General features: G+C 59.0%; 108 protein-coding genes and 2 pseudogenes (2 of these 110 only partly in view). 66 read left to right on the top strand and 44 right to left on the bottom strand.

All coding sequences use genetic code 11. The features are described 5' to 3' along the window. Positions 1–170, top strand: partial view of an MFS transporter gene (locus FHW77_RS19595; protein WP_004443953.1) — the 3' portion only. The gene continues 1108 nt to the left of window position 1, outside the view; only the last 170 of its 1278 coding nucleotides appear in the window; the start codon falls outside the window, past its left edge; the stop codon is at positions 168–170. 47 nt (positions 171–217) lie between these two features. Here FHW77_RS19595 and FHW77_RS19590 read toward each other — a convergent pair whose 3' ends face one another. The 3 genes from FHW77_RS19590 to rplS form a co-directional block, all read right to left on the bottom strand. Further along, positions 218–1051, bottom strand: a complete 834-nt coding sequence (locus FHW77_RS19590) for an amino acid ABC transporter permease (protein WP_004443951.1) — start codon at positions 1049–1051, stop codon at positions 218–220. Next, positions 1048–1845 carry a transporter substrate-binding domain-containing protein gene (locus FHW77_RS19585; RefSeq protein WP_004443949.1) on the bottom strand — a complete coding sequence of 266 codons (798 nt, stop codon included), beginning with the start codon at positions 1843–1845 and terminating at the stop codon, positions 1048–1050. Before FHW77_RS19585 ends, FHW77_RS19590 begins: the two co-directional genes overlap by 4 nt. Before the next feature lie 123 nt (positions 1846–1968). Next, positions 1969–2508, bottom strand: a complete 540-nt coding sequence (gene rplS, locus FHW77_RS19580; protein WP_003505101.1) for a 50S ribosomal protein L19 — start codon at positions 2506–2508, stop codon at positions 1969–1971. Between the two features lie 265 nt (positions 2509–2773). On the opposite strand from rplS, the gene FHW77_RS19575 reads away from it, so the two are divergent. Continuing rightward, positions 2774–3520, top strand: a complete 747-nt coding sequence (locus FHW77_RS19575; protein WP_004443948.1) for a sulfite exporter TauE/SafE family protein — start codon at positions 2774–2776, stop codon at positions 3518–3520. Here the strand turns inward: FHW77_RS19575 and trmD are convergent. The 5 genes from trmD to ffh form a co-directional block, all read right to left on the bottom strand. After that, the gene (trmD, locus tag FHW77_RS19570; protein WP_004443947.1) at positions 3502–4200 is read right to left on the bottom strand and encodes a tRNA (guanosine(37)-N1)-methyltransferase TrmD; all 699 of its coding nucleotides are present in this window, start codon (positions 4198–4200) and stop codon (positions 3502–3504) included. The two genes, FHW77_RS19575 and trmD, sit on opposite strands and share 19 nt — an antisense overlap. Positions 4201–4203: 3 nt before the next feature. Continuing rightward, entirely contained in the window at positions 4204–4770 is a 567-nt protein-coding gene (rimM, locus tag FHW77_RS19565; protein ID WP_004443945.1) for a ribosome maturation factor RimM, read from the bottom strand. 120 nt (positions 4771–4890) lie between these two features. Next, the gene (gene rpsP, locus FHW77_RS19560; RefSeq protein WP_004443943.1) at positions 4891–5268 is read right to left on the bottom strand and encodes a 30S ribosomal protein S16; all 378 of its coding nucleotides are present in this window, start codon (positions 5266–5268) and stop codon (positions 4891–4893) included. A gap of 33 nt (positions 5269–5301) precedes the next feature. Beyond that, positions 5302–5619 carry a chorismate mutase gene (locus FHW77_RS19555; RefSeq protein ID WP_003505091.1) on the bottom strand — a complete coding sequence of 106 codons (318 nt, stop codon included), beginning with the start codon at positions 5617–5619 and terminating at the stop codon, positions 5302–5304. An 11-nt stretch (positions 5620–5630) separates the two neighbouring features. After that, on the bottom strand, positions 5631–7202 hold the full coding sequence (gene ffh / locus FHW77_RS19550) for a signal recognition particle protein (RefSeq protein WP_004443941.1): 1572 nt from the start codon (positions 7200–7202) through the stop codon (positions 5631–5633). Positions 7203–7527: 325 nt separating this feature from the next. Here ffh and FHW77_RS19545 point away from each other — a divergent pair, with 325 nt between their 5' ends. From FHW77_RS19545 to FHW77_RS19515, 7 genes are all read left to right on the top strand, one after another. After that, positions 7528–8598 (top strand): MBL fold metallo-hydrolase, encoded by a 1071-nt coding sequence (locus tag FHW77_RS19545; protein WP_004443939.1) that lies wholly within the window; start codon positions 7528–7530, stop codon positions 8596–8598. 110 nt (positions 8599–8708) lie between these two features. Beyond that, the gene (gene dapF / locus FHW77_RS19540) at positions 8709–9608 is read left to right on the top strand and encodes a diaminopimelate epimerase (protein WP_004443937.1); all 900 of its coding nucleotides are present in this window, start codon (positions 8709–8711) and stop codon (positions 9606–9608) included. Continuing rightward, positions 9605–10879: a tRNA (N(6)-L-threonylcarbamoyladenosine(37)-C(2))-methylthiotransferase MtaB gene (mtaB, locus tag FHW77_RS19535; RefSeq protein ID WP_004443934.1), complete on the top strand. Its 1275-nt coding sequence runs from the start codon at positions 9605–9607 to the stop codon at positions 10877–10879. The genes dapF and mtaB overlap by 4 nt, the downstream gene beginning before the upstream one ends. A gap of 32 nt (positions 10880–10911) precedes the next feature. Further along, on the top strand, positions 10912–12348 hold the full coding sequence (gene ftsY, locus FHW77_RS19530; RefSeq protein ID WP_004443931.1) for a signal recognition particle-docking protein FtsY: 1437 nt from the start codon (positions 10912–10914) through the stop codon (positions 12346–12348). Positions 12349–12350: 2 nt separating this feature from the next. Continuing rightward, entirely contained in the window at positions 12351–13001 is a 651-nt protein-coding gene (locus tag FHW77_RS19525; RefSeq protein WP_004443928.1) for a septation protein A, read from the top strand. After that, a complete protein-coding gene (locus FHW77_RS19520; protein ID WP_004443925.1) occupies positions 12998–13594 on the top strand; it encodes a DUF2585 domain-containing protein in 597 nt (198 codons plus the stop codon). Before FHW77_RS19525 ends, FHW77_RS19520 begins: the two co-directional genes overlap by 4 nt. A 122-nt stretch (positions 13595–13716) precedes the next feature. Next, positions 13717–14898: a GGDEF domain-containing protein gene (locus FHW77_RS19515; protein WP_034500065.1), complete on the top strand. Its 1182-nt coding sequence runs from the start codon at positions 13717–13719 to the stop codon at positions 14896–14898. Between the two features lie 14 nt (positions 14899–14912). Here the strand turns inward: FHW77_RS19515 and FHW77_RS19510 are convergent, their stop codons facing one another. The 5 genes from FHW77_RS19510 to ccmA all read right to left on the bottom strand — a co-directional run bounded on the left by FHW77_RS19510 (position 14913) and on the right by ccmA (position 18031). Continuing rightward, a complete protein-coding gene (locus FHW77_RS19510; protein WP_004443920.1) occupies positions 14913–15518 on the bottom strand; it encodes a DsbE family thiol:disulfide interchange protein in 606 nt (201 codons plus the stop codon). After that, positions 15515–15688, bottom strand: coding sequence for a heme exporter protein CcmD (gene ccmD / locus FHW77_RS19505; protein WP_004443917.1), 174 nt, complete (start codon positions 15686–15688; stop codon positions 15515–15517). Before ccmD ends, FHW77_RS19510 begins: the two co-directional genes overlap by 4 nt. Before the next feature lie 3 nt (positions 15689–15691). Further along, positions 15692–16453, bottom strand: coding sequence for a heme ABC transporter permease (locus FHW77_RS19500; protein WP_004443916.1), 762 nt, complete (start codon positions 16451–16453; stop codon positions 15692–15694). A gap of 74 nt (positions 16454–16527) precedes the next feature. Next, positions 16528–17187, bottom strand: a complete 660-nt coding sequence (gene ccmB / locus FHW77_RS19495) for a heme exporter protein CcmB (protein WP_004443913.1) — start codon at positions 17185–17187, stop codon at positions 16528–16530. Positions 17188–17389: 202 nt separating this feature from the next. After that, on the bottom strand, positions 17390–18031 hold the full coding sequence (ccmA, locus tag FHW77_RS19490; protein WP_004443911.1) for a heme ABC exporter ATP-binding protein CcmA: 642 nt from the start codon (positions 18029–18031) through the stop codon (positions 17390–17392). 268 nt (positions 18032–18299) lie between these two features. On the opposite strand from ccmA, the gene acnA reads away from it, so the two are divergent. The 3 genes from acnA (at position 18300) to FHW77_RS19475 (ending at position 22705) form a co-directional block, all read left to right on the top strand. Continuing rightward, complete coding sequence (acnA, locus tag FHW77_RS19485; RefSeq protein WP_004443908.1) at positions 18300–20993, top strand: aconitate hydratase AcnA; 2694 nt, start codon at positions 18300–18302, stop codon at positions 20991–20993. 189 nt (positions 20994–21182) lie between these two features. Next, complete coding sequence (locus tag FHW77_RS19480) at positions 21183–21923, top strand: DUF1223 domain-containing protein (protein ID WP_004443905.1); 741 nt, start codon at positions 21183–21185, stop codon at positions 21921–21923. A 389-nt stretch (positions 21924–22312) separates the two neighbouring features. Continuing rightward, positions 22313–22705, top strand: coding sequence for a DUF2794 domain-containing protein (locus tag FHW77_RS19475; RefSeq protein WP_004443903.1), 393 nt, complete (start codon positions 22313–22315; stop codon positions 22703–22705). Between the two features lie 114 nt (positions 22706–22819). On the opposite strand, the gene FHW77_RS19470 is transcribed toward FHW77_RS19475, so the two are convergent. From FHW77_RS19470 to FHW77_RS19460, 3 genes are all read right to left on the bottom strand, one after another. Continuing rightward, positions 22820–23557, bottom strand: a complete 738-nt coding sequence (locus FHW77_RS19470) for a Bax inhibitor-1/YccA family protein (protein ID WP_006698258.1) — start codon at positions 23555–23557, stop codon at positions 22820–22822. Positions 23558–23775: 218 nt separating this feature from the next. Further along, a complete protein-coding gene (locus FHW77_RS19465) occupies positions 23776–26337 on the bottom strand; it encodes an ABC transporter permease (RefSeq protein ID WP_004443900.1) in 2562 nt (853 codons plus the stop codon). Beyond that, on the bottom strand, positions 26334–27044 hold the full coding sequence (locus tag FHW77_RS19460; RefSeq protein ID WP_004443899.1) for an ABC transporter ATP-binding protein: 711 nt from the start codon (positions 27042–27044) through the stop codon (positions 26334–26336). The genes FHW77_RS19465 and FHW77_RS19460 overlap by 4 nt, the downstream gene beginning before the upstream one ends. A gap of 92 nt (positions 27045–27136) precedes the next feature. Here FHW77_RS19460 and FHW77_RS19455 point away from each other — a divergent pair, with 92 nt between their 5' ends. Both FHW77_RS19455 and thpR read left to right on the top strand, forming a co-directional pair. Continuing rightward, a complete protein-coding gene (locus FHW77_RS19455) occupies positions 27137–27787 on the top strand; it encodes an arylesterase (protein ID WP_004443897.1) in 651 nt (216 codons plus the stop codon). Positions 27788–27855: 68 nt separating this feature from the next. Beyond that, positions 27856–28449: an RNA 2',3'-cyclic phosphodiesterase gene (thpR, locus tag FHW77_RS19450; protein WP_004443895.1), complete on the top strand. Its 594-nt coding sequence runs from the start codon at positions 27856–27858 to the stop codon at positions 28447–28449. Here thpR and FHW77_RS19445 read toward each other — a convergent pair. Further along, positions 28383–28859 carry a low molecular weight protein-tyrosine-phosphatase gene (locus tag FHW77_RS19445; protein ID WP_004443893.1) on the bottom strand — a complete coding sequence of 159 codons (477 nt, stop codon included), beginning with the start codon at positions 28857–28859 and terminating at the stop codon, positions 28383–28385. The two genes, thpR and FHW77_RS19445, sit on opposite strands and share 67 nt — an antisense overlap. A 58-nt stretch (positions 28860–28917) precedes the next feature. Here FHW77_RS19445 and FHW77_RS19440 point away from each other — a divergent pair, with 58 nt between their 5' ends. The 7 genes from FHW77_RS19440 (at position 28918) to FHW77_RS19410 (ending at position 34736) form a co-directional block, all read left to right on the top strand. Then, positions 28918–29223, top strand: a complete 306-nt coding sequence (locus FHW77_RS19440) for a 4a-hydroxytetrahydrobiopterin dehydratase (protein ID WP_004443891.1) — start codon at positions 28918–28920, stop codon at positions 29221–29223. A 51-nt stretch (positions 29224–29274) separates the two neighbouring features. Continuing rightward, positions 29275–29655: a YkvA family protein gene (locus tag FHW77_RS19435; protein ID WP_004443888.1), complete on the top strand. Its 381-nt coding sequence runs from the start codon at positions 29275–29277 to the stop codon at positions 29653–29655. Between the two features lie 296 nt (positions 29656–29951). Beyond that, the gene (locus FHW77_RS19430; protein WP_003523183.1) at positions 29952–30455 is read left to right on the top strand and encodes an invasion associated locus B family protein; all 504 of its coding nucleotides are present in this window, start codon (positions 29952–29954) and stop codon (positions 30453–30455) included. A gap of 266 nt (positions 30456–30721) precedes the next feature. After that, a complete protein-coding gene (rlmN, locus tag FHW77_RS19425; RefSeq protein ID WP_077987047.1) occupies positions 30722–31894 on the top strand; it encodes a dual-specificity RNA methyltransferase RlmN in 1173 nt (390 codons plus the stop codon). A 108-nt stretch (positions 31895–32002) separates the two neighbouring features. Further along, positions 32003–32956 carry an ABC transporter substrate-binding protein gene (locus FHW77_RS19420; RefSeq protein ID WP_004443882.1) on the top strand — a complete coding sequence of 318 codons (954 nt, stop codon included), beginning with the start codon at positions 32003–32005 and terminating at the stop codon, positions 32954–32956. Between the two features lie 107 nt (positions 32957–33063). Then, on the top strand, positions 33064–33945 hold the full coding sequence (locus tag FHW77_RS19415; RefSeq protein ID WP_004443879.1) for an ABC transporter permease: 882 nt from the start codon (positions 33064–33066) through the stop codon (positions 33943–33945). Continuing rightward, the gene (locus tag FHW77_RS19410; RefSeq protein WP_004443876.1) at positions 33942–34736 is read left to right on the top strand and encodes an ABC transporter ATP-binding protein; all 795 of its coding nucleotides are present in this window, start codon (positions 33942–33944) and stop codon (positions 34734–34736) included. Before FHW77_RS19415 ends, FHW77_RS19410 begins: the two co-directional genes overlap by 4 nt. Before the next feature lie 38 nt (positions 34737–34774). Here the strand turns inward: FHW77_RS19410 and FHW77_RS19405 are convergent, their stop codons facing one another. Beyond that, a complete protein-coding gene (locus tag FHW77_RS19405) occupies positions 34775–35422 on the bottom strand; it encodes a LysE family translocator (RefSeq protein ID WP_004443874.1) in 648 nt (215 codons plus the stop codon). A 143-nt stretch (positions 35423–35565) separates the two neighbouring features. After that, a complete protein-coding gene (locus FHW77_RS19400) occupies positions 35566–36420 on the bottom strand; it encodes an SDR family NAD(P)-dependent oxidoreductase (RefSeq protein ID WP_004443871.1) in 855 nt (284 codons plus the stop codon). Positions 36421–36733: 313 nt separating this feature from the next. Between FHW77_RS19400 and FHW77_RS19395 the strand changes: the two genes are divergently transcribed. Continuing rightward, positions 36734–37957, top strand: coding sequence for an argininosuccinate synthase (locus tag FHW77_RS19395; RefSeq protein WP_004443869.1), 1224 nt, complete (start codon positions 36734–36736; stop codon positions 37955–37957). Positions 37958–38009: 52 nt separating this feature from the next. Here the strand turns inward: FHW77_RS19395 and FHW77_RS19390 are convergent, their stop codons facing one another. From FHW77_RS19390 to FHW77_RS19380, 3 genes are all read right to left on the bottom strand, one after another. Next, positions 38010–39206 carry a multidrug effflux MFS transporter gene (locus FHW77_RS19390; RefSeq protein ID WP_004443867.1) on the bottom strand — a complete coding sequence of 399 codons (1197 nt, stop codon included), beginning with the start codon at positions 39204–39206 and terminating at the stop codon, positions 38010–38012. Between the two features lie 5 nt (positions 39207–39211). Beyond that, complete coding sequence (locus tag FHW77_RS19385) at positions 39212–39670, bottom strand: MarR family winged helix-turn-helix transcriptional regulator (protein ID WP_004443866.1); 459 nt, start codon at positions 39668–39670, stop codon at positions 39212–39214. Positions 39671–39803: 133 nt separating this feature from the next. Then, positions 39804–40229 (bottom strand): hypothetical protein, encoded by a 426-nt coding sequence (locus FHW77_RS19380; RefSeq protein ID WP_004443864.1) that lies wholly within the window; start codon positions 40227–40229, stop codon positions 39804–39806. Positions 40230–40400: 171 nt separating this feature from the next. Between FHW77_RS19380 and FHW77_RS19375 the strand changes: the two are divergent. The 4 genes and pseudogenes from FHW77_RS19375 to ppa all read left to right on the top strand — a co-directional run bounded on the left by FHW77_RS19375 (position 40401) and on the right by ppa (position 45840). Further along, positions 40401–42460, top strand: a pseudogene (locus FHW77_RS19375) (M3 family metallopeptidase). A 150-nt stretch (positions 42461–42610) separates the two neighbouring features. Further along, on the top strand, positions 42611–44434 hold the full coding sequence (gene typA, locus FHW77_RS19370) for a translational GTPase TypA (RefSeq protein ID WP_004443860.1): 1824 nt from the start codon (positions 42611–42613) through the stop codon (positions 44432–44434). A 209-nt stretch (positions 44435–44643) separates the two neighbouring features. After that, positions 44644–45150 (top strand): GNAT family N-acetyltransferase, encoded by a 507-nt coding sequence (locus FHW77_RS19365; RefSeq protein WP_004443858.1) that lies wholly within the window; start codon positions 44644–44646, stop codon positions 45148–45150. A 156-nt stretch (positions 45151–45306) separates the two neighbouring features. Continuing rightward, entirely contained in the window at positions 45307–45840 is a 534-nt protein-coding gene (ppa, locus tag FHW77_RS19360; protein ID WP_004443856.1) for an inorganic diphosphatase, read from the top strand. Between the two features lie 6 nt (positions 45841–45846). Here the strand turns inward: ppa and FHW77_RS19355 are convergent, their stop codons facing one another. Both FHW77_RS19355 and FHW77_RS19350 read right to left on the bottom strand, forming a co-directional pair. Further along, complete coding sequence (locus tag FHW77_RS19355; RefSeq protein WP_004443852.1) at positions 45847–46152, bottom strand: DUF167 domain-containing protein; 306 nt, start codon at positions 46150–46152, stop codon at positions 45847–45849. After that, positions 46149–46439, bottom strand: coding sequence for a YggT family protein (locus FHW77_RS19350; protein ID WP_004443850.1), 291 nt, complete (start codon positions 46437–46439; stop codon positions 46149–46151). The genes FHW77_RS19355 and FHW77_RS19350 overlap by 4 nt, the downstream gene beginning before the upstream one ends. A gap of 244 nt (positions 46440–46683) precedes the next feature. On the opposite strand from FHW77_RS19350, the gene FHW77_RS19345 reads away from it, so the two are divergent. Then, a complete protein-coding gene (locus FHW77_RS19345; protein ID WP_004443847.1) occupies positions 46684–47916 on the top strand; it encodes an MFS transporter in 1233 nt (410 codons plus the stop codon). Positions 47917–48031: 115 nt separating this feature from the next. On the opposite strand, the gene FHW77_RS19340 is transcribed toward FHW77_RS19345, so the two are convergent. From FHW77_RS19340 to hemC, 6 genes and pseudogenes are all read right to left on the bottom strand, one after another. Continuing rightward, positions 48032–48763, bottom strand: a complete 732-nt coding sequence (locus tag FHW77_RS19340) for a glutamine amidotransferase (RefSeq protein ID WP_182590672.1) — start codon at positions 48761–48763, stop codon at positions 48032–48034. Further along, positions 48756–49241 (bottom strand): annotated as a pseudogene (locus tag FHW77_RS19335) (tellurite resistance TerB family protein); the annotation flags it as partial. The gene FHW77_RS19340 and the pseudogene FHW77_RS19335, both read right to left, overlap by 8 nt. Before the next feature lie 14 nt (positions 49242–49255). Then, positions 49256–50872 carry a heme biosynthesis protein HemY gene (locus tag FHW77_RS19330; protein WP_004443842.1) on the bottom strand — a complete coding sequence of 539 codons (1617 nt, stop codon included), beginning with the start codon at positions 50870–50872 and terminating at the stop codon, positions 49256–49258. Positions 50873–50876: 4 nt separating this feature from the next. Further along, entirely contained in the window at positions 50877–52322 is a 1446-nt protein-coding gene (locus FHW77_RS19325; RefSeq protein WP_004443840.1) for a COG4223 family protein, read from the bottom strand. Between the two features lie 73 nt (positions 52323–52395). Beyond that, positions 52396–53136: a uroporphyrinogen-III synthase gene (locus FHW77_RS19320; RefSeq protein ID WP_004443839.1), complete on the bottom strand. Its 741-nt coding sequence runs from the start codon at positions 53134–53136 to the stop codon at positions 52396–52398. Between the two features lie 4 nt (positions 53137–53140). Beyond that, the gene (gene hemC, locus FHW77_RS19315; protein ID WP_004443838.1) at positions 53141–54070 is read right to left on the bottom strand and encodes a hydroxymethylbilane synthase; all 930 of its coding nucleotides are present in this window, start codon (positions 54068–54070) and stop codon (positions 53141–53143) included. A 73-nt stretch (positions 54071–54143) separates the two neighbouring features. Between hemC and tsaD the strand changes: the two genes are divergently transcribed. Genes tsaD through FHW77_RS19290 form a run of 5 tightly spaced genes read left to right on the top strand, consistent with a single transcriptional unit; the run spans position 54144 to position 57637 of the window. Next, positions 54144–55241: a tRNA (adenosine(37)-N6)-threonylcarbamoyltransferase complex transferase subunit TsaD gene (gene tsaD / locus FHW77_RS19310; protein WP_004443835.1), complete on the top strand. Its 1098-nt coding sequence runs from the start codon at positions 54144–54146 to the stop codon at positions 55239–55241. After that, complete coding sequence (locus FHW77_RS19305; protein ID WP_004443833.1) at positions 55241–56224, top strand: NAD(P)H-dependent glycerol-3-phosphate dehydrogenase; 984 nt, start codon at positions 55241–55243, stop codon at positions 56222–56224. Before tsaD ends, FHW77_RS19305 begins: the two co-directional genes overlap by 1 nt. A gap of 17 nt (positions 56225–56241) precedes the next feature. Next, entirely contained in the window at positions 56242–56535 is a 294-nt protein-coding gene (locus tag FHW77_RS19300) for a YciI-like protein (RefSeq protein WP_004443827.1), read from the top strand. Positions 56536–56541: 6 nt separating this feature from the next. Then, a complete protein-coding gene (locus FHW77_RS19295; protein ID WP_004443825.1) occupies positions 56542–56985 on the top strand; it encodes an EVE domain-containing protein in 444 nt (147 codons plus the stop codon). A gap of 7 nt (positions 56986–56992) precedes the next feature. Beyond that, the gene (locus FHW77_RS19290; RefSeq protein ID WP_004443822.1) at positions 56993–57637 is read left to right on the top strand and encodes a class I SAM-dependent methyltransferase; all 645 of its coding nucleotides are present in this window, start codon (positions 56993–56995) and stop codon (positions 57635–57637) included. Here the strand turns inward: FHW77_RS19290 and FHW77_RS19285 are convergent, their stop codons facing one another. Further along, positions 57638–58006, bottom strand: coding sequence for a hypothetical protein (locus FHW77_RS19285; RefSeq protein ID WP_004443820.1), 369 nt, complete (start codon positions 58004–58006; stop codon positions 57638–57640). A 305-nt stretch (positions 58007–58311) separates the two neighbouring features. On the opposite strand from FHW77_RS19285, the gene sdhC reads away from it, so the two are divergent. From sdhC to FHW77_RS19205, 16 genes are all read left to right on the top strand, one after another. Then, positions 58312–58704 carry a succinate dehydrogenase, cytochrome b556 subunit gene (sdhC, locus tag FHW77_RS19280; RefSeq protein ID WP_004443817.1) on the top strand — a complete coding sequence of 131 codons (393 nt, stop codon included), beginning with the start codon at positions 58312–58314 and terminating at the stop codon, positions 58702–58704. Positions 58705–58716: 12 nt separating this feature from the next. Continuing rightward, positions 58717–59097 (top strand): succinate dehydrogenase, hydrophobic membrane anchor protein, encoded by a 381-nt coding sequence (sdhD, locus tag FHW77_RS19275; protein ID WP_004443814.1) that lies wholly within the window; start codon positions 58717–58719, stop codon positions 59095–59097. 7 nt (positions 59098–59104) lie between these two features. Continuing rightward, positions 59105–60946 carry a succinate dehydrogenase flavoprotein subunit gene (gene sdhA, locus FHW77_RS19270; RefSeq protein ID WP_004443812.1) on the top strand — a complete coding sequence of 614 codons (1842 nt, stop codon included), beginning with the start codon at positions 59105–59107 and terminating at the stop codon, positions 60944–60946. Between the two features lie 15 nt (positions 60947–60961). After that, the gene (locus FHW77_RS19265; RefSeq protein WP_004443810.1) at positions 60962–61741 is read left to right on the top strand and encodes a succinate dehydrogenase iron-sulfur subunit; all 780 of its coding nucleotides are present in this window, start codon (positions 60962–60964) and stop codon (positions 61739–61741) included. A 204-nt stretch (positions 61742–61945) separates the two neighbouring features. Beyond that, on the top strand, positions 61946–62488 hold the full coding sequence (locus FHW77_RS19260; RefSeq protein WP_004443808.1) for a protease inhibitor Inh/omp19 family protein: 543 nt from the start codon (positions 61946–61948) through the stop codon (positions 62486–62488). Positions 62489–62580: 92 nt separating this feature from the next. After that, positions 62581–63744 carry a cell division protein ZapE gene (gene zapE / locus FHW77_RS19255; RefSeq protein ID WP_004443806.1) on the top strand — a complete coding sequence of 388 codons (1164 nt, stop codon included), beginning with the start codon at positions 62581–62583 and terminating at the stop codon, positions 63742–63744. A 178-nt stretch (positions 63745–63922) separates the two neighbouring features. Then, positions 63923–64885 carry a malate dehydrogenase gene (mdh, locus tag FHW77_RS19250; protein WP_004443804.1) on the top strand — a complete coding sequence of 321 codons (963 nt, stop codon included), beginning with the start codon at positions 63923–63925 and terminating at the stop codon, positions 64883–64885. 33 nt (positions 64886–64918) lie between these two features. Continuing rightward, positions 64919–66112 (top strand): ADP-forming succinate--CoA ligase subunit beta, encoded by a 1194-nt coding sequence (gene sucC / locus FHW77_RS19245; RefSeq protein ID WP_004443803.1) that lies wholly within the window; start codon positions 64919–64921, stop codon positions 66110–66112. Between the two features lie 17 nt (positions 66113–66129). Beyond that, on the top strand, positions 66130–67032 hold the full coding sequence (gene sucD, locus FHW77_RS19240) for a succinate--CoA ligase subunit alpha (RefSeq protein ID WP_004443802.1): 903 nt from the start codon (positions 66130–66132) through the stop codon (positions 67030–67032). 176 nt (positions 67033–67208) lie between these two features. Then, complete coding sequence (locus tag FHW77_RS19235) at positions 67209–70205, top strand: 2-oxoglutarate dehydrogenase E1 component (RefSeq protein ID WP_004443801.1); 2997 nt, start codon at positions 67209–67211, stop codon at positions 70203–70205. Positions 70206–70258: 53 nt separating this feature from the next. Continuing rightward, entirely contained in the window at positions 70259–71485 is a 1227-nt protein-coding gene (gene odhB, locus FHW77_RS19230) for a 2-oxoglutarate dehydrogenase complex dihydrolipoyllysine-residue succinyltransferase (protein ID WP_004443800.1), read from the top strand. 70 nt (positions 71486–71555) lie between these two features. After that, entirely contained in the window at positions 71556–71969 is a 414-nt protein-coding gene (locus FHW77_RS19225) for an MAPEG family protein (protein WP_004443796.1), read from the top strand. A gap of 13 nt (positions 71970–71982) precedes the next feature. After that, on the top strand, positions 71983–72624 hold the full coding sequence (locus FHW77_RS19220) for a LysE family translocator (protein WP_004443793.1): 642 nt from the start codon (positions 71983–71985) through the stop codon (positions 72622–72624). Positions 72625–72690: 66 nt separating this feature from the next. Beyond that, complete coding sequence (gene lpdA / locus FHW77_RS19215; protein WP_004443790.1) at positions 72691–74097, top strand: dihydrolipoyl dehydrogenase; 1407 nt, start codon at positions 72691–72693, stop codon at positions 74095–74097. 127 nt (positions 74098–74224) lie between these two features. Continuing rightward, positions 74225–74725, top strand: a complete 501-nt coding sequence (locus FHW77_RS19210) for a cytochrome b (protein ID WP_004443788.1) — start codon at positions 74225–74227, stop codon at positions 74723–74725. A gap of 79 nt (positions 74726–74804) precedes the next feature. After that, positions 74805–75299 (top strand): DUF2867 domain-containing protein, encoded by a 495-nt coding sequence (locus FHW77_RS19205; RefSeq protein ID WP_004443786.1) that lies wholly within the window; start codon positions 74805–74807, stop codon positions 75297–75299. Here the strand turns inward: FHW77_RS19205 and FHW77_RS19200 are convergent. Both FHW77_RS19200 and FHW77_RS19195 read right to left on the bottom strand, forming a co-directional pair. Beyond that, positions 75277–76371, bottom strand: coding sequence for a TraB/GumN family protein (locus FHW77_RS19200; RefSeq protein ID WP_004443784.1), 1095 nt, complete (start codon positions 76369–76371; stop codon positions 75277–75279). The genes FHW77_RS19205 and FHW77_RS19200 overlap by 23 nt on opposite strands. An 81-nt stretch (positions 76372–76452) precedes the next feature. Continuing rightward, a complete protein-coding gene (locus FHW77_RS19195) occupies positions 76453–77400 on the bottom strand; it encodes a tyrosine recombinase XerC (RefSeq protein ID WP_081859601.1) in 948 nt (315 codons plus the stop codon). Between the two features lie 121 nt (positions 77401–77521). Here FHW77_RS19195 and FHW77_RS19190 point away from each other — a divergent pair, with 121 nt between their 5' ends. From FHW77_RS19190 to fdhD, 8 genes are all read left to right on the top strand, one after another. After that, positions 77522–79738, top strand: a complete 2217-nt coding sequence (locus tag FHW77_RS19190) for a primosomal protein N' (protein ID WP_004443777.1) — start codon at positions 77522–77524, stop codon at positions 79736–79738. A gap of 81 nt (positions 79739–79819) precedes the next feature. Further along, positions 79820–80206, top strand: a complete 387-nt coding sequence (locus FHW77_RS19185; protein WP_004443775.1) for an AGROH133_08824 family phage infection protein — start codon at positions 79820–79822, stop codon at positions 80204–80206. Between the two features lie 260 nt (positions 80207–80466). Continuing rightward, positions 80467–81033 carry a F0F1 ATP synthase subunit delta gene (locus tag FHW77_RS19180; protein WP_004443773.1) on the top strand — a complete coding sequence of 189 codons (567 nt, stop codon included), beginning with the start codon at positions 80467–80469 and terminating at the stop codon, positions 81031–81033. Further along, positions 81033–82562, top strand: coding sequence for a F0F1 ATP synthase subunit alpha (gene atpA / locus FHW77_RS19175; RefSeq protein ID WP_004443771.1), 1530 nt, complete (start codon positions 81033–81035; stop codon positions 82560–82562). The genes FHW77_RS19180 and atpA overlap by 1 nt, the downstream gene beginning before the upstream one ends. 31 nt (positions 82563–82593) lie before the next feature. Continuing rightward, positions 82594–83472: a F0F1 ATP synthase subunit gamma gene (locus tag FHW77_RS19170; RefSeq protein WP_004443770.1), complete on the top strand. Its 879-nt coding sequence runs from the start codon at positions 82594–82596 to the stop codon at positions 83470–83472. Between the two features lie 23 nt (positions 83473–83495). Further along, positions 83496–84950 (top strand): F0F1 ATP synthase subunit beta, encoded by a 1455-nt coding sequence (atpD, locus tag FHW77_RS19165; RefSeq protein ID WP_004443768.1) that lies wholly within the window; start codon positions 83496–83498, stop codon positions 84948–84950. Positions 84951–85079: 129 nt separating this feature from the next. Beyond that, the gene (locus FHW77_RS19160; RefSeq protein WP_004443766.1) at positions 85080–85490 is read left to right on the top strand and encodes a F0F1 ATP synthase subunit epsilon; all 411 of its coding nucleotides are present in this window, start codon (positions 85080–85082) and stop codon (positions 85488–85490) included. Positions 85491–85832: 342 nt separating this feature from the next. Further along, positions 85833–86648: a formate dehydrogenase accessory sulfurtransferase FdhD gene (fdhD, locus tag FHW77_RS19155; RefSeq protein ID WP_081093429.1), complete on the top strand. Its 816-nt coding sequence runs from the start codon at positions 85833–85835 to the stop codon at positions 86646–86648. 46 nt (positions 86649–86694) lie between these two features. On the opposite strand, the gene FHW77_RS19150 is transcribed toward fdhD, so the two are convergent. The 5 genes from FHW77_RS19150 to FHW77_RS19130 all read right to left on the bottom strand — a co-directional run bounded on the left by FHW77_RS19150 (position 86695) and on the right by FHW77_RS19130 (position 95985). Next, a complete protein-coding gene (locus FHW77_RS19150; protein ID WP_004443763.1) occupies positions 86695–88461 on the bottom strand; it encodes a methyl-accepting chemotaxis protein in 1767 nt (588 codons plus the stop codon). Between the two features lie 323 nt (positions 88462–88784). Next, positions 88785–89261, bottom strand: a complete 477-nt coding sequence (locus tag FHW77_RS19145; RefSeq protein ID WP_003504949.1) for a chemotaxis protein CheW — start codon at positions 89259–89261, stop codon at positions 88785–88787. 166 nt (positions 89262–89427) lie between these two features. Beyond that, entirely contained in the window at positions 89428–93588 is a 4161-nt protein-coding gene (locus FHW77_RS19140; RefSeq protein ID WP_004443758.1) for a translocation/assembly module TamB domain-containing protein, read from the bottom strand. Positions 93589–93633: 45 nt separating this feature from the next. Beyond that, complete coding sequence (locus tag FHW77_RS19135) at positions 93634–95559, bottom strand: autotransporter assembly complex protein TamA (protein ID WP_004443756.1); 1926 nt, start codon at positions 95557–95559, stop codon at positions 93634–93636. Between the two features lie 174 nt (positions 95560–95733). After that, positions 95734–95985, bottom strand: a complete 252-nt coding sequence (locus FHW77_RS19130) for a YMGG-like glycine zipper-containing protein (RefSeq protein ID WP_004443753.1) — start codon at positions 95983–95985, stop codon at positions 95734–95736. A 369-nt stretch (positions 95986–96354) separates the two neighbouring features. Between FHW77_RS19130 and hemA the strand changes: the two genes are divergently transcribed. Then, positions 96355–97572 (top strand): 5-aminolevulinate synthase, encoded by a 1218-nt coding sequence (gene hemA / locus FHW77_RS19125; protein ID WP_182590671.1) that lies wholly within the window; start codon positions 96355–96357, stop codon positions 97570–97572. Positions 97573–97605: 33 nt separating this feature from the next. Here the strand turns inward: hemA and dxr are convergent, their stop codons facing one another. Then, positions 97606–98799: a 1-deoxy-D-xylulose-5-phosphate reductoisomerase gene (dxr, locus tag FHW77_RS19120; RefSeq protein WP_004443749.1), complete on the bottom strand. Its 1194-nt coding sequence runs from the start codon at positions 98797–98799 to the stop codon at positions 97606–97608. A gap of 187 nt (positions 98800–98986) precedes the next feature. Between dxr and FHW77_RS19115 the strand changes: the two genes are divergently transcribed. Continuing rightward, complete coding sequence (locus FHW77_RS19115; protein ID WP_004443746.1) at positions 98987–99685, top strand: phosphatase PAP2 family protein; 699 nt, start codon at positions 98987–98989, stop codon at positions 99683–99685. A gap of 17 nt (positions 99686–99702) precedes the next feature. Beyond that, a complete protein-coding gene (locus tag FHW77_RS19110) occupies positions 99703–100947 on the top strand; it encodes an FAD-dependent oxidoreductase (RefSeq protein ID WP_205781073.1) in 1245 nt (414 codons plus the stop codon). A gap of 26 nt (positions 100948–100973) precedes the next feature. On the opposite strand, the gene FHW77_RS19105 is transcribed toward FHW77_RS19110, so the two are convergent. The 4 genes from FHW77_RS19105 to FHW77_RS19090 are packed head-to-tail and all read right to left on the bottom strand — an operon-like array spanning position 100974 to position 104870. Beyond that, positions 100974–101897 carry an ROK family protein gene (locus FHW77_RS19105; protein WP_004443741.1) on the bottom strand — a complete coding sequence of 308 codons (924 nt, stop codon included), beginning with the start codon at positions 101895–101897 and terminating at the stop codon, positions 100974–100976. A gap of 3 nt (positions 101898–101900) precedes the next feature. After that, positions 101901–103073 (bottom strand): N-acetylglucosamine-6-phosphate deacetylase, encoded by a 1173-nt coding sequence (gene nagA / locus FHW77_RS19100; RefSeq protein ID WP_004443738.1) that lies wholly within the window; start codon positions 103071–103073, stop codon positions 101901–101903. Next, a complete protein-coding gene (locus FHW77_RS19095) occupies positions 103070–104092 on the bottom strand; it encodes an SIS domain-containing protein (RefSeq protein ID WP_004443735.1) in 1023 nt (340 codons plus the stop codon). Before FHW77_RS19095 ends, nagA begins: the two co-directional genes overlap by 4 nt. 25 nt (positions 104093–104117) lie before the next feature. After that, positions 104118–104870: a GntR family transcriptional regulator gene (locus FHW77_RS19090; RefSeq protein WP_004443733.1), complete on the bottom strand. Its 753-nt coding sequence runs from the start codon at positions 104868–104870 to the stop codon at positions 104118–104120. A gap of 440 nt (positions 104871–105310) precedes the next feature. Here FHW77_RS19090 and FHW77_RS19085 point away from each other — a divergent pair, with 440 nt between their 5' ends. The 5 genes from FHW77_RS19085 to FHW77_RS19065 all read left to right on the top strand — a co-directional run bounded on the left by FHW77_RS19085 (position 105311) and on the right by FHW77_RS19065 (position 110813). After that, the gene (locus FHW77_RS19085; RefSeq protein WP_004443731.1) at positions 105311–106492 is read left to right on the top strand and encodes a Gfo/Idh/MocA family protein; all 1182 of its coding nucleotides are present in this window, start codon (positions 105311–105313) and stop codon (positions 106490–106492) included. An 11-nt stretch (positions 106493–106503) separates the two neighbouring features. Beyond that, a complete protein-coding gene (locus tag FHW77_RS19080) occupies positions 106504–107388 on the top strand; it encodes a carbohydrate ABC transporter permease (protein ID WP_004443728.1) in 885 nt (294 codons plus the stop codon). Then, positions 107385–108242 (top strand): carbohydrate ABC transporter permease, encoded by an 858-nt coding sequence (locus FHW77_RS19075; RefSeq protein WP_004443724.1) that lies wholly within the window; start codon positions 107385–107387, stop codon positions 108240–108242. The genes FHW77_RS19080 and FHW77_RS19075 overlap by 4 nt, the downstream gene beginning before the upstream one ends. A 38-nt stretch (positions 108243–108280) precedes the next feature. Then, the gene (locus tag FHW77_RS19070; RefSeq protein ID WP_004443722.1) at positions 108281–109513 is read left to right on the top strand and encodes an ABC transporter substrate-binding protein; all 1233 of its coding nucleotides are present in this window, start codon (positions 108281–108283) and stop codon (positions 109511–109513) included. A 187-nt stretch (positions 109514–109700) separates the two neighbouring features. Further along, positions 109701–110813 (top strand): ABC transporter ATP-binding protein, encoded by a 1113-nt coding sequence (locus tag FHW77_RS19065; RefSeq protein ID WP_004443721.1) that lies wholly within the window; start codon positions 109701–109703, stop codon positions 110811–110813. 149 nt (positions 110814–110962) lie between these two features. On the opposite strand, the gene FHW77_RS19060 is transcribed toward FHW77_RS19065, so the two are convergent. Continuing rightward, entirely contained in the window at positions 110963–111448 is a 486-nt protein-coding gene (locus tag FHW77_RS19060; RefSeq protein WP_004443720.1) for a hypothetical protein, read from the bottom strand. A gap of 243 nt (positions 111449–111691) precedes the next feature. On the opposite strand from FHW77_RS19060, the gene FHW77_RS19055 reads away from it, so the two are divergent. Both FHW77_RS19055 and FHW77_RS19050 read left to right on the top strand, forming a co-directional pair. Further along, positions 111692–112555, top strand: coding sequence for a MurR/RpiR family transcriptional regulator (locus FHW77_RS19055; RefSeq protein ID WP_004443719.1), 864 nt, complete (start codon positions 111692–111694; stop codon positions 112553–112555). An 80-nt stretch (positions 112556–112635) separates the two neighbouring features. Further along, on the top strand, positions 112636–112975 hold the start of the coding sequence (locus tag FHW77_RS19050) for an SDR family oxidoreductase (RefSeq protein ID WP_004443718.1). Its footprint extends 443 nt past the window's final position; only the first 340 of its 783 coding nucleotides appear in the window; it begins with the start codon at positions 112636–112638; the stop codon falls past the right edge of the window.

Genomic DNA, 112975 nt, shown 5'->3' with positions numbered 1-112975 from the left:
CGGTCGGCAATCTCGGTGGCTTCGTGGCGCAAAACGTCGTGCCCTGGATCAAGGATCAGACCGGCAGTACCATTGCGCCGATGTTCTTCCTTGCCTTCTGCCTCGCGCTTGCCGGTGTGCTAGTCATCATCGCCACCCGCAAGATGGGCAATCAGGCTCAAACCGCCTGAACCAAAAGAGAGGGATAGCCGGATTGCTTCCGGCTGTCCCCTTTCCCTCATCCTTGTTTCGAGCGCATTGCCTTATCAATCCGCCGCAATATCAGTGACAGGCCTATGGTCAGGATCAGGTAGATATAGGCGACGATCGAATAGGTCTCGAAAAACCGGAAAGAACCGGCGGCATAGACTTTTCCCATTTGGGTGATGTCGGTGACGCCGAGCACCGAAACAAGTGAGCTGTCCTTCACCATCGACACGAAATCGTTCGACAGCGGCGGAAAGATCGTCCGGGTCGCCTGTGGCAGAGTGATCAGCCTGAAGCGCTGATAGCGGCTGAAACCGAGGGCCTTTGCTGCCTCGATCTGCCCCTCCGGAACGGCCTGTATGCCGGCGCGGAAAATCTCTGCAATGAAAGCCGCATAACCGATGGTCAGTGCGATGATCGCCCGCCAGATCAACGATACGTCCCGCACAAGCAAAGGCTCCACCCATCCCTGTGACACAAGCGGAGCAGTCAGCCCGTTATAGAGCGCCACCAGGCCTGGCGTTCCCACAAAAGCGATGTAGAAAAGCAGAACGATGATCGGTATGCCGCGAACCACTTCGATGTAAAACCGTGCCACTTGCCGTGCCACGATATTATCAGCCATTCCGACGAGGGCGATGCAAAGGCCGAGCAATGTTGCCAGCATAAAGGCCGTGAGCGTGACGGAAACCGTGATGCCGACACCTTTTGCCACGGTGCTGAACACCTGCGTGTAAATGCCATTGACAGCGATCATCGCGGCAAGGGCAATGCCGATCACGAGGATCGCGAGCAGCCACCAGGGAAAATCCTCGCTCGTGCTGTTCTGCGTGTTCCGCTTTGTTGTGGCGTCGTGCAGCGTCATTCGCCAAGCTTGTAGTCGAGGAACCACTTCTTATCGAGTGCGGCGAAGGTGCCGTCCGCCTTCAGCGCCGCGATCGCGGCATTGACAGGGGCAACGAGATCGGAACCTTTTTTGAAGATGAAACCGAAGTCATCGCCGCCAAGCGGACCACCGATCAGTTTGAGCGTGCCGTTTGACGCATCGACATAACCCTTGCCGGCAACGCCATCGGTGAGCACGAGGTCGACATCGCCTGTTTTCAACGCCTGAACGCTGGCGCCGAAGGTTTCCATCAGACGAAGGCGCGGATTTTGCTCGTTGCCATCCAGAACATCGTAAACGGCCGTGTAGAAGGGCGTGGTGCCGGCCTGTGCGCCAACGAGACCTTTATCGAAGGCGGCGAAACTCTTTGCGTCGGTAAAGCGGTTTTCATCTGCCCGCACCAGCATGAACATTTCCGAACGCATATAAGGGACGGAGAAATCCACTTTTTCCCTGCGGTCGTCCTTGATGCTGATTCCGGTCATGCCGATGTCGTATTGCCCCGCAGAAACTGACTGGATCATCGCGTCCCAGGAAATGTTCTGATATTCGACCTTGAAATTCAGCCGTCTGGCGATCTCTTCCATCGCATCATATTCCCATCCGATGGCTTTTCCGCTTTTCGGGTCGACGAATTGCAGCGGCGGATAGGCATTTTCCGTGACCACGACGACGGTGCGTCCCTCAAGATCCGGCAGATCGACGGCGCCGGCGAGTGCAGGCGTCATGGCCAATACGGCGAGGGCGGCGAGAAACGGGCGTCTGGCGATCATGAAAGGCTCCGGAGCGATTTTTCTCAAATTGCACGCTTGCCGGAGCGAGAGCAAGACATGTGAGCGCAACAAAAAAGGCGGTCCCAAGACCGCCTTTTCCGTAAATCCAGTAAACTGGAAATCTTATTCTGCTGCGGTTTCTGCAGCCTTTGCTGCTTCTTCTGCTGCCTTGGCTTCAGCAGCTTCGGCTGCTGCCTTTTCGGCGGCGAGAGCCTGTGCTGCTGCTACCTTTTCAGCTTCCAGACGTGCCTTTTCTTCGGCAGCTGCCTGGCGCTCGGACTCGTTCAGCTTACGGGCGCGCGTACCGGTGTTTTCAACGATACGTGCAGCCTTGCCGCGACGGTCGCGCAGATAGTAGAGCTTCGCACGACGAACCTTACCGCGGCGAACGATTTCAACGCCTTCGACCAGCGGCGAGTAGATCGGGAATACGCGCTCTACGCCTTCGCCGTAGGAGATCTTGCGAACGGTGAAGCTTTCGGAAAGGCCGCCGCCGGAACGGGCGATGCAAACGCCTTCATAAGCCTGAACGCGGGTACGGTTACCTTCGGTAACGCGCACGTTGACGCGCAGCGTGTCGCCCGGAGAAAACTCAGGCAGGGTGCGCTTTGCTTCGATCTTGGCAGCCTGTTCGGCTTCCAGCTGCTGAATGATATTGGTCATGTTAACCTCTGATTTCTTCTGAAACAGCCAGAGCGCTCAACGGTTGCCTGTCGGTCGATGCCTTCAGGCCATGCCTTGCGGCAGGAGCGGGTTCGCCATTCTTTGCTTGCGGTTAAAGGGGTAAACCCCAATTCCACGCGGGCACATACACGAGGATGCACCGTTTGTCATCCCTTCATGACAATTTTTATCAATCCTTCGCCGCGCTCCGACAGTTGCGAAGCGGCTTTCGGCCGGATATGGCATGAAAACCTTGGGAGGGGCCATGTCCATATTCATCGTTCTCATGCTGTTTGCAACCGGCTTTCTGTCAGGTGTCGTCAATGCGATTGCCGGCGGCGGCACATTCCTGACCTTCGGTGCGATGACGCTGGCCGGCCTGCCGCCGATTGTCGCAAACGCCACGTCGGCGATCGTGCAGTTTCCGGGCTACGTCACGTCCGTCATCGCCTATGGGCCGGAGATACGCGCCCATTGGCGCGAGGCGATCCTTCTGTCGGCTGTTTCCGTCGTCGGTGGGCTGGGTGGATCGCTCCTGCTTCTGTCGCTCGACAACCCCTCCTTTCGTCAGCTGGTTCCATGGCTGCTTCTCGCCGCCACCGCCGTTTTTGCCGCCGGCCCGTGGCTCAGGCCGAAGACAAGCACCGAGCGCTCTCCCGGCAATCTGCCGAGCCTCGTCTTCCAGGGGCTTGCCTCCATCTATGGCGGCTTTTTCGGCGCTGGAATGGGCATCATGATGCTTGCCATCCTCGGAATAACTTCGGGCGGAAGCTATCATCATCTGAACGCTTTGAAGAACCTGCTGTCGGTGGTGATCGCGGTCATCGCGATTACGATCTTCGTCAGCGGCGGTGTTGTCTCCTGGTGGGCGGCGCTCATCATGTTTCCCGCGGCAGCGCTTGGCGGCTATGCGGGCGTGCACACGGCACGGCGGGTGCCGCAGTGGGTCATTCGCTGGCTGGTGATTGCGGTCGGGCTGGTGCTGACGGCTTATTATTTCGTCTCGACCTGAGGCTTCTCAAGAAGGTCGGGCCGCCTTTCCTTCGTCAGCTTAAGCGCCTGTTCATGACGCCATTTGTCGATGACAGCGTGATTGCCGGAGGTGAGAACGGCGGGGATATCGCGGCCTTCCCAGACCTGCGGGCGGGTATAATGAGGATGTTCCAGCAGCCCGCCCTCGAAGCTTTCATGCACGCCGGAAAGGTCATTGCCCATGACGCCCGGCAGGATGCGGACGACGGCGTCCAGCAGCGTCAGCGCCGCCGGCTCACCGCCGGAGAGGATGTAATCGCCGATCGACACCTCCTCCAGCGCGCGCGCCTCGATCACCCGCTGGTCGACGCCTTCAAAACGGCCGCAGACGATGATTGCGCCGTCACCCGCCGCAAGTTCGCGCACACGGTTCTGGGACAAAGGCTTGCCGCGCGGGCTCATCAGCAGGCGCGGGCGCGTGTCACCATCGGAAACGTGGTCGATGGCCGCGGCCAGGACATCGGGTTTCAGCACCATGCCGGCGCCGCCGCCTGCGGGCGTGTCATCGACGCTTCTGTGCCTGTCGGTGGCGAATTCGCGGATCTGCACGGCGTCCAGAGACCATTGTCCCCGCTCCAGCGCCTTGCCGGCCAGCGAATATCCGAGATGTCCCGGAAACATTTCCGGGTAAAGCGTCAGCACGGTAGCCTTGAAGGTCATCGGTTACTTCTTGCCGAACGGCGGTACGCCGGTTTCGTCCTTGTCGTCGGGATTGTCGATCAGGCCGGCGGCCATCGGATCGATAAGAATGCGTCCGGCTTCTAGGTCGATCTCCAGCACCGCCGCCTCTGAAAAGGGAATGAGGGCCGGGCGACGGCCCGCACCCTTCAGCTCCAGCAGATCACCCGCGCCGAAATCATAGACCGCACTGACGGCGCCATAACTCTTGCCTTCGGCATCAACCGCCTCCAGCCCTTCGAGATCGGCATAATAGAATTCGTCGTCATCAAGCTCGTCGTCGGGCAGATTGTCGCGTTCGATGAAGAGTTCGAGCCCGTTCAGGCTTTCGGCCGTATTGCGGTCGTTGACGCCCCTGAAGCGCACAATGACAACGTTCTTGCCCTCGCGAATTTCCAGAATTTCAAAAATGCGGCCATCGGCGCTGACCAGATTGCCGTAATCGCCGAGCGCCAGCGGGTCATCGGTATATGTGCTGACACGGACTTCGCCACGCAGACCCTGCGCGCCACCGATTTTTGCCATGAGTATCGGGTTTTCCAGCTTTGCCATCGGGCCGTCCGTCTTCTGGTATTGGTTGCGTCAGCTTTAAGGTCTGTTGACGCCAAAATAAACAAAAAACGGGCGGCGTGGAAATCCACGCCACCCGTTCCTCAAAAGTTTCCGTGCAGATTATTCTGCAGCAGAGGCTTCCGCAGCCGCAGCGGCTGCATCTTCAGCCTTCTGCTTCTTTTCAGCAACGCGTTCCAGAGCGCGCTTGCCCGGCTTTGCCTTTTCCGGGTTGCTGCGAGCGGCGCGCTCGGCAAGGCCGGCTTCGGCGAGGAAGCGCAGAACGCGGTCGGTCGGCTGTGCGCCCTTGGCGATCCATTCCTTGATGAGGTCAGCCTTCAGCTCAACGCGCTGCGGGTTGTCCTTGGCAAGCATCGGGTTCCAGGAACCGACCTTCTCGAGGAAGCGGCCGTCGCGGGGCGAACGGGCGTCAGCAACAACGATCTGGTAATACGGGCGCTTCTTGGAGCCACCGCGTGCGAGACGAATTTTCAGTGCCATGTCATTTACTCCTTAGGATGGCTTGTCCGCCTTTCAGGCGGTCTTTTCTGTGCCGCCATGTTCGGCGGCGATTGCTTCATGATGCCGGATGACTTCCTTGATGATGAAGTTCAGGAACTTCTCGGCGAAATCCGGGTCCAGATTGGCGTCCTTTGCCAGGTGGCGAAGGCGTTCGATCTGGTATTCCTCGCGCGCCGGGTCTGCCGGCGGCAAATTGTACTTTGCCTTCAGCACGCCCACCGCCTTGGTACAGCGGAAACGTTCGGCAAGAATGTGAACCAGTGCGGCATCGATGTTGTCGATCGACTGGCGGTATTCGGAAAGCTGGGCTTTCACCTCTGTATTGTTCATTGGCGTCCCCCTCACTTCTTTTTCGGAAAGCCGGGAAGGCCCGGCATGCCGCCAAGACCCGGCAGCTTTGTGCCTCCGAGGCCCGGCAATCCGCCCGGCAGACCGCCAAGGCCGGGCATTCCACCCGGCTTGCCGAGGCCGGCGGCTTCCGCCTGCTTCTGGAGCGCTTCAAGCTGCTTCGGATCGATGTTGGACAAATCAGGCATGCCGCCGCCCATCATGCCACCGAGACCCATCTTGCCGGCAAGGCCGCCCATCATCTGCTTCATGATGCCGCCTTTGCCCTTGCCGCCCATGGCTTTCATCATGTCGGCCATGCCGCGATGCATCTTCAGAAGCTTGTTGATTTCGGCGGCATCGGTGCCGGAACCGGCGGCGATGCGCTTCTTGCGGCTGTGTTTCAGAATATCCGGATTGGCGCGCTCCGCCTTGGTCATGGAGGAGATGATGGCAATCTGGCGGTCGAACATCTTGTCGTTCATGCCCGCTGAAGCCATCTTGTCCTTCATGCCGGCCATGCCGGGCATCAGACCCATGATGCCGCCCATGCCGCCCATCTTTTTCATCTGGGCAAGCTGGTCGGCGAGATCGTTGAGGTCGAACTTGCCCTTGGCCATCTTCTCGGCCATGGCGCGGGCTTTTTCCGCATCGATGTTTTCGGCGGCCTTTTCGACCAGCGAGACGATGTCGCCCATGCCGAGAATACGGTCGGCGATACGGCGCGGGTGGAACTCGTCGAGTTCGTTCATGCGCTCGCCGATACCGATCAGCTTGATCGGCTTGCCGGTGACGGCGCGCATGGAGAGGGCCGCACCGCCGCGGCCGTCACCGTCCATGCGGGTGAGAACAAGGCCGGTGATACCGACACGCTCATCGAAATTTCGCGCCAGATTGACGGCGTCCTGACCGGTCAGAGAATCCGCGACCAGCAGGATTTCATGCGGGTTGGACTTCTTCTTGATGTCGGCCATTTCCAGCATCAAGGGTTCGTCGATGTGTGTGCGGCCGGCGGTATCGAGAATGACGACGTCATGCCCGCCGAGCTTTGCGGCCTGCACGGCACGTGCGGCAATATCCGTCGGCGACTGGCCGGCAATGATCGGCAGCGTGTCGACGCCGGTCTGGACGCCGAGCTGGCGAAGCTGCTCCTGTGCGGCCGGACGACGCGTGTCGAGAGATGCCATCAGCACCTTCTTCTTGTCGCGGTCGGTCAGGCGCTTGGCGATCTTGCCGGTGGTTGTGGTTTTACCCGAGCCCTGCAGACCTACCATCATGATGACGACGGGGGCGGCCGCATGAAGGTCGATCGAGACGCCTTCGGTGCCGAGCATTTCGACAAGCTCGTCATGGACGATCTTGACGACCATCTGGCCGGGCTTGATGGATTTCAGAACGGCCGCGCCGACGGCCTTTTCACGCACTCTGTCGGTGAAGGAACGTACGACTTCCAACGCCACGTCCGCTTCCAGCAGCGCACGGCGAACCTCGCGCAGGGCGGCGGCAACATCGGCTTCCGTCAGCGCGCCACGGCCGGTCAGTCCATTCAGAATGGAACCAAGGCGGTCCTGGAGGTTTTCAAACATCGTTTCTTCCTTCTTCGTTCCGGGTTTCCGAAACGTCGGTGCTTTCGCTGGCAAAAACAAGACGCAAAGCCAAAAAGCACCCGAGGGCGCATCGCGCTGTCGGGTGTTGACCTCCGGGATCTCTTTATACCTTTTCGGGTCCCGGTCGGCGGCTTGGAGTCGTGAAACTGCCAGCTGATGGGCGGGATAAACAGGAAAGCGCCGGAAAAGTCAAGGCAGCGTTGGTTTCCGCCCGACAAAGCCTGCATTTCATCTTTGCGTGATCGGTCGTCGGCCGCCAGAGGCGGTGCTTGAACGGCGCCATTCTGCTCCCTATACATTTGTCATGAACCGTCGAAAATTTTTCCGTTTTTCCGCTGTTGGCCTGCTCGCTCTGGCGGGCGGCGGCCTTTATGCCCGTCGTTCAAGCGCCAGCGCCTATTATAGCGGCCCCATCTCCGATCATTTCGACGGGATACGCTTTTTCAATCCCGGTGGTACGCCACCCAGCAACTTCATGGGTCTGCTGAAATGGCGCTTCAATGGTGAACGCGCCAAGTGGCCGGAAAGCTATGCGAGCCCGTTTCCGTTTGCGAAACCGGACAGCCGGGTCGAGGGTAAAGACATGCGTGTCACCTTCATCGGCCATGCTTCCTTTCTTATCCAGACAGCGGGCCTGAATATTCTCGTCGATCCCGTGTGGTCTGAGCGCACGAGCCCGTTCAGCTTCGCCGGGCCCAAGCGCGTCAACCCGCCCGGTATCCGTTTTGAGGATCTGCCGCCCATCGATCTGGTGCTGGTAACGCATAATCACTACGACCATCTGGATATGGAGACGCTGAAGCGCCTGCATGTGGCGCACAAGCCGCTTTTCATCACGCCGCTCGGCAATGATGCCATCATCCGTACCGGCGTTCAGGCGGCGCGCATCGAGGTGGGCGACTGGGGGGATGTGATCGATGCCGGTACGGTGAAAATTCACTTCGAGCCGTGCCATCATTGGTCGGCGCGTGGTCTGAACGACCGGCGCATGGCACTCTGGGCGGCGTTCGTCATCGAAACGCCGGGTGGGAAAATTTACCATATTGGCGATACCGGCTTTCACGAGGGCCTCAATTACCATGCCGCGCGCAAGAAGCATGGCGAGTTTCGTCTCGCCAACCTGCCCTTCGGCGCCTATGAACCGCGCTGGTTCATGAAGGGCCAGCACCAGAACCCGGCGGAAGCCGTGGAAGGCATGAAGCTTTGCGGTGCGGCGCATGTCTGCGGCCACCATTGGGGTACGGTACAGCTCACCGATGAGGCGGTGGATGCGCCGCTTGTGGCCCTCAAGGCAGCGCTGACCGAACACGGGGTGGAGGAGAGCCGTTTCCGGCCGATGCGCCCCGGACAGGTTTTCGACGTGCCTTCCGCCTGACAGCCGCCCCGTTTGCGACGCAACAGTCTGGTAATTTGCCGGTGTTTCCGCCATATAGGGCGAAAGCACGGGAAAATCCCGTATGAAAAGCGGTTTTCAGGTTTAAAGCGATGGCGAACACGGTCGAATTTGCGAAGATGAACGGGCTTGGCAACAAGATCCTGGTTGTCGATATGCGCGGCCGAAAGGATATGGTCACGCCAGAGGCAGCAATTGCCCTCAATGCCGATCCTGCCACCCAGTTCGACCAGATCATGGCCATCCACGATCCGCGTATCGAGGGAACGGATGCCTATATTGACATCCTCAACTGCGATGGCACCAAGGCGCAGGCCTGCGGCAACGGCACGCGTTGCGTGGTGCAGGCGCTGTCGTCCGAAACCGGCAAGACCAGCTTCACCTTCCAGACGGTCGCCGGTATCCTGAATGCCGTCGAGCATGAAGACGGCATGATATCGGTCGATATGGGGCTCCCGCGTTTCCGCTGGAGCGACATTCCGCTTTCGGAAGAGTTTCACGATACCAGCCGCATCGAGTTGCAGATCGGGCCGATCGACGCGCCGATCCTGCATTCGCCCGCTGTGATGTCGATGGGCAACCCGCACGCCGTATTCTGGGTTGATCGTGATCCAATGGAGTTCGATCTCGAACGCTTCGGCCCGTTGCTCGAAAACCATCCGGTGTTTCCGGAAAAGGCCAATATCACGCTGGCGCAGGTGATTTCAGACAGCGCGCTTCGCACCCGCACCTGGGAGCGCGGCGCCGGGCTAACGCTTGCCTGCGGGTCGGCCGCCTGTGCTTCAGCTGTTTCCGCTGCCCGCACCGGCCGCACCGGCCGAACGGTCAGCATCGATGTCGCCTCAAGCCCGATCCGCGTGCCGCTGACCATTGACTGGCGTGATGATAACCACGTCATCATGACCGGCCCGGCCGAATGGGAATGGTCAGGTTCTGTCGATCCCATTACCGGCTTGTGGGCGCGGGATGCGGTCGAGTGGGGGGCTGTATGAGCGGGGTCGAGGTCATAACCTTCGGCTGTCGTCTCAACACCTATGAATCGGAAGTGATGCGGGCGGAGGCCGAAAAGGCCGGGCTTAACAATGCCGTGCTGGTCAATACCTGCGCGGTGACCGGGGAGGCGGTGCGTCAGGCCCGCCAGGCGATCCGCCGCGCCCGGCGCGACAACCCGTATGCGCGCATCATCGTCACCGGCTGCGCCGCCCAGACTGAGAAGCAGACCTTTGCCGACATGCCCGAGGTGGATGCCGTGCTGGGCAACGAGGAAAAGCTGAAAAGCGCTTCCTATCGTTCGCTTCCGGATTTCGGCGTTTCGGCGGAAGAAAAGCTGCGCGTCAACGATATCATGAGCATCAAGGCGACCGCACCGCAGATGGTCAAGCACATAGACGGGCACGTGCGGGCGTTCATTCAGGTGCAGAACGGCTGCGACCATCGCTGCACCTTCTGCATCATTCCCTATGGACGCGGCAATTCCCGTTCTGTGCCGATGGGTGCGGTGGTGGATCAGGCACGCAGGCTGACGGAGAGCGGTTATCGCGAGATCGTGCTGACCGGCGTGGATGCGACCAGTTACGGCGCCGATCTGCCGGGTGAGCCTTCTCTTGGTTATCTTGCCAAGACATTGCTGAAGCAGGTGCCCGATATCCTGCGCCTGCGCCTTTCTTCCATCGACAGTATCGAGGCCGACCACCATCTGATGGATCTTATTGCCGATGAGCCGCGTTTTATGCCGCATCTGCACCTGTCCCTCCAGCATGGCGACGACATGATCCTGAAACGCATGAAACGCCGTCATTCACGTGCCGATGCTATCCGCTTCTGTCACGAAGTGCGGGCGCTCAGGCCCGATGTGGCCTTCGGCGCGGATATGATCGCCGGTTTTCCGACCGAGACGGAGGAGATGTTCGAGAATGCCGCAACGCTGGCGGAAGAATGCGGCATTTCCAACCTGCATGTCTTTCCCTACAGCCCGCGTGCCGGCACGCCCGCCGCACGCATGCCGCAGCTGGACCGCGCGCTTGTGAAGGAGCGGGCGGCGAGGCTTCGCGTGCGGGGGGAGTCGCTTAAGGTGGCGCATCTGCAAGGAATGGTTGGTTCGGTGCAGACTATTCTTGTTGAAAACAACGGTTTTGCCCATACGGACAATTTCACGCTGGTGGCGGCACCTGATCTTGCCCCGCGCACCCTTGCGCGGGTTGCGATTACCGGCCACAACGGCAAACATCTGAATATGAGGCTTCTAGCCGCAGATGCGGCCTGAGGCAGCGCAAGAAAAGAGACACGGGAACAACCATGGCCCTCGGCTTCATCAAAAAAGTCTTTTCGTTCGGCAAGGACAAGGCCGAAACGGAAGAGCGGCCACAAGAGAATGCTGCGCTTGAGCGCGGCAATGAAAACGCCTCTTTCGAAGCGGCGCTGAACGACGCCGAAGCGCATGATGCTGTCGACAGGGACCCTGTTTCCGAACTGGAGATAGAGACGGCCGGCGGCCCGGCCCCCGACGAGGCGGAAGATCTAGCCTCCTCCGGCGAAAATGAAGACGAGGACGCGCCGCTTCTCCCCGGTGCCGAGCTTTCCGGCGATATGGGCCTGGTGCCATTGTCGTTGCTACAGGCGGAAGCCGCTGCCGAGGAGCAGGTCGAGCCGACTCCGGACACTGCCGACGTCGTGCTGGATGCCGATGCGATGGATGCGCTGCTCGACGAGGCGGAAGCCGCTACCGCGCCTGAACCCATTGCGGTTCCACCATCTCTGCCAAAGGGCTTTTCGTCCGCGAGTGAGCGGCAGGAGCCTGCGCTTGCCGCACCTGAGGTGAAACTGACATGGTTCCAGCGCCTGCGAAACGGGCTTGCCCGCACGTCTTCGCAGCTAACCACACAGATTTCGGCGCTTTTCACCAAACGCAAGCTGGATGAAGATACGCTCGACGAGCTGGAAGATCTTCTCATCCAGTCCGATCTTGGTGTCGAGACCGCCATGCGCATCACCGGCGCCCTGTCTTCGGAGCGTTACGGCAAGGATGTGAGCGGTGAAGATGTGGCGCGCATCATGGCGGGCGAGATCACCAAGGTTCTGAAGCCTGTTGCCAGACCTTTGGAACTCGATCTCTCGCACAAGCCGCATGTCATTCTCGTCGTGGGTGTCAACGGTACGGGCAAGACGACGACCATCGGCAAGCTCGCCGCCAAGCTTTCTGGCTCGGGCCTCAAGGTGATGCTGGCGGCCGGCGATACTTTCCGCGCGGCAGCGATTGAGCAGTTGAAGATCTGGGCCGACCGCACCGGCTCGGACTTCATCGGCACCAAGCTTGGGGCAGATGCCTCGGGTCTGGCTTACGATGCCTATGAGCAGGCTCGGGCGCAGAAAAGCGATGTGCTCATCATCGATACCGCTGGACGTTTGCAGAACAAGACGGAACTGATGGCGGAGCTGGAAAAGATCGTGCGCGTGCTCGGCAAGCTCGATCCGGATGCGCCGCACACCGTGCTACAGACACTGGATGCGACAACGGGCCAGAACGCCATGAACCAGGTGGAAATATTCCGCAATGTTGCGGGCGTTTCGGGCCTGATTATGACAAAATTGGATGGCACGGCGCGGGGCGGTATCCTCGTCGCCATCGCTGCAAAACACAAGCTGCCGGTCTATTTCATCGGCGTGGGTGAAGGTGTTGACGATCTGGAGCCCTTCGAGGCGGAAGATTTCGCCAAGGCCATTGCGGGAGTTTGAGTATGGATATTGAAAGCAATTCCAAGGAAAGCGAAAAGATGGTGGCGGAAATCAGCCCGCTCCTGAAATTCGTGCTTGAGCTTGGCCCGCTCGTCGTTTTCTTTTTCGCCAATTCCCGCGGCGAATGGCTTGCCACCACTTTTCCGGTTCTAACAGAGTTCGGTGGCCCGATCTTCATCGCCACCGGCCTGTTCATGATCGCGACAGCGATTGCGCTCTCCGTTTCCTGGGTGCTGACGCGCAAGCTGCCGATCATGCCGCTGATTTCAGGCATCGTGGTCTTCGTGTTCGGCGCTCTGACGTTGTGGTTGCAGAACGACACTTTCATCAAGATGAAGCCGACCATCGTCAACACGCTGTTTGGCGTCATTCTGCTGGGCGGCCTGTTCTTCGGGCAGTCGCTGCTCGGTTACGTCTTCAATTCCGCCTTCAAGCTTACGGATGAGGGCTGGCGCAAGCTGACGCTGCGCTGGGGCATCTTTTTCCTCTTTCTGGCGGTGCTGAACGAGGTTGTCTGGCGCATGTTCTCCACAGACACCTGGGTGGCCTTCAAGGTCTGGGGCACCATGCCGATCACCATCATCTTCACCATGGCGCAGATGCCGCTTGTGATGCGCCATTCTGTCGAGCCGCTTGGCAAGGACGAAAAATGACAGTTGCGGAGATGCCGGCTTCCCGTTCGCGTTCGCTTAGATGGTTCGGCGTGGCCGCCGGGCTGCTTCTCCTGCAGATCATCATTCTCTACGCCATGGGCCGCATTCCGATTTGTGAATGCGGTTATGTTAAGCTGTTCGAGCCTGGCGTGAATACACCGGGCAACTCCCAGCACATCGCTGACTGGTACACCCCGTCACATATCATCCACGGCTTCCTGTTCTACTGGTTTGCGTGGCTGCTGTTCCGCAACAAGCCGCTTTCCATGCGGCTTTCCCTTGCGGTGCTGGTAGAGGCCGCGTGGGAAATTCTTGAAAACTCGCCCATCATCATCGATCGCTACCGAACCGCGACGATGGCGCTGGGGTACACGGGCGACAGTATCCTGAACTCGGCGATGGACACGGTTTTCATGGCGTTGGGTTTCTTCTTCGCCGCCCGTGCGCCGGTGTGGCTAACGGTGGTGGTCGCCATCTTCTTCGAGATATTCACCGGCTGGCTGATCCGCGACAACCTGACGCTCAACGTCGTCATGCTTGTCTGGCCTGTTGAAGCCATAAAGGAATGGCAGAACGCGCTCCCGCAAATGTGAACGGGGTTCGCGGACGTTGCAGTCCGAACGGCCCTGGAATCGCGCGATATATGCAGGCTTTCTTAAGGGCATTGCGGTAACATCCGGGTTCAAAGGCTCGTCTCTCCCTCCGGCAGAACCCATTGCAAGACAATTTCGCCTATCTTCTTCCCTTTATCATGCTGACATTCGGCGTGGTGTTTCTGTTCCTGCAGAGGACCGGGCAGGCTTCCGCCCGCTACTGGGGTATCGGATATCTTTCGGCGGCCTTTGCTTTTGCAACACCGCTGGTGCTTGGCGGGCTGCCTTTTGAAGTTCAGGCGATCCTTTCGAATCTGTTGTTCTTTTCCGCCTTCTTCCTCTATGGCCACGCGTTGCTCACCCATTTCGGGCGGCCGCTCTATACCAAGGCGCGGCTGTCGATCGTCGTGGTTGCGGTGTTGCTGGTTTCTTTCCATGTTTTCATCACGCCCGATCTGAAACGCGAACTCGTCATCGGCGATCTCGTTTGCGCCCTTTTGCTCGCAATCCCGGTCTGGCTCGTGCGAAAGCGCCCGGCTGCGCTTGCCGACAGGCTGATGGTGGGAATCGCCTGTCTTGTGGTGGTGGAGACGCTGGTGCGCATCGGCTTGCTGCTGGTGATGACGCCGGGAGGCTCGATGATCGAGCTCAGCGAGTTCTTCGAGTCGGATTATGCTTTCTACATGCAGCTTGCTGCGAGTATTTTTGGTTTCCTGCTCGCGCTTTCGGTGCTCGCGAGCCAGATTTCCGTCACCGTGGACCGGCATCAGCACGCGGCGGAGCATGACCCCCTGACGGACGTGCTGAACCGCCGTGGCTTCGACCGGCGTGTGCCCGACTTTCGCAATGATACGCCTGATGGCGCGGTGATTGCCTGCGACATAGACCATTTTAAGCGTATCAATGATGTCTACGGCCATGCGGCCGGAGATATCGTCCTCATCGGCCTTTCCGATCTTCTCACAAAAAATGCACCCGAGGATGCGCTGGTAGCGCGTTTCGGCGGCGAGGAATTCGTGGTGTTCCTGCCCGGTCAGACGGCTGCTGCGGCCAGCCAGCTTGCCAATGGCATGCGGACAGGCCTGTCGTCACTGGATTGGCGCAACCGGGGTGTGACCAGTCAGATCACGGCGAGCTTCGGTGTTTCGGCGGTCGCGAGGGGCGATCATTCCATTCACGACGCCATCAAGCGTGCTGATGACAGTCTTTATGCCGCAAAACGCGGCGGTCGCGATCAGGTGGTGCTGGAAGGCATGCGTCTGCCGGCTGAAGGCCCGCCTCTGAGGGTCGTTAACAAGGCGTGATGCCTTACGAGCGGTTATTTCCCGGCTGCGGCCGCAATGGCCGGTCGCAGGTCGCGCTCGACGCTGCGGGCATCGAAGGGGCCGACCTTTTTGTAAAGGATCGTGCCGTCCGCGCCGACCAGGTAACTTTCGGGAATGCCATACACACCCCAGTCAATCGCCGCCTTGCCGCTGGGATCGATACCTATGGCAGCAAAGGGGTTGCCGAGCTCGCCGAGGAAACGCAGGGCATTGTCCGGCTTGTCCTTGTAATTGATGCCGACGACAGTGATGCGGTCGTCTTTCGCCAGTTCCTGCAACAGCGGATGTTCCTGCCGGCAGGGAATGCACCAGGAAGCGAAGACATTGACCAGCGTCAGCTTGCCCTTGATGGCGGCATCCGTCAGTGCCGGCAGGTGCGAACCTTCCAGCGGCGGCAGCGACAGGGTCGGCGCCCTGGTACCGATCAGCGCTGACGGTATGGCGCTGACATCCAGTCCGTTGACATCCTGATCATATAGCATCTTGCCGGCAACGAGGGCAAAGCCGCCGAACAGCAGCAAGGGAAGAAGCGCCAGCGCGTAACGTGCGCGGCCAGACGACCTGGATTTTGATGTGTCATTCTGGTTAGTCTGCGTCATTTGCCGTCACCAGCGGAACCGGCTCTTGCCCTGCGGCGCACACCGGATGCTTCGAGTTCCTTCAGTTCCCGCTTGCGTGCCTGGCCGTCAACGACGACCCAGGCGATGAGACAGAGAACGACAAGGCCGGTCGCCGCATAGGACATGCCGATATAAAAGGCGTGTGTCATCCCTCAACCCTCTCGGTTCGCCATGCGAGCGGCAAGCCGGCGTTGCGCGGCCACGCGGCGGCGCCAGATTTCATTGCGCATGGCGGCGATATGCAGGGTGAAGAACAGCAACGTGAAACCGATCGCCATGGTCAGAAGCGGCCAGAGAAACTCCGCGTCGATGGCGGAGCCGCCCATCCGGATGACGCTTGCCGGCTGGTGCAGCGTATTCCACCACTCGACCGAAAACTTGATGATCGGAATATTCACGAACCCGACGAGGATCAGCACCGCGCTGACGCGGGCGGCTCTGGATGGATCGTCCATGGCGCGGTTGAGTGCGATGAGCCCGAGATACATCAGGAAAAGCACGAAAACGGAGGTCAACCGCGCATCCCACACCCACCAGGTTCCCCACATAGGCTTGCCCCAGAGCGAACCGGTGATAAGTGCGATGAGCGTGAAGGCCGCGCCAATGGGGGCTGCGGCCTTATGGCTGACATCGGCTATCGGATGACGCCAGACGAGGGTGCCGATAGCGGATATTGCCATGACCGAATAACACATCATGGCCAGCCAGGCGGACGGAACGTGCACATACATGATGCGCACCGTGTAACCCTGCTGGTAATCTCCTTCCGAGGTGAAGGACATGTAGAGGCCGGCCGCCAGCACCAGCGCGGTCAAACCGGCGAGCCATGGCAGGATGCGTGTCGCCAGCGCCAGAAACCGCGTGGGATTGGCGAGATCGCTGAACTTGGTGATGGAGAAAGTCTGCTCGTTCATGCCGTTTGTGTAACCCGAGAATGGCCGCCCCGCAATTGATCCCTGTCAACAGGGTATCGTGCGTTGCGGTTTCCTCAATCCATAACATTGCGCAGTGCCAAAGCGGCAAAGAAAGGGCCGGTCACGGCTGAAAATAACGTGATCGCGCAGAGAATGAGAAAGGGTGGCAGGAAAGGCGCCGGGTCCTGCACTGCCGCGTAGGAAGCGCTGACACCGAAGATCAGCACCGGAATGGCGAGCGGCAGGACAAGGATGGAGACCAGAAGGCCGCCGCGTGGCAGGGCAACGGCGACCGCCGCCCCCACCGCGCCGATGAAGGTGATGGCGGGTGAGCCGACGAGAAGGGTGAGCATCACCGCGCCGATTGCCACCTCGTCCATGTTCATGAACAGGCCGAGAAGGGGTGATGCCAGCACCAAGGGCAGGCCCGTTGATACCCAGTGCGCCAGGCATTTGACGAAGACGGTCAGCACCAGTGGCGTTTCCTGCATCAGGATGAGATCGAGGGAGCCGTCGTCGCGTTCGGCCTGGAACAACCGGTCGAGGCCGAGAAGGGCGGACAGAAGTGCGCCGATCCAGACAATGGCCGGGCCGATACGGGCAAGCAGGTTGAGATCGGGTCCAACGCCGAAAGGGATGACGGCAACCACTGTCATGAAGAACAGGACGCCGATCAGCGCGCCGCCGCCGGCGCGGATGGAGAGTTTGAGATCGCGGAGGAAGAGAGCGGTCATTGGGGTGGCCTCGGCGGGTGAAGTTTACCCCCCTCTGCCCTGCCGGACATCTCCCCCTCAAGGGGGGAGATCGACTCGCGGTTAGGTCTCGTCCAACTCAATGCTCGAGAATCGAGTGGCTGTAGCGCCTCTTGCCGATCTCCCCCCTTGAGGGGGAGATGCCCGGCAGGGCAGAGGGGGGTAGGCCGCCTGCACATCGCCATCACGCCCAAGCCTCCACACCCGCAAACCCCGTCATCTGCAATTCCCGCGCATTCGTTAGCCCCAAAGGCTGATGGGTTGCCGCCAGCACGATCCCGCCTTTTGCAAGATGACCTTTCACAAGGTCGGTAAACATGTCGTCTGCCGCCCTGTCGAGCGCCGCAGTCGGTTCATCGAGAATCCATACCGGCCGCCATGCGACAAGGAGCTTTGCCATCGCGAAGCGGCGCTGTTGACCGGCGGACAGGTAACCGAAAGGCAGGTGGGTAATGCCGGCAAGGCCGACACTCTCGGCCGCTTCGTCAATCGCTACGCCCGCCGCGCCATGAAAGTCTCTAAGGAAATCCTTCCAGAAGCGCAGGTTCTCGGAAACTGTCAGTTCCGTCTTCATCGCATTGCGATGGCCGAGATAATGGCACGCTTCCGAAGGTCGCATCTCGGCTTCTATTCCTTCGCCGGCTATCTTCACTTGCCCCCGCTCGGGTCGCAACAGACCGGCCACCGTGCGCAGCAGCGTCGATTTTCCCGAGCCGTTACGCCCGGTCAGCACCAGCGCCTCACCGTCGCTTAACTTGAAGGAAATGTTCATGAATATGAAATCTTCGCCGCGTCGCACGCCAAGATTTTCCGCCGTCAGATGCATGCTGCGTTCCGATTAAAATTTGCCGTTCGATCATAAAAAAATCGATTAGCGTCGTGGAATGGTCTGGCACGTTTGTCTGAAATTATCTATATGGGTGTCAACACGCCAGCGGCCGGCGTGAACATCATCTTGCGCCGGACTTGACGATTGCGAGGAGCAATTTTCACGTGCGGACAGCGGAAATGGTCGTACCCGCATCCTGATGTGCATGAGTGCATAGGTGTCCGCACGAACGTGTTGGCTATCAGTGTAAGCGGGGTTTTTATCCATGCCCAAATCACTCGACAGTTTCAAATGTCGTTCCGTTCTTACCGTCGATGGTAAGGACTATGTCTATTTCAGCCTGCCCAAGGCTGAAGCCAATGGCCTGAAGGGCGTTTCCAAGCTGCCCTATTCCATGAAGGTCCTGCTCGAAAACCTCCTGCGTTTCGAGGACGGCCAGTCCGTTACCAAGGAACACATTCTGGCGGTTTCCGAATGGCTCAACAACAAGGGCCTCACCGAAAACGAAATCGCCTACCGCCCCGCCCGCGTTCTCATGCAGGACTTTACCGGCGTTCCTGCCGTGGTCGATCTTGCCGCGATGCGTGATGGTATCAAGGCTCTCGGTGGAGATCCCGAAAAGATCAATCCGCTGGTTCCTGTCGATCTCGTCATCGACCACTCCGTTATCGTTGACGAATTCGGTACGCCGAACGCTTTTGCCCGCAACGTCGAACTTGAATATGAGCGCAATGGCGAGCGTTACCGCTTCCTCAAGTGGGGCCAGCAGGCATTCAAGAACTTCCGCGTTGTTCCCCCCGGCACGGGCATCTGTCACCAGGTCAACCTGGAATATCTCGGCCAGACCGTCTGGACCAAGGAAGAGGACGGCGAGACCATCGCTTATCCGGATACCTGCGTCGGCACGGATAGCCACACGACCATGATCAACGGCCTCGGCGTTCTCGGCTGGGGCGTCGGCGGTATCGAGGCTGAAGCGGCCATGCTTGGCCAGCCGGTTTCCATGCTTCTGCCTGAGGTCATCGGCTTCAAGCTGACTGGCAAGGTGAAGGAGGGCGTCACCGCGACCGACCTCGTTCTGACCGTCGTGCAGATGCTGCGCAAGAAGGGCGTCGTTTCCAAGTTCGTTGAATTCTTCGGCCCCGGCCTTGATTCAATGTCTTTGGCCGACCGAGCGACCATCGGCAATATGGGCCCGGAATATGGCGCGACCTGCGGCTTCTTCCCGGTTGACAGCGAAACCATCAATTACCTGACGATGTCCGGCCGTACAAAGGATCGTATTGCCCTCGTGGAAGCCTACTCCAAGGCCCAGGACATGTGGCGCACCGGCGACGGTTCCGATCTTGTCTTTACCGACACGCTCGAACTCGACCTCGGCGACGTTGTACCGTCCATGGCCGGCCCGAAGCGTCCGGAAGGCCGCCTGCCGCTCGAAACCATCGCGCCCAATTTCGCGACTGCTCTCGAAAATGACTACAAGAAGCCCGGCCAGCTTTCGAGCCGCTACGCGGTTGAAGGCGAGGACTTCGATCTTGGTCACGGCGATGTGGCAATTGCCGCCATCACCTCCTGCACCAACACGTCCAACCCCTCCGTCCTCATCGCTGCCGGCCTTCTCGCCCGTAACGCTGTCGCCAAGGGGCTGACCTCCAAGCCATGGGTGAAGACGTCGCTTGCACCTGGATCACAGGTGGTTGCCGAATATCTCGACAAGTCGGGCCTTCAAAAGGATCTCGATGCGATCGGTTTCAACCTCGTTGGCTTCGGCTGCACGACCTGCATCGGCAACTCCGGCCCGCTGCCGGCGCCGATCTCCAAGACGATCAACGACAAGGGCCTGATTGCGGCCGGCGTTCTCTCCGGTAACCGCAACTTCGAAGGCCGTATCTCGCCTGACGTGCAGGCGAACTATCTGGCCTCTCCGCCCCTCGTCGTCGCTTACGCTCTTGCCGGTACGGTCCAGAAGGACCTGACCAAGGAGCCGATCGGCAATGATAAGGACGGCAACCCGGTCTATCTCAAGGATATCTGGCCGACCTCGAAGGAAATTCAGGAGTTCATCCTGAAATACGTCACGCGCGAGCTTTACGAGACGAAGTACGCCGACGTCTTCAAGGGTGATGCCAACTGGCAGGCCGTTCAGGTGCCGCCGGGTCAGACCTATGCCTGGGACGACAACTCGACCTATGTCCAGAACCCACCCTACTTCGTGGGCATGGGCAAGACGGGTTCGGGTCTCAAGAACATCAAGGGCGCGCGCGTTCTCGGTCTCTTCGGCGACAAGATCACTACCGACCATATTTCTCCGGCCGGTTCGATCAAGGCGGCATCGCCTGCCGGTGCTTATCTCACCGAGCATGGTGTCGGCGTTGCCGACTTCAACCAGTACGGCACACGTCGTGGCAACCACGAAGTGATGATGCGCGGCACCTTCGCCAACATCCGCATCCGCAACCACATGCTCGGCCCGAACGGCAAGGAAGGTGGCTACACCATTCACTATCCGTCCAAGGAAGAGATGTCGATCTATGACGCGGCCATGAAGTACAAGGCTGAGGGCGTTCCGCTCGTCATCTTTGCGGGTGTCGAATATGGCAACGGCTCATCCCGTGACTGGGCGGCCAAGGGTACCAACCTGCTCGGCGTCAAGGCGGTCATCGCGCAGTCCTTTGAGCGTATTCACCGTTCGAACCTGGTCGGCATGGGCGTCGTCCCCTTCGTCTTTGAAGCGGGAACGTCCTGGGCGAGCCTCGACCTCAAAGGCGATGAAATCGTTGAGATCGACGGTCTCGAAGGCGAGATCAAGCCGCGTGAAAAGAAGATCGCCAAGATCACTTACAGCGACGGCACGGTGAAGGAAGTTCCGCTTCTTTGCCGTATCGATACGCTTGATGAAGTGATCTACATGAACAATGGCGGTATTCTGCAGACCGTTCTGCGCGATCTGGCTGCGTAAAGCTTCGACAATCGAAGGCGCCGGGAGGAATTCCGGCGTCTTTCCGTTTCAAGTCGCTTGTTTTGTGATTGTCGCTCACCCCTTCGTGACTTTCTATTGAAGGGCGTTAGACGTTATTTTCCGGTTTGCATCCCGGCGGGATTGATCGCATCAATTCGTCTGGATCTCTTCCGGACAAAGGTTTTTGTAATGCCGCTGAAATTCCCCCTGTCGATATGTCTTCTCGGCACGTTGCTCGTCACCTCCGCGCAGGCGCAGCAGGCGGTGAAGGGCGTCGTCGAATTGTTCACATCGCAGGGATGTGCATCCTGCCCCCCGGCGGATGAGGCCCTGCGCAAGATGATCCAGAAGGGCGACGTCGTCGGTCTCTCCTATCATGTCGATTATTGGAACTATCTCGGCTGGACGGATTCGCTCGCATCCAAGGAAAATACCGAACGGCAATACGGTTACATGCGTGCACTCGGCCGCAACGGGGTCTACACGCCGCAGGCCATTCTGAACGGCCGTGACCACGTAAAGGGCGCGGATGTGCGCGGGATCTATGACAGGCTCGACTCGTTCAAGCATGAGGGCAAGGGATTGAACGTACCCGTCTCGTCAAAATTTGCGGGTGATGAGGTGGAGATCGATATCGGTGCGGGCAGCGGCAAGGCCGATGTCGTCGTCGCATATTTTACCCGGGAGCAGACCGTGGATGTGCAGAAGGGTGAAAACCAGGGGAAAAAAATGTCCTACTGGCACAGCGTTTATGACGTGCAGACGGTCGGCATGTGGGACGGTTCGCCGATGACGGTAAAGCTGCCGGCGAGCGTGGTGGCCAAGGTAAAAAAGGGCGGCTGCGCCGTGCTGTTGCAGACGGCGAATGCAAGCGGTGATCCCGCGGCAATTGTCGGTGCAAGTATTTTATTGGGGAACGAAACGCCATAATCGCCGATCTGGCGATTGAAGATCCGGTCCGGGCACTGGGGGCTGGGGGTAAAGGGTCAATGCACCGGACCGGGTCATCTTGGTGCCTAGGCATCAATTGACAATGCGACTATTCCACCCAATTCAGGCCATGGTTTGACCGAAATACGGCAGGCGCCCGTAAAATGGGTGCCTAAATGGTTACCGTTTTTACCCTGCTTTTGCGCGGGACGGTTTGTCGGTGATGTTGGGGCAGATGCTCGTTGTCGCATTGTTTTTCTGCCTGCAGAGCTTTCGAAGCCGAGAAACCCCATCTGGTTCCTATCAGCGCCGTAAGTCGACAACACTTGCAATTTCGAGCCGCCAAGCTCACATTGATCTGATGATTTGGGTGGAATCGGAGGTACTGGATGACCGATCAACCGGATGTGCAGCAGGCTCAAACCGCTTCACGCGACAGTTCCACCGTTATCGATCTCCGTGAATACAAGAAGAACAAGGATCCATTGCCGGTGACCTTTCACCGCCGCGAGCTGGATGCGATTTTGCGCATTTATGGCCGCATGGTGGGAGAAGGGGAGTGGCGGGATTACGCCATCGATCATCTGAAGGAAAAAGCGGTGTTTTCCGTCTTTAAACGGTCGGGAGAAATGCCGCTCTACAGGATCGAAAAGAACCCCAGGCTGGCGGCGAAGCAGGGAGCTTACAGCGTCGTCAATGTGGATGGCCGCATTCTGAAGCGCGGCCACGAGCTGCCGCAAGTCCTCAAGGTTTTCGACAAGGTTTTGAAACTTATCGAATGAGCTCCAGTAACGTCAGTCTCCTGCCTTGACGGGCGATCAGGCGCATTGAGCGAAATGAGGTAATAAAAAAGGCGACCCTGAGGTCGCCTTTCTTTTTCCGTAGGACCCAATCCCTTAGTCGTCGCGGTTCCCGAGGAACTGCAGGAGGAAGGTGAAGAGGTTGATGAAGTCGAGATAGAGCGTCAGCGCACCCATGATGGCCTTGCGGCCAGCGACGGCAACATCGTCAGCATCGAAATACATTTCCTTGATCTTCTGGGTGTCGTAGGCGGTCAGGCCTGCGAAGATCAGCACGCCAATCGCGGAAATCGCGAACTGCAGCGCGGAGGATGCAAGGAAGATGTTGACGATCGAAGCGATGATCAGACCGAACAGGCCCATGATCAAGAACGAGCCCATGCCAGACAGGTCCTTCTTGGTCGTGTAACCGTAAAGCGAGAGCGCACCGAACGAAGCCGCGGTCACGAAGAAGGTCTGCACGATGCTCTGGCCGGTGTAGACCAGGAAGATCGAGGAGAGCGAAACACCCATCAGCGCGGCGTAAACCCAGAAGGTCGTCTGCGCAGCGGAAACGCTCATGTTCTGGATGCGGAAGCTAAGGAAGAAGACCAGTGCCAGCGGAGCGAGCATCACGACCCAACGAAGCGGCGACGCGAAAAGCAGCTGCTGGACAGCCGGATTGGAAGCGGCGAGCGTATAAGTGCCGAACGCGGCAACGCCGGTGATGACCAGAGCCAGCGCCATAAGGTTGTAAACCTTGAGCATATAGGCGCGAAGACCTTCGTCGATCAGCGCACCAGACTGTGCACGCGTCTGCGCCATGCGGTTCTGGTAGTTATTAAAGTCAGCCATTGTTTCCTCTTTTGAGCTCCGTAATTGCTACGGTGTCGGGATACCTCCCGGGCGCCGCTGCGGAGCTTCAGCAAGCCTGCTCAAGAATATGATGGCAGAACGTGTTCGATACAAGGCCTTTTCCCGCCGAAAAGACACCGTATGCGCGAAAAGCGCTCACGTTTTGGCGATCATTACAAAGAATTAATCGTTAAAGTTAAGCGGCGCACAACCGATGATCATTCACCGGCCTGTCTGAGAACAGGCGCTGCCTTCTGCCCGAGAATCCGCCAGGTGCCGATGAGGCCGATGCCCACAGTCATCACAAGGGCGACGACAAGGGTTCCGATTGCCACATCCGGCAGGAAGCTGGAGGGTAGCTTCATGATGCGGGCGATCACGAACCATGCGGAGACACCGCCGGCGAAAAGCGCGAAGACGGCGGTGGCGAGACCGAGGATCATGTATTCATAGGAGAAGGCGCGTATGAGCAGGCTTCGCGTGCCGCCCAGCGTTTTCAGGATGACGGCGTCATGCGTACGGGCGCGATTGCCGGCCGCAAGCGCGCCGGCGAGAACCAGGACGGACGCAATGAGCGCAACGGCTGCGGCGGCGCGGATCGCGGTCGCGAGCTGGCCGACAAGCCGGTTGACGACGTCGAGCGCATCCTTCACGCGGACGCTGGTGATCGTGGGATAAGTATTGGTGACGGCGCGCAATATGCGGCCTTCGTCGGCCGCAGTTGCGGAAGGATCGGCAAGTGTTGCCAGCCAGGCATGGGGCGCGCCGCGGAAAGTATTGGGCGAAAACACCATGACGAAGTTGATCGACAGGGATTCCCATTCGACATTGCGCAGATTGGCGATCTTCGCCGTAATGCTGCGGCCAAGCACGTTGACGGTAACGCTGTCGCCAATCTTCAGGCCCAGATCACCCGCCTCTTTCGCTGCGAAAGAGACCAGCGGTTCGCCGCTATAATCCGTTGCCCACCATGCGCCCTCCGTCAGCTTGGCATTTTCAGGAATGTTTTCGGAATAGGTGATGCCGCGGTCGCCACGCAGCACCCATCGCCCGGACGAGGGTACGTCCATTTTCGTCACGTCTTCTCCGTTGAGAGCGAGGATGCGGCCGCGCAGCATGGGCACTTCCGTCAGGGTGCCATGCGGCGCTTCCTGTTTGAGAAGATCGCGGAAGCCTTGCACTTCGCTGCCCTGAATATCGACGAAAAAGAAATTCGGCGCTTTCTCCGGCAGGCTGTCCGTTAGTTCGCGGCGCAGGTTGCCGTCGATCAGTGTCAGCGTCACGAGGAGGGTCAGGCCGAGGCCGAGAGAAAGAACCACCGAGGGGGTGAGTGCGCCCGGTCGGTGAATATTGCCGATCGCCAGTCTCAGCGCAGCCGAATGAACGCGCGGACTGCGCTTGGCTATGGCCTTTACGCCGGAGGCAACCAGCCGCAGCACTACGAAGGCAAAGGCAATGGCCGCGAGGAAGACCGAGGCTATGAAACGGTCTTCCGCCGAGAAGACAGCAAGGGCCGCAAGCGCCGCCAGAAGCACACCGGTCGCGGTCAGATAAGGCCAGGACGGCAAGCTTCCCTCCTCGAAACCCTGTTCGCGGAAGAGCGCCGTAGCCGGCACCTCGCGTGCCTGACCGAGTGGTACGATGGCGAAGGCGAGTGTCGTCAGGAGGCCGAACAGAGCGGCGAGACCGAGCGCGCCGGGATAGAAGGCAAGTTCTTCCGGCACTGGCAGCACGCCCTCCAGAAACCGCATGGCGATGAGTGGCGCAACGGCACCGACCATAAGCCCGATGACAATGCCGACGGCCGCAATGAAGGCGATCTGGAAGAGATAGGTCATGGTGACCACGGAGGCTGGCGCACCCAGGCATTTCAGCGAGGCGATGGTGGTGCGCTTGGAATCAAGAAATGCGCGAACGGCATTCGCGACGCCGACACCGCCGACGATCAGGGCAGTGAGGCCAACCAGCGTCAGAAACTGCGAGAACCTGTTGACGTTTTCGGTGAGCGACGGGGCAGCCCGGTCGCTGGTGCGGATCGACCAGCCGGCATCGGGAAAGGCCTTGTTGGCTGCATCGGTCATTGCCGCCCGTGCTGCAGGATCGTTCAGCTTGATCTTGTAAGCGTGTTCGACGAGACTGCCCGTCTGAACGAGACCAGAGGCGAAAAGGGCGTCGCGGCTGACCATCAGTCGAGGAGCAAAACCGAAACCATCAGATAGGGCATCCGGCTCATCGATCACGGTGCCGTTCAGTTTCAACGTCACATTACCGAGCAGAATCTCATCGCCGACCTTGATTCCGAGCCGTTCCAGCAGAAGCGGCGCGGCAATCGCGCCATAGGTGTCGTCATTTCCGGCCAGAAGCTCGCTCAGCGGCCGGTTCGGCTCGGCCACGAACGTTCCATAGAGCGGGTAGGAGCCGTCAATGGCCTTTACTTCCGTCAGGGTCTGTTCTGAGCCATTGGCGAGGCGCGCCATGGAGCGTAGACCGGTGGAAACCGCGACGGTGCCGAGACTATCGAGGTAAGCGCGCTCTTCTGCCGTCACTTCCCTGTTGCGCAGCTCAAAACGCACATCGCCTGCCAGTATGGACTGCCCCTCCGTGGCGATGGCGCTGGTGACCGCGCGCGAGACGGAATTGACGGCGGCGATGGCGCCGGTTCCAAGCGCGATGCAGGCGAGGAAGATGTAAAAGCCCCGCAGGCCGCCGCGAATTTCGCGCCGCGCGAGCCTTGCTGCGTTTCTGACATTTGCAAAAGACGAAAGAAAGATTCCGGTCATGCGGATACCGCCCGAGCCATCTGTGAGCGGGCGCTGTCGCCCTCGATTTCGCCGGAGCGAACCTTGATCTGCCGTGAGCATCGGGCCGCCAGCGAGGGATCATGGGTAACGAGGATCATCGTCATGCCGCGCTCGGCCTGTTTGGCAAACAGAAGATCGGCGATCTGTTTGCCCGTGTCGGTATCGAGGTTGCCGGTCGGTTCATCGGCTATCAATACGGCTGGCGACGGGGCGAGTGCGCGGGCGATGGCCACACGCTGCTGCTCGCCGCCGGAGAGCTGGCCGGGATAATGATTGAGGCGCTCGCCGAGACCGACAGCGACCAGTTCACGCTCGGCGATTTCGAACGGGTTCGGAACGTTTGCCAATTCCAGCGGCACTGCGACATTTTCCAGTGCGGTCATGTTGGCGATGAGGTGGAAGGACTGAAAAACGATGCCAATGTTGCGGCCGCGGAAATCCGCGAGCGCGTCCTCACCGAGCTCGTGCAGCGGCGTATCCGAAATGATGATTTCGCCGCTGTCGAGCCTCTCGAGCCCGGCAAGCACCATCAGAAGTGTCGACTTTCCCGATCCGGAGGGGCCGACGATGCCAACCGCCTCGCTCTCTCTGATTGAGAGATCGATGTTCTTGAGAACGTGGACGGAGGCGGCGGCACTGCCGAGCGTGAGGTCGGCTTTCTTCAGCTCTATGATGCTTTTCGTCACAATTCTCGTTCCTATATAGGGTGATGAAAACGGTCTGGCGGTCGATGCGGTCGGTTATTTCAGGCAATGGGAACCAAGTTAGGAAAGCCGTGATGAGATTTAAAGCTGCCCTGTTTCACTTCATCGTCATTTTCGCCACCGCCCTTTCCGCCACTGCTGGCTTCGCCCAGGAGAGGACATTGCAGCTGGTTGGCCTCGGCGACAGCCTGATGGCGGGTTATCAGCTTCCCCCGACTGACAGCTATACCGCACAGCTTGAAGCTGCATTAAAGGCCAGGGGGATCAATGTCGCCATCGCCAACGCAGGTGTGTCCGGTGACACTTCCTCAGGCGGTCTGGCGCGGGCGGAATGGTCTGTTCCCGATGGCGCTGACGGCGTCATTCTGGAACTGGGCGCCAACGACGCACTGCGGGGAATTCCGCCGGAACAGACCGAAAAGAACCTCGACACCATCATTTCCGGTTTTCAGAAGCGCAACATAGCCGTGTTGCTGGTCGGTATTATGGCGCCGCCAAATATGGGCGATGATTATGCAAAGCGCTTCAATCCGATATTCCCGAAGCTTGCGGAAAAATACAACCTGCCGCTTTATCCCTTCTTTCTGGATGGCGTGGTGACGGATGATGCGCTGAAGCTGGACGACAAGATGCACCCCAATACCAAGGGGGTGGTAGTGATGGTCGAAAAATCTTTGCCGGCTGTTGAAAGCTTCATCAAGACAATCGGTGCGCAAAAAAAATAAGCACTTGCGCCCGTCTGCATTGCGTGATTCGCTATGCTTGTTCTGCCAAGAGATTCGGGGAGCTCGCCATGCCGAGACTGTTTACCGCCCTCGAAATTCCGCGCAATGCGGCGATGAGCCTCTCATTGTTGCGCGGTGGTCTGCCGGGAGCCCGGTGGATCGATGTGGAGAATTATCACATAACCCTGCGTTTTATCGGTGACATCGACGGTCGTACCGCCGATGAGGTCGTTGACAGGCTGGACCGGATAGACCGGCCGGAATTCCAGCTCAACCTCACCGGAATGGGCTCCTTCGGCTCCAAGAAGCCGCATTCCATCTGGGCTGGCGTTTCTCCCTCGCCCGAAATGCATGCGCTGCAGGCGGAAATCGAGAGAATCTGCCAAAGGATCGGTCTCCCGCCCGATCCGCGCAAGTTCATGCCCCACGTCACGCTGGCGCGGTTGCGCTCCTCCCGCGTGGACGATGTGGTGCAGTATCTTTCCGGACGCGGCAACTTCCGCACCTCACCCTTTACGGTCGGGCGCTTTGTGCTGATGTCGTCGAAGGAATCGGTGGGTGGCGGGCCCTATATCGTCGAAGAGGTGTTTCCGCTTCACGAGGCGCGGTCCAGCTCGATCTTTTCGAGCAGCGATCTGCATCCCGCTAAAAGCATGTTGTAAACTGTGAGGAATCCGTCCTCGGCCCCGTAGTAGGGATCGGGGACGTTCTCGCGATGCCCGGCGGCATATTCCATGAAAAGATGGATTTTGTGGCGGTGCCTTTCGGAGCTCAATCGCAGCAGGTTCGCCAGATTGTTTTCGTCCATGGCGAATACCAGATCGAAGGTCTCGAAATCCGCCGCAGCGACCTGTCTCGTCCGTTGAAGTGAAATATCGATACCGTGCCGGCGCGCCATGGCGATGGATCGCGGATCGGGCGCGTCACCCCTGTGCCATCCGCCGGTGCCGGCGGAATCGACGGTAAGCTGATGAAGCGCTGCGCTCTCGGCAAGGTTCCTCAAAATCCCTTCGGCCAACGGTGAGCGGCAGATATTGCCCATGCAGACGAAGAGAATAGCTGTATGTTTCATGGAATATGCGTCGATCCGGTCGTTGAAGCGTTAATGGGTTTAAAGCGGAGGCAAATTCATGAAATATCCCAGACTCGAGCCCGATGCCATCCGGCAGGCCCTGCAGAAACTGGAGGGTTGGTCCCTGCGCGAAGACGGGGCGGCGATCGTCCGTTCCTTCAAGTTTTCCAGCTTTGCGGAAGCCTTCGGTTTCATGGCTGAATCCGCTCTCGTCGCAGAGAGGCTCAATCATCATCCCGAATGGTCCAACGTTTATTCGCGGGTCAAGGTATGCCTCACGACCCATGATTCGCAGGGTGTGACGGAGCGCGATTTTCTTCTGGCCGAGGCCATGCAGAAGGCCGCTGCCGGCCGAGGCAATTGAACGCTCCGCCTTAAATCCCATATAATAGCCGTGACCGGAGGACCGTCGATCATGGATGATGTGAAAATCGGTGAAATTCTTCTGCCGGGTGAAACCGACAGGCAGCGTGAGCGCGAAGAGGTTGTTCGGACCAGGTTCTGGCCGAAGCTGAAACGTGTCATGTCGAAAGTGCCGTTTGCCCGCGATGCGGCCGCGGCCTATTACTGCGCGATCGATCGCGACACGCCGCTGCGCGCCAAGGGTATCATCCTCGCTGCGCTGGCTTATTTCATCATGCCTTTTGATGCCGTGCCGGACATGCTGGCCGTCGTCGGTTTTACTGATGACATAGCCGTCATTACCGCAGCGCTCGCGATGATCCGCGCCAATATCAAGATGGAACATTACGACGCGGCGGACGCCATGTTGAAGCGGCAGCAGGAGGCCGGGTAACGCCTCTGTGATCTGCCCGTTCGGGCGCGCCCGACGGGCGACAAATTCTTGCCTGAATTTATGTGTCATACACACGGAGGAAGGGTGTCGCACGCCCTTCTCCTCAGGGCGTCGGGAGTCGCCAATCTGTAACACTGCAAGACGTTTCCGGCATTTTATGCGTGTTGTTGACGGTTTGGTAACCGCTTCCCGACCACAATGAGAAAAGACGATCCGCACCTGAACGTGGCCGATCCAGACTCTGGGCTCGCCGATGCTTCGGGCCAATGGAAGACAATAACCCGGCAGGAAATTCTATGTTTGTAAGAAGTGTAGCAACCGCAGCGGCCATTTTGCTGACCAGCGTCGGCGTAGCATCTGCACAGTCGCCCACGCGCATCCAGCAGTTCAATGCTTGGGGTGCCTATTCGTACAAATCGGGCAACAGCACCGTCTGCTACGTTCTTTCCATTCCCACCGCCAAGGAACCGGCGAGCGTCGACCACGGCGATATATTCTTCATCGTCTCCCAGCGCCCGGGCCAGAACATCTCCTACGAGCCGCAGGCCATGGTAGGTTATCCGCTGAAGCAGGGTTCGAAGGTCAATGTGACGATCGACAACAAGAATTTCGTCATGTTCACGAAGGACAAGGCCGCCTGGGTTGAAAACGCTGCGGAAGAACCGGCTCTCGTGGCTGCCATGAAGGGCGGCAAGTCCATGACCGTCAAGGCAGTTTCTGGCCGTGGCACCGCGACCTCCTATTCCTATTCGCTGTCGGGTATTTCGGCTGCTCTCAAGCAGATCGAGAGCTGCAAGTAACGCTGACCCTTCATCGCGTTTGACAATGGCCGGTCCTCGACCGGCCATTTGCGTTTTTGCCAGTTTGATGCTAAAGGCGCGGCAATATTGACAGGCGGATGCGCGAAAAGTGCTCCGCCTTTGATTTTCTCGACATGCAGACGATTTTCCGCCTTCCCGACAGGCCGGTCGTGCGACGCATGGAACGATGGGATAACGTGATGTCCGTAATGCAAGCTCCTGCCGGTCTGGCAGTCAAAACCCCGCTGATCGCCAATAGCGATCTCATGTCCGGCAAGCCGTCGCTGATCGGCATGACCCGTGAGGAGATGGGTGAGGCGCTCGCGGAAATCGGTGTGCCGCAAAAGCAGGTGAAGATGCGCGTCAGCCAGTTGTGGAACTGGCTTTATGTGCGCGGCGTCTCCGATTTCGACAATATGACCAATGTCGCCAAGGAGCTTCGCGAGAAGCTGAAGGCGGCCTTCACCATCGCCCGACCTGAAATCGTCGAGGAGCAGATCTCCAATGACGGCACCCGCAAATGGCTGATGCGTTTTCCGCCGCGGGGCGCTGGTCGTCCCGTCGAGATCGAAACGGTTTATATTCCGGAAGAAGGGCGCGGCACGCTGTGCATTTCGAGCCAGGTGGGCTGTTCGCTGACCTGTTCTTTCTGTCACACCGGCACGCAGCGTCTGGTGCGCAACCTGACGGCCGAGGAAATCCTCTCGCAGCTGTTGCTGGCGCGTGATCGGCTCGGTGATTTCCCCGATGGTTCGACGCCGGTTGGCGCTTATGTGCCGAGCGAAGGCCGCAAGGTCTCCAACATCGTGATGATGGGCATGGGCGAGCCGCTCTACAATTTCGAGCATGTTAAGACCGCGCTTCTGATCGCCACCGATGGCGATGGCCTGTCGCTTTCCAAGCGCCGCGTTACACTCTCCACCTCGGGTGTGGTGCCGGAAATCTTCCGCACCGGCGATGAGATCGGCGTCATGCTGGCGATTTCGCTGCATGCGGTGCGTGATGAGTTGCGCGACATGCTGGTGCCCATCAACAAGAAATATCCTCTGAAGGAACTGATCGAAGCCTGCCGCAGATATCCGGGCCTCTCCAACGCCCGGCGCATCACCTTCGAATATGTGATGCTCAAGGACGTCAATGACAGTCTGGAAGACGCCAAGATGCTGGTGCAGCTTCTGAAGGGCGTTCCGGCCAAGATCAACCTCATTCCGTTCAACCCGTGGCCGGGCACGAATTACCAGTGCTCGGACTGGGCGCAGATCGAGAAGTTCGCCGATTTCATCAATCAGGCAGGTTATGCCTCGCCGATCCGCACGCCGCGCGGCCGCGATATCCTAGCGGCCTGTGGCCAGCTGAAGTCGGAATCCGAGCGCATGCGCAAGACCGAAAGGCTGGCTTTCGAGGCGATGATGATCGCCAACCACGGCGCAGACGACTGAATAAGCCGGTTTTGCCTCATAAAGCTGGGTTTCCGGCGGTTCTCCGATTGATTTCGGCCTGTCTTGTTCCTAAGAAGACGAAAACAGGGAACCAACAGGAGGATATCCATGCGCGCATTCATTCTGGCTCTCGCCGCTGCGAGCGCCATCGTTCTGCCGGCGAAGGCTGAAACCGTCACCGTTGCCGTGACCGCCATCGTCGAACATCCGGCACTCGATGCCGCCCGCGATGGCGTGAAGGCTGCCCTTGCCGAAGCGGGCTACAAGGAAGGTGAGAACCTCAAGTTCCTTTACGAATCCGCGCAGGGCAATCCCGGCACCGCAGCACAGATCGCGCGCCAGTTCGTTGGCGAGGCACCTGCTGTCATCGTGCCGATTTCCACGCCGTCTGCCCAGGCCGTCGTTGCCGCCACGCGCGACATCCCGGTTGTCTTCACGGCGGTTTCCGATCCGGTCGGCGCGCAGCTCGTCAAGGATATGCAGAAGCCGGGCCGTAACGTCACCGGCCTTTCCGACATGTTGCCGGTCGGCGAACATCTGGCGCTCATCAAGGAAATCTCGCCGAACGCCAAGTCCATCGGCTTCATCTACAATTCGGCCGAGGCAAACTCCGTTTCGACACTCGCCCTCTTGAAGACCGAGGCCGAGAAGGCGGGTCTCAAGGTTGTTGAATCCGTCGCCACCAAGTCGGCTGAGGTGCAGGGTGCGACCCGTGCGCTGGTCGGCAAGGCCGACGTGATCTACGTTCCGACTGACAACACCATCGTTTCGGCTTTCGAGGCTGCTGCCGGTGTTGCGTCTGAAGCCAAGATCCCGCTTTATGCCGCCGATACGGATTCCGTTGCTCGCGGTGCGGTTGCTGCCCTCGGCTTCAACTATTTCGACGTTGGCAAGCAGACCGGTGCCGTCGTTGTCCGCATCCTCAAGGGTGAAAAGCCGGGCGATATTCCGGCAACCGTTGCTGTTGGCACCGATCTCGTGATCAACAAGAAGGCCGCTGAAAAAGCAGGCGTCACCTTCCCCGAAAGCGTTACGAAGCGCGCTACCAAGGTCATCGACTGAACCGAAACCTGACTGAATAACGGGCGGCGGCAAACTCGCCGCCCGTTTTACGTGGCACGAGACGGTGCCCGTATCCGCCCGATGGCGGCAATAACAAGGACATTACCGTGAGCCAAATCGCCTTCTGGGGTGCCGTGGAGCTGGGACTGGTCTTCGCTTTCGTGGCGATCGGCGTTTACCTCGCTTTCCGGGTGCTTGATTTTCCTGACCTGACCGTGGACGGTTCGTTTCCGCTTGGCGCTGCCGTGGCAGCCGTGCTGATCATCGCCGGTCTGAATGCCTGGGTCGCGACGGCGATTGCGATGGTGGCCGGTGCGGCTGCCGGCATCGTGACCGCCACACTCAATGTGCGTTTCAAGATTCTGAACCTGCTTGCCTCGATCCTGACGATGATCGCACTGTTTTCGGTCAACCTGCGCGTGATGGGAAAGCCGAATGTCGCGCTGCTCAATCAGGACACGATGATATCGCCGTTTTACGGCCTCGGCCTTTCTGAATATCTGGTGCGGCCGCTCTTCGTCGGCGCTTTGGTGCTGATTGCGGTCATTCTCGTCTGGCGTTTCCTTGAAAGCGATGCGGGTCTTGCCATGCGCGCGACGGGTGCCAATGCCCGGATGGCGCGGGCGCAGGGCGTGAAGACCGGTAGCCAGATCTATCTTGGCATGGCGCTTTCAAATGCGCTTGTGGCTCTTGGTGGTGCGCTGTTTGCCCAGACCAATGGTTTTGCGGATGTGACTTCCGGTGTCGGCACCATTGTTGTCGGGCTTGCGGCCGTCATCATCGGTGAAACCCTGTTTGGCGCGCGCGGCATCCTGATCGCGCTGATCGGCTGTGTCTTCGGCTCCATCGCCTATCGTCTCGCCATCCAGCTTGCTCTGTCGAGTGATGTGTTGGGTCTCAAGGCGTCCGATCTCAATTTCGTAACGGCGGTACTGGTGGCCATCGCATTGATCCTGCCCCGACTGCGCCGTGGGGGAGCAACATCGTGATTTCGCTTTCCGACATCCAGGTCGTCTTCGGGCGCGGCACGCCGCTGCAGAAGCAGGCGCTGTCCAAGATAGACCTCACCATTGAGGATGGCTCCTTCGTCACGGTCATCGGTTCCAATGGTGCGGGCAAATCCACACTTCTCGGTGTTCTGGCCGGCGATGTGCTGCCCACGGCGGGCAGGGTGATGATCGGTGGCGCCGATGTTACCCGCAAGTCGACCGCCAGCCGGGCGGGGCGGGTGGCACGCGTGTTTCAGGACCCGCTGGCGGGCAGCTGCGGCGCGCTTACCATTGAGGAAAACCTCGCGCTGGCGGCATCACGTGGTGAACGTCGCGGTCTTTTGCCCGCGCTCGGACGTGGCCGGCGGGATTTTTTCAAGGAGCGTATCGCTTCGCTCAATCTCGGTCTGGAAAATCGTCTGAAGGACCGCATGGACCTTCTGTCGGGCGGCCAGAGGCAGGCGGTCTCGCTCGTCATGGCGACACTAGCAGGCTCGGACGTGCTTCTATTGGACGAACATACGGCAGCCCTCGACCCCGGCATGGCGGAATTCGTGATGGAATTGACCCGCAAGGTGGTATCGGAGCGCAAGCTGACGACGCTGATGGTCACCCATTCCATGCGTCAGGCGCTGGACTATGGCACGCGCACGATCATGCTGCATGCCGGTGAGATCGTGCTCGACGTTTCCGGCGACAGCCGCAAGGATCTTGAGGTGGAGGATCTGATCGACATGTTCCGCAAGATACGCGGCCAGAAGCTCGATGACGATGAGTTGCTGATTGGTTGATTCTAAAAAAGGCGCCGTAAGGCGCCTTTTGTTTGCCGTCAGCGCGCCTGCGTGAAGAAAATCTTCACGGCGAAAAGCGAAAAGACGCCGGCGATCGTATAATCCAGTCCGCGCAGAATCTTCCGATTGCGTTGCAGCCAGGCGGAGAGAACATCTGCGGCGATCACGATGCCGATGCCGATCGGCAGTGCGACGATGATTGACCAGATGCCGAGGAAAATCAGCTTGCCGGTCACATGCGGATCGGATGCGCTGACGAATTGCGGCAGGAAGGTCATGAAGAAGATGATGATCTTCGGGTTCAGCAGGTTGACCCAGATGCCGTTCAGCAGGGCGGATTTGAGGGAGGCCTGCGCTTTTTCGCCGGTGCCTTTGACCATCACGAAATCCGAGCCCTTGCGGATCGCCTGAATGGCGAGCCAGACAAGATAAGCGGCTCCGCCGGTCTTCAGGATCATGAAAGCCGTCGGCGAGGCGACGATGAGGGCGGCGACACCGAAGGCGACCAGCATCGTGTGCACGGTGATGCCGATATTGGTTCCTACCAGGGTCATGAAGCCCGCCGCCCGGCCTTCGCGCAGGGAGCGGCTGATCCAGAGCGTCATGTCCGGACCCGGCGTTACCGCCAGGAGAAGGATGGCGATGGTGAAGGCGATCAGTGTTGGCAGGCTTGGAACGAAATCCATCGCGGCACCCGTAAAGCTGGAGACGGCCGTTGTTTAACGTGATTGCGGATTTCTGCCAATGTTTTTGAGTGGCGGCCCTAGCGCAGTGGTGGATTAAACAGGGCGGGGCACCGCAATTTTCAGATCGCGGCGGCCCCTAGGCGTCAGTTCTTGAGGAAGCTGGTGAAGGCGGCGGAATATTCCGTGTGCCAGCGCGAGAGCGGCGGGCGGTTCTGGACGATATCATAGGCCGCCCAGAGAATGCGTTTCTCGTCCGTCGGGCGGTCAACCTCGCCATCCGGGCAGAGAATGTAGAAATCGCCCCGGCCGATGCTTTCGAGCATGAACTCGATGGTCTGTTCGCCGGTCCAGGCGCCTTCCGGTTTTTCCGTTCTGCCGTGGGCTGTAAGGCCTGTGAAGACGAAGCCGGGGATGAGGAGATGGGCGGAAACTCTACCATTTGGAACATTGCGCAACTCGTGTTGAAGCGCTTCCGTGAAGGTTTTGACGCCCGATTTCGAGACATTGTAGGCGGGATCGCCGGGAGGCGTGGTGATGCCCTGTTTCGAGCCGGTGTTGATGATGAGTGCCGGCTCACCATGTGCGATCATGCCCTGACCGAAGACACGGCTGCCATTCACAACGCCCATCAGATTGACGCTGATAATCTTTTCCCAGTTGGCCTGGGGACCGAAAATGGCGCTGCCAGGCTGGATGCCGGCATTGTTCATGAGGACGTGAACGCGCCCGAAACGCTGAATTACGGCGCGTTCCAGCGCCTCCAGCTCATCGAGTTTCGAGACGTCGGTCGGGATCGCAACGATTTGCGCCTCGCCGTCCCGGGCAAGTGCCAGAACGTCCGCATGCGCGGCGGCAAGTTTCTCGCCATCGAGATCGACGAGCACGACACTCATGCCGAAACCGGCGAATTTGCGGGCGGCGGCGAGTCCGATGCCAGAGGCCGCACCTGTTATGACGGCGACATTATCTTCCTTGAATGCGGGGTGGATGGTCGTCATAGGTTTCTCCTTCGCGTCGTTTCTGCTGTTTCCAGCGGTTTGCAACGTTGCCTGAACCTGAGTGGCTTCATTCACGGTTTTCAAGTCGATCGCGCCGCTTCATCATAAAGCGCGAATTTTCTAAATGCATGTGACAACGGCTTCGTTCCCCTCGGTGTAGCTGTCGTCACGTGCGTCACGCGTGTCCATCAATTGTTTTGTCGCTTATCTCACGGAAAAGCGCTTCACACATTTCGGGTTGCACTGTAAAAGTGCCGAAATCCCAAGGAAATGGCGGTGTCCCGATGCCGTCATCATGCAGATGGACATCACTATGGCACTCCCGAAAGACGTTAAGAAAGTCGTTCTCGCCTATTCCGGCGGCCTCGACACCTCGATCATTCTGAAATGGCTTCAGACGGAACTCGGCGCTGAGGTCGTTACCTTCACCGCCGATCTCGGCCAGGGCGAAGAGCTTGAGCCGGCACGCAAGAAGGCCGAGATGCTGGGCATCAAGGAAATTTTCATCGAGGACGTCCGTGAAGAGTTCGTGCGCGATTTCGTGTTTCCAATGTTCCGCGCCAACGCCGTCTACGAAGGCGTCTATCTGCTCGGCACCTCCATTGCCCGGCCGCTGATTTCCAAGCACCTGATTGAAATCGCCAGGAAGACCGGCGCCGACGCCATCGCCCATGGTGCGACCGGCAAAGGCAACGACCAGGTGCGTTTCGAGCTTTCGGCCTATGCACTGAACCCTGACATCAAGATCATCGCCCCGTGGCGCGACTGGACGTTCAAGAGCCGTACCGACCTCCTGAACTTTGCCGAACAGCACCAGATTCCGGTTGCCAAGGACAAGAAGGGCGAAGCGCCGTTCTCCGTCGACGCCAACCTGCTGCACTCCTCTTCCGAGGGCAAGGTTCTGGAAGACCCGGCGGTGGAAGCTCCTGAATATGTGCATATGCGCACTATCTCCCCGGAAGCCGCTCCCGACAAGGCAACCGTCATCAAGGTTGGTTTCCGAAAGGGTGATGCCTGCTCGATCAATGGTGTCGAGATGTCGCCTGCGACGCTTCTTGCCACGCTCAACAATTATGGCCGTGAAAACGGCATCGGCCGTCTCGATCTGGTCGAGAATCGCTTCGTCGGCATGAAGTCGCGCGGCGTTTACGAAACGCCCGGCGGTACCATCCTTCTTGCCGCGCATCGCGCCATCGAGTCCATCACGCTCGACCGGGGTGCTGCGCATCTGAAGGACGAGCTGATGCCGCGCTACGCCGAGTTGATCTATTACGGCTTCTGGTTCTCGCCGGAGCGCGAAATGCTGCAGGCCCTGATCGACAAGAGCCAGGAGCATGTGGAAGGCGAAGTGACGCTGAAGCTCTATAAGGGCAACGTCATGGTAACCGGCCGCGAGAGTGCCAAGTCGCTCTACTCCGACGCGCTGGTGACCTTTGAGGACGACCACGGCGCTTATGACCAGAAGGATGCTGCAGGCTTCATCAAGCTCAATGCGCTGCGTCTTCGCACGTTGGCAAAGCGCAATCTCAGCAAGTAATTCTGTTCTTGAAAAATAACGAAACCCGCTGGTGGTGACACCGGCGGGTTTTTCATGTCGCTCTTCTGGAGACGATGCGGAAGCCGATGTAGCTGGCAACGGCCGTGAATTCCATCATGGGAATGATGACGCCGAAGCCGGTCAAAGGTGAACCGATGAGGGAGGCTGCAGCACCGCCGGCGAAGCCCGATCCCATCTGGATAAATCCCATCATGGCCGATGCCGAACCGGCGATATGTGGGAAGGGCGCAAGCGCTGCTGTCACCATCGAAGGGGTCAGCAGGGCGATGCCGACAGTTGCGACTGCAACGGGCCCCATGATCGAAAGGAACGATGGCGGCATCAGGAAAACTGACAATAAAATAAGGAGGCCGCCGGTTCCGGAAAAACAGAGGCCGATCACGACCGAGCGCCGGTCACCCAGTCGGGGTGCGATGTAACGCAGGGCAATCGAGCCGAAGAAGTAGGCGCCTGTCTGCATCAGCATGCCGATGCCGAAGGCGGTGGGTGTCATGCCGACCTCGTTGATAAGGATGAAAGTCAGCATGGTGGCCTGCGCATAAAGCGCGCCGATGGAACCACCGAGCACCAGTGCAGCCAGAAGGAAACGTGGCGCGCTGAGCAGCGTGCCATAGGCCGACAGGAGCCGCCTGGGCCGGATCAGGCTCCTGTCCGGAACCGTTGTTTCCCGCAAAAAAATCACGACGGATAAAATGGCGATGGCTCCGAGCCCGACCATCAGAAAAAACACGGATTTCCAGCCGAAAGCCGCGAGTGAAAGTCCACCGATCGTCGGTCCGAGAGCAGGGCCGACCGCCAGCATGATACCAATGAGATTCATGATGCTGGAGGCTTCGGCGCCGGTAAACTGGTCGCGCACCACGGCACGCGCCACCGTCATACCGACCGAAGCACCGATGCCCTGAACCAGCCGGGCGAAAAGCAGCACTTCGATCGTCGGCGCGGAAATGGCCACCAGGCCGCCGCCCAGAAAGATCAGGAGGAAGACGATGCTTGCCTTTCGCCGACCGAAGGCATCCGATGCCGGCCCGGCGAGCAGTTGCGCCAGCGCGAACCCGGCAAAATAGAGGGACAGGCTGAGCTTGACGGCGGACTGGTCAGTGGCAAAAACCCGCGTCAGTTCCGGCATGGCGGGTGTGTAAATCGCCATGGATATGGGCGCAAGCGCCGTCAAAAACGCACCAAGCATCGCCGTGCGTTTCGTGGACATGATCGGTTTTGGCGACATGGTGATCAGCCGTTCTGCCCCGGTTGTTCCGGCTGCAGATTGTCACGAAGGGTTTGCAGAAAGTGGCGGAACAACGCCACCTCCTCGTCATTCAGGCCCTGGGTAGCGTGGCGGACGAGTTCATCTATTTCCTGCCGCACGGCTTCCAGCATGTCGGCTGAGGATTTGGTCAGCACAATACGCTTGGAGCGTCTGTCCTGTGGGTCCTGCTGCCGCTCGATGAGATTGAGGGACTGCAACTTATCAAGATAGGCGCAGATCGTCATGGGTTCTATTCCGAGGCGAGCGGCGATGTCTGACTGTTTGCTGCCGTCAACGACAGCGACCGTCAGCAATGCGCGCGCCTCGCCGGGGGTCAGGCCCAGTCCGGCCTCGGATATACGGCGCTCAAAAGCACTGTTCAGCAGGCGTGCACCGCTGTTCAGCAGAAATGCCAATGAATCTCTTTCGCGTTTCGTGCCCATGCTTCGCCTTTTCGTAAGTCAGCCTTACTAAAATCCGGGCGATAATCAATGGTACACAAATCATATTACCGAAAATCGAGTAAACTATATGTCACTTCCATTGCGGTGTGCCCCGCAACGCGGTTCAGGGCCGTCACGCCAAAGCAAAAAAAGACAGAACGTCCTGCATTTTTTCAACCTCGTCTGCGGTGCCGATGGAACGGGCAATTTCAGCTCGGTCGGAAAAATAGGTCAGGAAGTCGAATTCCGTGTCCTCGGTCACATCAGCTATGTCGATGACCTCACCGCTGGCACTAGGGGTTTGTGCCGGAAGTTCGGACGAAAGTTCAAAAAGGGTGTCCTGGCTGATTTTTCCCGCATGGTAATAATCTCGGGCGATTTCGCGCAGGTCGCGCGGGCTGATGCGGGTAAAATCTATCCCTCTTACCGTCTCTTCAAAGCCTGAGGCTGCATCGGATTTTCCGGCCTTGCCGAAATCGGCAATGCCCACGGATCTTGCGTTTCTGGAATTGTCCCTGAAAAGGAAATTATTAGAGGACCTTAAAGAATAAATCTCCATAATACATATCTCCGTCATGGGATATTATTTAAAGAAGCAGACCATGATGTCGTCATATCGGTCAATACTTGGAAATGAAGGCGAGTGCGTATTCCACACCAAATTCCGATATTGAATTGGCGGCGGCGGCGTGCCCATATGGCTAAACCGGAATTGTACGAGGAACATGAAATGCCATCTGAGACCGCGCTTTATCCCGCACTCGTTCACTGGAACGGTCACAATGGTCTGCCAAAATTCGATGCAGTCAGGGATGAGGATTTCGCTCCGGCCTTTGACGCCGCACTTGGTTCCCATGAGCAGGAGATCGATGCGATCGCAGCCAATGTTGAGGCGCCGACATTTGCAAACACTGTAACTGCGCTTGAGGTCGCGGGTGACGATCTTTCACGCATTTCGGCGCTGTTCTGGAACAGGGCAGGAGCGAACACCAATGGCGTGATCCAGGCGCTGGAGCGGGAGATTGCTCCGAAAATGTCGCGGCACTATTCTAAGATCGGCATGAACGCGGCTCTGTTCAAGCGCATCGATACCTTGTGGGAAAAACGCGAGACACTTGGGCTGACGGGTGAGGAAAACCGTGTTCTCGAACGGCACTGGAAGGGTTTCGTGCGCTCCGGCGCGAAATTGCCGAAAGACCGGCAGGAGCGGCTGGCGGCGATCAATGAGGAGCTGGCCGGTCTCGGTGCAAAGTTCGGGCAGAATGTACTGGCGGATGAAAAGAACTGGAAGCTCTTGCTTTCCACGGAAGAGGAACTTGCCGGCATTCCCGGTTTTCTGCGCGACGCAATGGCGGGTGCGGCCCGTGAGCATGGCGAGGATGGCATGTTCGCCGTCACCCTTTCCCGTTCCATCATCGAGCCCTTCCTGACATTTTCCGAACGTCGAGACCTGCGTGAACAGGCGTTCAGGGCATGGGCGGCGCGCGGTGAAAACGGCGGCGAGACCGACAATCGAGAGATCGTCCGCCGCACGCTTGAACTGCGCGAGGAGAAGGCGAAGCTTCTCGGTTATGCGAATTTCGCCGCCTATAAGCTTGACGACACGATGGCAAAGACGCCCGATGCCGTGAACGGCCTTCTGGGGCAGGTCTGGGAAAAGGCCGTTCGCCGCGCGGGTGAGGAGGAGGCTGAGCTTGCCGCCATCATCGCCGCGGAAGGCAAAAACCACGACGTTCTGCCATGGGACTGGCGACATTACGCCGAAAAGCTCCGCGCTCAGAAATTCAATTTCTCCGAGGCGGAACTGAAACCTTATCTGCAGCTGGAAAAGATCATTGAAGCCTGCTTCGATGTGGCCGGGCGGCTGTTTGGAATTCGTGCCGTCGAGGTCAAGGGTGTCGCCGCCTATCACCCGGACGTCCGGGTTTTCGAGATCCGCGACGACCAGGGCGATCTGAAGGCCATGTTCCTCGGCGATTATTTCGCGCGGCCCTCCAAGCGATCAGGCGCATGGATGAGTTCGTTCCAATCGCAGCACAAGTTGCCGCTGAAAAACGGTACGGTCGGAGAAATCCCGATCATCTATAATGTCTGCAACTTCGCCAAACCGGCCGAAGGTAAGCCCGCGCTTCTTTCGCTTGACGATGCGCGTACACTCTTCCACGAATTCGGCCACGCGCTGCATGGCATGTTGTCCGATGTCACCTACCCTTCGGTGTCGGGAACGGGCGTATCGTGCGATTTCGTCGAATTGCCCTCGCAGCTTTACGAGCACTGGCTGACTGTGCCGGAAATCCTGGAAAAATACGCCCTGCATTATGAAACTGGTGCGGCAATGCCGAAGGCGCTGCTGGACAAGGTTCTGGCCGCACAGACCTTCAATGCCGGCTTCAGCACGGTGGAGTTTACCTCTTCGGCGATTGTCGACATGGCGTTCCACACGCGCGACAGCGTCGACGACCCGATGGCCGTGCAGGGTGAGGTTCTTTCAACGCTCAACATGCCTAATCCATCGTCATGCGCCATGCGACACCGCATTTTCAGCACGTTTTCTCCGGCGACGGTTATTCCGCTGGATATTATTCTTACATGTGGTCGGAAGTGCTGGATGCCGATGCCTTTTCCGCCTTCGAGGAAACCGGCAATGCCTTCGATAGCGATATGGCGCGGCGGCTGAAGGACAACATCTACTCCGTCGGTGGTTCCGTGGATCCCGAGGAAGCCTATCTCGCCTTCCGCGGCAAGATGCCGAGCCCGGACGCGATGCTTTCGAAGCGCGGTCTCCTATAAGAGACTGTCATATTTCTGAGCTAGAAGCTGAGCGCAGGGGGCTTATGACATGAGCCCCCCTTTCGCATTTGCAAAAAAAAGGTTATGAGCGCGCCAAACTAAATTGGCGTTTCTCATCAATATAGCGCCCAACCTCAGAGATTTTGAACAATGGCACTTCGCAACATCGCGATCATCGCGCACGTTGACCATGGAAAAACGACGCTTGTTGACGAGCTTCTGAAGCAATCCGGTTCGTTCCGTGAAAACCAGCGCGTGATGGAACGCGTTATGGATTCCAACGACATCGAAAAAGAGCGCGGCATCACCATTCTCGCCAAGGCGACCTCGATCGAGTGGAAAGATACCCGCATCAACATCGTCGACACCCCCGGCCACGCCGACTTCGGCGGTGAAGTCGAGCGTATCCTGTCGATGGTGGACGGCGCCATCGTTCTCGTTGACGCTGCCGAAGGCCCTATGCCGCAGACGAAGTTCGTGGTTGGCAAGGCGCTGAAGGTCGGCCTTCGCCCGATCGTCGCCATCAACAAGATCGACCGTCCGGATGCCCGCCATGAGGAAGTCGTCAACGAAGTCTTCGACCTTTTCGCGGCTCTGGATGCAACCGACGAGCAGCTCGACTTCCCGATCCTCTACGGCTCGGGCCGTTCCGGCTGGATGAACGTCAATCCGGAAGGCCCGACTGATGAAGGTCTTGCGCCGCTCCTCGATCTCGTCGTCAAGCACGTGCCGGAGCCCAAGGTCGAAGAAGGTCCGTTCCGCATGATCGGCACGATCCTCGAAGCCAACAACTTCCTCGGCCGCATCATCACCGGCCGTATCGCTTCCGGTTCGATCAAGCCGAACCAGGCGGTCAAGGTTCTCGGCCAGGATGGCAAGCTGATTGAAAACGGCCGCATCTCCAAGATTCTTGCTTTCCGTGGCATCGAGCGCACCTCGATCGAAGAAGCCCATGCAGGCGACATCGTCGCCATCGCAGGTCTCTCCAAGGGCACCGTCGCCGACACCTTCTGTGACCCTGCCGTCATGGAGCCGATGCAGGCGCAGCCGATCGATCCGCCAACCGTTACCATGTCCTTCATCGTCAACGATTCGCCGCTCGCCGGCACCGAAGGCGACAAGGTGACGAGCCGCGTCATCCGCGACCGTCTGTTCAAGGAAGCTGAAGGTAACGTTGCGCTGAAGATCGAAGAATCCGCCGACAAGGATTCCTTCTTCGTATCTGGCCGTGGCGAATTGCAGCTGGCGGTTCTGATCGAAAACATGCGCCGCGAAGGTTTTGAGCTTGCCGTTTCGCGTCCGCGCGTCGTCATGCACAAGGATGAGAACGGCCAGCTGATGGAGCCGGTCGAAGAAGTTGTCATCGACGTGGATGAGGAGCATTCCGGCGTCGTCGTGCAGAAGATGTCCGAGCGCAAGGCCGAAATGGTCGAGCTTCGCCCCTCCGGCGGCAACCGCGTCCGTCTGGTGTTCTTCGCGCCGACCCGTGGTCTGATCGGTTACCAGTCGGAACTCCTGACCGACACGCGCGGTACGGCCGTCATGAACCGCCTGTTCCACGACTACCAGCCTTACAAGGGCGAGATCGGCGGTCGCGTCAACGGCGTTCTGCTGTCGAACGAGTCGGGCGAAGCTGTTGCCTATGCTCTGTTCAACCTCGAAGATCGCGGCCCGATGATCATCGATGCCGGTGAGAAGGTTTATGCAGGCATGATCATCGGCATTCACAGCCGTGACAACGACCTCGACGTGAACGTGCTGAAGGGCAAGAAGCTCACCAACATCCGCGCCGCCGGCAAGGATGAAGCCGTGAAGCTCACCCCCCCGATCAAGTTCACGCTGGAGCGCGCACTTTCCTGGATTCAGGATGACGAACTCGTTGAAGTCACGCCGAAGTCTATCCGTCTTCGCAAGCTCTATCTCGATCCGAATGACCGCAAGCGTTTCGAAAAGGCAAAGCTTGCTGCCAGCTGATCGGTTCGATCCCTGTTTCGAAAACCCGGCCTTGCGCCGGGTTTTTTTATGCATTCTTTTTTATGTGTGCATGAGTCGAAAGGAGCTTTGCCAAAGGTTAAGGATGCGTTAATTTTTTCTGGTCGTCCACATGAATAGGCTGTGGGTAAGCTTGCCGGCGTTAACCTTTATGACTGGTAAGTTTCAGTGGCCGGGGCCAGAATCGCGTTATGAAAACGTTATCCATCGATGTTCGCCGTGCTGAACCGCAAGATGCGCGCGCCATATCCGAGGCGCACCGTCTGTCGTGGCAACAGGCCTATGCCGGGCTTATCCCGCATCGGCCGTTGACGCAGATGCTCGAGCGCCGTGGCGAAATCTGGTGGAAAAAGGCAACCAAGGGTTCCGCAACCATGCTGGTGGTTGAAGTGGCGGGCGTTGTTGCCGGCTACGCGACGCTGGGCCTAAGCCGGGCGCGCGGACTGCCGCATGACGGCGAAATTTATGAACTCTATCTCCGTCCGGAATATCAGGGCATCGGCCTCGGATCACTGCTTTTTACGGAAGCGCGCCGGTTGCTGACCTCGCTTGGCTGCAACGGTATTGTCGTCTGGTGCCTTGAGGACAGCGATGTAGCCAATCGCTTTTTCCGCTCGCATGGCGGGCGCGACATTGCCGAAGGAATGGAAGATTTCGGTGGCAAATCACTTCGCAAGGTCGGTTTCGTCTGGAACTGACGGCGCAAATTCCGGGATTGTCGTTTCGCGTCCGGTCGTGACCGCATCGCTGACACCCAATTTATCCATTATGCCTTATATGCCCACAGCCGTGTTGCAATGCGCAGACTTTCCCAGTATCGAAAACCAAATCCAACCCGCGAATGAGGGAAGCGAATGCGTATCGATGCAATTTCCGTAGGCAAAAATCCGCCGGAAGACGTTAATGTTATCGTTGAAGTGCCGGTCGGTGGACACCCGATCAAGTACGAGATGGACAAGGATGCCGGTGCGCTGATCGTTGATCGCTTCCTCTACACGCCGATGACCTATCCGGGTAACTATGGTTTCGTACCGCACACCCTGTCCGACGATGGCGATCCGATCGACGTTCTCATCTGCAACACCCGCCCGCTGGTACCGGGCTGCGTCATCAATGTTCGTCCCATCGGCGTGATGATCATGGAAGATGATGGCGGCAAGGACGAGAAGATTCTGGCGGTTCCGGTTCCGAAACTGACCCGTCGTTACGACAAGGTCAATAATTACACCGATCTTCCGGAAATCACGCTGAAGCAGATCGAGCACTTCTTCGAGCACTACAAGGATCTGGAGCCCGGCAAGTGGGTGAAGATGGGCGGCTGGCAGGATGTTGACGTTGCCAAGAAGCTGATCGTCGAAGCCATCGAGCGCTACAAGGCGCAGGGCTGATCTGGTCTAAAGCTTCTTGAATCGGTCTTCAAAATCCTCCGGGTCGGTGTCGATCCGGAGGATTTTTTTGCGCGCTGTTTCGCCCGAAACGAAGCTGATGGCGGTTTTGGGTACGCCAAGTTTCTTTGCCAGCAAAACAGTCAGGGCCTTGTTCGCCTTACCGCCTTCCGGCACGGCGCTGACCCGGGCCTTTAGCTGCGCGTTTCCGTCCGCATCCAGCTCCACGCCATCAATCGCGTCCCGCCCGCCATTCGGTGTGAGGCGAACGGAGAGCCGGATATGATCACCGTGTTTTTGCCAGCAGCCGTTCACGCGAACATCGGGTACAGCGTGTTCCACATGAAGGAGCGGATGAAGAAGATGATCAGGAGCACGATGATCGGCGAAATGTCGATGCCACCGAGATTGGGCAGAACGCGACGGATGGGGCGCAGAACCGGTTCCGTGACATTGAACAGAAAGCTGCCGATGGCGTTCACGAACTGGTTGCGGGAATTGATGACGTTGAAGGCGTAAAGCCATGAAAAAATGGCGCTGCCAATCAGCACCCAGGTATAGAGGTTCAAGGCCAGATCGATGGTCTGAAACAGGGCAAGCATCAATATCTCCGTATCTTGGTTGCAAGACATTTAGACATTCGTCGCTGAACCGGCAAGTGTTGCGCCGAATCGTAATCATCACCGGTTAGATCCACCTGCTGTGATCGTGGTCTAACTCATAACCGGGCGGCAGGATTTCACGCAAAAACCGCTCACACTTTGCGCGATCGCGATGGTGAGGGCTGGTGATTCCTGTCATATCGCTTTATTGCCATCACACATTTTCTTCGCGAGCACCCAGCCGATGTCTCTTCCTTCTGCCGAAAACCGTTTCGGTGCATTCCGGCATTCATCCTATCGACGTTTCTTCAGCGCCCGGTTTTTTTCGGCCTTTGCCATACAGATCGTCAGTGTTTCGGTTGGGTGGCAAATGTATGAAGTGACCGGCAATGCCTTTTATCTCGGCCTGATCGGTCTTTTCCAGTTTCTGCCGTCCCTTCTTTTGATCCTTGTTACGGGAACGGTTGCCGACCGTCACAATCGCCGGCGTATTATGGCCATATGCCTGATGGTTGCGGCGCTCTGTGCCGTCGCTCTTCTGGCGCTGACACTCACGCACAGCTTTTCCCCTTGGCCGGTATTCGCCATTCTTGTCGTCTTCGGCATAGAGCGCGCTTTCATGGGACCGGCGGTCCAGTCGCTGGCGCCCAATCTCGTGCCGGTAGAGGATTTGCCGAACGCCATCGCCTGGAATTCTTCTTCCTGGCAGATGGCCTCCATTCTCGGTCCCGTTGCCGGCGGCCTGCTTTATGGTCTCGGCGCCTCCGTTGCCTACAGTGTGGCGCTCGTGCTTTTTATCGTCTCCGCAGGACTTGCGGTGGCGATCCGCAAGCCGGAACAACGCGGCCCGGCAAAGGCGATCAGCCTCGAAACCATGCTCGCCGGGTTTAAATTCATCTCGCAGGAAAAGATCGTCCTCGGTGCAATATCGCTCGATCTCTTCGCGGTGTTGCTGGGTGGCGCGGTTGCATTGATGCCGATCTTTGCCAAGGAAGTGCTGACGCTCGGCCCGTGGGGCCTCGGGCTTCTGCGCGCGGCGCCCGGTATCGGCGCCATCACCGTCGCCGTTATTCTGGCATTCAAGCCCATTCGTCACCATGCCGGCCTGCTGATGTTCGCTGGCGTTGGCCTTTTCGGCGTTTCAACCGTGGTCTTCGGACTTTCGCAAACCGCGTGGCTGTCCATCGCCGCGTTGGTAGTCATGGGCGCATCGGACATGGTATCGGTCTATGTGCGAGAAACGTTGATCGCGCTTTGGACACCGGATGAGGTACGCGGGCGTGTGAACGCGGTGAACATGGTCTTCGTCGGCGCATCGAACGAACTGGGTGAGTTTCGTGCCGGTACCATGGCTCATGTTGTGGGTGCCGTTCCAGCCGTTGTCATCGGCGGGGCTGGCACGCTCGCCGTGGCGGTCATCTGGGCGCTCGGCTTTTCCAAGCTGCGCAAGATCGACAATCTCGACGCGCCGCACTGACAGCGATGGGTCTCAGATCGTCTTGGCTTTTCTTCGAAGCGCAAAAACGATCCAACTTTTTGTTTTCACGGATTATCCGGACGTAAAGCCGCAGCGCATCTTTACCGGAAATGCTCTAGCGCTGCGCCTTGCCCTCAAAAACCAGATCGAGAAAATTGCTGAGCCATGCCCTGAGCGGCGTATCAAACAGCATGCGGCCTTCCAGATGCTGGCTGCCCACCTGGGCATTGGGCATGCCGAAACGCTGCGCGCCGTGCACCACCCAGCTATGCATCATGGCACGTGTCAGTTCGGCGTGAAACTGCAGGCCCCAGGCATTTTTTCCATATCGATAGGCCTGGTTGGGGTAGGTCTCGCCCGATGCCAGAAGTTCGGCTCCACGCGGCAGCTCAAAGCCTTCGCGATGGAAGTGATAGACCATCTTCGGCCAGTGCGGCATCAGAAGCCGCCCATGTTCGGTGGCATGGAGCGGATACCAGCCAATCTCCACCTTGCCGTCCCTGTCGGCTTCCACCCTGCCGCCCAAATGTTTGGACAACATCTGCGCACCGAGACAGATGCCGAGAAAAGGCTTGTTTTCCTTCAGCGGCACTTTCAGCCAGTCGATTTCGGCTTTGACATAATCATGCGGATCATTGGCGCTCATCGGGCCGCCGAAAATGATGGCTCCGGCGTGTTTTTCCAGCGTCTGCGGCAGGTCATCGCCGAGCGCGGGACGCCTTACATCGAGACGATACCCTTTTTCCACCAGCATCTGGCCGACGCGACCGGGCGTGGAGCGTTCCTGATGCAGGACGATGAGCAGCGAAGGTTGTTGTTTCTGTTGCCTGGAGGGGGCAAACAGCATCGTCTTCGTTTTCGCTTTCTTCAGCGGGTCCGGACCTCGTGGCGGCCTGCTGACGTTGCAGGACCCTGTCGCGCACGGAAACACCCAGCAGATCCGCGACACGCCAGATCACATGGTCTTCCATCTCGCTTCGTTCGCCGTCAGCGTAAACAATATCCCATAATATGCCAATAAGCTCCACGCGCTGATCTTCATCCAGGTGGCGACGGATATCGGTAGTAAAGCGGTAATAATCGACGGCTTCCTTGCCGGCCTCCTGGCCGGCGGCGAGCAGGGCATCAAGCTTGCCGCCGTCGAGATGATAATATTCATGCAGAATTTCGCGAAGACGATCACGCTCGCTTTTCGAGATGGTGCCATCGGCTTCCATGACCTGAAAACAGAGGGCGGCTACCGCCACCCTCAGATCATCGGGACTGAAATCACCTGCCTGCGGGCCGACGAGGTTCTGAATAAACGACTGTATTTGCTGGAACATCGATAGCCTGCTCGTCAGAAGAGTTTGAGCCGTGTCTTGGGTTCGGCTTCCGCGCCGGATTTCTTCACACCCGGATCATCTGGCGCACCGCCGAAAAAGGGCACTGCTTCGGCCTTTTCATTCGCCGCTTCGGTTTCCACCGGCGCTTCGATCGTGACGGGCTTTTTCTCCGTCGGAGCCGAAACACTCGGTTTTACCTCTATGGGCTCAGCCGAAGCCCGCTTTGGCTCCGCACGGGTCTCGGGCGCGGTTTCCACGACGACCGTCTTTACCGTCGGTTCGGTCCTTGCGGGTGCTGCGGCAATCGCGTTTTCGATTGTCAGATCTTCAACAGGGCCTTCCAGCTGCCCGAAAGGCGCTTTCCATTCGAAGGCATCGAGACGACCCGTGACAGGCGAGACCGGCAGCCATTTTTCAGAGACGATACCGTCGGCGACCCATGCCGGATCACGCGGCGCGCGCAGTGCCTGCGCCATCCAGTAGCGCACACGGCCCTGATCCCCGGTTTCGGCCTCCTCGATATCGGCCATCAAGAGGAAAATGCTTTCGCGCGGCTCGATCCGGGCGGCGGCCTCGGCCTTCGCCCGGGCCTTGGCGAATTCCTTGGCGTCGAGCGCCGCCTGCGCCACGGCAAACAGGGATTCGATGTTGTTGGGCTTCAGACTTTCAAGCCGCTCTGCCCGCTTCAGACGGTCGATGGCGGTATCGCCGCTGCGGGCGCGTACGTAAAGTTCGGCGATCTGCGGATGCGGATCGTTTTTCCAGACGGGTTCAAGGATCGCGGCGGCCTTGCGCAGATTGTCTTCGCGCAGGTAGGACTTCGCCGCGATAAGCGCTGCCGGCACGAGGCCTTTTGCAAGCTTGAGAGCGTGCTTCGCGTCCTCGCGCGCACCTACCGGGTCGCTTTCCAGTTTCTCGCCGGCCTTGGCAGTGAGAAGCACGGCTTTCAGCCGCTCCGCCTCGCCGCGTTCGATGACGCTGGCCGCCTTCTGCTGATCAAGCAGACGGATGGCATCGTCCCACTGCCCATTGCGGCATCGGTTTTCCAGCGTCGCCTGTGCCGCCCATGGCAGATAGGGTGCTTTTTCCGCGGCGTCCTCGGCATATTGCTGGGCGGCTTCGTAAGCGCCCTGACGACGTGCCTCGATATAGAGGCCGCGAAGGCCGAGTTCACGCGTTTCGGGATCACGCGCCATGGCCTCGAACTTACGGCGCGCCTCATCATATTTGCCTTCGATGAGATCGGCCTGTGCATCGAGCAGGTGAATTAGCGGCTCCTGATCGGCACTCAGTAGTCCCTGCGTGCGGGCCGTCATCTTCCGTGCAAGAATGGCATTGCCAGCGCCAGCGGCGATGAGGCCAGTGGAGAGCGCCTGATAACCGCGGTCGCGCTTGCGCGCGCGGAAATAACGACGGGCGGCATTAGGCGAAGTCCATACGGCGTTGACGATCCACCAGAGCAACATGGCAGCAGCGATGAGCGCCGCGATGATGGAGGCTGCGACCATCAGGCTCATTTCGATCAGCTGACCTTGCCAGACGATGGAAAGGACGCCCGGCCTGTCAGCCAGCCAGGAGAAACCGAAGCCGAGAGCCAGAACGATAACGGCGAAAGTCAGAATTCTGGTCATGCCCTTACCCCTGCCTGCCGGTGCTGGTGATGGCGCGGTTCAACGTGCCGCCCACCAGATTTTCGACCTCGACGCGCGCATCCAGAGATTTCTTGTAATCAGCGGATGCCGTCTTGGCGGCATCCGGAAGACCGTTCCACTCAAGTGCCGCGCCCTGAAGATCGCCATTGCGCAGCTTGTTTTCCACGCGTGCGATCCTGGCTTCGGGGGTTTCGCCTTCGATGTTTCCGACGGGTCGCACCTTCACCAGCGAAAAGGCGCTTTCGGTCAGGCGTTCCATGATGCCCTGATTGGGGTCAGGCTGGTTTATGGCTGAGAGCATCGCATTGGCGACATCGGGGAACTTCTGCATCAGCTCCGAGCGTGATGGTACGCCGGTTGCGGCGAAGGATTGCAGCGATGCGATGGCCGGATCGTCGGGCGTTACCTTGGACAGGGTATCGAGTTCCGTCAGGAACGGTCCACCGCGATCGATCGCGGCCTTCAGCGCGGCCGATGCTATAGCGCGGGCGACTTCGATATCGTCGCGCGGCTCGTTGATCTTGGCTTCAGCATCAGCGAGACGGCGTGTCAGTTCCGCTGTCGCCGAAGTCTGCGCAGACCGTTCCGACTGGAGAGCCGCTTCGAGGGCGGTGATTTTCTCTGACAGCCCATCGACCTGCGAGGCCTCCCCCTTCACGCCTTCAAGGGTTGCGATGCGCTGTTCCAGCGCCGAGGTGTCGGAGGCTGGCGCATTGGCAAGCTGCTGGCGCAAGCTGTCCAGATCGGTTTTAAGGGCAGCGATTTCCTCGCTTCCCGCCTTGCCTGCATTAAAGGAGGGCAGGATGCCTGCATATTGCATGCTGCCGGCGGCGGCGAGCGCCACAAGGCCGCCGACGATACCTGCCGCGATCAGGCCCGAGGTCGCCGCCTGTTTGCTTTCGACCCGCTGCGGTATGGAGGGCTTTGCCGGTCCTGAGGACGAGGTCGCGGTCGAAGGCTTTGCCGTGGTGGCGCCGCCGGATGCGCTGGTGGAGGCTGTGGATCCGGAGGCAGGCTTTGCTGTTGCAGCCGCGGCAGCGGTCGTCTGGGCGGTGCCTGTCGAAGATTTACTATCGGCTTGAGGCGGAGCGGAGGAGGGCGAGACAGGCGCTTTCTGTCCGTTATCCAGGTTCTCCGCCTTCGGTGTCGCCGCCACGGCGTCCGCTTTCCCGACATTGGGCTCGGGCTCGAGAGGGGGTCTCTTTGGCTGATCCCATATCGGTGCGGCATTGCCTGTTGCGGTTGCTTCCGATCTGATATCCGAAACTGCGGAATCCGCTGCGGTCTCCGGGGTTTTGTCACCGGGCTTTTTGTCGGTCTCGGCGGCATCCACGTCGGCGGAAACTGCTTTCACGTCTTTGGCGTCCAGGTCGATCGTGACCGGTTCGGCTTTGGACTTGGAGTGGCGTGGCGGCTTTCCCGATACCATGACAACCTCATTTCTGCCTGCAGTACTCTAAACCTAGTCAGTGACGGCGGCAAAGGAAAGAGGCGAGCTCGAATTAGGTTCCAGAGTTGCGGTGCAGAAGTTCAAACATCGCAGCCTCGTTCGGCTCTTTGGCAGCAACGGCGTTGACGCGGAAGATTTCCGGAACGAGAGAAAACACGTTGCGGCTGATGCAGATGAATTGTGTTCTCGCCAACGCCTTTTCGTATTTTTCCGTCGATACATGATGGAAAAATGCCCGCGCCGCTTCCGATGAATAAAGCAGGACCACATCCGCCGCGTTTTTCACCAGGGCCGTTTCGAGCACAGTTTCAGGAACGTTGCAGGGCAGCATCTCGTAACAGTCGACCGTTTTGAAGGCAATGCCGGCGGCGGCAAGGCCTTCCTCGAAGACGGCGCCACGGGGTCGGCCGGCGAGATAAAGCAGGGGTTCTTTCTCGGAAAACAGGGCCGCGCGTTCAGTCACCAGCGCGTTCAGACTTACGGCATCGCCGGAAGCGGTGAGAATGTGTTTGAAACCGATTTTTTCCGCCGCTTCAGCCGTTGCCCTTCCGACGGCGAACAGCGGTTTTGACAGATTGGGAACCAGCCGGTCTCGTGATGTCTCCAGTGCCCGCAAAGCCTCTGCGCTGGTCACGGCGATGGCCGCCATTGGGTGCGACAGCGCCGAGACGGCGCGCTCGTGATGATGGACGGGATAGAACAGCGGCAGTAGCGCCGGCGTGTGGCCGAGCGCTTCGAGTTTTGCGGCCGTCCTTTCGCCCGAACGCTGCGGCCGGGTGACGACGATCCGCATTGGCTCAGCCCCAGCCTTCGAAGAAACTGCTGCCTGCCTTGGCGCGTACCTTTTCGCCGGCCTGTTGGCCCAGCCTCGCCGCATCCCTGCGGTTGCCGGAGATTTCGATGCCATGGCTCGTCTGGCCATCGGGGGTGAGGATGAGGCCGTAAAAATGCAGTTCCTCGCCGTCACAGGTGGCATAACCGGCAATCGGCGTGCGGCAGGAACCGTCAAGCGCCGCGAGAAAGGCGCGCTCACAGCTCACTGAATCATGAGTGGGCCTGTCGTTTATGGGCGCGAGCAGTTCGTCCATGCGCGTATCGCCGATGCGGCTTTCCACGCCGATTGCGCCTTGGGCTGGAGCGGGAGGGAACTCCTTCGGGTCAAGAATTTCCGTCGGAACGTTGTCCTTTCCGAGCCGCTTCAGGCCCGCAAGGGCAAGAAGTGTCGCGTCCGCCTGGCCTTCCTCCAGCTTACGCAGCCTCGTATCGACCTGACCGCGAAAAATGATCACGCTCAGATCCGGCCGCAGGCGACGGATCAGCGCCTGGCGACGCAGGGACGCGGAGCCGACCACGGCGCCATGCGGCAGTTCGAGCAGCTTCGGCGCGGTGCGGCCGATGAAGGCGTCGCGTATGTCTTCACGCGGCAGGAAGGCGGACAGATAAAGGCCTTGCGGCAAAACGGTCGGCATGTCCTTTGAGGAATGCACGGCCATATCGAGTTCGCCTGACAGGAGCTGGCTTTCCAGTTCTTCGGTAAACAGGCCCTTGCCGCCGATTTCGGACAAGGCGCGATCGGTTATCCGGTCGCCCTTGGTGGATAGCACGACAATTTCGAACATGTCTTCCGGCAGACCATGCGCCGCCATCAGCCGGTTGCGCGTCTCATAAGCCTGCGCGAGCGCCAGCGGGCTGCCGCGCGTGCCGATTCGGAAAGGTTTTGTTTGCATCCGCGTCTATCCATTGTTACCGGAGTTGTCTTAGACCAACTCCGCGCATAATCGCAATGAACGAACAGATGTGATGACCCCCTTTCTTCGTATCCTCGGCATAGAGACAAGCTGTGACGAAACCGCTGCATCCATTGTGGTTCGGCATGCAGATGGGCGCGGCGAGATCGTCTCCGACGTCGTTTTGTCGCAGCTTGAGGAACACAGCGCCTATGGCGGTGTGGTGCCGGAAATTGCCGCACGGGCCCATGTCGAGGCGCTGGATACGCTTGTGGAAGAAGCGCTGGAGCAGGCAGGCGTGACCCTTGCCGACGTCGATGCCGTTGCTGCTACCTCCGGCCCCGGGCTGATCGGCGGCCTGCTGGTGGGCTTGATGACGGGCAAGGCCATCGCAAAAGCAGCAGGCAAGCCGCTTTATGCGATCAACCATCTGGAAGGACATGCACTGACGGCGCGCCTCACCGATGGTCTATCTTTTCCCTATCTGATGCTGCTCGTGTCCGGTGGCCATACTCAGCTGGTGCTGGTGCGTGGCGTTGGCGATTATGAGCGCTGGGGCACCACCATCGATGATGCGCTCGGCGAGGCCTTCGACAAGACCGCGAAACTTCTCGGCCTGCCCTATCCCGGGGGCCCTGCGGTTGAGAAGGCGGCGGCAAAAGGCGATCCCGACCGCTTTCCGCTTCCTCGTCCGATGGTCGGCGAGACCAGGCTCGATTTTTCCTTTTCCGGCCTGAAAACGGCGGTACGGCAGGCGGCGACCGCGATCGCGCCGCTGTCCGAGCAGGACATTGCCGATATCTGCGCATCGTTCCAGAAAGCGGTCTCACGCACACTCAAGGACCGGATTGGCCGTGGTCTTGCCCGTTTCAAGCAGGAGTTTCCGCATATGGAAACCCAGCGTGCCCTGGTCGTCGCAGGCGGCGTTGCGGCCAATCAGCAAATCCGCCAGACGCTGCAGTCGCTTTGCGATACCCATGGCTTTCGTTTCGTTGCGCCGCCGCACCGGCTCTGCACCGATAATGCAGCCATGATCGCATGGGCCGGGCTGGAGCGAATGGCCGACGGCCGAGAAGCCGATCCGCTGGAAATCCCGCCGCGCTCGCGCTGGCCGCTCGACGGCAGTGCGGAGACATTGATCGGTTTCGGTAAAAGGGGAGCCAAGGCCTGATGCAGCGGGAGAAAATCGTCGTCATCGGCGCCGGCGCCTTCGGAACTGCGCTTGCCGTCGTCATCGCGCTGGAAAACCGGCACGACGTGATCCTGATCGGCCGCGATCCATCCCTGATGGCCGACCTCAGGAGCGACCGCGTACATGAGGCGGCGCTGCCTGGCGTCGAACTGCCGGATGTGCTTGAATTTTCCGCCGAGCCGGATGTTCTGACCAGTGCCGGCATCGTCCTCTTTGCGATGCCTTCGCAGGCTCATGCCGATGCGGCTCGTCATTATCGTCCTTATCTGGCTAATGACTCGATCGTCGTTACCTGCGCGAAGGGTATCGACCGGAGTTCCGGTCGGCTGCTCACGGAACTTCTGGAAGCGGAATTGCCCCGTCATCCGATCGCGGTTCTCTCCGGTCCGGGCTTCGCGGCCGATATTGCTCGAGGTCTACCGACGGCCATGGCGATTGCGGCGGAAGATGCAACAATAGCCGAGCGGCTTGCGACTACGATCTCCGGCAAGACCTTCCGGCTTTATGCCTCGACAGACCGCATCGGCGTGCAGCTTGGCGGCGCACTGAAAAATATCCTCGCCATTGCCGCCGGCATCGTTGAAGGCGCGGGCCTCGGCGATTCCGCCCGGGCGGCGCTGATATCGCGCGGGCTTGCCGAAATGTCGCGCCTCATCGTTGCCATGGGCGGCAAGGCCGATACGGTACGCGGCCTCTCTGGTCTTGGCGATCTGGTGCTGACCGCCACCAGCCACCAGTCGCGCAACCTGCGTTTCGGCATCGCGCTTGGCCGAGGTAACGGTAAGGACATGTCCGGCGGGCTGGTAGAGGGTGCCTTTGCGGCTGCCGTCGCCGCCCGGCTGGGAGAAAGTCACACCGTGGACATGCCCGTTACCGAAGCGGTGGCCGCTATCATCGACGGAAATCTGGATGTGGCGAGCGCCATGCAACAATTGATGACACGGCCCATCACAACCGAATAAGGCATAAGGAGACGAAAATGCTGTTCGCTTTTATCTGCAAGGACAAGCCCGGCCACCTGAACGTGCGCATGGAAACGCGCCCGGCGCATCTGGAGCATCTGAACAGGCTCAATTCCGAGGGCACGCTGAAGATCGCCGGGCCTTTTCTCGACGCCGAAGGCAAGCCGAATGGCAGCCTCGTCATCGTGGAAGCCGCCGATATCGATGCGGCCAAGGCTCTTGCCGAAGCCGATCCCTATGCAAAGGCTGGCCTGTTCGAAAGCGTGGACGTGAAGCCCTATAACTGGGTCTTCAACAATCCGGGAGCTTGAGCGGGCATGGCGAATTATTGGCTTTACAAGTCCGAGCCGTTCAAATGGTCGTGGGAGATGCAGAAGGCCAAGGGCGAGGCTGGCGAAGAGTGGACCGGCGTGCGCAATTATCAGGCGCGCAACAACATGCGCGCCATGAAGATTGGCGACAAGGGCTTCTTTTACCACTCCAATGAGGGACTGGATGTTGTCGGCATCGTCGAAGTCTGTGCGTTGTCGCATCCGGACTCGACCGCCGAAGGTGATCTGAAGTGGGATTGTGTCGACATCCGCGCCGTCTGCGATATGCCGCAGCCGGTTTCGCTAAAGGATGTTAAGGCCAATCCGAAGCTGGCGAATATGTCGCTTGTCACCTCCATGCGGCTTTCCGTGCAGCCGGTGACGGAAGAGGAGTATCTTGAGGTCTGCCGCATGGGCGGGCTCGCAAATCCTCCGAAATCCCCGGATTGAAGCGTCGGTGAGGACCGATCCCGAACGCTTCATCCTCGACAATACCGGCATCATGCATCCGCCTCATGTGCCGGAACTCTCCCTTCATCTCGCGACCGAAGCGCATGAGCTCTGGCTGAAGACGGAAGAGGAACTGGAGCAGATTGGCTTGCCGCCGCCTTTCTGGGCTTTTGCCTGGGCCGGCGGGCAGGGTCTTGCCCGTTATGTGCTCGATCACACGGAAAGCGTAAGCGGCAAGCGTGTGGTGGATTTTGCCAGCGGCTCCGGGTTGGTTGCCATAGCTGCTGCAAAGGCCGGCGCTGCGACCGTGCTTGCCGCCGATATAGATCCGTGGACGGAAACGGCTGTTCGTATGAATGCAGGCCTGAATGGGGTTGATATCGGCTTTACCCATGCCGATCTGATCGGCCGCGCCATTGAGGCTGATGTCCTGCTGGCAGGAGATGTCTTTTACGACCGGGCCTTTGCGGATCTCCTCGTGCCATGGTTTATAAACCTGACTGACCGGGGCGTCAGCGTTCTCGTTGGAGATCCAGGCAGGGCCTACCTGCCGAAACAGCGTCTTGAGGCCCTCGCGACCTATCAGGTTACCGTCAGCCGTGCGCTGGAAGACAGCGAAGTGAAGAAGACCACCGTCTGGCGCTTCCTCTGATCAGGGGCGAATAATGCAGACACCGTGCTGGTAAACGCAGGCATCATCCGCATTATCGGTATTCACGGTAATGATTTTTGCTCTGGGCGCCGGCAATAAACGGGGTCCGGTCGTGGCAATCTGCGGCGATATTTCGCTGCCAGTCGCGAAATAATTGCCGTTGCCTCGAACTCTTAGTGCGGAAATGCTTCCGACATAGGTGCCCCCAGGCAGCGTGGACGGCAGGCCGTCGGTTGAAAAGCTGACTTGCGATTGACTGTGACGATAGGAATTCTGACTATGAAAATCGCCCGCCAAAGAGGGCAGCGCGTAAGTTGAAATCCCGCCTGAAACGATCATGACCAAGGCAACGATTCGGTGCTGTAACATGAGCTTCATGCTCCGGTTTTTTGAGTTAACCAATCGTAAATTACACCTTTTCGGAATTACGTAAAGGTAAATATTTTGAGGGCGTAAATCTTGGAAACGCTCGATTTTTTATTTTCATGCAAAAAAATTCCAAAAAAAATCCGCGAACCAATCGATTAAATTGGAATCCGCCATGAAATGTGCTTGTGGTGATGCGCCCATGTGATTAAACGTCGCGGTTGGTGCAATGCACATTCTTTCGTCATGTGCTGTTGCTTGGGGGCGTCCTGTCTTGTGGACGCACGGGAAAACGCCGCGAGGTTCTGATGGCGAATGTGACAAATAACCGGCCTCTGTCGCCGCATCTTCAAATTTACAAGCCGATTCCGACGATGGTGGCCTCCATCATCCACCGCGTAACCGGCGGCGCGCTCTATTTCGGTACGCTTCTGGTCGCCTGGTGGCTTATCGCGCTGGCATCCGGTCCAGCTTATTATGACTGGGTCAGCTGGGCGATGGGCACCATCATCGGCAAGATCGTTCTCGTCGGCTACACCTGGGCGCTGGTTCACCACATGATCGGCGGCCTGCGCCACCTGATGTGGGACCTCGGGCACGGCTTCGAGAAGCACTTCACCACCAAGCTGGCAAAGGCCTCCTTCGTGGCGTCTATCTGTCTGACCGCGCTGATCTGGGTCATCGTCCTGATCGTGCGCTGAGGAGATACTTACATGGATATGCGTACACCTCTCGGGAAGGTTCGCGGTCTCGGCTCCGCCAAGGAAGGCACCGACCATTTCTGGCGCCAGCGCCTGACGGCCGTTTCGAACATTCCGTTGCTGACCTTTTTCGTTGTCTTTCTGATCAAATATGCCGGCGCGCCCTATCCGGAAGTCGTCGCTGCGCTTTCCAACCCGCTCGTCGCTGTCATCATGGCTCTGGTGCTGGTCTCCGGTCTCATCCACATGAAGCTCGGCATGCAGGTCATCATCGAAGACTACATTCACGCCGAAGTTCCGAAGCTCGTTCTTCTGATGCTGAATACATTTTTCGCGATCCTCATCGGTGGCCTGTCTGTCTTCGCCATCCTGAAAATCGCATTCGTAGGATAAGTTCGTCATGGCTTCGATCAGTTCACCTTCCCAGAATGGCAAGGCCTACACCTATGTCGATCACTCCTATGACGTGATCGTGGTGGGCGCCGGCGGCGCCGGTCTGCGCGCTACACTCGGCATGGCCGAACAGGGTTTCAAGACCGCCTGCATCACCAAGGTTTTCCCGACGCGCTCCCACACCGTCGCAGCGCAGGGCGGCATCGCCGCATCGCTCACCAACATGACGCCGGACTGTTGGCAGTGGCACCTTTACGACACCGTAAAGGGCTCCGACTGGCTGGGCGATGTCGACGCGATGCAATATCTCGCCATGGAAGCGCCGAAGGCGGTCTATGAGCTGGAGCATTACGGCGTGCCTTTCTCGCGTAACGAAGAAGGCAAGATCTACCAGCGCCCCTTCGGCGGCCACATGCAGAATTACGGTGAAGGCCCACCGGTGCAGCGCACCTGTGCCGCCGCCGACCGTACCGGTCACGCCATTCTGCACACGCTTTATGGCCAGTCGCTGCGCAACAATGCGGAATTCTTCATCGAATATTTCGCGCTCGACCTCATCATGGCGCCGGATGGCCGCTGCACCGGCGTCGTTGCCTGGAACCTCGATGACGGCACGATCCACCGCTTCGCTGCCAAGATGGTCGTTCTGGCGACCGGCGGTTACGGCCGCGCCTATTTCTCGGCGACGTCTGCCCACACCTGCACCGGCGACGGCGGCGGCATGATCGCCCGTGCGGGCCTGCCGCTTCAGGACATGGAATTCGTGCAGTTCCACCCGACCGGTATTTATGGCGCGGGCTGCCTCATCACCGAAGGCGCGCGCGGCGAAGGCGGCTATCTCGTCAACTCCGAAGGCGAACGCTTCATGGAGCGTTATGCACCTTCGGCAAAGGACCTTGCCTCGCGTGACGTTGTCTCCCGCTGCATGACGATGGAAATCCGTGAAGGCCGCGGCGTCGGCAAGAACAAGGACCACATCTTCCTGCATCTCGATCATCTCGATCCTGCGATCCTGCATGAGCGTCTTCCGGGTATTTCCGAAAGCGCCAAGATCTTCGCCGGCGTTGACGTGACCCGGGAGCCGATCCCGGTCCTGCCGACGGTTCACTACAACATGGGCGGCATTCCGACCAACTATTGGGGTGAAGTGCTGAATGCCGATGCCAACAACCCGGAACGCATCGCGCCCGGCCTGATGGCGGTCGGCGAAGCCGGTTGCGCCTCGGTTCACGGCGCCAACCGTCTTGGCTCCAACTCGCTGATCGACCTCGTGGTCTTCGGTCGTGCCGCCGCCATCCGCGCCGCTCAGGTCATTAATCGTGACGAGGCGATTCCCGCTCTCGATACGGCTGCCTGCGACAGGATCATGGAACGCTTTGACAGCCTGCGTTATGCCAACGGCTCGACGCCGACGGCGGTGCTGCGCGACAAGATGCAGCGCGCCATGCAGGACGATGCGGCCGTGTTCCGCACACAGGAATCGCTCGAAAGCGGCTGCCGCCGTCTCTCGGCGATCTGGAAGGAACTGCCCGACGTCAAGGTCACCGACCGTTCGATGGTCTGGAATTCCGACCTGGTCGAAACGCTCGAGTTGCATAACCTCATGGCCAATGCCATCACCACGGTCTACGGCGCGGAAGCGCGCAAGGAAAGCCGTGGTTCGCATGCCCGCGAGGATTTCGTCGACGGTCCGTTCGGTGGTCGCGACGACGTGAACTGGCGCAAGCATACGCTTGCCTGGGTCAGCCCCGAAGGCGACGTGAAGCTCGACTATCGCCCGGTTCACACCGACCTGATCGCCGACGGCATCGATCCGAAAAAGATCGAGCCGAAGGCGCGTGTCTACTGATTTGAGGAACTGGATATGGTTGAACTTGCTCTCCCCAAGAATTCCCAGATCAACGAAGGCAAGGTCTGGCCGAAGCCGGATGGTGCCAAGAATGTGCGCGAATACCGCGTCTATCGCTGGAACCCGGATGACGGCCAGAACCCGCGCATCGACACTTTCTATATTGATGTCGATGATTGCGGACCGATGGTTCTCGATGCGCTTCTTTACATCAAGAACAACATCGACCCGACGCTGACGCTACGCCGCTCCTGCCGCGAAGGCATCTGCGGTTCCTGCGCGATGAACATCGACGGCACCAATACGCTCGCCTGCACCAAGGGCATGGACGAGATCAACGGCACGGTGAAGGTTTATCCGCTGCCGCATATGCCTGTCGTGAAGGACCTTGTTCCTGACCTGTCGAACTTCTACGCCCAGCACCGCTCGATCGAGCCCTGGCTGAAGACGGTTTCGCCCACACCCGCCAAGGAATGGAAGCAGAGCCATGAGGATCGCCTGAAGCTGGACGGTCTTTATGAGTGCATTCTCTGCGCCTGCTGCTCCACGTCCTGTCCCAGCTACTGGTGGAATGGCGACCGTTATCTGGGTCCGGCCGTTCTGCTGCAGGCCTATCGCTGGCTGATCGACAGCCGCGATGAGGCGACCGGCGAGCGTCTCGACAATCTCGAGGACCCGTTCCGTCTCTACCGCTGCCATACGATCATGAACTGCGCGCAGGCTTGCCCGAAAGGCTTGAACCCGGCCAAGGCGATTGCGGAAATCAAGAAGATGATGGTTGAGCGCCGCGTCTGAGGACGAATCGCCGACCGCAGAGATTTATCGGGCCGCGGTCTCGACCGTGGCCCTTTTTTCAACCCGGCGTGGGAAAATTCGGTAAAAATTGACCGAAATGGTAATTATCCCGGCCATCGCTTGCGCAAGATAAGGCTTTGGTAATAATTCAGCCTTCTTGTTTGGTCATCGTCTTTCCGGAAGCGAGAGAATCGGGAGCTTGATATGCAATTCAGATATGTGGTGACGGGCCTTGCGGTTGTGATGAGCCTTGCCGGTTGCCAACGTACCTCCTACGATTACAACAACAACGCCAGCAACAATCCCGGTTATACGCCGCCCCTGCAGGCGCAGCCGGTGCCCTCCGTTCAGTCTGGCGCCCTGCCGCCGCCCGGTGGTGCCAATGGCAGCCAGTTCCCGTCGGCGCCTGCTTCGGCGACACCCGGCGGCACCAATGTTGCATCCGCTGCTCCACCGGCAACAGCTCTCGACGTGACCAAGGAATCCATGGTCGGCAACTGGCGCGTTTCTAATGGCGGGGCCAATTGCGATATGTTCCTGACGCTCACCAACCTGGGCAGCGGATCGCGTGGCGGCACGCGTGGTTGCTCCGGCGAGCTGACGGCGATGGGGTCCTGGGAAGTATCCGGCAAGATGGTCGTCTTCAAGAATCGCTCGGGTGACACTATCGGCCGCGTCTACAAGAGCGCAGACGCACGCTTCGACGGCACGACCAATAGCGGGCAGCCGCTCAGCCTCAGCCGATGAGTCGTTCCGGTGCAGCCGGAACGTTCATTCTGCTCTAAGCCATTCCATTCGTCGCGGGTTCCGTGCTGCATCCGCGACCGGGGCGTCTTTTCATGAAGCCATTGCCTGATTACAATCATAGTGTCGTTGAACAGCTCAACGCATTGACGGCAGCTGGCACCTTGCAGGCCGATGCCGCCCAGCTTGGTGTGGCGGCCCATCTCGACAGAATTCTCGCCGATCTGAAGGCCCGCAAGCCTGCCAAGAAGAAGAGCGCGCTCGGCTGGATGTTCGCACGCAAGGCCGGTCCAGCAACGACGGTGAAAGGGCTTTATGTCTATGGCAGTGTCGGCCGCGGCAAGACGATGCTGATGGACATGTTTTACGAAATGGCGCCCGTTTCTTCCAAGCGGCGTTGCCATTTTCATGAATTCATGGCGGATGTGCATAATCGTGTGCATGCGCACCGGCAGAAGCTGAAGAATGGCGAGACCAAACAGGCCGATCCGATTCCGCCTGTCGCCGCCCAGCTTCTGGCGGAGGCCGAACTCCTGTGTTTCGATGAATTTACCGTGACGGATATTGCTGATGCGATGATCCTCGCGCGGCTATTCAGCGAGCTCTTCGCCAATGGCTGCACATTGGTGACGACCTCCAATGTCGTTCCGGACAATCTCTACAAGGATGGTCTCAATCGCGGCCTGTTCCTGCCCTTTGTCGAGCTGCTGAAGAAGCATGTGGAGGTGGTGACGCTGGACAGTCCCACCGATTATCGGATGGAGAAGCTGGAAAGCCTGCCGGTCTATGTGACGCCGCTTGATGGCGCGGCCGATCAGGCGATGGATATGGCGTGGCGGCACATGACCGGCGGGCACCTTGTTGCACCAACCGAGATACCCATGAAGGGTCGTTCCATCCTGGTGCCGCGCGCCAGCGGCCGTGTGGCGCGTTTTTCCTTTTCCGACCTTTGCGAGAAGCCGCTCGGGGCTTCCGACTTCCTTGCCATCGCCAATCGTTTCGACACGGTCTTCATCGACCACATTCCATTTTTGAACGCGGACAAACGGAACGAAACCAAGCGTTTCATCATCCTCATCGACGCGCTTTATGATCACAGCGTCAGGCTGTTCGCGTCGGCAGCCGCTATGCCGGAAGACCTGCTCGGCAAACGCAAGGGAACGGAAGGTTTCGAGTTCGATCGCACCGCCTCGCGTCTGTTTGAAATGCGTAGCGCCGATTATCTGGCGCTTCATCAAGAAAAACGGCAGAAAGTTTGACACTTTCGTGACGCATTTTCTTACGTTTACGTAAGAAAATATTGATCTAAACGATTGAAAATACTCAGCAGAAAAGAATCTGTTGCCTATTTTGGCCAATGGGTCTAATCGGAGTGCGACAATTTGGCTGCCGGTTTGGCGCGGTGAAATTGAATTGAAGCTCAAGAGGAAGCATTCGATGGCTCGCAAAAAGATTGCACTTATTGGTTCTGGCATGATCGGCGGCACGCTGGCGCATCTGGCCAGCCTGAAGGAACTGGGCGATATCGTCCTCTTCGATATTGCTGACGGCATCCCGCAGGGCAAGGGCCTGGATATTGCCCAGTCCGGCCCGGTTGAAGGCTTCAATGCAAAGCTCACCGGCGCATCCGATTACGCTGCCATCGAAGGCGCTGACGTCTGCATCGTCACCGCTGGTGTTGCCCGCAAGCCCGGCATGAGCCGCGACGATCTTCTCGGCATCAACCTCAAGGTCATGGAACAGGTCGGCGCCGGCATCAAGAAATATGCCCCGAACGCTTTCGTCATCTGCATCACCAATCCGCTCGACGCCATGGTCTGGGCGCTGCAGAAGTTCTCCGGCCTGCCGAAGAACAAGGTCGTCGGTATGGCCGGCGTTCTCGACAGCGCGCGTTTCCGCCTCTTCCTCGCCGAAGAGTTCAACGTTTCGGTTGAAGACGTCACCGCCTTCGTTCTCGGCGGCCACGGCGACACCATGGTGCCGCTCGCCCGTTACTCCACCGTTGCTGGCGTTCCGCTGACCGATCTCGTAAAGATGGGCTGGCTGACGGCCGAGCGTCTCGAAGAGATCATCCAGCGCACCCGTGACGGCGGCGCCGAAATCGTTGGTCTCTTGAAGACCGGCTCGGCCTATTACGCCCCGGCTGCCTCGGCAATCGAGATGGCTGAATCCTACCTCAAGGACAAGAAGCGCGTTCTGCCCGCCGCTGCCCACCTTTCGGGCCAGTATGGCGTAGACGACATGTATGTCGGCGTTCCCACCATCATCGGTGCAGGCGGTATCGAGCGCATCATCGAGATCGAACTCAACAAGGAAGAAGAAGCTGCCTTCCAGAAGTCCGTCGGCGCTGTCGCTGGTCTCTGCGAAGCCTGCATCAACATCGCTCCGTCGCTGAAGTAACAACTTCAAGCGGTTCCAAACAGGGATTATTCCATGAATATTCACGAATATCAGGCCAAGGCTCTTCTGAAGGGCTACGGCGCGCCGGTTGCCGAAGGCGTTGCCATTCTCAAGGTCGAAGAAGCCGAAGCTGCCGCAAAGCAGCTTCCGGGCCCGCTCTATGTCGTCAAGAGCCAGATCCATGCTGGCGGCCGCGGCAAGGGCAAGTTCAAGGAACTCGGCCCGGACGCCAAGGGCGGCGTTCGTCTGGCCAAGTCCATTGAAGAAGTCGTTTCCCACGCCAAGGACATGCTCGGCAACACGCTGGTAACGGCGCAGACGGGCGATGCCGGCAAGCAGGTCAACCGTCTCTATATCGAAGACGGCGCTGATATCGCTCGCGAACTCTATTGCTCGCTGTTGGTAGACCGTTCGGTCGGCCAGGTTGCCTTCGTGGTTTCCACTGAAGGCGGCATGGACATCGAAGCCGTCGCCCACGACACGCCTGAAAAGATCCACACCATCGCCATCAACCCTGAAAAGGGCGTTTCCGATGCCGACGTTGCTGCGATCTCCAAGGCGCTTGAGCTTGACGGCGTTGCAGCCGAAGATGCCAAGTCGCTCTTCCCGATCCTTTACAAGGCCTTCAGCGAGAAGGACATGGCTCTCCTCGAGATCAACCCGCTGATCGTCATGGAAAATGGCCATCTGCGCGTTCTCGACGCCAAAGTTTCCTTCGATGGCAACGCCATGTTCCGCCATGACGACGTCAAGGCGCTGCGCGACGAAACCGAAGAAGACGCCAAGGAAATCGAAGCCTCCAAGTGGGACCTCGCTTACGTCGCCCTCGACGGCAACATCGGCTGCATGGTCAACGGCGCTGGCCTTGCCATGGCGACGATGGACATCATCAAGCTTTACGGCAAAGAGCCGGCAAACTTCTGCGACGTCGGCGGCGGCGCCGGCAAGGAGAAGGTTGCGGCAGCTTTCAAGATCATCACTGCCGACCCGAAGGTCGAGGGCATCCTCGTCAACATCTTCGGTGGCATCATGAAGTGCGATGTCATTGCCGAGGGCGTTATCGCCGCGGTGAAGGAAGTCGGTCTGCAGGTTCCGCTCGTTGTTCGCCTTGAAGGCACCAATGTCGAACTTGGCAAGAAGCTTCTGAACGAATCGGGCCTTGCGATTACGGCTGCTGACGATCTGGACGACGCAGCCAAGAAGATCGTCGCGGCGATCAACGGCTAATTGAGGGACCGGAAATAATGTCTATTCTCGTTAATAAAGACACCAAGATCCTCGTTCAGGGTCTGACCGGCAAGACCGGTACCTTCCACACCGAACAGGCGCTTGCCTATTACGGCACGCAGATGGTCGGCGGTATTCATCCGAAGAAGGGTGGCGAAACCTGGACCGGTTCCAAGGGCGAAACCCTGCCGATCTTCGCAACGGTTGCCGAAGGCAAGGAAAAGACCGGTGCAGATGCATCCGTGATCTATGTTCCGCCGGCAGGTGCAGCAGACGCGATCATCGAAGCCATCGATGCGGAAATTCCGTTCATCACCTGCATCACCGAAGGCATCCCGGTCATGGACATGGTCCGCGTCAAGGCTCGCCTCGACCGTTCGAAGTCCCGGCTGCTCGGCCCGAACTGCCCCGGCATCCTGACGCCGGAAGAATGCAAGATCGGCATCATGCCGGGCTCCATTTTCCGCAAGGGTTCGGTCGGTATCGTTTCGCGCTCTGGCACGCTGACCTATGAAGCCGTGTTCCAGACCTCCAACGAAGGCCTCGGCCAGACGACGGCTGTCGGCATCGGCGGCGACCCGGTCAAGGGCACCGAGTTCATCGACGTCTTGGAAATGTTCCTCGCTGACGACGCCACGCAGTCGATCATCATGATCGGCGAAATTGGCGGTTCGGCTGAAGAAGATGCGGCGCAGTTCCTGATCGACGAAGCCAAGAAGGGCCGCAAGAAGCCGATGGCCGGCTTCATCGCGGGTCGTACGGCTCCGAAGGGCCGCACCATGGGCCACGCCGGCGCTGTCGTTTCCGGCGGCAAGGGCGATGCGGAATCCAAGATCGCTGCCATGGAAGCAGCGGGCATCAAGGTTTCGCCTTCCCCGGCGCGCCTCGGCAAGACGCTGGTTGAAGTCCTCAAGGGCTGAGACCACATGAAACCGGTAACGGGCGGCGCGGCTTCAAGCTCGCGCTGCCCGATGCCGCAAGAAGACAGACAGACGGCATACCGCCCCGGCGGCAGACAGCAATAATCAAAGCGGCAGGCCGGTCGAACGGCCCTAACGGCATCGAGGAGGCGGACGGACAAGTCCGCAAGAACACAATGGCAAGGCAAGAAGCGAACGAGCAGTTTCAGATCACGTCGTTTCTGGACGGCGCGAATGCAGCCTATATCGAGCAGCTCTATGCCCGGTACGAAGAGGACCCCTCTTCCGTGTCGCCGGAGTGGCAGAGCTTCTTCAAGGCACTGTCCGATAATCCGGAAGATGTGAAGAAGGCGGCCAAGGGCGCCTCCTGGAAGCGTGCCAACTGGCCGATCCCGGCAAATGGCGACCTGGTTTCCGCACTTGATGGCAACTGGGCCACGGTCGAAAAGGCCATCGAAAAGAAGGTTCAGGCAAAGGCTGAGGCCAAGAGCGCCGATACCGGCAAGCCGGTCAGCGAAGCCGAAGTGCTGCAGGCGACCCGTGACAGCGTTCGCGCCATCATGATGATCCGCGCCTACCGCATGCGCGGCCACCTGCATGCCAAGCTCGATCCACTCGGTATTGCCGTTGCCGTCGAGGACTATAACGAGCTTTCGCCGAAGTCCTACGGCTTTGAAGAAAGCGATTACGACCGCAAGATTTTCATCGATAACGTGCTCGGCCTCGAATATGCGACCGTGCGCGAGATGATCGATATTCTGGAGCGCACCTATTGCTCCACTATCGGCGTCGAATTCATGCACATGTCCAGCCCGGAAGAGAAGGCCTGGATTCAGGAGCGCATCGAAGGTCCGGACAAGGGCGTTGCCTTCACGGCCGAAGGCAAGAAGGCGATTCTGTCAAAGCTGGTCGAAGCCGAAGGTTATGAGCAGTTCCTCGACGTGCGTTTCAAGGGCACCAAGCGTTTCGGCCTCGATGGCGGTGAATCGCTGATCCCGGCGCTCGAGCAGATCATCAAGCGCGGCGGCCAGGAAGGTCTCGAAGAAGTCGTTCTCGGCATGGCCCACCGCGGCCGCCTGAACGTTCTGACCAACGTCATGGGCAAGCCGCACCGCGCCGTATTCCACGAGTTCAAGGGTGGTTCGTTCAAGCCAGACGACGTCGAAGGTTCGGGTGACGTGAAGTATCACCTTGGTGCCTCCTCCGACCGCGAGTTCGACGGCAACAAGGTTCACCTGTCGCTGACGGCCAACCCGTCGCATCTTGAAATCGTCAACCCTGTCGTCATGGGCAAGGCCCGTGCCAAGCAGGACCAGCTGGCCAAGGTGTGGGAAGGCGATGTCATTCCGCTTTCCGAGCGCGCCAAGGTTCTGCCGCTGCTTCTGCACGGCGATGCCGCTTTTGCGGGCCAGGGCGTGGTTGCTGAAATTCTCGGCCTCTCCGGCCTGCGCGGTCACCGCGTTGCCGGTACCATGCACTTCATCATCAACAACCAGATCGGCTTTACGACGAACCCGGCCTTCTCCCGTTCGTCGCCCTATCCGTCCGACGTCGCCAAGATGATCGAAGCGCCGATCTTCCACGTCAACGGTGACGATCCGGAAGCTGTGACCTATGCGGCCAAGGTTGCCACCGAATACCGCATGAAGTTCCACAAGCCCGTCGTCGTGGACATGTTCTGCTACCGCCGCTTCGGCCACAACGAAGGCGACGAGCCGGCGTTCACGCAGCCGAAGATGTACAAGGTCATCCGCGGCCACAAGACCGTCGCGCGCATCTATGCCGACCGTCTGATCGCCGAAGGCCTGCTCAGCGAAGGCGAATTCGAAAAGATGAAGGCCGACTGGCGCGCCCATCTCGAGCAGGAATTCGAGGCGGGGCAGTCCTACAAGCCGAACAAGGCCGACTGGCTGGACGGTCAGTGGTCCGGCCTGCGTGCCGCCGACAATGCGGATGAGCAGCGTCGCGGCAAGACCGGCGTGCCGATGAAGCAGCTGAAGGAAATCGGCAAGAAACTGTCGACCATTCCCGAGGGTTTCAACGCCCACCGAACGATCCAGCGTTTCATGGAAAACCGCTCGCAGATGGTCGAGACCGGCGAAGGCATCGATTGGGCGATGGCGGAAGCGCTTGCTTTCGGTTCGCTCGCCGTCGAAGGCCACAAGATCCGCCTCTCCGGTCAGGATTGCGAACGCGGCACCTTCTCGCAGCGCCATTCGGTTCTCTACGATCAGGAAACCGAAGAGCGTTACATCCCGCTCGCGAACCTCGCGCCGACGCAGGCCCGTTACGAAGTCATCAACTCGATGCTTTCGGAAGAAGCCGTCCTTGGTTTCGAATATGGTTACTCGCTCGCCCGTCCGAATGCGCTGACGCTCTGGGAAGCCCAGTTCGGCGACTTCGCCAACGGCGCACAGGTGGTGTTCGACCAGTTCATCTCGTCGGGTGAACGCAAGTGGCTGCGCATGTCCGGTCTGGTCTGCCTTCTGCCGCATGGTTACGAAGGCCAGGGTCCGGAACATTCGTCCGCCCGTCTGGAGCGCTGGCTGCAGATGTGCGCGGAAGACAACATGCAGGTTGCCAACTGCACGACGCCGGCAAACTATTTCCACATCCTGCGCCGCCAGGTGAAGCGCGACTTCCGCAAGCCGCTGATCCTGATGACGCCGAAGTCGCTGCTGCGTCACAAGCGCGCGACCTCTTCGCTGGCCGAGCTTGCAGGCGAGTCCTCCTTCCACCGTCTCCTGTGGGACGATGCTGAAGTCATTAAGGACGGCCCGATCAAGCTGCAGAAGGATTCGAAAATCCGCCGTGTCGTCATGTGCACGGGCAAGGTCTATTATGATCTGCTGGAGGAACGTGAGAAGCGCGGCATCGACGATATCTATCTGCTGCGTATCGAACAGCTCTATCCGTTCCCGGCCAAGGCGCTCATCAACGAGCTGTCGCGCTTCCGCAATGCGGAGATGGTCTGGTGCCAGGAAGAGCCGAAGAACATGGGTGCGTGGTCGTTTATCGACCCTTACCTGGAATGGGTCCTGGCGCATATCGACGCCAAGTACCAGAAGGTCCGTTACACGGGCCGTCCGGCTGCCGCCTCTCCGGCGACCGGCCTGATGTCCAAGCATCTGGCGCAGCTTGCTGCGTTCCTGGAAGACGCGCTGGGAGAGTGAGAACTCTCCCGCATCGCCCCGCAAAAAAGACACCTGAATAACGGAACTAGATCATGGCCACTGAAATCCGCGTACCAACCCTCGGCGAATCCGTCAGCGAAGCGACCGTCGGCACCTGGTTCAAGAAGGTCGGCGACACCGTCAAGGCCGACGAACCTCTCGTTGAACTGGAAACCGACAAGGTTACCGTCGAAGTCCCGGCGCCTGCCTCTGGCGTTCTGACTGAAATCGTTGCGCAGAACGGCGAGACCGTTGGGCTCGACGCGCTTCTCGGCCAGATCGCCGAAGGTGCTGTCGGCGCTGCGACCTCCGCACCGGCTGCCGAACCGGCAAAGCCTGCTGCTGCCGCGGCCGCCGCTCCGGCCCCCGCTGCTTCCGCCGCCAGCGCCATGCCGCCGGCACCTGCCGCTGGCAAGCTGCTTGCTGAAAACAACCTGTCTGCCGATCAGGTCGACGGTTCCGGCAAGCGTGGCCAGGTGCTCAAGGGTGATGTGCTCGCTGCTGTCGCCAAGGGCGTTTCGGCTCCGGCCGCTCCGGCTCCTGCTGCTGCACCGCGTCCGGTTTCCGCCGAACAGGATCAGGTTCGCGAAGAGCGTGTGAAGATGACGCGCCTGCGTCAGACCATCGCCAAGCGCCTCAAGGACGCGCAGAACACCGCCGCCATGCTCACCACATACAACGAAGTGGACATGAGCGCGGTTATGGACCTGCGTAACCGTTACAAGGACGTGTTCGAGAAAAAGCATGGCGTCAAGCTCGGCTTCATGGGCTTCTTCACCAAGGCCGTGACCCACGCGCTGAAGGAACTGCCTGCCGTCAACGCCGAAATCGACGGCACGGACATCATCTACAAGAACTATTGTCACGTCGGCATGGCTGTCGGCACGGACAAGGGTCTTGTCGTTCCGGTCATCCGCGATGCCGACCAGCTTTCCATCGCCGGCGTCGAAAAGGAACTCGGCCGTCTTGCGAAGGCGGCGCGCGATGGTTCGCTCGGCATGGCCGACATGCAGGGCGGCACCTTCACCATCACCAATGGTGGCGTTTACGGCTCGCTGATGTCTTCGCCAATCCTCAATGCACCGCAGTCGGGTATTCTCGGCATGCACAAGATCCAGGAGCGTCCGGTCGCCATCGGCGGTCAGGTCGTCATTCGCCCGATGATGTATCTGGCGCTCTCCTACGATCACCGTATCGTTGACGGCAAGGAAGCCGTGACCTTCCTCGTTCGCGTCAAGGAAAGCCTCGAGGATCCGGAACGTCTGGTTCTTGATCTCTAATCGCTCTTGCTTTTCGTTTCAGCGGGGCTTCAAGTGAAGTCCCGCTGGAAGTCTAACAGGGAGAGCAGACGTGCAGCCGACATTTCTAGCCGCCTCGCCTTTTTTGCCGCTTGTCGGTCTGAGCGTCCTTCTCCTCGTCGTGCACGTCATGTTGCAGGGGATGACGGCGACCAAGGAATTCGGGCTTGAATGGAATGCCGGCCCGAGGGATGGCAGCCGAGAGCAGCAGGGCAGGCTTTCCGGCCGTGCGTCACGCGCGTCTGCGAATTTCCGGGAAACATACCCGGCTTTTCTGGCGCTCGCTTTCGGGGTCATCATGGCGGGTGATCCTGCCGGTCTGGCGCTCACTGGCGCCTGGATCTGGCTGATCTGCCGGGTGATCTACATTCCGCTCTATCTGGCGGGCGTCCCCTATATACGGTCTTTCGTCTGGCTGGGGTCGATGCTCGGGCTGGCACTCATGTTTTTCGTGCTGATGTTCTGAAGGCTGCTTTACGATGCATCAATATCTCATCGAACTTGCATCCCTGATGGCGATTTTCTCCTTCGCGATCGTGTCGCCTGGCGCCGATCTCGCCATGGTAATGCGTCAGGCGATGGTGCATGGGCGCAAGCAGGCCATCATCACCAGCTTCGGCGTCGGGACATCGCTGATGTTCCATGTCACCTATACGATCCTCGGCCTTGGCCTGATCATTTCCCAGTCGATCTATCTCTTCAACATCGTCAAATGGCTGGGTGTCGCCTATCTGATTTATATCGGCATCAAGGCGCTGCGCGCTGGCAAGACCGAATTGCCCGCTGCCGAAGGTGAAGGCGTTCAGGCGAAAAGCAGTCAGACGGCGCTGAAGGCGTTTACGCTCGGTTTTGCGGCCAATGCACTCAACCCCAAGCCGGTGTTTTTCTTCCTGTCGATCTTTTCGACGGTGGTTCACGCCCACACGCCCGTTGGCATCAAATTCGGATACGGTCTCGTCATGGCAAGCTGCCTCATCCTTTGGTTCGTTGGCGTCAGCCTGTTCATGACGACACCACGAATGCGCGCCGCGTTTCAGCGCGCCAGCCAATGGATCGACCGCACCAGCGGGGTGGTTTTCATCGCCCTCGGTATAAAACTCGCAACGGAAAAAGCGGCCTGAGTTTCAGGTCAAACGGAAGCTGGGCAATGATCCGATATCTTGCCCCTATAAAGCAGGAACCAGAACATGGCATATGATGTAGTTGTAATCGGCACCGGCCCCGGCGGTTATGTTTGCGCGGTCAAGGCGGCGCAGCTGGGCCTCAAGGTCGCTGTCATCGAAAAGCGCGCGACCTATGGCGGCACCTGCCTCAATGTCGGCTGCATTCCCTCCAAGGCGCTGCTGCACGCGTCCGAAACCTTCGCACATGTTGCCCATGGTGTCGACTCGCTCGGCATCGAAGTTGCAGCGCCCAAGCTGAACCTTGAAAAGATGATGGGTCACAAGGACGGCGTGGTGAAGGCCAATGTCGATGGCGTTGCCTTCCTGTTCAAGAAGAACAAGATCGATGCTTTCCAGGGCACCGGCAAGGTTGTGTCGGCCGGCAAGGTTTCCGTCACCAACGACAAGGGCGAGACACAGGAAATCGAAGCAAAGAATATCGTCATCGCCACGGGTTCTGACGTTGCCGGCATTCCGGGTGTTCAGGTTGATATCGATGAAAGCGTCATCGTGTCCTCCACCGGCGCAATCGCTCTCTCCAAGGTTCCGGAAAAGCTGATCGTTGTCGGCGGCGGCGTCATCGGCCTTGAACTCGGTTCGGTCTGGTCGCGTCTCGGCGCCAAGGTTACCGTCGTCGAATATCTCGACAACATTCTCGGCGGCATGGATGCCGAGGTTTCCAAGCAGGCGCAGCGTCTGCTCGCCAAGCAGGGCCTCGATTTCAAGCTCGGCGCAAAGGTAACGGCTGTTGAAAAAACCGCTGCCGGCGCCAAGGTCGTGTTCGAGCCGGTCAAGGGCGGCGCTGCCGAAACGCTGGAAGCAAACGTCGTGCTGATCTCCACCGGCCGCAAGCCCTACACCGAAGGTCTCGGCCTTGCCGAAGCTGGTGTCGTGCTCGACAGCCGTGGCCGCGTTGAAATCGACGGCCACTACAAGACCAATGTCGATGGCATCTATGCGATCGGCGACGTGGTGAAGGGCCCGATGCTGGCGCACAAAGCGGAAGACGAGGGTGTTGCGCTTGCGGAAATCCTTGCCGGCCAGCGCGGTCACGTGAATTACGACGTCATTCCGGCAGTCGTTTACACGCAGCCGGAAGTGGCTTCCGTCGGCAAGACCGAAGAGGAACTCAAGGCCGCCGGCGTCGCTTACAAGGTTGGCAAGTTCCCCTTCACCGCCAATGGCCGCGCCCGCGCCATGCAGGTGACGGATGGTTTCGTGAAGATCCTTGCCGACAAGGAAACCGACCGGGTTCTCGGCGGTCACATTGTCGGCTTCGGCGCTGGCGAAATGATCCACGAGATCACCGTACTGATGGAGTTTGGCGGTTCCTCGGAAGATCTCGGCCGTACCTGCCATGCGCACCCGACCATGTCGGAAGCCGTGAAGGAAGCGGCGCTGGCAACGTTCTTCAAGCCGATCCACATGTGATCGGCATTTGAGCCCGACGCTCGAATATTAAATTTCCGTCATCTGCTGAACCCCGGCTTGCCATGCAGGCCGGGGTTTCTCATACTCGCGCTAAAGCCTGTCTAACCTTTTGATAAAAGGCAATAAAATGGCGCATTCCACTCAAGTTTCCTTCTCCATTCCGCAGCGTGTCATCCATTGGACAATGGCGCTTCTGATTTTCTTCAACCTCTTGTTTCCCGATGCCATGGCCCATGCCTACCGGCTGATGCGGCGGGGTGAAACAGTGACGCCAGATCAGATTTCTTCTGCCAATATCCATGCCTATGTCGGCTTCGCCGTGCTGTTTCTTGCGGTACTGCGCCTCTGTCTGCGGTTGATCCAGGGCGTTCCGTCACATCCGCCTGAAGAGCCGCGTTTCGCGCATATTGCCGCCAAGATGGCGCATTTTACGCTTTACGCGCTGTTCTTCATCCTGCCACTCTCCGGCATCGCCGCCTATTACTTTGGCGTAGGCGCGGCAGGAGAGCTGCACTCCGGCCCGTTCAAGGTGCTGATGTGGGTTTTGATCGCGGGCCATGTCGCGGCTGTCCTTGTTCACCAGTTCTATTGGCGCACCAATCTCCTCCGGCGCATGACACACGGCTGAGCGGCGGTTTGTCACGTTCCCCCTGCCGCGTAAAAACGGCATGTTTCCCTTGTTGCAAAGGAGTGGCTGGGGATCAAAAATGCCAAATATTGAAGATATATTGCCACGTGCCGATTGGTACGATTGCTTTCAGGGTGAATTGACAACGCCGGTAACGTCATCGCTCGATATGAGCAGGCTTTTTCTGGAGCATCCTCCGGCATGGATCAGCGGCCTGATGTCGCTTCGAAACGGTATCGTTTCGATGGTTGGTTTAAAAACGGTCGAGCTGGCGGCGGGCAGTTCGGCGGGCGGGTTCCCGGTCATCACCTCCACGCCAGAGCGAACAGTCCTCGGCTTTGATGACCGCCACCTCGATTTTCGCATCGTCATCGATCTCGAAGATGCGGCAGACCGCCAGCTGGCGAGCGTCACCACCATTGTCCGGCGCAAGAACCTGTTCGGTCGGTTTTATCTTCTTCTCGTTGGTCCGTTTCACCGCCGCATCGTGCCTGCGACGATGCGACCGTTCTGCGCCTCTATCCGGCCCGTCGAAACAGGAACTGTTCCGGTCACTCAACCCGCGTCAGCGTGAAGCCTTTCGCGCGCAGCAGTTCCACGAGGCCTCCTTCGCCCGGCAGGTGCAGCGCGCCGACGGCCATGAAGACATTACCCTTGGCAAGCTCATTGGTGGAGCGGTCCGCCATCACATGGTTGCGATCGGTGATGATGCGCTGTTCGAAAGCGGCGTAGCCTTTATCGTTGTCGGCGGCCTTCTTGGGATCCAGACTTTTCAGCATCGGCATGGTCATGCCGATGTCGCCCGCGACGTAAAGATCGGTCATGGTCGTCATCACGTCATCCATGCGGTCGCCAAGCTCAAGCGTTTCGATAAGCGCCTGCAGATGAAATTCCATCGGCAGTTCGGACATGGCTGTCAGTTGTTCGACCATGGTCTCCAGCCCGACGAGGCGCTTTCCGTTCGCAACCGCATCTTCGGCAAGCTTCTTGTCGAGAAAGGAAAGGCCCGTTGCCTTGCGGGCAAACTCGCAGGCGGGAAGGGCAACGAAGCTCGAGAGCATCCAGGGCTTCATGCGCGACACGGCATTGAGTGGAATGCCGCGCTCCTTCAGGCCCTTTTCAAGGCGCGCGACATTGTCGGGCGGCAGGATGTCGGTGATCGATTTGCCGTCCAGAAACATGGTGAGTTCGGGCTTGCCCAGCAGGGATGCCGCTATTTTCTTGTCATCAAGGATCTCGTCCGATTCCACGATGACAGTCGCTGCCTTCTCAAAGGCGGCGCTGGCGGCGGCCGGCATCTCTAGAACGCGCGGATCGGTCACATGCATGGTGCCGAGAAGATAGGATGGGGCCGTATCTGCCTTTTCGATGCGCCAGAAATTGCCCTTGCCGTTCGGGATCGCTGCCGCTTCCTGTTCGATCTTGGCGAAGGCTTCAGGATCGGTCTTGCGCATGTCAACGAGAATGTCGCTGCCCGCGCAGGTGATCGTCTGCTCGGCGGCTTCCGCCTGGCTGAGCGACAGTAGAGTCACGAGCAGGATGGCAACGGCGGTGACATGCAGGGCGGCCAGCAGCCAGAGCAGCGCGTCGCCGGTCTTGCCCATCAGCGTGGCGGTGAGATTTTGAGGCTTTATCAGGCTGTGCATCGGTCCAATCCGGTTCTTTTTCGCTTATAGAACGGCGGTTTGGACGTCTGGTTAATGCCTATGGTTAACCATTTTCCTGCATCATGCACGTGGGTGAGCGTTGTCGTAGATCTCCAACAGTCTCGCCGTATCGACGCCGGTATAGACCTGTGTGGTGGAGAGGCTGGCATGGCCGAGCAGTTCCTGAATGGTGCGCAGATCCCCACCGCCGGCCAGAAGATGGGTGGCGAAGGAATGGCGCAACGCATGCGGGGTGGCGTTTTCCGGCAGGCCGAAAGCGCCGCGCAGCTTCTGCATTTCACGCTGGATGATGGCAGGCTGAAGCTTGCCGCCGCGTGCCCCGAGGAACATCGGTTCGTCCGCCGACAGGGCATAGGGGCAGAGCTTTTTGTATGTATCGACCGCTTCCGTCACCACTGCGAGCAGCGGCACGATCCGCGTCTTGTTGCCCTTGCCGGTGATGCGCAGGCTGCGCGCGCCGGGTGGGAAATCGGCCGGGGTAAGACCCAGTGCCTCGGAAATGCGCAGGCCACAGCCGTAAAGCAGCGACAGGACCGCAGCGTTGCGGGCGGCAATCCAGGGTTCTTCGTTCAACTGTGCCTCGGCCGTGGTGATCTTCAGCGCCTGACGGTCGGTCAGCGGCTTTGGCAGAGATTTCGGCTGTTTTGGCGCGCGCATTGCGGTGGCGCCGGCGGCATTGACGAGTCCCTTTTTCTGCAGGTGGTGCAGTAGCGAGCGCAGGCCCGCCAGATGCCGCCCAAGCGACCGCGCGCCGGCGCCCTCCTTGCGTCTATTGGCCAGAAAGGCGCGAAGATCAACGGGGCGCAGATCGGCAATATCGATTATGGAGGCTGGTTTGCCGATGTAGCCGGTCAGGAACGTCAGGAACTGACGCGTATCGCGCTCATAGGCCTCGACGGTGTTGTCGGAGAGGCGGCGCTCGCCTGCAAGCGCCTTCAGCCAGGCTTGGCGCTCGGCGAGCAGGTCGGGTTCGGCAAATGTCAGGATTTCGGTCACGCGGCGCTCCATTCCACAATTCGAAACTATGCGCTTATGGTCAGCATTTGGTTAAGAGGTGGACTTTGCGTGACGCGGCCACTACATCCGGGCGGTTTCCTTTTTCCTGTCGCCGGGGCATGGTCGCCACATCATGGCAAAAGATTCGTCCGATCTGTTTGGGGCTCTGTTCGACCCGCCGTCGCCCACGCGCACGGTGCCCGTTCTTGTGCCCATGCCGGCACCCGGGCCCTATAGCTACGCCGTGCCTGAAGATATGGTGGTGGAAACTGGTTCCGTCGTTCAGGTGCCGCTTGGCCCCCGGCAGGTGTTCGGCGTGGTGTGGGACGAAACCGGGGAGAAAGCTGTCGATCCGAAGAAGTTGCGGCCCATTACCAAGAGTTTCGAGTGCCCGCCTATGAAGACGGAAATGCGCCGCTTCGTGGACTGGGTCGCCGCCTATACGCTTTCTCCGCCCGGCCTCGTGGCACGCATGGCGTTGCGTGCGCCCGCCGCTTTCGATCCCGAACCGATGATCGAGGGGCTGCGGCTGACCGAAGGTAGGCCGGAGCGCCTGACCCCCGCCCGCGAACGGGTGATGGAGCTGGCGGCCGAAGCGCACGGCTGGACGAAGAGCGGGCTTGCCCACGCTGCAGGTGTTTCGACAAGCGTCATCGACGGGCTTGTCAAACAGGGCGTGTTCGAGACGATATTCCTGCCCGCGCCGCCAGTGGTGCCCGAGCCTGACCCCGATTATGTCGAGCCGCGTCTGGAAGGCCCTCAGAGACAGGCGGCATCGGAGATTCTCGAGGATGTGCGCAAGGGTGGATTTCATGTTTCCCTGATCGATGGCGTGACCGGCTCCGGCAAGACCGAGGTCTATTTCGAGGCCGTGGCCGAGACGCTCAGGCAAGGCAAGCAGGTCCTCATCCTGCTGCCCGAAATCGCGTTGACGGCGGCGTTTCTGGAGCGTTTCCAGGATCGTTTCGGCGCCAAGCCGGCCGAATGGCATTCGGACCTGTCGCCGCGTATGCGCGAAAAGGTCTGGCGGCAGGCAGTGACCGGCGAGGTGAAGGTGGTGGCTGGGGCACGTTCGGCGCTTTTCCTGCCGTTCGACAATCTTGGTCTTATTATTGTCGATGAGGAGCACGACCCCGCTTACAAGCAGGAAGATCGTGTCTTCTATAATGCCCGCGACATGGCGGTGGTGAGGGCGCGTATCGCCGAATTCCCCGTCGTGCTGGTTTCGGCCACGCCTTCGGTGGAAAGCCAAGTCAACGGCAGTTCGGGGCGTTACAACACCATTCACCTGCATACGCGTTTCGGCGATGCGGCAATGCCCGATCTGCATCTTGTCGATATGCGCCGCCATCCGCCGGAAAGGGGAGGGTTTCTGTCACCCGTTCTGCTGCGCGGAATCGGCAAGACGATCGAGAAGGGCGAGCAGGCGCTGCTGTTCCTCAATCGACGCGGTTATGCGCCGCTGACGCTGTGCCGCGTCTGCGGCCATCGTTTTCAGTGCCCACAATGTTCCAGCTGGCTGGTGGAGCATCGTTTCCGCAATCAGTTGCAGTGCCATCAGTGCGGCCATAACGAGCCGACGCCCGACCATTGCCCGGAATGCGGCACCTTCGATCATCTCGTGGCCTGCGGGCCGGGGGTTGAGCGCATCGCCGAAGAGGTGGAGAAACATTTCCCCGATGCCCGCACCATCGTGCTCTCTTCCGATCTCATGGGCGTCAAGCGGTTGCGGTTGGAGCTGGAGGCGATCGTCAAAGGCGAGGCGGATATCGTCATCGGCACGCAGCTCGTCGCCAAGGGGCATAACTTCCCGCTGATGACGCTCGTTGGCATCGTCGATGCCGATCTCGGCCTTGCCAATGGCGACCCGCGTGCGGCGGAGCGAACCTTCCAGCTGCTTTCGCAGGTGACGGGTCGCGCCGGACGGACGGGGCGCAAGAGTCATGGCCTGCTCCAGACCTATCAGCCGCAGCATCCGGTTATGCAGGCGATCGTCTCCGGTGACGCCTCGGCTTTTTACGAGAGGGAGATCGTGGAGCGCGAAAAGGCTGTCCTGCCGCCCTTCGGACGGCTTGCCTCGATCATCGTATCAGCCGATACGCGCGCAGAGGCGGAGACACATGCGCGTGGATTGCGGGCTGCGGCCCCGCAGGTAACCGGCATCATGCTGCTTGGCCCGGCGGAAGCGCCGCTCGCGCTCATCCGCGGCCGCCATCGCTTCCGGTTGCTGGTGCACGGGCGACGCAACTCCGACATGCAATCGTTCCTGCAAACGCTTCTGGCAAATGGCCCTAAAGAGCGCGGCAGCGTGCATGTTCAGCTGGATATCGATCCGCAAAGTTTCCTTTGAACTTTAGCAAAGAAGGGCTTTTTCCTGCTGTCATGACCGTGTCATAACGCCAGCGGGAAACAGAATGATTTGGGGAACGATATGGAGTTTTATTTTCCGACCGAGTTCGGCGAACAATTGGCCTTCGGCGCGGCGGTGGTATCAGCCATCATCGGGCTGTTTTTCATGTTCGCACCCGGCTTGACGCTTCGCGCTTTCGGTCTGCTGCCCGCCGGCGAACGTCGGGATGGCTATGCGCTGGTGCGCTCGTCGCTTGCCGGCTTTTATCTGGGCCTCGGCGCCGCCGCCCTGCTTCTCGCCCAGCCCATGGTCTATCTCGCCTTCGGTGCGGCATTCGGCCTCAGCGTCTTCGGCGGGATACTCTCCATCCTCTCGGATGGTGGCGCAACCATGCGGAATCTCTTACTTCTGGTTGTGCACTTTCTGCTCGCCGCACTCTCGTTGAGCTACGTGTTCGGGCTGGTGTGAAGCCGGGTTTTTGCCTTTTGTGCCGCACAGGCACCGCATCCTGAGCGAAATCGGAAAATTTAACGCATTCCCCCTTGCCCAAACGGCGCTTTCCGCTATTACGCGTGTTGCGAGTCCCGGCATCCTATGCTAGACGGACCGCGAAATTGGGAAAAGGCAGGGGGGAATTCCGGTCTTTTTCGGGGAAATTGAAACGATTTCAAGAATTTGATGCGGTGGAGCCCCATCGCTGATGGTCTTGGACGATTAGCAGGGAAAAAGTGCCCGTGGCAGAGACCTCCCAGGGAACATCCGGTGTAGCGGAAAGGTATGCGTCGTCGCTTTTCGAGCTTGCTTTGGAAGCGGGTACGGTCGAAGCGGTTCAGGCCGAACTGGACAAGTTTGGCGCACTTCTCGACGAAAGTGACGATTTGAAGCGTCTGGTTGCGAGTCCGGTGTTCTCCGCCGAGGACCAGTTCAAGGCAATCACCGCTATTTGCGAAAAGGCCGGCATCACCGGTCTTGCGCTGAATTTCCTCAAGGTTGTTGCGAATAACCGCCGTCTCTTCGCCGTTCCCGGCATGATCCGCGCCTACCGCACCATTGCTGCCGCCCATCGCGGCGAAATTACCGCCGAGGTCACCTCGGCACATGCGCTCGACGAGGCGCAGGAAACTGAACTGAAGGCGGCGCTGAAGAGCGTTACCGGCAAGGATGTGGCGGTTTCCGTTACCGTCGATCCCTCGATCCTCGGTGGTCTGATCGTCAAGGTCGGCTCCCGCCAGATCGATACGTCTCTTCGCACCAAACTTTCCACCCTTAAGCTTGCACTGAAAGAGGTTGGCTGATGGATATCCGCGCCGCGGAAATTTCCGCAATTCTGAAAGATCAAATCAAAAATTTCGGCAACGAGGCGGAAGTCTCGGAAGTCGGCCAGGTGCTTTCCGTCGGTGACGGTATTGCTCGCGTTTACGGTCTCGACAATGTTCAGGCTGGTGAAATGGTCGAGTTTCCGGGCGGCATCCGCGGCATGGCGCTCAACCTCGAAGCCGACAATGTCGGTGTGGTTATCTTCGGTTCCGACCGTGACATCAAGGAAGGCGACACCGTAAAGCGGACTGGCGCTATCGTTGACGTTCCCGTTGGTCCGGAACTGCTGGGCCGCGTCGTTGACGCGCTCGGCAACCCGATCGACGGCAAGGGCCCGATCAACGCCGCCAAGCGTTCGCGCGTTGACGTCAAGGCTCCCGGCATCATTCCGCGCAAGTCGGTTCACGAGCCGATGTCGACCGGCCTCAAGGCCATCGATGCGCTCATCCCGGTTGGTCGCGGCCAGCGCGAGCTTGTCATCGGCGACCGCCAGACCGGCAAAACCGCAATCATTCTCGACACGATCCTGAACCAGAAGGCCATTCACGACAATGGTCCTGACGGCGACAAGCTTTATTGCGTCTACGTCGCTATCGGTCAGAAGCGTTCGACCGTTGCCCAGTTCGTGAAGGTTCTGGAAGAGCGCGGCGCGCTACAGTACTCGATCATCGTTGCTGCGACCGCTTCCGATCCGGCTCCGATGCAGTACCTGGCACCGTTTGCCGGTTGCGCCATGGGCGAATACTTCCGCGACAACGGCAAGCACGCCCTCATCGGTTACGACGATCTTTCCAAGCAGGCCGTTGCTTACCGTCAGATGTCGCTTCTGCTGCGCCGTCCTCCGGGCCGCGAAGCTTATCCGGGCGACGTTTTCTACCTCCACTCCCGTCTTCTCGAGCGCGCTGCAAAGCTCTCCGACGAAATGGGCGCCGGCTCGCTGACAGCTCTGCCTGTCATCGAAACCCAGGGTAACGACGTTTCGGCCTTTATTCCGACCAACGTGATCTCGATCACCGACGGCCAGATCTTCCTTGAAACCGACCTGTTCTATCAGGGTATCCGTCCGGCTGTTAACGTCGGTCTGTCGGTTTCGCGCGTTGGCTCTGCCGCCCAGATCAAGGCGATGAAGCAGGTTGCCGGCTCGATCAAGGGTGAACTCGCCCAGTATCGCGAAATGGCCGCCTTCGCCCAGTTCGGTTCGGACCTCGATGCCTCGACGCAGCGCCTGCTGAACCGCGGTGCACGCCTGACCGAACTTCTGAAGCAGCCGCAGTTCTCGCCGCTCAAGACGGAAGAACAGGTTGCGGTGATCTTCGCCGGCGTCAACGGTTACCTCGACAAGGTTCCGGTCGCACAGGTCGGCAAGTTCGAGCAGGGTCTGCTCTCCTACCTCCGGTCGGAAGGCAAGGCGATCCTCGACACCATCCGCACGGAAAAGGCTATCAGCGACGATACCAAGGGCAAGCTCAAGGGCGCTCTTGATAGTTTCGCCAAGTCTTTCTCTTAAATCAGGGCTCTTTTACTCGGACGGATAACGGATGCCTTCACTAAAGGATCTGAAAAACCGCATTGCCTCCGTAAAGGCGACGCAGAAGATTACCAAGGCGATGAAAATGGTCGCCGCGGCGAAGCTTCGGCGCGCCCAGGAAGCTGCGGAGGCCGCCCGGCCTTATTCTCAGCGCATGAGCGCCGTTCTTGCCAACATCGCGAATGCGGTCGAGGCGGACGTTGCTCCGGCGCTGATGACCGGCACCGGCAAGAACGACGTGCATCTGCTCGTCGTCTGCACGGCTGAGCGTGGTCTTTGCGGCGGTTTCAACTCGCAAATCGCCCGTTTTGCCCGCGATCACGCCCGCAAGCTGATTTCGGAAGGCAAGACGGTCAAGATCATCACGGTCGGCAAGAAGGGTTACGACGCCCTGCGTCGCGAATTTGCAGCCAACATCATCGAGCGCATCGAGCTGCGCGACGTGAAGAAGGTTGGTTTCGAAAATGCCGACCAGATCGCGAAGAAGGTGATCTCGCTCTTCAACGCCGGTGAGTTCGATGTCTGCACGCTGATCTATTCGGAATTCAAGTCCGTCATCAGCCAGATCCCGACCGGCCTGCAGCTCATTCCGGCCGCAACGCCTGTTGTGGAAGAGGATGCAGCAACGCAGAACGCTGTCTATGAATATGAGCCGGATGCGGCTTCTATTCTGGAAGACCTTATTCCGCGCAACATTTCGGTTCAGGTTTTCCGGGCTCTGCTCGAAAACGTTGCCGGTGAAATGGGCGCCAAGATGAGCGCGATGGATAACGCAACGCGCAATGCCGGTGAGATGATCAACAAGCTGACGCTGTCCTACAACCGTCAGCGTCAGGCTCAGATCACCAAGGAACTCATTGAAATCATTTCGGGCGCGGAAGCGCTCTGAGGTAAGGAAAGAGGGTAAGGATAATGGCTAAGGCAGCTACCCCCAAGAAAACCGCAGCGGTGAACGGCGCGGGCAAGGTTACCCAGGTTATCGGCGCTGTTGTCGACGTGGCGTTCGAAGGCGAACTGCCTCCGATCCTGAACGCGCTCGAAACCGAGAACAACGGCAACCGCCTGGTTCTGGAAGTCGCGCAGCACCTCGGTGAAAACGTCGTTCGCACGATCGCCATGGACTCGACCGAAGGTCTGGTTCGCGGTCAGAGCGTTTCGAACACCGGCGCTCCGATCTCCGTTCCGGTTGGTCCGGAAACGCTCGGCCGTATCATGAACGTCATCGGCGAGCCGGTTGACGAAGCTGGTCCGATCGTGACCGCTTCCAAGCGCGCCATCCACCAGGACGCTCCTGCTTACGTCGAACAGTCGACCGAAGCACAGATCCTCGTCACCGGCATCAAGGTCGTCGACCTTCTGGCTCCTTACGCCAAGGGTGGTAAGATCGGCCTGTTCGGCGGCGCCGGCGTTGGCAAGACCGTTCTCATCATGGAACTCATCAACAACGTTGCCAAGGCACACGGTGGTTACTCGGTATTCGCCGGCGTTGGTGAGCGTACCCGTGAAGGTAACGACCTCTACCACGAAATGATCGAATCGAACGTCAACAAGCTCGGTGGCGGCGAAGGCTCCAAGGCTGCGCTGGTTTACGGCCAGATGAACGAACCGCCGGGCGCCCGCGCTCGCGTCGCTCTGACCGGTCTGACGATCGCTGAAAACTTCCGCGACGAAGGCCAGGACGTTCTGTTCTTCGTGGACAACATCTTCCGCTTCACTCAGGCTGGTTCGGAAGTGTCGGCTCTGCTCGGCCGTATTCCTTCGGCCGTGGGTTATCAGCCGACGCTGGCAACCGACATGGGCCAGATGCAGGAACGCATCACCACCACGACCAAGGGTTCGATCACCTCGGTTCAGGCCATTTACGTCCCCGCCGACGACTTGACCGACCCGGCTCCTGCTACCTCGTTCGCCCACCTGGACGCCACGACGGTTCTGTCGCGCTCGATCGCTGAAAAGGGCATCTACCCGGCCGTTGACCCGCTCGACTCCACCTCGCGCATGCTCGATCCGATGATCGTCGGCGAAGAACACTATGAAGTGGCTCGTAAGGTTCAGTCGACCCTTCAGCGCTACAAGGCTCTTCAGGACATCATCGCCATCCTCGGCATGGACGAACTGTCGGAAGAAGACAAGCTGACGGTTGCCCGCGCCCGTAAGATCGAGCGCTTCCTGTCGCAGCCGTTCTTCGTTGCCGAAGTCTTCACCGGTTCGCCGGGCAAGCTCGTTGCGCTCGAAGATACGATCAAGGGCTTCAAGGGCCTGGTCAATGGTGAATATGACAGCCTGCCGGAAGCTGCCTTCTACATGGTCGGTTCGATGGAAGAAGCCATTGAAAAGGCCAAGAAGCTGGCTGCCGAAGCTGCCTGATCATGAATTGGCGGGCGCGTGGTTCAGCCGCGCGCCTTGCCGACAATGGTGGCGAAACCGATAAGGCTTTGTCGGCGTTGTAACAGACAAGTCCGTGACGCCCGCGTAATTGAAAAGAAGTGAATAGCCATGGCTGACAGTTTCAAATTCGATCTCGTTTCCCCGGAGCGTCTGCTCGTTTCCGAAACGGTTACGGAAGTCGTCATCCCGGCCACGCTGGGTGAAATGACCGTTCTGGCCAACCATGCGCCGACGATGACCACGATCAAGCCGGGTCTGGTAACGGTGAAGTTCGCTTCTGGTGAAACGCATAAATATGTCGTCTTCGGTGGCTTCGCCGATATTCTCCCGACGGGCTGCACGCTTCTTGCCGAATCCGCTGTTTCGGCCGATGACATGTCTCCCGACACGTTGCAGCGTCGCATCGATGCGGCCAAGGCCGAAATCGAAGAAGGCAATCATCACCACGAGCATCTGACGAAGCTTGAAAAGCACCTTTACGAACTGACGAACCTGCATGAGGTTCTCGTCGCTGCTTGAAAGCACCGGGCGGGTTCGAAAGAATGACTGCCCACAAAAAATCCGAACCAGAAAGCGGCCGTCTCGGTCGCTTTTTTGTTTTGACCTGCTGCTTAACGGGTCAGCGAGTACGATTGCCTTCGTCCTCCTCAGCCTGCCCACATAAGCTTCAAAATCACGTTGACCGGTGCATCAATTATTCGTCTACGGAACATGAGTCTAGCAAAGGCGCGCTTCAACGATTGCGTTTCAACCGGGCAGCCTCGGAAACCGATTCCGATTTTCAGAGCTTTCGGTTAGATGTGATATCCCGAAGAAATGCTGCTCGGGTGCGCAACACGAAGCAGATTTGGTGATGGAGGAGTGATCGGCGTGTCGGCAAAAGCGAGCTACAGAGGGGTCGCGAGAACCGCGTTGCGGTCAGGGACCCTGATCGAGGGCGATAGAGCGGTGCCCGAGGAAGTGCCGGTTGCTTTTTCCTATGGTGGCAGCACCCATGCCGTGATGATGGCCAGCCCCGCAGATCTTGTCGATTTTGCAGTCGGATTTAGTCTGACGGAAGGCATCATATCCACACGGGCGGAAATCCGGTCAATCGAGGTGATCGAGGCGGGGCAGGGCTTCGACGTTCAGGTGGATTTGCAGGATGCCAATGCGGATGCGCTCAGGGCGAGACGGCGGCATATGGCAGGCCCTGTCGGCTGCGGTCTTTGTGGCATCGAATCGATAGAACAGGCGGTCCGAGTGGTCCCGGTCCTGAGCGGCTCTGAACTCTCCGTCTACGGGGATGATATTGTTGCTGCGATGAAAGCACTGAATGAAGCGCAAAGCCTTAATCGCGAAACGAGAGCGGTTCACGGCGCGGGTTTCTACAATCCTCAAAAGGGGCTGCTTGCTGTTCGTGAAGACGTCGGTCGCCATAATGCGCTCGACAAGCTTGCAGGTGCAGTTGTCAATGCAGGCCTGCCGCCGAATGCTGGCATTGTGGTTGTGACCAGCCGCCTGTCGGTAGAAATGGTCCAAAAGACCGCCATCCTTGGCAGTCCCATTCTGGCGGCGATTTCCGCGCCCACCGCGCTCGCCATCGAAACCGCTGAAAGCTCGGGTATCACCCTTGTCGCACTCGTGCGGGGTGAAGATTTTGAGATCTTCACCAGGGCGGATCGTATCATTTTATGACGTAGAGGCCGCCGCTACCGACGGCCTTCAGACTTCAAAGAGACCCTTAGAACTCCGCCCATTCGGCTGCTGCGTTTCCATGAGACCTTGGTAAAGCAGCATATCGCGGTTGCGGCACCGGCAGCCTGGTGAGGACGGCTGGCTTGTCGACGGGGCGTGCGGGTGACGCGTCGTGCGCGACTCTGAACTGCCGCAGCAATTCATGCAGATTTTCCGCTTCTGTAGCGAGCCCGTGGCTGGCGGCGGTGGTTTCTTCTACCATCGCAGCGTTTTTCTGGGTGGCCTGATCCATAACGTTGACAGCCTGATTGATCTCCCTGAGACCGTTCGCCTGTTCGCGGGATGCTTCAACGATGGCCGAGACATTAGTGTCGATCTCGCCCATCTGCGACTGGATGTCCCGCAGGGCGTCGCCGGTTCTGCCCACCAGATCCACGCCGTTGGAGACCTGCTCGCGAGAGGTGTTGATGAGGGATTTGATCTCCTTGGCGGCAACGGCGGATCGCTGTGCGAGTTCCCGGACCTCCTGTGCGACGACGGCGAACCCCTTGCCCGCTTCCCCGGCGCGCGCTGCTTCAACGCCCGCATTGAGGGCCAAGAGATTGGTCTGGAAAGCGATGTCGTCTATAACGCCAATGATATTGGTGATCTCGCCCGAGGACCTCGAAATCGCATCCATGGCGGAAATTGCCTGCTGAACGATGTCGCCGGAATGCTCGGCATGTTCTCTTGTCCGCAGCACCAGTTTACCGGCCTCACCTGCGCGGTGGCTTGCATCGGTTACGGTGGTGGTGATCTCCTCCAGCGCCGCAGCGGTCTCCTCCAGTGAGGCGGCTTGCTGTTCGGTGCGTTGCGAGAGCTGATCGGCGGCGATGCGGATTTCGCCGGATCCGGATGCGATTGTCGAGGCATTATGCGCGATCGTCTGCATCGTGGCCTGCAGCTTGGCGACGACCTCGTTGAAATCTGCCCGCAGTTTTTCCATGCTGGGCACGAAGCTGTTGTCGAGGCGTTGTACAAGGTCGCCTTCGGCCAGCGCCCGCAGGGCATCTGCAAGCATGCGAATGGCGCTCATGCGCGGTGTGACGTCGGTGGCAAATTTCACCACCTTCACCACTTTACCGGTTTCATCGACAACCGGATTATAGGCGGCCTGGATCCATATTTCCTTGCCGTTCTTCCCGTAGCGGACAAACTCGTCCGAGATGAATTCGCCTGATGCCAGTCGTTGCCAGAAATTTGCATAGGCGGGCGAGGCGGCATAGGCAGGATCACAGAACATGCGGTGGTGCCTGCCCTCGATTTCCTTGAGGTCATAGTTCACCGCAGCGCAGAAGTTTGGATTGGCGGTGATGATCGTACCGTCAGGAAAGAACTCAATGGTGGCTTGCGAGCGGGAGAGCGCCTCCAGTTTGCCCGCATCTTCCGCGGCCGTGATCTTTTTTGCGGTGATATCTGTTGCGATCTTGACCACTTTATAGGGCTTGCCCGAACGGAAAACCGGGTTGTAGGAGGCCTCGATCCAGATCACCGAGCCGTCCTTGCGGATACGGCGGAATTCCCTGGCCTGAAACTCGCCCCGGGCGAGAGAGTCCCAGAATTCCTGATAGGCGCGAGACGCGGCAAGCTCGCTGTCGCAGAATATGCGGTGGTGCTTACCGACGATCTCGGTGAGATCGTAACCCAGTGCCGCGCAGAAATTCTTATTTGCGGTGAGGATATTACCTTTGAGATCGAATTCGATGACCGCCTGCGATCTTGATATCGCATCGAGCATATTTCTACTGTCTGCGCTTTTTCCTAACCCCAGCATTACAAGTCCCCCAAAGTCAGCCCACGGCGCGGCAAGCCGCAAAGAAGATGCGGTCCACGCCATATCACGTTGAACAACGAACAGGTTTTGCCGCCGAAGGCAGCAATGCAGGCACTTCTCTATGTTGGCCCTGGGTCAGGTATCCGCCCGCGTAATAGGCTTACCGGCGCGGTACTGATCTATGGCGATAATATTAGATATCTATAATATTAAAATGTTCTTATTTAATAAAATGCGTGAAAGAAAAAACAAAACCGCCGGCAGGTGCTCCGGCGGTCTGGATTGTTCCTTATCATTCTTCAGCGAGGCCTGCGCAGACCTTGTCAGGCCGCGAGATCTTCCGCTTCAGTGCCCTTGAACATTTTCGCAAGGTTCAGGAAGCAGATCATGCCATGTTCGTTGGCGATGATCCCTTCGGAATAGGACTTGTCGAAGGAGGCTGAAATTTCGGGAACCGGCTGGACCTGGTTTGCCGGGATCGTCAGAATGTCTGAAACGCGATCCACCAGCATGCCGATGACCATGTTATGCACTTCGGCCACTACGATTGCACTGCGCTCATTGGCAACGGTGCTTTTCATGCCGAGTTTGTGAGCCAGATCGATGATCGGGATAACAGAGCCGCGCAGGTTCATGACGCCGATGACGTCTTTCGGTGCGTGGGGAATGGGCGTCGAAGGCGCCCAGCCGCGGATTTCGCGAATGGTCGTCGTCTTCACGCAGAATTCCTGATCATGCAGGCGGAATGCGATGATTTCGAGCGTCTCACCGCCAAAATTGGTAGAGTTAATCATTGCCATCAGAATTCTTCCCAATGCTCGCTGTGGAGGCCGGCGCAAGTGCACCGACACTTGCAATGCGAATTTGGCGTTCTGCCTGGTGCCTGAACAGCCGGAAACAATATTTCCGTCTTCAATGGAAGATTCCTAGCATGAGATGGTTTCGCAAACCTAAATGCGAACCATCTCAATACTCTTTCTCGTAAAATATGCCTGCTGCGCCTTCGCCATCGCCGCCCGCTTCCCCGCGCAGCTTCACACCGCGTCCTACGTCGAGATTGATGATGGCTTTTGCGCCGGATTCGCCGCTTTGCTGCAGCTCCAGATAGGTTCTTTCGTTCAGGTATTTACCGGCGGAAACACGGGCCTGTCCTTCGGAATCGGTCGAAATATCAAGATCATCGACGCCGAGATTGCTTCTGAGCTTGTCGAACAGCGATGTGGAACGCCCGCCGGCCAGTTGAGCGGCGGCATCCGCCAACCGCGCGATCTGCAGCGCGGATAGTTTTGACATGGACTGGCCGAAGATCAGCTGTGCCATCACCTCATCCTGTGGCAGAGCGGGAGCCGAGGAGAACGCAAAGGTCGGATCGTTGGCAGTACCGGAAACAGATACGGTGATGGTCGTTGAACCAACTGTTGAGTCCGCCTTCATGTCGAGGACTGGAACGAGGCCGCCACCGAAACTGATATTTCCCGTCGTGAAATCAAGGCGGCGAGTGAGGATTTCAAGCCTGCCCCGACGCATTTCGAAGCCGCCGGAAATGACCGGAACCGCTGCCGTGCCACGGATCGTCAGATTGCCGGTCAGTTCTGCATCGATACCCCGACCGCGCACGAATATACCGCTCGGTGCATTGACCTGCAGATCGAGATTGATGGTGGACGAGCTCCCGCTTCCGCCCTGATCGGCTCCAAGCGCCTTGGCCTGCGCGCGTACCTTGGGTGGTGCGTTCTTGTGCTTGACGTCGATCTCCGTCAGTGAAGCCGGCAGCTTCTCCGGAATGGTGATGGCGCTTCTGTCCAGCGTCAGGTTGCCGCCCAGCACGGGGGAACTCAGCAACGGGCCTTTCAGCGTCAGCGTGCCGCTCACCACTGTCGTTACCAGCGTGCCGTCGTTGTAACCGGCGCGATTAAGCGTAATCGATATATCGGCAGGGAAACCCGAACCACCGGTTATGCCGACGCTGCCGGTTCCCGAGATCGTTCCACCGCCTGCCAGCCTGCCGGTCAATCGGGAGATGACGGCACGATCACGGTCGAAGGTGATGGTGGCGCCCAGATCGTTAATGGTGAGGTTTCGGCGCACGTCGGTCAGGCGCGTGCCATCAGTGGTGATGCTGCCGCTAATGACAGGTGCGGAAGCGCTGCCGGAAATCTTCACGTCGATGGCGGCGGTGCCATTCACATCGAGGCCCTGCGCTGCTGTTTGTGCCGCGACGGCTGAGAAAGGCAGTCTGCCGGAAAACGCCATCGAAAGCGGACGATTGCCGGCGATACCGAGCGAGCCGCCGCCTGAAAGCGCCATGCCGCCCTGACCGGAGACATTCGTGTCGATCTGCAGGGTGCCACCGGAAAATTGACCGTTCGCCTTGATGCCGAGGGCGGCGAGACCCGCCGCGCGCGTCTGCGCGACCTCGGCATTTACCCAGTTGAGATTATAGTCGACCGCAGGGTTCGATGCCGCACCCTTGGCCTTCACCGTGCCGGAGATGCTGCCCGCCGCATCCAGTCCGGTGGCAAAGGCATTTGCGAGACTTGCGGGCAGCGAACGGATATCGGCATTGATATCAAGCGTCGACCCGGCGGTGCCGTTGACCTCGACACGTCCTTCGCCCGTGATGATGGTCAAATCGGAGATCCGGGCCGTACCGTTCTGGATGGCAATGGTGGTGGGTTTTTCAAGGCGCACGGTAATGCCCTTGGGCGCGGCGGAAAAGGCGTCGAGTCTTACCGTCATGGGCGATCCGCCCGTCTCGGCGCTGCCATTCACCACCAGCGGTGCGTTGTCGTAACGCGCGTTGACGTTGAACTGCGTCGTTGTGCCGGAATGACCGATTGTGGCTTTCAGGTCAGATATCGCAGCCGCGCCGGCATTGACGGTATCGGCGTTGACCTTGCCGTTGATGGCGATTGCCTGAAGGTCGTCTATTGAAATATCGGCTGCCAACCCGGAGATCGTTGTCGTGCCCTGACGGATGCTGCTGCCATTGGCTTTGATCGTCGCGGCGATCCGGCCATTGGCGTTGCTAAGGGCGATGTCGCCGGCAATATCGCCATCCGCCTGCTGCGCAGCGAGAGCGGCGAGTAGCGCAAGGTCGGGAAAGTTGAAGGAAAGATTGCCGGATGGCAAAAACTGCTGCGAGAATTGCAGTTGTCCGTTCAAGATATTCCGGCCTACCGCCACGCGCAGCTCGGGAATCGCAGTGCCGTTTTCGGTTTGCACCAATTCGGCAATGGCATCGATCTTCTGTCGGTCAAGGCTGCCGCTGGCCGTAAGTTTCGCCTGAGGAGCGGCGGGATCGGCCTTGCCTGTCGCATTGACTTGCAACGATTCAAGCGTACGTCCGGCAAGGATTGCGCTCTCGGAAGTCAGGGTCACGTTGAAATCTGGCGCTGCCAGCGCGCCGGTGGCCTCGATCGCAAAATCGGCGACGCCCTTTGCCTGTGGCGTCAACTTTTCAAGAGCGAGAAATTTACCCGTCAGGCTGGCGCTCAATGCATCGTTTTCGAGGCCGGCATTGCCTGTCGCCTCGATCGTTCCCGACTTGACGACGAGGTTTTCAACGCTGGTGCGTCCACCGATGGTCACGTCGATATCACCCTGGAGGGAGATGGTGGTGTCGAACTTTTCCGCGAGAGCCGGTGGAAGGGTAGCGGGCAGTGCGAAGAGCTGCACGCTGGAGGTGAGGCGGTTGCCGGTAAGGTCAAAACTGCCGTTCAGTGTTCCGCCAACGCTGGCGCTTTCAAGCGTCGCGCTGTCAAAGCCGATGGCGGATGGGCTCAGGCGGAGCGGTGCATTGATGGTGAGCGGCGCACGCACCAGCCGATCAATATCCGGGCTGACAAAGGACGATTGCGCTACGGAGAGAGCGGTGGCGATTGTGCCGCTCCGGTCAGCGATATTGAGATCAGCGCTTTGCGCCGTCAGTTTGACGTCGTCCAGCCTGCCTTGCGGCAAAGAGAGGCTGCGCAGGGAAACGGTTGTGTCAAGATGTGCGGCGTCTGCCCCACCCTTTAACGAAAGATCGAGGCCGTTGATGAGGGCCTGCACCTCCCCATCGCTCAGCGGCCAGCGAAAATCGACGGGCCCGGCTGTGCCGATGAGGTTGGCGGCAAGGTCGTTCTGGCCGTTCGGATCAATGGTGCCGGAGGCCGTCAGCAGCAGGGTGCCGGTTTCCAGTGTACTGCTGCCGATTTCGATGCGCCCCTGTGGGGAAAGGGTGGCGTTTGCGTCGAGCTTCGTCTCACCGGCAAAAAGCTGCCGGAAGGCGGGCGGCAGAAGCAGATCGGGTTGGCCGCCACCCGCAACTTCGATGCGGCGGGTGCCATCCTCCGCGAGGAGGTGCCGGCCGGTGACGTTGACGACAGGGTTACCAGCGACGTTGCCGCGCATGCTGCCGGTCCAGTTTGAAAGCGGTCCTTCGCCGTTAAGGTCGATGGCGACCGCAGGTGTGCCGGGCAGAGACAGCAGCGTGGCAAGAAGTCCGCCCTCAGGCTCCCGCATCTCAGCTTTCAGCTTCAGGACATTTTCGTTGGGAAGAAATGCGATGTCGGCGTTAACGGCCGCATCCGGGGCATTCAGCCGGTGGGCCGTGAGCGACAGTCTGATATCGTCGCTGGCGGCCTTGAGGTTGCCTTCGGCCGTCAGTTCAAAGGGGCGGCCGAGAAGGGGCTGGCCGAGACGAATATCGGGAAAGCTGAAATTGTCGATCGCTATTTCAATCGGCAGAGAGGAACTGCCGGAGCTTTTGCTCATCGTTTCCTCCACCGGAACCGGTTGGCGCTGGACATCGATCGACCCCGCCGATACCCGGTCCGCATGGAAGGTGCCGGCAAGAAGCGAGAAGGGTGACCAGTCGACGGCGATCTGGTTCACGCGGGCATAAGGGCCCTGCCGATCCGAAAGAGTGACGTTGTCGAGCCTCAGATGCCCCGTCAAAAGCCCGCTGGGCGGAGAAATCTCGATTATCTGATCGGGTGTCGATACAAGCGATGAAATCTGCTTTGCGGCTATTCTCGCGCCCATCGGCGTAAAACCGACGAAAAAGGCTGCAAGCAACAGAAGTACCACGCCGCACAAGGCAGCGTAGCCCAGCCATTTCAGCAATCGAATCAACGTTTTCATAAAAGGTAATCTACACTCTGTTGCAAGGGTGTTCGACTGCGGCGTTTAAAAAGACTGACCGATGCCAGCATAAATGCCGAAACTGTTGCCGCCATCGTATTTGTCGAGCGGCGTGGCGACATCCAGACGCAGAGGCCCGAAGGGTGTCGCGTAACGCAGCCCGATGCCGGCGCCAGCCCGAATGTCGGAAAAGTCCGGGGTCACGTCTTCCGAGACCACACCCGCATCGATAAAAGGCACGATACCGATCGTGTCGGTGACCTTGATGCGGGCTTCAATGGAGCCAACGACATAGGAGCGACCGCCGGTCGCGTCGCCTGCCGCATTATAAGGCGATATTTCCTGATAGCTATAGCCGCGCACCGACCCGCCGCCCCCGGCATAAAAGCGGCGGGTGGTGGGGATGTCCTGCAGGTCGCTTCCGCCGACGAGCACGCCGCCCGACAGTTTTCCGGCCATGATCAGCCTGTCTTCCGCGCCCAGCCCCTTGTACCCGGTAATCGAACCTTCGAAAGAGGAGAAGAAGGTGCCGTTCAGGGCCTCATAGCTGGGCTTGGCGGCCACCGATGCACGAAAGCCTTCGGTCGGGTTGAGCTTGTCGTCGCGGGTATCGCGAACGAATTCCAGCGGAATGGACGTGGTAAGATATTCGTTCTTTCCGAAGGCGTCGTCTGTATCGGCCCACTGCACCTCCAGGCCCGCGGCAGCCGTGTCGGTATCGTTTAGTTCATAACTGAAACCGGCAGTCCCAGTCAGCGTCTTGGCTTCGTAGGTGTCCGGATGCTCGGTCTTGGCAATCAGGCTGGTCTTGAATGTCGTGCGGGGATTGAACATTCCGGGCTTCGTAAAGGTAATGCCCGCCGAATAGTCCATGCCTTCCACGCTCGATGCCTCTGCAATGCGCGAGACCGAGCCCTCGATGCGCAGCGATTCGGCCTGGCCGAACAGGTTTCTGTGGCCCCAGTAGCCCTGAAGACCAATGCCTTCGGTGGTGGAATATTGTGCGCCGACGCCGAAATAGCGGTGCTTGCCTTCGGACACTTCGATGGTCAACGGAATGGTGCCGTCGCGGGCGAGCGTTCCTGCCTCCTTGATCGTCAGGCTGGAAAAAACACCGAGCTGGCGCAGGCGATCGGCGGCCTTGCGCAGTTTTTCCGGCGAATAGGGCTCGCCGCCATTGAGGCGCGAATAGCGGCGGATGAAATCCCCATCGACGGTTTTTTCACCGGTGACGGTGACCGTGCCGAGTGGGGCGACGGGGCCGCCTTCGGCCGCCATGGTGATGTCGACAGTGTTTGTCGCGTGGTTTGCAACGGCCTCGCGTTTCGTCAGCTTGGCAAGCGGGCGGCCTTCGGCCTTCAGATCATCGATCAGCTTGTTGCCGGCGCGGATGATCGCCAGGGAGCCCGCATCGCCGCCCGTCGTCAGGCCGTATTCCTCGAGATCGCGGCCTGTGACGTCGCCTTCGAGACGGATATTGCCGAGTGTGAATTTGGGACCGGGCGTAACGGTTATGATCACGGGAACGGGCGCGCTATGGTCGAAAACCGGGTTGGGCGGCAGGTCGTCGACATTCCTCCCGGCCACGGTGACATTGACAATACCGCCATAGCGGGCGTTTTCATAAAGCGCTGCAATCAGCCTGTCCCTGTCGTCCCTTGCCTTTATCAGGAGTCCGAGATCGCCTGAGGCAGGCTTGTCCTTGTCGGCCAAAAGAAGGGAACTGTTTTCGAGGCTGTCCGTCAGGGATTTGTCGGCGTCGGGAGCGTTGAGCGTGACGGCATATTTGACGGGGTTGATAACCTCGACCTCCGGTTCTTCCGAACCCCACAGGCGCATGCCGAACAGTTTAAAGGCGAAGGCATCACGCGTAAAAGCCGGATACAGGGCGAACGTCACAGCAACCGCAAGCGCGGTGCCAGCTTTCCGATACGCAATACCTGTCTTCGGGTTAGTTCGTGTTCTTCGCATAAGCTGCTTTATGGTTGAGCCTTTATTGTCGCCCTAACCCGTTTCCTCTCCGTTAACATTGCAATTTAATCATAAATAAACGGCTTTGAGGACCCTCGGCACATGTTTTGCAGCCCATAACGCAAAAAGCCCCGGATGACCGGGGCTTCTGTGCAACGGTATTTCGCGAAGCGATTAGCGGCAACGTGCCGTGTAACGCTGGCCGTACTGGTCGCGGTAATAGCAATAGCCCGGCTCGGAAGCGTTGCCAATCAAAGCACCACCGACGCCACCGATCGCTGCGCCAACGGCTGCGCCACGAACGTTGCCAGTGACCGCGCCACCGATAACGGCGCCGGAAACGGCACCAATCGAAGCACCCTTTTCAGTCTGCGTGCAGCTTGCAAGCGACAGGCCGACCAGCGCAAATATGATTGCCTTTTTCATGAAACTCTCTCCAACGTTACAATGAGCTCTTTGGCTCGGTAGGCGTCCCATATTTATCTGCGGCGACTGCTACCTCCGACCGCCACAGATAACTAACAATTCGATGTCGTTTAGGGAAGCCTCCACTTAAGGCATTCCTCCGAGCGTAAATCGATTGTGCCCCAAACAACGGCGCGGCGCAAAAAAGGTTCCAAAAATCCGCTTTTTTGATGTGAATCAATTTTGCGCTTTTCATGAGCGGCTATAAACGGTTTATTGGAATGGTTCAAAACAACGGCGAATTGACGCAGTGGCGGCTAAAATAGCCCGGAAGGGTTGACGGTCCCGGCAACGAGGCAGAGAACGAGCTGGTCAATTCTGGAGCATGGCATGGACTTCGAGGCATTTTTCACGACGGAACTGCAAAGCCTGCATTCTGAGGGACGCTATCGCGTTTTTGCGGATATCGAACGCCAGCAGGGCAATTTCCCCCGCGCGACCCGGTATAACGCCAATGGTGAACGCAAGGACGTTACTGTCTGGTGTTCCAACGACTATCTCGGCATGGGCCAGAACCCGAAGGTTGTCGAAGCCATGAAAGCCGCCATTAATCACTGTGGCGCGGGTGCGGGAGGCACCCGGAATATTTCTGGCACCAACCACTATCACGTCCTGCTCGAGCGCGAACTTGCTGACCTCCATGGCAAGGAATCGGCGCTGATCTTCACCTCAGGCTATGTGTCCAACTGGGCTACCCTCGGCACGCTCGGCCAGAAGATACCTGGCCTGATCATCTTTTCGGACGCGCTCAACCATGCCTCAATGATCGAGGGCATCCGTTATGGCCGTTGTGAGCGGGTGATCTGGAAGCACAATGATCTCGAGGACCTCGAGGCCAAGCTCCAGGCCGCTGATCCGAACGCGCCGAAGCTCATCGCTTTCGAATCCGTTTATTCCATGGACGGCGATATCGCGCCGATCAGGGAAATCTGCGATCTTGCCGATCGTTATGGCGCCATGACCTATCTCGATGAAGTCCACGCTGTGGGCATGTACGGCCCGCGCGGCGGCGGCATTGCCGAGCGCGAAGGCCTGATGGATCGCCTGACGATCATCGAGGGAACGCTCGGCAAGGCCTTCGGCGTCATGGGCGGTTACATTACCGGCTCCACCGCGGTCTGCGATTTCATCCGCTCCTTCGCTTCCGGTTTCATCTTCACCACGGCATTGCCGCCGTCGCTCGCCGCCGGAGCGATTGCTTCGATCCAGCATCTGAAGGCAAGCCCTTTCGAGCGGGCCCGGCATCAGGACCGCGTGCGGAAGCTGCGTGGACTTCTCGATGCGCGCGGCATTCCGCATATGGACAATCCAAGCCACATCGTGCCGGTCATGGTGGGCGATGCTGCCAAGTGCAAATGGATATCTGATATCCTGCTCGACAGTCACGGCGTCTATGTGCAGCCGATCAATTATCCGACGGTGCCGCGTAAGACCGAGCGTCTGCGCATCACTCCGACCCCACTGCATAGCGACGCGGACATCGAGCATCTGGTCGGCGCGCTGCATCAACTCTGGTCGCATTGCGCGCTGGCGCGTGCGGTGGCGTAAGGAAACTCTTCGGATAGGGAAATCGGGCCGCGTTTACGCGGCCTTTTCTTTGGTGGAGATGAGTTCGCCGGCATGGCGGCGAGCTTCCTCATCTGCCGCGAATACATCTTCGATCGTGCCAGCGCTGCGGCCGTCATCCATCCGGTCCATAACCGTTTCCACGATTTCCGCCATATCGAGGAAACCGATGGCCCCGTCGACGAAGGCGTGAAAGGCAGTCTCCTCGGCGGCGTTCAGGGCGGCACCCTGTAAGCCACCGCGCTCCAGCGCGGTTCGCGCCAGCCGAAGTGCCGGGAACCGTGCTTCATCCGGCGCCTCGAAATCGAGCCTCGCCAGTTTTGCGAAATCCAGCCGTTCGACGTTCAGCTGTCCGCGCTCAGGATAGGTAAGGGCGTAAGAAATGGCGGTGCGCATATCGGGAGATCCGAGCTGCGCGATATAAGAGCCGTCGCTGTAGCCAACCATCGAATGCACGATCGACTGCGGATGGACTATTACCTCAACCTGATCCGGCCTGAGATCGAAGAGATATTTCGCCTCGATCATCTCCAGTCCCTTGTTGAACATGGAGGCGCTGCCGATGGAAACCTTCAACCCCATTGACCAGTTGGGATGGGCGCGGGCGACGTCCGCCGTGACATTGGCCATTTCTTCGCGCGACCATGTGCGGAACGGGCCGCCGGAAGCCGTCAGGATGATGCGTTCCACAGCCTCTCTGTGATCGCCCGTGAGGCACTGGAAGATTGCGCTGTGCTCGCTGTCGACCGGGATCAGCCTGCCGCCACCCTGCTTGACCGTGCGTACAAAAACATCGCCCGCCGAAACGAGGCACTCCTTGTTGGCGAGGGCGATATCTGCGCCACGCCTGGCCGCAGTCACCGTGGGGGCCAGACCGGGGGTTCCGGCAATGGCCGCCATCACCCAGCCGGCATCCATCGAAGCCGCCTCTTCAAGACCGGATTTGCCTGCCGCGGTCTTTATGCCCGTTCCTGCGAGAGCGGACTTGAGGTCTTCGTATTTGTCGTCCTCGGCGGTGACGGCAAGCTCCGCGCCGAATTGTCGCGCCTGCTCCGCCAGAAGGGCGATATTCCCGGCGCCGGTCAAAGCCACGATCTCGAATTGGCCCCTGCCGCCCAGTTGACGGACCACATCCAGCGTATTGGAGCCGATCGAACCCGTCGAACCCAAGATCGTCAGCTTGCGGGGCATTTCACTGGCATTCGTCATTTTCAGTCCGTCGGTCCGTTGCTGGTCGCAATTCTTCGGGCGTGCCGTTCTCCCGAAGGTACTGCACGTTTTCGGGCTATATGCTTTAGCCTCTACCCGCGAAAACAAGCCATAACAAGGACAAAGCCAGCCTATTGTTTTTGCGGATGGCAAAGCCATATGCAAGAAAAACGATGAGAGGATATTGATGCGGCGTTTTCTCGTTTCCAGCGGATGGATTTTTGCGGCGAGCCTTGTGCTGGTTGCGGCCTTTGTCCCTTTTGATCCGCGCCTCTCGGAAAGCGCGCAGGCGTTGCCCGGTGCAGTGGTATCCTTTAATCGTGCGATTACCGATTTCGGAACTTTCCGCTGGATGCTTTATTCCACCGGCGCGCTGGCCATTCTCGCCTATGTCGCGGCGCGGGTTCTCAGCGCGCAAACCTATCATGGCCGGTTGCGGACAGCGTGGCGGCTTCTCTCCTATTTCTTTCTGACAATCGGGACCGCGAGCATTCTCGTTCATACGCTAAAGTTCCTGATCGGCCGGGCGCGGCCGGAGCTCCTTCTGGAAATGGGGGCGTATAGCCTCACACCCTTCACCGGAGACAATCTTTATGAGAGCTTTCCTTCCGGCCATTCCACGGCTGCCGGGGCGTTTTTCGGTGTCTTTGCCATGCTTATGCCGCGCTTTCGCTGGGCGTTTCTTCTGCTTGCCGTTGTGATTGGCGTCTCACGTGTCATTGTCGGCGCGCATTATCCGAGCGATGTGGCGGCCGGGCTGCTGCTCGGCATGTGGACGGCCATGGCCTTCGCCTTTATCTTCGCCAGGTCCGACATGTTGTTCCGGTTCGACGCACAGGGGTGGCCGCAACCGAAAAACGTGGCCTTACCTGCGCAAAAGACTTGATGGTGGTGGGGGATCGTATGGTTGCCGGGGGCCTTGACGCCGAAATGCCAGAGCGGAAGCGGATCATCACAAGGGTTGCCATTGCCGGCGCTGGCCCTGCCGGGCTCATGCTCGGGCTCCTCCTTGCGAGAGCAGGTATCGATGTCACCATCGTTGAAAAGCATGGCGATTTCCTGCGCGATTTTCGGGGCGATACCATTCATCCTTCCACTCTCGATATTGTTGAGCAGCTAGGCTTCATTCGGGAGTTTCTGGCGCTGCCGCATACGAGAGCGCAGAAACTTCATGCCGAGATTGCGGGTCAGACGGTCACCATCGCCGATTTTTCCCGGCTGCCTGCGAGAAACCGTTTCATCGCCTTCATGCCGCAATGGGATTTCCTTAGCTTTCTTGCCGGCAAGGCAGGGCAATATGAGAATTTCACGCTGCTCATGAATGCAGGTGTTTCCGGTCTGCGCGAGCGCGATGGCGTTGTTGCGGGTCTCGTGGTGGATACGTCCGACGGGCCGCTGGAGATCGATGCCGAGCTCGTGATCGGGGCGGATGGCCGCAATTCAATCGTGCGGGACAAAGCGGGTCTGTTGGTGGAAAGTTTCGGGCAGCCGACGGAGGTTCTCTGGATGAAACTATCCAGGCAGCCGGGCGATCCGGCGGAAACCATGGGGCATGCCGGCCCCCAGCAGGGTTTCGTCCTGATAGATCGCGGCGATTATTGGCAGTGCGGTTTTGTGGTCCGCCGCGGAACCTTCGCCGAGATGAAGGTTCAGGGTATCGCAGCGTTCCGCGATGCGGTGGCGAAAGTGTGCCCGCTGCCGCAGGAACGGCTTCTCGAACTTCAGACCTTTGAGGATGTGCATCTGCTGACGGTCAGGATCGACCGGTTGAAGCGATGGTGGAAGCCTGGCCTCATCTGCATCGGTGACGCGGCTCACGCCATGTCGCCCATTGGCGGCGTCGGTGTCAATCTTGCCATTCAGGATGCCGTTGCCGCCGCAAATATTCTCATTCCCGTTCTTGCGCAGGGCGAAAAGCCAGGCGAGCGGGAATTGATGGCCATCGAAGCGCGGCGCTCATTTCCGACAAAGGCGACACAAAAGCTGCAATTGATGATGCGCAGCAGCCGGAAGAAGGATCAAGGCGATAGCCGCAAGGCGAAAGGGCCCCCCGCTTTCGTGCGCATGATTGCCCGCGTTCCGCTTCTCGCCCATCTCGCCGGCCGTTTGATCGGCCTCGGTTTCCGACGGGAGAAGTTGACCCGTTGATCCTTCGGTGGCGTGCAAGCGTCCGCTCAGGCCTCTTCGATCACCCGTGCATGTTTAAGCCCGAGAACGGCCGAGCCGATCAGTCCCGGTTCAATCCTGCAGATGGCAGGTACGACAAGCGGCCGGGCGAAGCGACGGAGAATTCGGGCTCTGACCGCTTCATCCAGTGTGGCAAGCAGTTCCCTGGAGTTTGACAGGCCGCCGCCGACCGGCACGATGGTTGCCCCGGTGACGTTGATCACCATCGCCAGCGGCGAAGCGAGAATATCGACAAGGATATCGATGGTTCTTGCGGCGTCCGGGTTGCCGCCCAGCCAGGCTGCGATGATTTCCTCGCTGGTCATGTCCTGGCGGTGGAGATGCATATGAAGCTTTTCCATGCCGCGGGCGCTGCCAATGGCATCCACACAACCCGTGAGACCACAGCCGCATTCGAACCGAGGCAACTCCATCGGCGGGTTGCCGACCCGCGTCGCAGCCACGGGTCCGTGACCCCATTCGCCGGCGAAGCCACCCTCGCTGTTGATGAGACGGCCGTCGATCACCAGACCTCCGCCGACACCGGTTCCGAGGATGACGCCAAAAACCACGCGATGGCCCCGCCCGGAACCGATCTCCGATTCGGCCATCACGAAACAGTCGGCATCGTTGGAGACGATGACAGGAAGGCCCAGTGCCTGTTCCAGTTCGTCCTTCAGCGCGCGGCCATGAATACTTGGAATGTTGGCGACAGTGGCCCTGCCGGTGTCGGCATCGATGACGCCGGCAATCGACAGCGACACGCAGGCAGGTGTGCCGCCACTATTGTCGATGACGGATTTCAGGCCGGCAGCAAAGTCTTCAAAGCTGGTCTTTGGCGTCGGGATGCGCGGCACGGGGCGAATATCGTCAGGAGCGTAAGCAATCGCGCCCTTGATGGTCGTTCCGCCTATATCGAAACAAACGATCATGATTCAGCCTCCGGAGCGTGCGGCATCGTGGATCTTATCTCCGCCGATCCATGTCGAATGCATCTGAAGTTCAGATGTAAGCATGACAAAATCCGCATCGAAACCAGGCAGAAGCCTGCCTTTGCCAGAAGCGCCGATTGCCTCGGCAGGATAGGCGGACGCCATTCTCAAGGCCTCTTCCAGCGGCGCGTCCAGCTTTTCGTGCATGAAGCGAATGCAGGAGAGCATATCGATATCCGCCCCCGCCAGCGTACCGTCTTCAAGCGTCAGCCGGCCGCCGTTGCGATAGACACGCCTGCCATTCAGTTCAAAACCATCATCGTCGGTGCCGATAGTCGACATGGCATCAGTGACGAGGAAGATGTGGGCCGGGCCATTCTTTGCGCGCAGCGCAATGCCCATCGCGGCCGGATCGACATGGAAACCGTCGGCGATCAATCCACAATCGAGCTTGCCGTTTGAAAGTGCCGCCCCCACGAGCCCCGGCTCGCGATGACCGAGCGGGCTCATGGCATTGAAAAGATGTGTGACCATCGAAGCACCTGCTTCGGCATAGGCAGTCGCCATGTCGAGTCCTGTGTCCGTGTGGCCGAGACTGACGACGATGCCGGCTTCTGCCAGCGCCTTGACCTGTTCCAAGGTTACATTCTCTGGGGCAACGGTCGTCATCACGAAGGGGAGTTTTGCCTTGCATCCGGTCAGCACCGCCAGATCAGGCGCTTCCATTTTGCGGATCAGTGCCGGATCATGTGTGCCCTTGCGGGCAACTGAAAGATGCGGGCCCTCGAAATGCAGGCCGAGAAACCCGGGCACCCTTTCTCTTTGGGCGTCAATGCCCGCTTCGGCGGCTCGCAATGTGATATCCGGCCGGTCGGTGATGAGCGTGACCATCAGCGCCGTGGTGCCGAATTTCGCATGGGCGGAGCAGATCCGGGCTATTCCTTTCGCATCCGGCTGGTTATTGAACATCACCCCACCGCCGCCGTTGACCTGAAGGTCAATGAAGCCAGGCGTGATCAGCAATCCTGGCGCGTCGATGATCTCGGCTTCTGCCGGTGCGGACATGCGCCCACTGATGTCGCCGACACGGCCATCCACGGTCACGAGCACCCTGTCGTCGTGCCATGCGGCACCATCGAAAATGCGGGCGCCGACAAATGCCTTGATGCCGCTCATTGAGTTTCCGTCACCTTCTTCAACGCCACCGGCGCATCCGGGTTGAAGCCGCGCAGGCGCGACAATTGCTCGATGAAGCCGTAAAACGGCGCGATCAACAACAATGCATCGGTCAGCGGATGGTTGGTTTCCACGAAGGGCAGGGACTTGGCGGGGCTGCCTTTTGAGGATGTAACGAAAACATTGGCGCCCTTGCGGGAGAGATTTGCGGCAATTTCCGTCACGGAGGTCTCGGCGCGGTCACGGGCGGCAAAGGCGATCACCGGAAATCTCGGCGCGACCAGCGAAACCGGGCCATGCATGACTTCCGCCGACGAATAGGCTTCCGCGTGCAGTTCGCAGGTTTCCTTGCATTTCAACGCGGCTTCCGCGGCGATGGCGAGAGCAGGACCACGGCCAAGCATATAAAGCGATTCCTCACCCTTGACCGCCTCGCCGATGTGGCTCCAGTCAAGGGCGACGGCCCGGGCGAAATTCTGCGGCAGGGCGCTGATCGCCTTGGCAAGCAGGTTGTCTTCCGTCCATTCCGCAAGGATCGCGAGACCGGCAACGATGGAGTTGACGAAGGATTTGGTGGCAGCCACGGCTTTTTCCGGGCCAGCCTGTATATCGATCGCGTGATCGGCGGCATCGCCAAGCGCAGATGGCAGGGTGTTGACGAGCGAGAAAGTGAGCGCGCCGCCATCGCGCGCACTTTGCGCCAAGGCGACGATATCCGGGCTCTTGCCCGATTGCGAAACGGCAATGGCCGCCGCCCGTTCCAGCCGCAGCTTCGTCTGGTAGATCGAGGCGAGCGACGGGCCGAGCGAGGCGACCGGAAGCCCGGTCTGCAGTTCGATGGCATATTTCAGGAAATGGGCGGCGTGATCGGAAGATCCACGGGCGATGGTGACGATAACGGCCGGATCACGGGCCTTCAGCTTGGCGCCGGCTTCCTGGAAGTCCGAATTGGCATTGTCGAGCAGGCGGGCGACTGCATCGGGAATCTCGTCGATTTCCTGGCGCATCAGGGTTGTCATTGTTTCTGTCCTTGATCACTGGTGGTCACTCGGGGCCCATCGTCAGTTCGGCGACGAGGTCATAGGCGTCGCTGCGGTACAGCGCACGGGATATTTCCATAAGGCGCCCGCTTTCCAGATAGGCCATTCGCTGAACGGAAAGCGCTGCCGAGCCCGGCGGAACGCCAAGCAGCAGGGTTTCTTCATCGGTAAGGTTACGGGCAGAGATGCGCTGGATGGCGCGCACCGGGCGAATGCCACTTTTCTCAAGCTCAAGATAGAGCGAATTTTCGACCATTTGCGGGTCGGGCAGAATATCGCCTGGCAGGCTCGTGACTTCAAGCGCGATCGGCTGGTCATTGGCAAGGCGCAGACGGGTGAGCCGCGCCACCATGGCCGATTGTGAAAGGCCAAGCGCCATCATTTCGTCGCCGGTGGGGTGAAAGAGGCCTCTGTCCAGCCAGCGGGTGCTCGCCGTCATGCCACGCCGGCGCATGTCCTCCGTAAACGAAGTGAGCTTGGTCAGAGGCTGTTGCATGCGGGTGATCGGCTTGACGACAAAGGTACCGGAACCGTGCCGCCGGACGAGGAGGCCGTCGCGCACGAGGTCATCCACAGCCTTGCGCACCGTGACGCGGCTGACGCAGGCACTTTCCGCAATGTCGCGCTCTGGCGGCAAGGCATCGCCATGTTTCAGGCGGCCACCATTGATGGCGTCTTCAATCGTCTGGCGCAGCTTTAGGTAAAGCGGGCCGCCACCCGATTGCAGATCCTCCAGATTAAGCGCTGCCCCGTTCATCCATAACCTCTGTTACAATCCGATATGGCTGCTTCTGGCTATACCACACAAGTCGCGATCAGCAATACCAAAATAGAACCATTGGCGAACTCGTATTATTAATCGGAGCTTTTTTCGTTCTAATGCCTCAATTTAAGGCCTTATGATCGAAATTTCCGCATTAACCAAAAAAATTTTCTGATCATTGTAATTGCTCTAGACGATTGGCATTTTTTTGGTATTGTTTTGGCATCGGTTGTCGGTGAATAGCTGTTGCGCGTCCTGCCGGCCTGGAAGAATCGGTTTCATATCCGCGACTTGCCAGAGTAAATCGAATTTTGCTTGACCGTTTTGAAAACTAATTTCATCATGGTCGGAAATTATCGCAGATAACTGAATAGCCAGCGGAGAATTGGCTGAATCTGCGAAAATTATTTACTAATGAGCAGGGAACAAAGTTCATGAAGGTGGGAATTATCGGACTCGGATTCCGTCTCGGTTATCTGGGCTACGTTTTTCATGAGATCGACAAGGATTTCGAGATCGTCGGTTATGTCGATCCGGCGCCGGCGGGCTTGCCGGGTCTCAAGGAAAAGGGGATCTCGGCCGGCAAGGCTTACGACAGCCCCGAGGCCTTGATCGCCAATGAAAAATTCGATCTCCTGATGATCGGTTCGCCGAACCACATGCATCTCGACCATATCCGCATCGGTCTTGAGGCGGGTTGCACCATCTTCTCCGAAAAGCCGATCGTCGTCAGCATCGAGGAAAGCCTCGAACTTGCCCGGCTCCTCAACAAGCATGGTCACGAGCGGTTGCTGGTGGGTCTCGTTCTGCGATATTCGCCGCTTTACCGCGATCTGCGCGCCGCACAGGCTGAAGGTAAGCTTGGCGATGTCGTTTCCATCGAGGCTTCCGAGCATATTCCGCCCTATCACGGCGCATTCTTCATGCGCGACTGGCGGCGTTACGAGCACTATTCCGGCTCCTTCATGCTCGAAAAATGCTGCCACGATCTCGATCTCTACAATGGTGTTGTTGGCGCGCGACCCCGTTTCGTATCGAGCTTTGGCGGGCGCAAAAGCTTCACGCCGGCCAATGCGCCGCAGAATGATGGCATCAACGACATGGAGGTTTACCATCGCAAGCCGAGCGGCTGGATGGGATCCGACAAGGTTTTCGACAGCGACGGCGACATCATCGATTACCAGACGGCGATCGTCGAATATGAAAACGGCGCTTCGCTTGCTTTCCATACCAATCTCAACGTTCCCGATGATTTCCGCCGTTTCTGCGTCATCGGCGCCAAGGGCATGGCGGAGGGCGATTTCGTGCGCGGTTTTCTCAACGTGCATAATGCCCGCACCAATGAAAAGACCCTGGCCAAGACCTATTCGGCGGCAACCACGCTCTCGCAGCATTATGGTGCGGACGAGCAGATGGCGGAGGATGTCATCGCCCATGTCGTAGAGGGCGCGCCGCTTCCGGTTTCCGCGCTCGACGCAATCGAGGCCGGTATTCTGGCGCTTGCGATGGATGAAGCGCGTCATGGCCGCAAGGTGGTCGATCTGAAGCCGGTTTGGGAGGCATACGATCTGGCCCTGCATGGGCAGCCGAAATCCCCCGCCGTGAAAACGGCTTGAGGGGCGGCGCGATGGAAGCGAAACGCAGCGCTGTCGTCTTTGCCTGGCTCCTTCTTCTGCCGGCGCTTTTATACATCACGGTTATCGTTGCTTATCCGCTTGTCGATACCTTCATCCTCTCCTTTACCGATGCGTCGCTCAGAAAAACGACAAATTGGGTCGGCTTCATCAATTACGAGAAGATCTTCAACGCTACTTTTGCCGATGTCATCACGCGGACCTTTATCTGGACGTTCTTTTCCGTCTCGATAAAGATGATCATCGGCACCTTTGGTGCAGTGCTGCTGAACTCCGCCGTTCCCGGCCGGGCGCTGTTTCGCATCCTGACAATGCCGCCGTGGATCGTGCCGATGGCTATCGGCATCTTCATGTGGGGCTGGATGTATAACGGCCAGTTCGGCATGATTTCCGGCGTGCTGCAGAACCTCGGCCTGGTGGATGGTCCGGTCGCATTCCTCGCCTATGGCAGAACGGCATTCTGGGCAACGATCGTCACTGACGTCTGGATCGGCGTGCCGATGGTGACGCTCTATCTGCTGGCGGCCATCCAGGCCATCCCGCAGGATCTCTACGAGGCCGCTTGGACAGACGGGGCAAGCCGCCTCTACCGCTTCCGCCGCATCACGCTGCCGCTGATGCTGCCCGCGATGATTACCATGTCGATGATCTCGCTGATTTCGACCTTTAATTCCTTCGATATCATCTGGATCCTGACGCAGGGCGGACCGACCGGCCAGACCACGACCATGATCATCGACACGTACAAGACGGCGATCGGCTCTTACAAATATGGTGAGGGTGCCGCGCGCGCCGTGCTGATCTGCATCTTCCTGTCGATCTTCACCTATTTCTACTTCCGCATTACCAGCCGCATCTCGCAGGAGGCCAGCCGATGACCGACAAGAATGCGATGATCAACCGCTACAGGTGGTATGAAATTGTCGGGATTTATTGCGGTATCGCCGTGTTCCTGACCTTCGTGCTGGCGCCCTTCGTCGAAGGATTCCTGGTTTCGCTGAAACCGCTCAGCCTGCTGTTTTCCTCGCCCTACAAGTTCTGGCCGACAAACGGTTCCTTCGAGGCCTACCGCACGATGTGGGTCAGCGTTCCGGGCTTTGCCCGCTACGTCTTCAACTCGTTCTTCATTTCGACGATCTCCACGATCATCGTTCTGCTTCTGGTGGTGCCGGCGTCATATGCCTTCGCCCGGTTCCAGTTTCGCGGCCGCGGGCAATTGCTCGGTGCATTTCTGGCGATCAACATGTTCTCCGGCGCCGTGCTCCTGATCCCGCTTTACCGGCTGATGCGCAATATGGGTGTGCTGAACACCTATCTGGCGATGATCATTCCCGGAGCCGCTTTCCTGATCCCGACCGCGATCTGGCTTTTGCGCACCTATATGCTGCGTATCCCGCGGGAACTGGAAGAGGCGGCCTATGTGGATGGCGCAAGCTACTTCTACACCTTCCGTCGGGTGATCCTGCCGCTTGCGATGCCGGGTATCGCCGTGGTCTCCATCACAACCTTCATCGGCGCTTATGCGCAGCAGTTCATCTTCGCGCTCACCTTCAATTCCAAGACCGAATATATGCCGCTGCCCATCGGCCTCTTCGCCTATTTCGGTCGTCAGGAAGTCATCTGGAATGAGTTGATGGCGGCCAGCTTCGTCGGCATTGCGCCGGCCATGGTCGTGATCTTCTTCATGCAACGATATCTCGTCAGCGGGCTGACCGCCGGCGCGGTGAAATAAACAACAACCGGAACGACCACCAAAACGGGAGACTACCTATGGCACTGAAACATTACGGATTGGCGCTCTGCGCTTTCGCATTTGCCGGTTCCACTGCCCTTACCACGGTGACGGCGCACGCGGCCGACAAGGAGATCAGCTGGATCTATTGCGGCGACAAGATGGACCCGATCCACGAAAAATACATCAAGGAATGGGAAGGCAAGAACGAGGGCTGGAAGGTTGTGCCCGAGGTCGTCGGCTGGGCGCAGTGCCAGGACAAGGCGACAACGCTTGCCGCCGCCGGCACGCCCGTCGCCATGGCCTATGTCGGTTCGCGCACGCTGAAGCAGTTCGCGCAGAACGATCTGATCGTTCCGGTGCCGATGACCGAAGACGAAAAGAAGAGCTATTACCCCAACATCGTCGACACGGTGACGTTCGAGGACACGCAGTGGGGCGTTCCCGTCGCATTCTCGACCAAGGCGCTCTACTGGAACAAGGATCTGTTCAAGCAGGCTGGTCTCGATCCCGAAGTGCCGCCGAAGACATGGGCTGAAGAAATAGCCTTCGCCAAGCAGATCAAGGAAAAGACGGGAATTGCCGGTTACGGCCTCCCCGCCAAGACCTTCGACAATACCATGCACCAGTTCATGCATTGGGTTTATACCAACAACGGCAAGGTGATCGACGGCGACAAGGTCACGGTCGACAGCCCGCAGGTTGTCGCGGCGCTGAAGGCCTACAAGGACATCACGCCCTATTCCGTGGAAGGCCCAACGGCCTATGAGCAGAATGAAATCCGCGCCATCTTCCTCGATGGTAAGGTCGGCATGATCCAGGCCGGCTCGGGCGCCGCAACACGCCTGCAGGAAACCAAGATCAACTGGGGTATCGCGACCCTGCCGCTCGGCCCGGAAGCCAAGGGTCCCGGCACGCTGCTCATCACCGACAGCCTGGCGATCTTCAAGGGAACCGGGGTTGAAGAAAAGGCGACGGAATTTGCGAAGTTCATCACGTCGCCCGGCCCTCAGGGCGAATATGAGCTGCAGGGCGGCGCGGGCCTCACCCCGCTGCGTCCGTCTGCCAAGGTAGACGAATTCGTTGCGAAGGATCCCTTCTGGAAGCCGCTGATCGACGGTATCGCCTATGGTGGGCCGGAGCCGCTCTTCACGGACTACAAGGGTTTCCAGGACGTGATGATCGAGATGGTTCAGTCTGTCGTTACCGGCAAGGCAACGCCGGAAGATGCGGCAAAGAAGGCTTCTGGCGCTCTCGAGCAATATAAATAATCCGATTGCAACGGTTGCGGGCGTAATGCCCGCAACCGGTCCGTTTCGCCGTGAGATTGGTCGCCGCCCCCTGTGGCTGCTCTTTCTCGTGTTTTTCAACGGTTCCGGTCTGACGCGGTTTCCGCATCATTGTCCGGAACGTCTCTGAATGCGGCCAGATTTCGGCCGCTGACGGGAGAGGCAAGTCTTGGGTCAGCTTTATCTCAACAACGTCCGCAAGAACTATGGACATTTCGAAGTCATCAAGGGCGTTCAGCTCGACATCAGGGATGGCGAGTTCGTCGTTTTTGTCGGCCCCTCGGGATGCGGCAAATCCACTTTGCTGCGCATGATCGCCGGCCTTGAGGATATTTCCGGCGGCGACGTCGTCATCAACGGCGTGAAGGTCAATGAACTGCCGCCGGTCAAGCGTGGTATCGCCATGGTCTTCCAGTCCTATGCGCTCTATCCGCATATGACTGTTTTCGAAAACATCGCTTTTCCTTTGCGCGTCGAAAAGATGGAAGAGGGCAAGATCAAGGACAAGGTGGAGAGCGTTGCGAAGATTCTTCAGCTCGACCAGCGCCTGCAGCAGCGCCCCGGCATGTTGTCTGGCGGCCAGCGCCAGCGCGTTGCCATCGGTCGCGCCATCGTTCGTGAACCGAAGATATTCCTGTTCGATGAACCGCTTTCCAATCTTGATGCCGCCCTTCGCGCCGATATGCGCATCGAGCTCACCAATCTTCACAAGACGCTCAAGGCAACGATGATCTATGTCACACACGATCAGGTGGAGGCCATGACCATGGCGGACCGCATCGTTGTGCTGAATGCCGGCGAAATCGCCCAAGTGGGCGCGCCGCTCGAACTTTATCACAAGCCGGCGAACCTGTTCGTCGCGGGGTTCATCGGTAATCCGAAAATGAACTTCCTGAAGGTCACCTGCAAATCCGTCGGTCCCGAGGGTGTAACAGTGGCTTATGAGGGCCAGACGATCACCGTGCCGGTGGAACCTCGCGCTGCTCTGCAAGGCGCCCAGCTAACGCTTGGCATTCGCCCCGAACATACCGGCCTCGAGCCGGCGGACCTCAACATCAAGGTGGCTCCCAGTGTCATCGAGCGGCTCGGTGTGAACACGATTGCCTATGGCGTCGCGCCGACAGGTGAAAACTATTGCGCGCTGCTTTCCGGCTCCGCACCCGTGGTGGTGGACGAGCCCATCGTCACCGGCATCAAGGCATCGGATTGTCACCTGTTCGACGAAAGCGGCATTGCTCTCGAGCGGCGCGTCGATCTTTCCGTCCTCAAGCTGATACAATAACGGCTGGGAGTCGGGCCATGCACTCTGTCCTAACGCGCCCGGCTTTTCCTGATGCGATCGGTGTCCGGCGATTTTTGCCCGTCACCGGGCGAAAAAATAACGCCGGGCTTTTGGCCCGGCGTTCACTGAACTCCAGCATCTCCGTTGGATCACGGCATGGGGTTGGGCATGTAGCCGGTAAAGCCGCTGATCTTCCAGCGTCCTTCATGCAGCCGGCAGTAATAAAGCGTCTGCCACTTCATGACGTCGAAACCGCCATCGGCCCTGCGAATTCCGCCGTCGAATTTCTTGCGAACCAGCGCGGTTTCGCCTTCCACTTCAATTTCCTCAAGCGTGGTGGTGGTGAAGATCGCATGGCGTGGGTCTTCAGCAAATTGCTGGGTTTGGAAATCCTTCGCCTGCCGCAGCCACTCGTCGCGATAGGCGGCAAGGGAGGGGAAAGACAGGCGCCAGTTGTCAGGATTTGCATCCCGACTGGCATTGATGCCGAGGAAGCCGTCTTCAACGAAATCATCCGCTACCCTGGACCAGTCGGCTGCAAGGAAAGCGTCGATGTCCCGCGTTACCAGCATCTCCCAGATGGAATGGCGGGCGCTGTCGGTTTCGGCGAAGGGGTTTTGGAAGGGATCGCGCATGATTCTGGTCCGTTGTTGAAATTATTTTCAGGAATTGGAAATTTCCCTGGTGATTATTGTTGGCATATGCTCATCTTCCAATCAACAGAGAAAACCGTTTTCATTTTGAGGATGTCAGGCGTGTCTTCGGGAGGACGGAACAACGGCGGCTCCCGGCTTTATTCGGTTGACGGGCGGCCTGGATTAGGGTGCATCGGAAACGGGGCCAAGCCTTAAGTTTTGGCGGAACGGAGACCGGTGAGCATGGATATTTTCGCAAGAATACAGGAAGACAGGGGACAATTCTCGCAATCGGAGCGGCGGATTGCCGATATTCTGGTTTCGGATTTCGAATTCGCCGTCAATGCGTCGATCATTGAACTTGCCGCCCGCGCCGAAGTGTCTCCGCCGACGGTGACGCGGTTCTGCCGCCGGCTGGGCTGCCAGAGCTTTTCGGATTTCAAGGTCAGTCTCGCCAAGACGGCCTATGTCGGTATCCGGTACCTCACCTCCGAACCGTCCAGCACCGGCCCCTCGGACGTCGCGGAAGAGGTGCTTGCCAAGGCTCAGGAAGCACTTTTCCTGTTGCACAGGACGCTCGATCCTGCCCTTGCCGATGAAGCGGCGATCAAGATCGCCAATAGCGGCATGATCTATGCCTTCGGCGCGGGCGGCAATTCCTCAATGATCGCTTCGGAAATCCAGAACCGGCTTTTTCGCCTGGGTTTGCGTGTCTCCACCAGTGCCGATCACAGCATGCAGCTGATGATGACCGCCGCGGCCCGAAAGGAGGACGTGATTATTGGCTCCTCCTTTTCCGGCCGCAACATGGAGCTGGTGAAGTGTTTCAGGCTGGCTCGCGAGATGGGGGTTACCACCATCGCGCTTACCCAGAGCGACACGCCGCTTGCCGCGGCCGCGGATATGGTGGTGGGTGTCAACGTGCCCGAGGGTAACAATATCTTCCGCCCGACTTCATCGCGCTACGCCTATCTGGCCGCCGTTGACGTTCTGGCGACGCTTGCTGCTTATCACCACCGGCAAAGATCGATGGTGACGTTGCGTCACATCAAGCAGCAGCTCGTGGAGCATCGCGATTCGGATGACAAGCAATTGCTCGGCGACTGAAGGTGGGATGATGAAAACGTGGGCTGCTCGGCCCGAGACCCCGCAACAGGGATCGTGAAACTTCAAGGGAGTTGCAGGAGATGAAGGACAGGAAAGACCAGCTCGCCATCGTGACCGGCGCGGCAGGTGATATCGGGCGGGCGATTGCCGCGGCGCTTTCTGAAAGCCATGCGAAGGTGGTGCTGGTTGATATCGATGCTGAAGCCCTTTCCAATGCGCTTTCTCTGCTTTCCGGATCCGGTTTCGTTGCAAAAACCTGCGATGTCACCGATCCTGCAGATCTTTCGAGGCTGGCGGCTGACGTCGCGGAGCTGGGCGATGTCGCGACACTCGTCAACAATGCCGGTGCCGCGAGGGCTGTCAGTCTGCACGACACGACCGCCGAAATATGGCGGCAGGACAATGCCCTTAATCTCGAAG

Origin of the sequence: Agrobacterium sp. RC10-4-1, assembly GCF_014138475.1 — a bacterium.
Taxonomy (GTDB): domain Bacteria; phylum Pseudomonadota; class Alphaproteobacteria; order Rhizobiales; family Rhizobiaceae; genus Agrobacterium; species Agrobacterium pusense.
Note: the sequence above shows the minus strand (reverse complement) of the source record. Positions and strands in the feature narration are given on the sequence as shown.

What these genes read in the sequence shown, in the direction of transcription:
- FHW77_RS19590 (WP_004443951.1), bottom strand. Translation starts at nt 1,051, where the DNA reads ATGACGCTGCACGACGCCACAACAAAGCGGAACACGCAGAACAGCACG.
- FHW77_RS19585 (WP_004443949.1), bottom strand. Translation starts at nt 1,845, where the DNA reads ATGATCGCCAGACGCCCGTTTCTCGCCGCCCTCGCCGTATTGGCCATG.
- rplS (WP_003505101.1), bottom strand. Translation starts at nt 2,508, where the DNA reads ATGACCAATATCATTCAGCAGCTGGAAGCCGAACAGGCTGCCAAGATC.
- FHW77_RS19575 (WP_004443948.1), top strand. Translation starts at nt 2,774, where the DNA reads ATGTCCATATTCATCGTTCTCATGCTGTTTGCAACCGGCTTTCTGTCA.
- trmD (WP_004443947.1), bottom strand. Translation starts at nt 4,200, where the DNA reads ATGACCTTCAAGGCTACCGTGCTGACGCTTTACCCGGAAATGTTTCCG.
- rimM (WP_004443945.1), bottom strand. Translation starts at nt 4,770, where the DNA reads ATGGCAAAGCTGGAAAACCCGATACTCATGGCAAAAATCGGTGGCGCG.
- rpsP (WP_004443943.1), bottom strand. Translation starts at nt 5,268, where the DNA reads ATGGCACTGAAAATTCGTCTCGCACGCGGTGGCTCCAAGAAGCGCCCG.
- FHW77_RS19555 (WP_003505091.1), bottom strand. Translation starts at nt 5,619, where the DNA reads ATGAACAATACAGAGGTGAAAGCCCAGCTTTCCGAATACCGCCAGTCG.
- ffh (WP_004443941.1), bottom strand. Translation starts at nt 7,202, where the DNA reads ATGTTTGAAAACCTCCAGGACCGCCTTGGTTCCATTCTGAATGGACTG.
- FHW77_RS19545 (WP_004443939.1), top strand. Translation starts at nt 7,528, where the DNA reads ATGAACCGTCGAAAATTTTTCCGTTTTTCCGCTGTTGGCCTGCTCGCT.
- dapF (WP_004443937.1), top strand. Translation starts at nt 8,709, where the DNA reads ATGGCGAACACGGTCGAATTTGCGAAGATGAACGGGCTTGGCAACAAG.
- mtaB (WP_004443934.1), top strand. Translation starts at nt 9,605, where the DNA reads ATGAGCGGGGTCGAGGTCATAACCTTCGGCTGTCGTCTCAACACCTAT.
- ftsY (WP_004443931.1), top strand. Translation starts at nt 10,912, where the DNA reads ATGGCCCTCGGCTTCATCAAAAAAGTCTTTTCGTTCGGCAAGGACAAG.
- FHW77_RS19525 (WP_004443928.1), top strand. Translation starts at nt 12,351, where the DNA reads ATGGATATTGAAAGCAATTCCAAGGAAAGCGAAAAGATGGTGGCGGAA.
- FHW77_RS19520 (WP_004443925.1), top strand. Translation starts at nt 12,998, where the DNA reads ATGACAGTTGCGGAGATGCCGGCTTCCCGTTCGCGTTCGCTTAGATGG.
- FHW77_RS19510 (WP_004443920.1), bottom strand. Translation starts at nt 15,518, where the DNA reads ATGACGCAGACTAACCAGAATGACACATCAAAATCCAGGTCGTCTGGC.
- ccmD (WP_004443917.1), bottom strand. Translation starts at nt 15,688, where the DNA reads ATGACACACGCCTTTTATATCGGCATGTCCTATGCGGCGACCGGCCTT.
- FHW77_RS19500 (WP_004443916.1), bottom strand. Translation starts at nt 16,453, where the DNA reads ATGAACGAGCAGACTTTCTCCATCACCAAGTTCAGCGATCTCGCCAAT.
- ccmB (WP_004443913.1), bottom strand. Translation starts at nt 17,187, where the DNA reads ATGACCGCTCTCTTCCTCCGCGATCTCAAACTCTCCATCCGCGCCGGC.
- ccmA (WP_004443911.1), bottom strand. Translation starts at nt 18,031, where the DNA reads ATGCATCTGACGGCGGAAAATCTTGGCGTGCGACGCGGCGAAGATTTC.
- acnA (WP_004443908.1), top strand. Translation starts at nt 18,300, where the DNA reads ATGCCCAAATCACTCGACAGTTTCAAATGTCGTTCCGTTCTTACCGTC.
- FHW77_RS19480 (WP_004443905.1), top strand. Translation starts at nt 21,183, where the DNA reads ATGCCGCTGAAATTCCCCCTGTCGATATGTCTTCTCGGCACGTTGCTC.
- FHW77_RS19475 (WP_004443903.1), top strand. Translation starts at nt 22,313, where the DNA reads ATGACCGATCAACCGGATGTGCAGCAGGCTCAAACCGCTTCACGCGAC.
- FHW77_RS19470 (WP_006698258.1), bottom strand. Translation starts at nt 23,557, where the DNA reads ATGGCTGACTTTAATAACTACCAGAACCGCATGGCGCAGACGCGTGCA.
- FHW77_RS19465 (WP_004443900.1), bottom strand. Translation starts at nt 26,337, where the DNA reads ATGACCGGAATCTTTCTTTCGTCTTTTGCAAATGTCAGAAACGCAGCA.
- FHW77_RS19455 (WP_004443897.1), top strand. Translation starts at nt 27,137, where the DNA reads ATGAGATTTAAAGCTGCCCTGTTTCACTTCATCGTCATTTTCGCCACC.
- thpR (WP_004443895.1), top strand. Translation starts at nt 27,856, where the DNA reads ATGCCGAGACTGTTTACCGCCCTCGAAATTCCGCGCAATGCGGCGATG.
- FHW77_RS19445 (WP_004443893.1), bottom strand. Translation starts at nt 28,859, where the DNA reads ATGAAACATACAGCTATTCTCTTCGTCTGCATGGGCAATATCTGCCGC.
- FHW77_RS19440 (WP_004443891.1), top strand. Translation starts at nt 28,918, where the DNA reads ATGAAATATCCCAGACTCGAGCCCGATGCCATCCGGCAGGCCCTGCAG.
- FHW77_RS19435 (WP_004443888.1), top strand. Translation starts at nt 29,275, where the DNA reads ATGGATGATGTGAAAATCGGTGAAATTCTTCTGCCGGGTGAAACCGAC.
- FHW77_RS19430 (WP_003523183.1), top strand. Translation starts at nt 29,952, where the DNA reads ATGTTTGTAAGAAGTGTAGCAACCGCAGCGGCCATTTTGCTGACCAGC.
- rlmN (WP_077987047.1), top strand. Translation starts at nt 30,722, where the DNA reads ATGTCCGGCAAGCCGTCGCTGATCGGCATGACCCGTGAGGAGATGGGT.
- FHW77_RS19420 (WP_004443882.1), top strand. Translation starts at nt 32,003, where the DNA reads ATGCGCGCATTCATTCTGGCTCTCGCCGCTGCGAGCGCCATCGTTCTG.
- FHW77_RS19405 (WP_004443874.1), bottom strand. Translation starts at nt 35,422, where the DNA reads ATGGATTTCGTTCCAAGCCTGCCAACACTGATCGCCTTCACCATCGCC.
- FHW77_RS19400 (WP_004443871.1), bottom strand. Translation starts at nt 36,420, where the DNA reads ATGACGACCATCCACCCCGCATTCAAGGAAGATAATGTCGCCGTCATA.
- FHW77_RS19395 (WP_004443869.1), top strand. Translation starts at nt 36,734, where the DNA reads ATGGCACTCCCGAAAGACGTTAAGAAAGTCGTTCTCGCCTATTCCGGC.
- FHW77_RS19390 (WP_004443867.1), bottom strand. Translation starts at nt 39,206, where the DNA reads ATGTCGCCAAAACCGATCATGTCCACGAAACGCACGGCGATGCTTGGT.
- FHW77_RS19385 (WP_004443866.1), bottom strand. Translation starts at nt 39,670, where the DNA reads ATGGGCACGAAACGCGAAAGAGATTCATTGGCATTTCTGCTGAACAGC.
- FHW77_RS19380 (WP_004443864.1), bottom strand. Translation starts at nt 40,229, where the DNA reads ATGGAGATTTATTCTTTAAGGTCCTCTAATAATTTCCTTTTCAGGGAC.
- typA (WP_004443860.1), top strand. Translation starts at nt 42,611, where the DNA reads ATGGCACTTCGCAACATCGCGATCATCGCGCACGTTGACCATGGAAAA.
- FHW77_RS19365 (WP_004443858.1), top strand. Translation starts at nt 44,644, where the DNA reads ATGAAAACGTTATCCATCGATGTTCGCCGTGCTGAACCGCAAGATGCG.
- ppa (WP_004443856.1), top strand. Translation starts at nt 45,307, where the DNA reads ATGCGTATCGATGCAATTTCCGTAGGCAAAAATCCGCCGGAAGACGTT.
- FHW77_RS19350 (WP_004443850.1), bottom strand. Translation starts at nt 46,439, where the DNA reads ATGCTTGCCCTGTTTCAGACCATCGATCTGGCCTTGAACCTCTATACC.
- FHW77_RS19345 (WP_004443847.1), top strand. Translation starts at nt 46,684, where the DNA reads ATGTCTCTTCCTTCTGCCGAAAACCGTTTCGGTGCATTCCGGCATTCA.
- FHW77_RS19340 (WP_182590672.1), bottom strand. Translation starts at nt 48,763, where the DNA reads ATGCTGTTTGCCCCCTCCAGGCAACAGAAACAACAACCTTCGCTGCTC.
- FHW77_RS19330 (WP_004443842.1), bottom strand. Translation starts at nt 50,872, where the DNA reads ATGACCAGAATTCTGACTTTCGCCGTTATCGTTCTGGCTCTCGGCTTC.
- FHW77_RS19325 (WP_004443840.1), bottom strand. Translation starts at nt 52,322, where the DNA reads ATGGTATCGGGAAAGCCGCCACGCCACTCCAAGTCCAAAGCCGAACCG.
- FHW77_RS19320 (WP_004443839.1), bottom strand. Translation starts at nt 53,136, where the DNA reads ATGCGGATCGTCGTCACCCGGCCGCAGCGTTCGGGCGAAAGGACGGCC.
- hemC (WP_004443838.1), bottom strand. Translation starts at nt 54,070, where the DNA reads ATGCAAACAAAACCTTTCCGAATCGGCACGCGCGGCAGCCCGCTGGCG.
- tsaD (WP_004443835.1), top strand. Translation starts at nt 54,144, where the DNA reads ATGACCCCCTTTCTTCGTATCCTCGGCATAGAGACAAGCTGTGACGAA.
- FHW77_RS19305 (WP_004443833.1), top strand. Translation starts at nt 55,241, where the DNA reads ATGCAGCGGGAGAAAATCGTCGTCATCGGCGCCGGCGCCTTCGGAACT.
- FHW77_RS19300 (WP_004443827.1), top strand. Translation starts at nt 56,242, where the DNA reads ATGCTGTTCGCTTTTATCTGCAAGGACAAGCCCGGCCACCTGAACGTG.
- FHW77_RS19295 (WP_004443825.1), top strand. Translation starts at nt 56,542, where the DNA reads ATGGCGAATTATTGGCTTTACAAGTCCGAGCCGTTCAAATGGTCGTGG.
- FHW77_RS19285 (WP_004443820.1), bottom strand. Translation starts at nt 58,006, where the DNA reads ATGTTACAGCACCGAATCGTTGCCTTGGTCATGATCGTTTCAGGCGGG.
- sdhC (WP_004443817.1), top strand. Translation starts at nt 58,312, where the DNA reads ATGGCGAATGTGACAAATAACCGGCCTCTGTCGCCGCATCTTCAAATT.
- sdhD (WP_004443814.1), top strand. Translation starts at nt 58,717, where the DNA reads ATGGATATGCGTACACCTCTCGGGAAGGTTCGCGGTCTCGGCTCCGCC.
- sdhA (WP_004443812.1), top strand. Translation starts at nt 59,105, where the DNA reads ATGGCTTCGATCAGTTCACCTTCCCAGAATGGCAAGGCCTACACCTAT.
- FHW77_RS19265 (WP_004443810.1), top strand. Translation starts at nt 60,962, where the DNA reads ATGGTTGAACTTGCTCTCCCCAAGAATTCCCAGATCAACGAAGGCAAG.
- FHW77_RS19260 (WP_004443808.1), top strand. Translation starts at nt 61,946, where the DNA reads ATGCAATTCAGATATGTGGTGACGGGCCTTGCGGTTGTGATGAGCCTT.
- zapE (WP_004443806.1), top strand. Translation starts at nt 62,581, where the DNA reads ATGAAGCCATTGCCTGATTACAATCATAGTGTCGTTGAACAGCTCAAC.
- mdh (WP_004443804.1), top strand. Translation starts at nt 63,923, where the DNA reads ATGGCTCGCAAAAAGATTGCACTTATTGGTTCTGGCATGATCGGCGGC.
- sucC (WP_004443803.1), top strand. Translation starts at nt 64,919, where the DNA reads ATGAATATTCACGAATATCAGGCCAAGGCTCTTCTGAAGGGCTACGGC.
- sucD (WP_004443802.1), top strand. Translation starts at nt 66,130, where the DNA reads ATGTCTATTCTCGTTAATAAAGACACCAAGATCCTCGTTCAGGGTCTG.
- FHW77_RS19235 (WP_004443801.1), top strand. Translation starts at nt 67,209, where the DNA reads ATGGCAAGGCAAGAAGCGAACGAGCAGTTTCAGATCACGTCGTTTCTG.
- odhB (WP_004443800.1), top strand. Translation starts at nt 70,259, where the DNA reads ATGGCCACTGAAATCCGCGTACCAACCCTCGGCGAATCCGTCAGCGAA.
- FHW77_RS19220 (WP_004443793.1), top strand. Translation starts at nt 71,983, where the DNA reads ATGCATCAATATCTCATCGAACTTGCATCCCTGATGGCGATTTTCTCC.
- lpdA (WP_004443790.1), top strand. Translation starts at nt 72,691, where the DNA reads ATGGCATATGATGTAGTTGTAATCGGCACCGGCCCCGGCGGTTATGTT.
- FHW77_RS19210 (WP_004443788.1), top strand. Translation starts at nt 74,225, where the DNA reads ATGGCGCATTCCACTCAAGTTTCCTTCTCCATTCCGCAGCGTGTCATC.
- FHW77_RS19205 (WP_004443786.1), top strand. Translation starts at nt 74,805, where the DNA reads ATGCCAAATATTGAAGATATATTGCCACGTGCCGATTGGTACGATTGC.
- FHW77_RS19200 (WP_004443784.1), bottom strand. Translation starts at nt 76,371, where the DNA reads ATGCACAGCCTGATAAAGCCTCAAAATCTCACCGCCACGCTGATGGGC.
- FHW77_RS19195 (WP_081859601.1), bottom strand. Translation starts at nt 77,400, where the DNA reads ATGGAGCGCCGCGTGACCGAAATCCTGACATTTGCCGAACCCGACCTG.
- FHW77_RS19190 (WP_004443777.1), top strand. Translation starts at nt 77,522, where the DNA reads ATGGCAAAAGATTCGTCCGATCTGTTTGGGGCTCTGTTCGACCCGCCG.
- FHW77_RS19185 (WP_004443775.1), top strand. Translation starts at nt 79,820, where the DNA reads ATGGAGTTTTATTTTCCGACCGAGTTCGGCGAACAATTGGCCTTCGGC.
- atpA (WP_004443771.1), top strand. Translation starts at nt 81,033, where the DNA reads ATGGATATCCGCGCCGCGGAAATTTCCGCAATTCTGAAAGATCAAATC.
- FHW77_RS19170 (WP_004443770.1), top strand. Translation starts at nt 82,594, where the DNA reads ATGCCTTCACTAAAGGATCTGAAAAACCGCATTGCCTCCGTAAAGGCG.
- atpD (WP_004443768.1), top strand. Translation starts at nt 83,496, where the DNA reads ATGGCTAAGGCAGCTACCCCCAAGAAAACCGCAGCGGTGAACGGCGCG.
- FHW77_RS19160 (WP_004443766.1), top strand. Translation starts at nt 85,080, where the DNA reads ATGGCTGACAGTTTCAAATTCGATCTCGTTTCCCCGGAGCGTCTGCTC.
- FHW77_RS19150 (WP_004443763.1), bottom strand. Translation starts at nt 88,461, where the DNA reads ATGCTGGGGTTAGGAAAAAGCGCAGACAGTAGAAATATGCTCGATGCG.
- FHW77_RS19145 (WP_003504949.1), bottom strand. Translation starts at nt 89,261, where the DNA reads ATGGCAATGATTAACTCTACCAATTTTGGCGGTGAGACGCTCGAAATC.
- FHW77_RS19140 (WP_004443758.1), bottom strand. Translation starts at nt 93,588, where the DNA reads ATGAAAACGTTGATTCGATTGCTGAAATGGCTGGGCTACGCTGCCTTG.
- FHW77_RS19135 (WP_004443756.1), bottom strand. Translation starts at nt 95,559, where the DNA reads ATGCGAAGAACACGAACTAACCCGAAGACAGGTATTGCGTATCGGAAA.
- FHW77_RS19130 (WP_004443753.1), bottom strand. Translation starts at nt 95,985, where the DNA reads ATGAAAAAGGCAATCATATTTGCGCTGGTCGGCCTGTCGCTTGCAAGC.
- hemA (WP_182590671.1), top strand. Translation starts at nt 96,355, where the DNA reads ATGGACTTCGAGGCATTTTTCACGACGGAACTGCAAAGCCTGCATTCT.
- dxr (WP_004443749.1), bottom strand. Translation starts at nt 98,799, where the DNA reads ATGACGAATGCCAGTGAAATGCCCCGCAAGCTGACGATCTTGGGTTCG.
- FHW77_RS19115 (WP_004443746.1), top strand. Translation starts at nt 98,987, where the DNA reads ATGCGGCGTTTTCTCGTTTCCAGCGGATGGATTTTTGCGGCGAGCCTT.
- FHW77_RS19110 (WP_205781073.1), top strand. Translation starts at nt 99,703, where the DNA reads ATGGTTGCCGGGGGCCTTGACGCCGAAATGCCAGAGCGGAAGCGGATC.
- FHW77_RS19105 (WP_004443741.1), bottom strand. Translation starts at nt 101,897, where the DNA reads ATGATCGTTTGTTTCGATATAGGCGGAACGACCATCAAGGGCGCGATT.
- nagA (WP_004443738.1), bottom strand. Translation starts at nt 103,073, where the DNA reads ATGAGCGGCATCAAGGCATTTGTCGGCGCCCGCATTTTCGATGGTGCC.
- FHW77_RS19095 (WP_004443735.1), bottom strand. Translation starts at nt 104,092, where the DNA reads ATGACAACCCTGATGCGCCAGGAAATCGACGAGATTCCCGATGCAGTC.
- FHW77_RS19090 (WP_004443733.1), bottom strand. Translation starts at nt 104,870, where the DNA reads ATGAACGGGGCAGCGCTTAATCTGGAGGATCTGCAATCGGGTGGCGGC.
- FHW77_RS19085 (WP_004443731.1), top strand. Translation starts at nt 105,311, where the DNA reads ATGAAGGTGGGAATTATCGGACTCGGATTCCGTCTCGGTTATCTGGGC.
- FHW77_RS19080 (WP_004443728.1), top strand. Translation starts at nt 106,504, where the DNA reads ATGGAAGCGAAACGCAGCGCTGTCGTCTTTGCCTGGCTCCTTCTTCTG.
- FHW77_RS19075 (WP_004443724.1), top strand. Translation starts at nt 107,385, where the DNA reads ATGACCGACAAGAATGCGATGATCAACCGCTACAGGTGGTATGAAATT.
- FHW77_RS19070 (WP_004443722.1), top strand. Translation starts at nt 108,281, where the DNA reads ATGGCACTGAAACATTACGGATTGGCGCTCTGCGCTTTCGCATTTGCC.
- FHW77_RS19060 (WP_004443720.1), bottom strand. Translation starts at nt 111,448, where the DNA reads ATGCGCGATCCCTTCCAAAACCCCTTCGCCGAAACCGACAGCGCCCGC.
- FHW77_RS19055 (WP_004443719.1), top strand. Translation starts at nt 111,692, where the DNA reads ATGGATATTTTCGCAAGAATACAGGAAGACAGGGGACAATTCTCGCAA.